This is a genomic window from Streptomyces callyspongiae, assembly GCF_047200695.1.
Taxonomy (GTDB): Bacteria; Actinomycetota; Actinomycetes; order Streptomycetales; family Streptomycetaceae; genus Streptomyces.
Genome location: NZ_JBJZOM010000012.1, coordinates 1 through 112,196, shown reverse-complemented (window position 1 = coordinate 112,196; position 112,196 = coordinate 1). Strand labels below are relative to the sequence as shown.

Sequence of the window (112,196 nt, the reverse complement as noted above, 5' to 3'; positions counted from 1 at the left end):
CCCGGCTCCTGGGCAGGACCGGCCGACTCCTCGAGAGGACCTCCGCATGAACGCGGCGACACCCGCGATCCCCCGGCACACCGGCGACGCGAACCCCTACGGCGGCGGCGACCCCTGGGCGGACTACCGCAGCGCCGACCTGCCGTTCGCCTCGCTGGCAGACCTCGCCGACCGGAGGCTGGGCGCCGGGGTGATCGCCGCCAACGACGAGTTCTTCGCGGAGCGGGAGAACCTCCTCAACCCCGAAACACCCGTGTTCGATCCGGAGCGATTCGGCCACAAGGGCAAGATCATGGACGGCTGGGAGACCCGGCGGCGCCGCGGCGCGGACGCCGACACGCCCCACCCGGACGCCGACGACCACGACTGGGCGCTGATCCGCCTCGGCGTACCCGGGGTGATCCGGGGGCTCGTGGTCGACACCGCACACTTCCGCGGCAACCACCCCCGCGCCGTTTCCGTCCAGGCCACTGCCGTCCCGGGGACGCCCGGTCCCGGTGAGCTGCTCGGCCCGGACGTGGAATGGACCGAACTGGTGCCCCCCACCGAGGTCGGCGGGCACGCCGCCAACGGCTTCGAGGTCTCCGTCGAGCGCCGCTTCACCCACGTCCGGCTGGTCCAGCACCCCGACGGAGGCGTCGCGCGCCTGCGGGTCCATGGCGAGGCGGCGCCCGACCCGGCCTGGCTCGCGGCGCTCGGCACCTTCGACCTCGTCGCACTGGAGAACGGCGGCACCGTTCAGGACGCCTCCGACCGCTTCTACTCGCCGCCCGCCAACACCATCCGGCCCGGCCGCTCACGCCGCATGGACGACGGCTGGGAGACCCGCCGGCGCCGCGACACCGGACACGACTGGATCCGCTACGCGCTGACCGAGCAGGCCGTGATCCGCGCCGTCGAGATCGACACCGCCTGCCTCAAGGGGAACGCCGCCGGGTGGGCGGCGCTGCACGGCCGCGACAGCGAGAGCAGTGAGTGGCGCGAGCTGCTGCCCCGCACCCGCCTGCAACCCGACACCCTCCACCGCTTTCTGCTCACCGACGCCCCGGCCGTCACCCACGTCCGCCTGGACGTCTTCCCGGACGGCGGAATCTCCCGGCTGCGGCTGCACGGTTCGCTCACCGCGCCGGGCGCGCGGCGGCTCGCCGAACGCCACCGCGAACTCGGGGGCTGAGGAACCACGTTCCCGGCCGGCCGGCGGGCAGCCCCGGGGCGCCCGCCGCCGGACGCGGCGCCGATGAGGCGACGGCCGCACCGGGACGGGCCCCACCGGCCCTGGGTCGGGAAGGCCGTAGCGGGTACGCTCGCCCGGACAGGACTGCAGGTGGCACAGGTGGGAGAGCGTCGTGGCGACCGGACCCGAAGCCGTGACATGCGGCGAGGCGATGCTGCTCATGCTCGCCGAGACCGGAGTGCCCCTCGACCGCGCGGTCGACTTCCGCCGTTCGGTGACCGGAGCGGAGCCGGTCGTCGCTGCCGGACTGGCCCGCCTCGGCCACCGCACGCGATGGCTGGGCAGACTCGGCGCCGACGCGGTCGGAGAAGCGGTGCTCCGGGAACTGCGGGCCGACGGCGTCGACGTCTCCTGGACCTCCTTCGACCCGGACGCCCCCACCGGTCTGGTGCTCCGCGACAGCCGCCCCGAGGACGTGGCCGACGCGCAGTACTACGGCGCCGGATCGGCAGGCTCCCGGCTCGCCGCGCACGACCTCCCGCCGGAGGCGCTCGCGGGCACCCGTCTCGTCCACGTCTCCGGCATCACCCCGATGCTCTCGCCCCTCGCCGCCCAGGCCGTCCACCGGCTGGTCATGCTCGCGCGGCAGTCCGGCGCGGCGTTCAGCTTCGCCCCGACGGTGCGCGGCAGGCTGGGCACCGACCACGAATGGATGCGGGTCGTCGGCCCCCTGATGCGCGAGGCCGACCTCGTCGTCGCGAGCGAGGACGAACTGGAACTGCTGCTGGGCGGCGGCGGCGAACAGGCGGCCAAGGCCCTCCTCGAACTCGGACGCGCGCACCTCGTCGTGGTCACCAGGCCGGACGGCTCCGCCGTCGCCGTCGGGCGAGAAGGGCGATGGGTCCACGAGCCGGTGGCGGGACGCACCGGCCCGGCCGGCGAGGCGTTCACCGCCGGCTGGCTGTCCGCCTGGCTGCGCAACGTGGAGCCGGAGCGCGCCCTGGCCGAGGCGGCCTGCGTCGCGGCGCTCGCCGCCGAGGCGCCCGGCGACACCACCGGACTGCCCACCGCGGCGGGACGCGATCGCGCCGTCGCCCGGCTGCGCTGACCGCGGCACTCCGGTTCCGTCCGGCAGTGCACCGGTTGGCTGAAACGCCCGCTCCGCGTGTCCGCACCGCCTGCCTAGGGTGGGGAGGCAGACGGTGCGGCGGCGCAAGGGGAGGCCATGACGACCGACGCGAGGACCCAACTGCCGGAGATCGTGGACCTGGCGGCACTGGGGGACGACTTCACCCGCGACCCGTACCCGGTCTACGCTGACCTCCGGGCACGCGGCCCGGTGCACCGCGTGAGGCTTCCCAGCGGGGCCGAGGCCTGGCTGGTCGTGGGCTACGACGCCGCCAAGGCGACACTCACCGACCCCCGCCTCTCCAAGGACTGGGACAACGCCGCACCGGAACTCGGCCTGATGCCCGTCGCGTCCGGCAGGCACATGCTCGCCACCGACCCTCCCGACCACGCACGGTTGCGCAGGCTGGTGGCGAAGGAGTTCACCGCCCGACGGATCGAAGCGCTCGCCCCCCGCGTGCAGCAGATGACCGATTACCTGCTCGACGAGATGCTGGCCCGTCCCGACGGCCGCGCCGACCTCGTCGACGCCCTGGCCTACCCCCTGCCGCTCGGCGTCATCTGCGAACTGCTCGGTGTGCCCGGCCTCGACCGGGAGCGCTTCCGCCGCTGGACCGACACCCTCGTCGTCGCCCACGGCGCACCGGAGACCGAGGCGGCGGTCGCCGCGCTCACCGACTACCTGACCCGGCTGATCGACCGGAAGCGCGACGCCCCCGGCGACGACCTGCTCAGCGTCCTCATCCGCACCACCGACGACGACGGCGACCGGCTGTCCGGCGACGAACTGCTCGGTATGACCTGGCTGCTCCTCATCGCCGGGCACGAGACGACCGCCAATCTCATCGCCAACGGTGTGCTGGCACTCCTGCGGCACCCGGAACAGCTCGCCGCACTGCGCGCCGACCTCTCCCTGGTGGACGAGGCGGTCGAGGAGATGCTGCGCTACGACGGGCCCGTGGAGACCCCGACCTACCGCTTCACGCTGGAGCCGGCCGAGATCGGCGGCACGGTCGTGCCCGGCGGAGGGCAACTGGTGCTCCCCGTCCTCGCCGACGCCGATCGCGACCCGGCACGCTTCCCGGCCCCGGACCGCTTCGACATCCGCCGCGGTCGTTCCGGCGACGGCGAACGGCCGGGCGGACGCGGGCATCTCGCGTTCGGGCACGGCGTGCACTACTGCCTCGGGGCGCCGTTGGCGAGGCTGGAGGCACGCATCGCGCTCCGCAGCCTGCTCGCCCGGGTGCCCCGGCTGTCCCTGGACGCCGCTCCCGAGACGCTGCCGTGGCGTGGCGGTCTGCTGATCAGGGGACCGGAACGGCTCCCCGTCCGATGGGCCGACGGTCCGCAGGTCCCGGCGGAGTCCGTTCCGCGGTAGGGGGGCCGGGCCGTCAGAGGGCGCGGCGCGCCTCCCGAAGGATCCGCCCGGTCTCCGACAGCGGCGCCGCCTGTGCGCACATCCGGTCCAGCAGCGCGCGGTAGACCGAGGTGTCGGTATCGCTGTCGTGGCAGACGGCGTCCGTGGGGTTCTCCGCGTACACCAGGTCCGGAAGCTCGGGAATGTCGAAGCGGAACAGCAGGAAGGGGCCGGTCGTGCCCGGGTGCGCGCCGCTCGAGAACGTCAGCACCTGGACCGCGACGTGCGGGAGTTCGGTCATCGCGGCAAGGCCGTCCAGTTGCCGCTGCATGGTCGCGCGGTCGCCCACCGGACGCCGCAGGACCGTTTCGTCAACGACGGCCCACAGGCGGGCCGGAGCGGAACCCGTCAGCACGGTGGCCCGTTCCGCCCGTAGCGCCAGCCGCCGCTCCAGTTCCTCCTCGGAGGCGCAGGGGAAGCGCACCCGCAGCAACGCCCGGGCGTAGTCGTCGGTCTGCAGCAGATCGGGCACGCAGTGGGGTTCGTAGGCCCGCATGAGGGAGGCCGACCCCTCCAGGCTGACCAGCTGGCCGAACCCGCCGGGCAGCAGGTCACGGTAGCGGTGCCACCAGCCCGGGCCGTTCACCTCCCCGACGCGTTCGAGGAAGGCCAGGCGCTCGTCGGGCTCCGTGCCGTACACCTGGAGCAGCTTCTCGACGTAGACCGGCTTGAGCCCGACCTCCGCCTTCTCCATGCGGCGCACCGTGGTCGGGTTGACGCTCAGTGCCTCGGCCGCCTGGTCGAAGCCGAGTCCCGCCCGCTCGCGGAGATCGCGCAGACGCAGACCGAGGACGATGTGTCCCACGGTGGGGGCCGAACGGGCATCCGGCACGAAGGAACTCCCGATGCTTGCGATCGTTCGAAAAGTGCTCCGCAGAGTGTGACATGCCGTCCGGGGAACGAACAGCCTGATGCACGCGTTCTGCACTTCGCAGAACGCCTCTTGCCATGTGCCTCGCGCGGATTGGATAGTGGAGGCCGACGGTTCGTCGCCTGCGGCGCCGAACCCCCTGCGGACGGAAGGCAGAAGTCTCGTGCCCCTCACCCACGGCTCCGCGGTGGTGACCCTTCCGGGCGACCTCGAGCCGGGGCTGCTGTCCACACGTTTCGAACTACGGGCCCACGCCGATGCGGTGGCCGACGCCCGCCGCCGCGTCCGCCGCCAGCTGCGACGGTGGGCCTTCCCGCCCGAACTCTGCGACACCGCTCAACTCCTGGTCTCGGAGCTGTTCACCAACGCGGTGCTGCACACGGACTCCGCCACCGTCGGCTGCGTGCTCCGCGCCGGCGGCAACAGGCTGCGGGTCGAGGTGCGCGACACCGGCAGCGGCACCGGGATGCCCGCCCCCCGGGACGTCGCACCCGAGGACGAGCGCGGGCGGGGTCTCCTGCTGGTTGACACCTTCGCCGAGGAGTGGGGCGTCGAACGGGCCGGTCCTCGCGGCGGTTGCCTCGTCTGGTTCGCCCTCGGCCCGGTGACGACGTGAGACCGTCGCCGAGCGCCGCGCGAACTGCCGCGCCCCGAACGTCCGGACCGCAGGCGCCGAACAGTCGGGCGGAGGCAGGCGGCCGGAGCAGCGGACCCTTGGACTCCGGTCCATGACGGCCACCCCGGGAACCTTCGACACGGCCCTGCAGGACTGGCGGGCCTGGCAGAACAGCCCTTGGGGGCGGTTGCGTTACACCGTGGCCTCGCACAACCTCGCCCGGCATCTGCCTGCCGCCGACGCCGGTCCGCTGCGCGTACTGGACCTTGCGGGGGCCGACGGCGGCGACGCGGTGCCGCTGGCGGCGGCCGGGCACCGGGTCACCGTCGTGGACTACGCGCCGGGAATGCTGGCGGCCGCCCGCGAACGCGGCAGGAGCGAGGGCGCCGGAGCGTGCCTGACGACGGTGGAGGCGGACGTGTTCGCTCTCCCCGACGAGGTGTCCGACGGCACCTGGGACGTCGTGCTGTGCCACAACCTCCTCCAGTACCAGCGGCAGGTGTCGCCCGCGCTGGAGGCGGCCGCGGCACTGGTCCGCCCGGGGGGCCTGCTGTCCGTCATGGCCATCAACCGGCACTCCGTCCCGTTGGCTCTCGCCGTCCGCTCCCTCGACCCGGCGGCCGCACTGCGCTCGCTCGACGAGCGGGGCGGCGCCGCGGTCACCTTCGATGCCGAGATCACCCTCCACACCGCCGAGGAGGTCCGCGCCGCTCTCGCCCCGCTCGGCCACACGGACTGCGCCCACTACGGCATCCGCACCGTCAGCGACCACATCACCGACGACGACCGCAAGCGGGACCCGGCGTTCTACGCGGACCTGGAGGCGCTGGAACTGGCCCTGACCGACCGGGCCCCCTACGTCCACACCGCGCGCCTCTTCCAGCTGGTTAGCCGCTCCCCGCGGCGGTGACGGGGTCCGGGGCCCCGGTACGGGGCCGGAGGCCGGGGCAGGACCCGGTGTCCCGGCCCCCGGAGGCGGGGCCGATACTTGCCGGTACGTCCGCGGTGCGCGGGCCGCAGCGAACTCGTGTGGGGAGGTCCACCGCGTGTCCAGGGTGGAGAACAACCGCAGGCGCGCCCCCTGGAAGCGCGTCGTGTCCGGAGCCGTCGTGGCCGCCGTGGTGGCGGCAGGGGTCGCCGGGTGCAGCAGCACCGGCGGCAAGCGCGCCGAGGAGCGCCGTGAGCAGGCCCTGAAGGGCGGTGCCGGTGTCGACACCCCTCGCTGGAAGGTGGCCATGGTCACCCACTCCGGCGACGGCGACACCTTCTGGGACATCGTGCAGAGCGGGTCCGAGGCGGCGGCTCGGAAGGACAACATCGAGTTCCTCTACGCCCACGACGACGAGGCGGGCCGGCAGGCCCAGCTCGTGAAGTCCATGGTCGACAAGAACGTCGACGGCCTGATCGTCACCCTCGCGAAACCCGAGGCGATGAAGGGCGTCGTGCAGCGTGCCACCGATGCCGGTATCCCGGTGATCACCGTCAATTCCGGGCAGGACCGTTCCGAGGAGTTCGGTGCCCTCACCCACATCGGCCAGGACGAGGTCGTCGCGGGCGAGGCCGTCGGCGAGGCACTCGACCGACGCGGCCGGAAGCACGTCCTGTGCGTCCTGCACGAGCAGGGCAACGTCGGTCTGGAGCAGCGCTGCCGGGGTGTGGAGAACACCTTCGACGGCCGGGTGGAGCGCCTGTATGCGGACGGGACCTCCATGCCCGCCGTGGAGTCGTCCGTCACCGCGAAGCTCCAGTCCACCGCCGGGATCGACAGCGTCGTCACCCTCGGCGCTCCCTTCGCGCCCACCGCGGCCGGCGCGGCGGAGCAGGCCGGAAGCGACGCGACGGTCGCCACCTTCGACCTCAACGCCCAGGTGGTGCGCGGACTCCAGGACGGTTCGCTCGCGTTCGCCGTGGACCAGCAGCCCTACCTCCAGGGCTACGAGGCGGTCGACCTGATGTGGCTGAAGCTGTACAACGGCGATGTCCTGGGCGGCGGGCGTCCGGTCCTCACCGGCCCGCAGATCGTCACGCCGAAGGACGCGGGAGACCTGCGGAAGTACACCGAGAGGGGCACCCGGTGACGGCCGCGCCCGCCCCTCCCGCGCGGAAGGCTCCCGAGCGGTCCGCGCCCGCCGCCTCGACCGTCCGGCGCCTGACCGCGCGTCCCGAACTGGGCGCGGTCATCGGCGCGGCCGCGGTCTTCCTCTTCTTCTCCGCGACCGCGGACAGTTTTCTCCAGGCATCCAGCCTCTCGACCATCCTGTACGCCTCCTCCACCATCGGCATCATGGCCGTGCCGGTGGCGCTGCTCATGATCGGCGGCGAGTTCGACCTGTCGACCGGCGTGATGGTCACCACGGCAGCGCTGGTCTCCTCGCAGTTCAGCTACCAGATGACGGCGAACGCGTGGGTGGGAGTCGGTGTCTCGCTGCTGGCCACACTGGCCGTGGGCCTGTTCAACGGTGTGATGCTGACGCGCACCGGACTGCCCAGCTTCATCATCACCCTGGGCACCTTCCTGATGCTGACGGGGCTCAACCTCGGCATGACGAAGCTGATCAGCGGCACCGTCTCCACGAAGACGATCGCCGACATGGAGGGCTTCCCCTCGGCACACGCGGTCTTCGCCTCCCGGCTGCCGCTGTTCGGAACGGAACTGCCGATCACCGTCGTGTGGTGGTTCGCGCTGGTGGCCCTCGCCACGTGGATCCTGCTCCGTACCCGCCCCGGCAATTGGATCTTCGCCGTGGGCGGCGGGGCCGAGGCCGCACGTGCGGTGGGCGTTCCGGTGGGCCGCACCAAGATCGGTCTCTACCTGGGGGTCGCGTTCGCGGCCTGGCTCTCCGGGCAGCACCTGCTGTTCAGCTACGACGTCGTCCAGTCGGGCGAGGGCGTCGGCAACGAGCTGATCTACATCGCGGCGGCCGTCATCGGCGGATGCCTGCTCACCGGCGGCTACGGTTCGGCGGTCGGCGCAGCCGTCGGCGCGTTCCTCTTCGGCATGACGAGCAAGGGCATCGTCTACGCCCAGTGGGACCCGGACTGGTTCACGTTCTTCCTGGGGGCGATGCTGCTGCTCGCCACGCTGCTCAACACCTGGACACGCAAACGGGCGGAGGCGAACTGAGTGAGTGCGCTCGTCGAACTGCGCGACGTCCACAAGGCGTACGGCAATGTCACCGCCCTGCGCGGCGTCGGCGTCGAGGTCCACGCCGGGGAGGTCACCTGCGTCCTGGGCGACAACGGTGCCGGGAAGTCCACGCTCATCAAGATCATTTCCGGTCTTCACGCGCACGACTCCGGCGCCGTGCGCATCGACGGCGAGGACGTCCGGCTGGAATCGCCGCGTGCGGCCCTGGACCGCGGCATAGCGACCGTGCACCAGGACCTGTCCGTGGTGCCGCTGATGCCGGTGTGGCGGAACTTCTTCCTGGGCTCCGAACCCCGCCGCGGCAGGGGGCCCCTCGCGCGGCTCGACGCGGCCGCCATGCGCAGGACCACGCGGGAGGCGCTGTCCGGCATGGGCATCGACCTCCGGGACGTCGACCAGCCGATCGGCACCCTGTCCGGCGGTGAACGCCAGTGCGTCGCCATCGCCCGGGCGGTGCACTTCGGTGCCAGGGTCCTGGTGCTGGACGAGCCGACGGCCGCGCTGGGGGTCAAGCAGTCCGGCGTGGTGCTGCGCCACGTGGCGGCGGCCCGCGATCGCGGTCTCGGCGTGGTGCTCATCACCCACAACCCGCACCACGCCTACCTGGTCGGGGACCGTTTCGTCCTCCTCAAGCGCGGCGAGCAGACCGCCTCCCACCAGCGGGAGGACGTCTCGCTCGACGAGCTGACCCGGCAGATGGCCGGCGGCGGGGAGCTGGAGCAGCTCAGCCATGAACTCCGACGTCCGTGACACAATCGGGGCACACCCGCGGCCGACCCCGCCGACCCCGTCGGCACCCCGGCCGGCAGACCACCGAGCCGAGCAGAGACGAGACGTGAAGGTGCGAGCCCCCACCCGCAGCCGTACTCGCCCCCGCATCAGCGCCGGCGAGGAGGTCCCACGGTGAATCCCTCCGGAAACCGGGTGTACCGGCGGGCCACCGTCGGCACCAGCCCGCTGCGCACGGTCAGCGCCCGCGAACGGCGGTCCCCGATGTCGGCGCCCCGGGTGCCCACGGTCGGCATCGACATCGGAGGCACCAAGGTCATGGCGGGCGTGGTGGACGCCGACGGCCGGGTCCTGGAGCGGGTCCGCACCGAGACGCCGGAGAAGTCGAAGAGCCCCCGGGTCGTCGAGGACACCATCGCGGAGCTCGTGCTCGACCTCTCCGACCGGCACGACGTGCACGCCGTGGGCATCGGGGCCGCAGGCTGGGTCGACGCGGACCGCTCGCGCGTGCTGTTCGCCCCCCACCTCGCCTGGCGCGACGAACCCCTGAAGGACGCGCTCACCTCCCGCCTCGCGGTCCCGGTCATGGTCGACAACGACGCCAACACCGCGGCCTGGGGCGAGTGGCGCTTCGGCGCGGGCCGCGGCGAGGACCACCTCGTCATGATCACCCTGGGCACCGGGATCGGCGGGGCGATCCTCGAGGACGGCCGCGTGAAGCGGGGCAAGTACGGCGTGGCGGGCGAGTTCGGCCACATGCAGGTCGTGCCTTCCGGGCACCGCTGCCCGTGCGGCAACCGCGGATGCTGGGAGCAGTACAGCTCCGGGAACGCGCTGGTGCGGGAGGCGCGGGAACTCGCCGCAGCCGAGTCCCCGGTCGCCTACGGCCTGATCGAGGAGGTCGGCGGACGGGTCGAGGAGATCACCGGCCCGCTCATCACCGACCTCGCCCGCCGCGGCGACGCGATGTGTGTGGAGCTGCTGCAGGAGATCGGCCACTGGCTCGGCATCGGCATCGCGAACCTCGCAGCCGCCCTCGACCCCTCGTGCTTCGTCATCGGCGGAGGGGTGAGCGCGGCCGACGACCTGCTCATCGGCCCTGCGCGGGACGCCTTCCGCCGGCATCTCACCGGCCGGGGCTACCGTCCCGAGGCCCGCATCGCCAAGGCGCGGCTCGGCCCCGAGGCCGGCATGGTCGGTGCGGCGGACCTGGCGCGTCTCGTCGCACGGCGCTTCCGGCGTGCCAACCGCCGGCGGCTCGCCCGCTACGAGCGGTACGAGCGTGCCGCGGACAACATCCGCCGGGCGGTGGGCCAGTGAGCGTCACGGTCCCTCCGGCGCAGCGGCCGCCCCACCTGCCCAAGCACCGCATCCTCACGCTGCTGGTGGTGGTGCTGCTCATCGCGATCCCCGTCGGCTACCTGGTGCAGTCGGCGTTCGTCAGCCGCGAGAGCGGCCGCAGCAAGCAGCGCGAGGCGGCACGCACCACGCTGCACTACGAATGGCCCAGCAAGGTGCAGCGCCGCATCTACGAGGTGCCCGTGCCCCACGGCGCGAGCTACGTCGCCTACTACGAGGCCAACGCGTGGGAGAAGAGCACACTGCACGTGCAGTTCCGCACCTCCCGGAAACACCTGGACACCTTCCTGCGGGAGATCGGCACCGACCGCTCCGCACTGCGGGACGGGCGGGTGACGATCAGCGGCAAGCAGGCCGACGAGGTCGGGTGGCGCTTCCGCGGCACCGGCCGTTCCTACGCCGGCCTGCTGCTCGCGCAGTCCAGGCCCGCCCCCGACCTGGCCGTCACGGTGGACACCACGCCCCGGGAGCGCCCCCGCGTCTACGTGGTCTCCACCCTCGCGTTCTGAGTGCCCGCACCCCGCCCGGCGCCGGGTGCGGCATCCCCCGATAGCGTGACCGGGTGAGCGAGACACAGACCCTTCAGCACCGGACCGACGGACCAGGCGAGGCTCCGCTGCTCGTTCTCGGCCCCGCGCTCGGCGCCACCTGGCACATGTGGGACCGGCAGATCCCCGGGCTGACCCGGTTCCGGCGCGTGCTGCGCTTCGACCTTCCGGGCCACGGCGGAGCCCCGGCCCACCCGGCGATGTCGATCGGCGAACTGGCGGACCGGCTGCTCGCCACGCTCGATCTCCTCGGCGTCGAGCGGTTCGCGTACGCGGGCTGCTCGATCGGCGGGGCGATCGGTGCCCACCTCGCGCTGCACCATCCGCAGCGCGTCTCCTCGCTGGCCCTGCTGTCCTCCTCCGCCCGCTACGGCACCCCCGACACCTGGCGGCAGCGCGGGGTGGTGATCCGCACCAACGGTCTCGACTCCGTCGCGCGGAGCACCCCGGAGCGCTGGTTCACTCCCGGATTCGCGGCAGCCCAGCCCGCGATCGTGGAGTGGGCCGTGCAGATGGTGCGCACCACCGACCCGGGCTGCTACATCGCGGCCTGCGAGGCCCTCGCCGCGTTCGACATACGCGAGGCCCTGCCGCGTATCGGCGTGCCGACCCTGGTGGTGGCCGGTTCGGAGGACCGGAGCACCCCGCCCGCGGACGCGCGGGCCCTGGTGGCAGGCATCCGTGACGCCCGGCTCGCCCTGGTTCCGGGTGCCTCCCACCTGGTGCCGGTGGAGCAACCGGCCGCCGTCACCGAACTCCTCGCCACACACCTCGGTACCGAGCAGCCCACCGACCACCGCGGCAGCACCGGCCGGCCGCAGCCGGTGCCCGCGGCCGGCGCCGAGCCGCCCCGGGCCGGCCCGGTGGCCGAGCTGGAGGCCGGCGAGAGCGCCAGGACCCGGCGCGATCCCTACGACGCGGGACTCGCGGTACGCCGCGAGGTGCTCGGGGACGGCCACGTCGACGGCGTGACGGCGGACACGGACGACTTCGACAGGGACTTCCAGGACCTCCTCACCCGCTACGCCTGGGGCGAGGTGTGGGACCGTCCCGGCATCGACCGGCGCACCCGTTCGGTGGCCGCGCTGACCGCGCTCACCGCGGGCGGCCACCACGACCAGCTCGCCCTCCACGTCCATGCCGCGCTGCGGAACGGGCTGACCCCGCAGGAGATCAAGGAGGTCCTGCTGCAGGCCGCCGTCTACTGCGGCCTGCCCGCGGCGCAATCGGCCTTCGCCGTCGCCCGACGGGTGATCAGGGAGGAGACCGCGCCGGAGGACGTCTGACCGCGGGGCGTTCGGCCGCGGACGCCCCGCGGTACACAATGGCGGGCATGGAGCTGACGAAGAAGGGTCACGCCTGCGTGCGCGTGACCGAGGACGACCGCACCCTCGTCATCGACCCGGGCGTCTTCAGCGAGGAGGACGCCGCCGCGGGCGCCGACGCCATCCTGGTCACCCACGAGCACCCCGACCATTTCCACACCGGTCGGCTGCGCACCGCGATGGACGCGAACCCGGCCGCCGAGATCTGGACGCTGCGGAGCGTCGCCGAGCAGCTCGCCGGCGCCTTCCCCGGGCGCGTCCACACCGTGGGCCACGGCGACACCGTCACCGCCGCCGGTTTCGAGGTGGAGGTGCACGGCGAACTCCACGCCGTGATCCACCCGGACATCCCGCGGATCACGAACGTCGGATACGTGGTCGACGGCACGGTCTTCCACCCCGGAGACGCCCTCACCGTCCCGGAACGGCCCGTGGACACGCTGCTGCTGCCCGTCCACGCGCCCTGGAGCAAGGTCCGGGAGATCATCGACTACGTGCGCGAGGTGGATCCGCGGCAGGCCTACGACATCCACGACGGTCTGCTCTCCGGCGCGGGCACCGGCATCTACGGCAGGCTGCTCGGGCCGGACGGGCCCGGCATCGGCGGTGCCGGGCACCATCGGCTCGAACCCGGCTCCTCGGTCGTCGTCGGTGGGGAACGGTAGATTCTGCGGCATGCGTATCGCGACCTGGAACGTGAACTCCGTCGGCGCCCGGCTGCCGCGGCTGCTGGGCTGGCTCGAGTCCGCGGAGCCGGACGTGGTGTGCCTGCAGGAGCTGAAGTGCGAGACCGACGCCTTCCCCGAGAAGGAGCTCCGCGCGCTCGGCTACGAGTCCGCGGCCCTGTGCTCCGGGCGGTGGAACGGAGTGGCCGTGCTGTCCCGGGTCGGCCTGACCGATCCGGTGCACGGCCTGCCGGACGGTCCCGAGTTCGACGGTGACCGGGAGGCCCGGGCGCTCACTGCCACCTGCGACGGGGTCCGTGTGACCTCGGTGTACGTCCCCAACGGGCGCGAGGTCGACCACCCGCACTACCGGTACAAGCTGGAGTGGCTGGAGGCGCTGCGGAAGGCCGCGGAGCCCGAGGCGGCCGGGGCGCGCCCCTACGCGGTGCTCGGCGACTTCAACATCGCGCCGACCGACGACGACGTCTGGGACACCGCCGCGTTCGAGGGGGCGACGCATGTGACGGCTGCCGAGCGTGCCGCGCTGGCTGCCCTGCAGGAAACCGGTCTGTCGGACGTGTTCCCGCGCCCGCTCAAGTACGACCACCCCTTCACGTACTGGGACTACCGTCAGCTGTGCTTCCCGAAGAACCGCGGCATGCGCATCGACCTGGTCTACGGCAACGCCGCGTTCACCGCCGGAGTGGAGGACGCGTACGTGGACCGGGAGGCCCGCAAGGGCAAGAGCCCGTCCGACCACGCGCCCGTCGTGGTGGACGTCGCGCTGTGAGCCCACCCCGCGATCCGGGGCCCTCGTGCGGCTGCCGGGCAGCGTGCCTGTGGCGCCGGATCGCCTCTCGGTGACACGCTGGGCCCATGCACATCCCCTTCCTCGAGCAATGGCGCAGGCGCCACGACCGGACGGACGGTGCCCTCGGGCTCGCGGACCCGTCCTCCGACGACCTGGAGGGCGTCGCCGAGCTGCTGTCCGAGTGCGAGCTGCTGCGCGACCACGCCGAGCGTGCGGACGTGGAACTGGACGACTCGGCCGAGTCGTTGGCCGCGCTCGACCAGCTCTCGCCGCTGTGGCGCGGTGACGTCGAAGCGGAGTCGTGGCTCGGCAGCGACGCGGGCCTGTACCTGGGGACGGTTCTGGTCCGGACGGTGCCCGGAGCCTCCTGGAGTCTGGACAGCGGTCGTCCGATGGTGCGGCTCCCGTCCGGCCTGGAGGTCGACGTGCTGGAGCAGGGGCACTCCTGGGCCGAGACGGGGACACCGGAACTCTCCCAGCTCTACGCGGAGCTCTCCGAGGACTGAGGAGTGCCGCCCGGGGCGGCCGGGCCCTCCGACGGCGTGGTGTTCTCCTCCGCCTGCCCGGGTGGCTGCGGTGGCGGCGCGGTCGCCGCCCGCGTGACGTCACCGACGACCCGCACCACGTCCGGCCCGTACGCGTCCGAGTCCCGCACCTCGAGCAGCAGGCAGAAGGTTCCCTTGCGCCCGTACTTCCGGGCCAGCCGCCTGTGGTGGCGTGCCAGGTGCCGCGCTGCCGCCTGCTGGGTGACACCGCTCTGCCCGGCGAGCAGGAAGACCGGCCGGGCTCCCCGGTCACCGGTGGTCAACCGGGCCAGCAGCACGTACTCGCTCCTGCCCTTCTCCATCGGACGGCGGTCCCCACCGATGGTGAACGCAGCCCGGTCCGGGCCCGGTTCGGGTTCGGTGTTCACCACCACTCCGGGAAGGAACGCCCGCAGGTGCGCGGCGGTGCGGAGGTTGGAGGCGGGACCTCCCACGCAGAACTCCGTGCGCTCTCCGAAGCCCTGCTGGGCCTCGTCGTGCGCGACGATGTCGGGATGCGCCTCGCAGTCCTTCACCAGGGCCGCCAGGTCCAGCAGCGCGAAGGCGTCGCGGCGCGCCACCGACCAGGTCGGTGAGGCCGGGTCGCGGTTCACCACCAGCACGCATTCGGAGTGCGGAGCCAGACCGAAGAAGCGCTGCTTGCGCCGGAGCGCGCGGCGCCACAGGTAGGTGCGGGCGAACCAGCCGAGCGCTGCCGTGACGCCTGCGGCGAGGACTCCCAGCACGATTTCGCGCACACTGTCTGCCATGGGCGGAGCGTATATGTCATGTCTCCGAAGAGATGACGTCGGGCCTGGTGACCTCGACGGTCCGCGCGAATACGCTGCGTGGACTCATCAGTTGGAGGTACGCATGCGCCGACGCTCCGCACGTCTGTCGGTTCCCACCGCCCTGCTGGCCGCGACGCTGTCCACCGCGACCCTCACCGCCGCGGCAGCCCCCGCCGCGCCGGAGGCGCCGTCCCGCTCCACGCCCACGAAGACGCCGGTGGCTGTCGGCCACGGCGGCGCCGTGTCCAGCGTCGACCCGGACGCCTCGGCCATCGGCGTCGACGTGCTGCGGCACGGCGGCAACGCCGTCGACGCCGCGGTGGCCACCGCGGCCGCCCTCGGGGTCACCGAACCGTTCTCGTCGGGGCTGGGAGGAGGCGGCTACTTCGTGTACTTCGACGCCTCCACCGGACGCGTCCACACCGTGGACGGCCGGGAGCGCGCGCCCCTGAGCGCCGACGAGACCCTGTTCCAGGAGGACGGCGAACCCCTGCCCTTCTGGGACGCCGTCACCAGCGGACTCAGCGTCGGCACTCCCGGCACCCCCGCCACCTGGGAGTCGGCACTGGACTCCTGGGGCACCCTCTCCCTCGGGCAGGCACTCAAGCCCGCCACCCACCTGGCGCGCAAGGGCTTCACGGTCGACGAGACCTTCCGGTCGCAGGTCGCCGACAACGAGGAACGCTTCCGGGACTTCCCCGCCTCTGCCGAACTCTTCCTGCCGGAGGGCGAACTCCCCCGCGTCGGATCCACCCTCCGCAACCGGGACCTGGCCCGGACCTACCGGAAGCTGGCACAGCACGGCACCGACGCCTTCTACCACGGCCCCGTCGCACGCGACATCGTGCGGACCGTCCGCCACCCCCGGGTCGCCACCGGTTCCGATCGGGTCGTGCGCCCCGGAGACATGACGCCGCGTGATCTCCACGCCTACGAGGCGAAGTTCCAGGCCCCCACGCACGTGGACTACCGGGGCAGGGACGTCTACGGCATGGCGCCCTCGTCCTCCGGAGGCACCACCGTCGGCGAGGCCCTGAACATCATGGAGAACCGCGACCTCTCCGACGCCTCCCGCAAGGAGTTCCTCCACCAGTACCTCGAGGCCAGCCGGCTGGCGTACGCGGACCGGGGACGCTGGCTCGGCGACGCCGCCCACGAGGACGTCCCCGTGGACGGCCTTCTCTCCCAGGAGTTCGCCGACGCCCGGGCCTGCCTGATCCGCGACGATCAGGCCCTCACCAGCCCCGTCGCCTTCGGCGACCCCCGGAGTCCCGAGAGCTGCGAGCAGGGGACGCAGGTCGCGCCGCTGCGCTACGAGGGGCGGAGCACCACCCACCTGACGACCGCCGACCGCTGGGGCAACGTCGTCTCCTACACCCTCACCATCGAGCAGATCGGCGGCAGCGGCATGACCGTGCCCGGCCGGGGCTTCCTGCTCAACAACGAGCTCACCGACTTCTCCTTCTCGCAGGCCGACCCGGACGTCCCGGACCCCAACCTGCCCGGTCCCGGGAAGCGTCCGCGTTCCTCGATGTCGCCCACGATCGTCCTGCAGGACGGCCAGGCCGACTTCGCCCTCGGCTCGCCCGGCGGATCGACCATCATCACCACCGTGCTGCAGACCCTGGTCAACCGCGTGGACCGCGGGATGAGCCTCCCCGAGGCCATCGCCGCCCCCCGGGCCACGCAGCGCAACACCGAGCGGACCCTGGTGGAGGAGGGCCTGTACCAGGACCCGGTGCGGGGCCGCCTGGAAGCGATGGGCCACCTCTTCGAGCCGACCGGTGAGATCGGGGCCGCCACGGCCGTCGAACGTCTCGACGACGGCCGGTGGCTCGCCGCGGCCGAACCCGAGCGCCGCGGCGGCGGCTCCGCCATGGTGGTGTTCCCCCGCCACTGAGCTTCCCGCCCGTGAGCCGCCCGCGTGCCCTGCCGCATGCGGGCGGCTCACGGCCGTCCGGGCCCGCTGCTCCGTCCGCCGTAACTGCAAGATCGTTCCAGCGACCTTCTGTCGATGCCCTTGCCACCCGGGATAACGGGTTCTACGGTCACATCCTCACGCGGATCCACACGGGTAGAACCGCGGGACGGATCCGTTCACGCCCGGACCGAGGAGCAGCTCATGCCCGAAAACGTGCGCGCGGCACTCGTACAGGCCACCTGGACCGGCGACACCCGATCGATGATCGACAAGCACGAGGAGCACGCCCGCGAGGCGGCACGCCAGGGTGCGAAAGTGATCGGATTCCAGGAGGTCTTCAACGCTCCGTACTTCTGCCAGGTCCAGGACCCCGAGCACTACAAGTGGGCCGAGCCGGTACCGGACGGCCCCACGGTCCGGCGCATGCAGGACCTCGCCAGGGAACTCGGGATGGTCATCGTCGTGCCCGTCTTCGAGGTCGAGCAGTCCGGTTTCTACTACAACACCGCCGTGGTGATCGATGCGGACGGTAGCGTGCTCGGCACCTACCGCAAGCACCACATCCCCCAGGTCAAGGGGTTCTGGGAGAAGTACTACTTCAGGCCCGGAAACCTCGGCTGGCCGGTCTTCGACACCGCCGTCGGCAAGGTCGGCGTCTACATCTGCTACGACCGGCACTTCCCGGAGGGCTGGCGGGCCCTCGGCCTTGCCGGGGCCCAGATCGTGTACAACCCCTCGGCCACCTCCCGCGGCCTGTCCGCATACCTCTGGCAGCTCGAACAGCCCGCGGCAGCCGTGGCCAACGAGTACTTCGTCGCCGCCATCAACCGCGTGGGAACCGAGGAGTACGGCGACAACGACTTCTACGGAACCAGCTACTTCGTCGACCCCCGCGGCCAGTTCGTCGGCGACGTGGCCAGCGACAAGGAGGAGGAACTCCTCGTCCGCGATCTCGACATGTCGATGATCGACGAGGTCCGCCGGCAGTGGGCCTTCTACCGGGACCGGCGCCCCGACGCCTACCAGGGCCTGGTGCAGCCGTGAGCAGCCTCCACGCCAGGCACCGGGCGGTCATGCCCGACTGGCTCGGCCTCTACTACGACCGCCCGCTCGAGATCACGCACGGCGAGGGCCGCCACGTCGTGGACGCCGAGGGCAACCGCTACCTCGACTTCTTCGGCGGAATCCTCACGACGATGACCGCCCACGCGCTGCCGGAGGTCACCAAGGCCGTCAGCGAACAGGCCGGACGGATCCTGCACACCTCCACGCTCTACCTCGACCGTCACATGGTCGAACTGGCCGAACGCATCGCCGAGCTCTCCGGCATCCCCGACGCGCGCGTCTTCTTCACGACCTCCGGCACCGAGGCCAACGACGCCGCGCTGCTCCTCGCCACGGCCCACCGCCGCTCCAACCAGGTGCTCGCGCTGCGCAACAGCTACCACGGGCGCTCGTTCTCCGCGGTCGGCATCACCGGCAACCAAGCATGGTCCCCGACCAGCCTCTCGCCGTTGCAGACGCTCTACGTGCACGGCGGAGTCCGCAGCCGGGGCCCGTACGCGCACCTCGACGACGCGGCCTTCACCGAGGCGTGCGTCGAGGACCTGCGCGACATGCTCGGTCAGACGCGCGGGGGAGCGGCGGCCCTCATCGCCGAACCGATCCAGGGCGTCGGCGGCTTCACCTCGGGCCCGGACCAGCTCCTCGCCGCCTTCCGCGAGGTGCTGGACGAGCACGGCATCCTGTGGATCTCCGACGAAGTGCAGACCGGCTGGGGCCGCACCGGCGACCACTTCTGGGGATGGCAGGCCCACGACCGCTGCGGGCCTCCCGACATGCTCACCTTTGCCAAAGGCATCGGCAACGGCATGTCCGTGGGAGGCGTCGTCGCCCGTGCCGAGGTGATGAACACCCTGGACGCCAACTCGATCTCCACCTTCGGCGGCAGCCCGATCACGATGGCCGCCGCCGCGGCGAACCTCTCCCACCTGCTCGAGCACGACCTGCAGGGCAACGCCCGCCGCGTCGGAGGCCTTCTGCTGGAACGGCTCCGCGCCGCCTGCGCCGACCTCGACATGGTGCGGGAGGTGCGCGGTCGCGGCCTGATGATCGGCATCGAACTGGTCCGGCCGGGCACCGACCTGCCCGCGCCCGAAGCGGCGTCGGCCGTACTCGAAGCAGCCCGCGAGGGCGGCCTCCTCATCGGCAAGGGCGGCAGCCGCGTCGGGAGCGTGCTCCGCATCGCACCGCCGCTGTCCCTCACCGTCGACGAGGCGGAGGAGGGCGCCCGCATTCTCCGGGACGCCCTGCGGACGGCACGGCACCGACTCGAAGGGAGTGACTGAACCATGAGCACCGACCGCACCGTCATCCGGGGCGGGCTCGTCGTGACCGCCTCCGACGAGCTGCACGCCGACGTCCTCGTGGAGGACGGACGGGTCGCGGCACTGGCAGCGCACGGCAGCGACGCCGCCGCGGCCTGGACCGCCGACCACGTCCTCGACGCCACCGGGAAGTACGTCCTCCCGGGCGGCGTGGACGCCCACACCCATATGGAACTGCCCTTCGGCGGCACCTTCGCCTCCGACACCTTCGAGACAGGCACCCGTGCCGCCGCCTGGGGCGGCACCACCACCATCGTCGACTTCGCCGTGCAGGCCCAGGGCCACGCGCTGCGCGAGGGCCTGGACCAGTGGCACGCCAAGGCGGACGCCCAGTGCGCCATCGACTACGGGTTCCACATGATCGTCTCCGACGTGAACGACGACACGCTCAAGGAGATGGACCTGCTGGTCGAGGAGGGCATCACCTCCTTCAAGCTCTTCATGGCCTACCCCGGCGTCTTCTACAGCGACGACGGGCAGATCCTGCGCGCCATGCAGAAGTCCGCCGACAACGGCGCCCTCACGATGGTCCACGCCGAGAACGGCATCGCCATCGACGTCCTGGTGAAGCAGGCGCTCGAGGCCGGACACACCGACCCGCGCTACCACGGCGAGGTCCGCAAGGTGCTGCTCGAGGCGGAGGCCACCCACCGCGCCATCCAGCTGGCCCGCGTCGCCGGCGCGCCGCTGTACGTGGTGCACGTCTCCGCCGAGGAGGCCGTCGCCGAACTGGCCGCCGCCCGCGACAAGGACCTGCCGGTGTTCGGCGAGACCTGTCCGCAGTACCTCTTCCTGTCGACCGACAACCTTGCCGAACCCGACTTCCACGGTGCGAAGTACGTGTGCAGCACACCGCTCCGGCCGCGGGAGCACCAGGCCGCCCTGTGGAAGGGCCTGCGCACCGACGACCTGCAGGTCGTGTCCACCGACCACTGCCCGTTCTGCTTCAACGGGCAGAAGGAACTGGGCCGCGGCGACTTCTCGAAGATCCCGAACGGCATGCCCGGCGTGGAGCACCGCATGGACCTGCTCCACCAGGCCGTCGTCGACGGCCACATCAGCCGCCGCCGCTGGATCGAGATCGCCTGCGCCACCCCGGCCCGGATGTTCGGCCTCTACCCCAAGAAGGGCACCATCGCCCCCGGCTCCGACGCCGACATCGTGCTGTACGACCCGACGGCCGAACAGGTGCTGTCGGTGGACACCCACCACATGAACGTCGACTACTCGGCCTACGAGGGCAAGCGCGTCACCGGCCGGGTCGAGACCGTGCTCTCCCGCGGACGGACGGTCATCGACGACCGCAGCTACGTGGGGCACGCCGGTCACGGCCAGTACACCCCGCGCGGCACCTGCCAGTTCCTCCGCTGAGCCCGGGGCCCGCCACACCCACCTCACCGTCACCGGACACCCACAGGAGGCCGCCGGCCATGGATTTCGGACTCGTCCTGCAGACCGACCCACCAGCTGCCGCCACCGTCGGCCTGATGCGCCGTGCGGAACGCAACGGCTTCCGCCACGGCTGGACGTTCGACTCCGCGGTGCTCTGGCAGGAGCCCTACGTCATCCACAGCCGCATCCTCGCCGAGACGGAACGGCTGAGCGTGGGCCCCATGGTGACCAACCCGGGCACCCGCACCTGGGAGGTCACCGCCTCCACCTTCGCCACCCTCAACGAGATGTACGGCAACCGGACCGTGTGCGGCATCGGACGCGGCGACTCCGCGATGCGCGTCGCCGGACGCCGGCCGAACACCCTGGCACGGCTCAGCGAGGCGATGCGGGTCATCCGCGACCTCGCCGAAGGACGCGAGACCGAGGTCGACGGCACCCCGCTGCGCCTGCCGTGGGTGCGCGACGGCCGCCTGCCGGTGTGGATGGCCGCGTACGGCCCGAAGGCACTGGCCATGGCCGGCCGCGAGGCGGACGGCTTCATCCTCCAGCTCGCCGACCCCTACCTCACCGAATGGATGATCCACGCGGTGCGGGAGGCCGCCACCGAGGCCGGTCGTGATCCGGGCGAGGTGGCGATCTGCGTCGCCGCCCCCGCCTACGTCACCGACGACGACAGCGCCGAGGCGCTCGCACACGCCCGCGAGCAGTGCCGCTGGTTCGGGGGCATGGTCGGCAACCACGTCGCCGACCTGGTCGCCCGCTACGGCGCGCAGTCGTCCGCCGTGCCGGAGGAACTCACCGACTACATCAAGGCCCGGCACGGCTACGACTACGCGCACCACGGCCGGGCGGGCAACCCCGACACCGCCTTCGTGCCGGACGAGATCGTGGACCGGTTCTGTCTGATCGGCCCCGTGGAGACCCACCTCGAACGGCTCCGCAGGCTCCGCGACCTCGGTGTCGACCAGTTCGCCGTCTACGCCATGCACGACGCGAAGGAAGCCGTGATCGACACCTACGGAGACCACGTCATCCCCGCCTTCCAGGAATGAGCCGAACAGACGAGGTGCAGCCATGACCGGGACCGTACCGACCGCACCGGACCCGTCCGGTGACGTGACCACCGACGGCAGAGTGGAACCGCCGCCCGGCGCGATACCCGACGGCAGTCGCTACGCCAACGCCGACCTGCAACCGGTGCCGCTGGCCGAACGCCGGTGGACGACGTACAACTTCGCCGCCCTGTGGATCGGCATGGCCGTCAACATCCCCTCGTGGACGCTCGCCTCGGGCCTGGTAGCGCTCGGCATGGACTGGAAGCAGGCCGTGCTCACCATCGCACTGGCCAACGTGATCGTGCTGCTGCCGATGCTGCTCACCGGGCACGCCGGCCCCAAGTACGGCATCCCCTTCCCGGTTCTCGCCCGGGCCTCCTTCGGCGTGGTCGGCGCCAACCTGCCGGCCCTGCTGCGCGGACTGGTGGCGTGCGCCTGGTTCGGCATCCAGACCTGGATCGGCGGGCAGTCGATCTACTTCCTGGCGGGGAAGGTCTTCGGCGGCGGCAGCTGGTGGGCGCAGGCCGGCGAGACCTTCGGCTACCCGTGGACGCAGTGGCTGTCGTTCCTGCTCTTCTTCCTCATCGAAGTGGTCGTCATCGTGCGCGGCATGGACGCCGTCCGGCACCTGGAGAACTGGGCGGCCCCGCTGATGCTGGCCGGCGCGGTGGCGCTGCTGTGGTGGATCGCCGGCAAGGCGGGCGGCTTCGGCCCACTCCTCGACCAGCCCTCCCAACTGGGCTGGGGCCCCGACTTCTGGCCCGTCTTCTTCCCCGCCCTGATGGGCATGATCGGCTTCTGGTCCACGCTGTCGCTCAACATCCCCGACTTCACCCGCTTCGGCGCCGGTCAGCGTGCCCAGGTCTGGGGACAGTCGCTGGGCCTGCCGACCACCATGGCCGTCTTCGCCCTGCTGTCCGTGCTGGTCACCTCCGGTTCCCAGGCGGTCTACGGCGAACCGATCTGGGACCCCAGCCAGCTCGCCGCGCGCATGGACAGCACCGTCGGTGTGCTGTTCGCCCTGCTCGTCGTCCTGATGGCCACCCTCAGCACCAACATCGCCGCCAACCTGGTCAGCCCCGCCTACGACCTGTCGAACCTCGCCCCGCGGCTCATCACCTTCCGCCGCGGAGCGGTCCTGGCCTGCTTCATCGGCGTCGTCATCTTCCCCTGGAAGCTCATCGAGAACCCCTCCGTCTACATCTTCACCTGGTTGGGAACCGTGGGCGGCCTCCTCGGCACCGTCGCCGGCATCCTCATCGCCGACTACTGGCTGCTGCGCCGCACCAAGCTGGACCCGGCCGACCTCTACCGCGACGGCAGCGGCCGCTACTGGTACACGGCCGGCTGGAACTGGCGGGCCCTGGCGGCCTTCACGGCCGGCGGGCTGCTCGCCGTCGGCGGCTCCTACTCCGGTGACGGCTCCGGCCCGTTCCCGGCCGACGGACTCGTCCCGTTCCTGCAACCCCTCGCCGACTACGGATGGGCCGTCGGACTCTTCAGCAGCGCCCTGCTGTATCTGGTCCTGACGACCCTGGCCCCGCCCCGCCGCGGCGTCCCCGCGGAGCAGCCTGTGCACACCAGCGACCGGGCAGCAGGGTGACCGTCGGCGCATGCCGGCCGGTCCGTACCCGGTGTCCGTGCCGTGTAGCTGCTCTTGAACCAGTGGGGACGGTCGCCACCGAAGGTGTACCGCTCTGCGCTCATGTTGCTGCTTCTCCTGCCAGACGGTCGATGAGACGCGCAGACTCCTCGACGTTCAGGGGCTGCGAACGCAGCTTGCCATACCTCAGGCAGAGGCCGCTGACAGTGTCCGGATCACCGACTACCGTGCCGACACCTTGCGACTCCAGGTATGCGGCATGCTGGTGTTCTGCCGTCTCCAGCACGACGAATGCGCCGTTCAAGCCGGGGTGGAAGCCCTGCCCCGACGGCATGACCTGGATCTCCAGGTTGCGCTGCGTGCGCAACGTGAGCAGCTGTTCCAGTTGAACCCTCATCACGTCCCGGCCGCCAATCGGATCGATCACGGCGGACTCTCCGATTGCGAAGGAGAGTTCGACCATCGGCACGTTGTCGAGCAGCTTCTGTCGGCTGAGTCGTGCCTCCACCTGCTGGTCGACGGCCTCGTCGCCGAGCGGCGGGCAGTGGCCGGTGAACACTGCTCGTGCGTAGTCCTCGGTCTGCAACAACCCGGGGATCAGCAAGGGATCGTTACTCCAGGAGCGCGAAGTTGCGGAAGAACGCCGGGAGTTTGGCGTGATCCACGTCTCCCTGGAGCACGAGCAGTGCGACCATGGCGTTCACGGCCTGGTCGGCGGCTTCCGTAAAGATCACCTTCGCCGGACGCCGCCCCTGCTCCACAGAGGCGACCTGCTCGACCGAGTAACCAATGGCGTCACCGAGCTGCTGCCGGGACATCTGGGCGCGGTCCCGGAACAGCCGCAGCAGTTTGCCGTACGCGAACCACACCGCCGGCCGCTCGTCTTCCCTTCCGGGCTTCCTCGTCGGACGTCTGTTCCCCATGGTCCGCACCCGGCCTTCCCGGCTCGTCCCGTTGCCTCCGACGGGGCTCAGTTGCCCCGACCGGACGAGGTGGTCACGGAGTCGGCCAACGGTCTCGCGCCGGGCCGCTCCGGATTCGCGGACGGGCGGCGCCGCCCACAGCCCCCGCCGCCGGGGGCGTCAGCGGGGGCTGTCCGCCAGGCCGGTGAGGAGGCCCGGCAGGGCGACACCGATCGGCTCCCGGACCACCTCCTCGGCGAGCCCGTCGTAGGGAGTGGGTTCCGCGTTCACGATCACCAGCCGGGCACCGTGTTCGGCGGCGAGTCCGGCCAGCGAGGCAGCCGGTTGGACCTGGAGGCTGGTGCCCACGGCCACGAAGACGTCGCAGGCCTTGGAGACGGCCACCGCCTGCCCCAGCACCTCCGGGTCCAGCGACTGACCGAACATCACGGTCGCGGACTTCAGGATGCCGCCGCAACCGCGGCACTCCGGATCCTCCTCGCCCGCCTCCACCCGGGCGAGCGCCTCGGCCATCGTGCTCGCGGCCCCGCAGCGGGTGCACGTCACCCGCCGCGAGGTGCCGTGCAGTTCGAGCACCTTGCGGTCCGGCACGCCGGCAAGCTGGTGCAGACCGTCCACGTTCTGCGTCAGGACACGCACCGGCGTACCCGACTGCTCCAGGTGGGCCACGGCCCGGTGCGCATCGTTCGGTTCCGCGTTCCACAGCGGACTGTCCCGCCGCATCCGCCACGACCGGCGCCGGATCTCCGGATCCGCCATATAGGAGTCGAAGGTCACGAGTTTCTCGGCCTCGGGGTCCTTCTTCCAGAGCCCCTGCGGTCCCCGGTAGTCGGGAATCCCGGAATCCGTGGAGATGCCCGCGCCGCTGAGGATCGCCACCAGCGGCCGTCCGTCCCGTCCCGTGCTCTCGTCGGCGCCCATACGCGCAGCGTACGCTCCCGCCATGTTCACCACCCGGCCCACGCTCCAAGGCACCTTCGGCATGGCCGCCGGCACGCACTGGCTGGCCGCGCAGACCGCCATGGCCGTACTCGAGGACGACGGCAACGCGTTCGACGCGGCGGTCGCAGCCGGCTTCGTCCTCCAGGTCGTCGAACCCCACCTCAACGGACCGGCGGGCGAGGTCCCCGTCGTCCTCGCCCCCGCAGGCGGCCCCGTGCGCGTCCTGTGCGGCCAGGGAGTGGCCCCCGCGGCGGCAACCCCCGCGCACTACGCCGGACTGGGCCTGGACCTGGTCCCGGGGACGGGCCCGCTGGCCGCAGCCGTTCCCGGCGCGTTCGACGCCTGGGCGATCCTGCTGCGCGACCACGGCACCAAACGGCTGCGCGACGTCCTCACCCATGCCATCGGCTATGCCGAGCGGGGGCACCCTGCCGTGGAGCGCATCGGGGAGACCGTGGAGACGGTGCGTGAACTCTTCGAGACGGAGTGGACCGACTCCGCCGCCCAGTACCTGCCCGACGGCCACCCGCCCCGGCCGGGGGCCCTGCTCCGCAACCCCGCGCTCGCCCGCACCTGGCAGCGGCTGCTCTCCGAGGCGGAGGCGGCGGGCAGCGACCGCGAGGCACAGATCGAGGCCGCGCGCCGTGCCTGGCGCGAGGGGTTCGTCGCCGAGGCGCTGGTCTCGGCCGCGGCCCGACCGACCATGGACACCTCCGGGGAACGGCACCGGGGCACTCTCACCGGAGACGACCTCGCCCGCTGGGAGGCCACGTACGAGGAACCGGTGACACACACCTGGAACGGATGGACCGTCTGCAAGGCCGGCCCGTGGTCCCAGGGGCCCAGCCTGCTGCAGCAGCTCGCGCTGCTGCCCGACGACCTCGGCGAGGCGTACGGCAGCGCCGAGTACGTGCACCGGCTCGTCGAGGGGACCAAGCTCGCCATGGCGGACCGGGAGGCCTGGTACGGCGACGCCGAAGGCGCGCACACCGTCCCGCTCGGCGCGCTGCTCTCGCCCGCGTACAACGCCGAACGCCGCCGCCTCGTCGACGGCACCGCCTCCCACGCACTCCGCCCCGGAGCGCCGGACGGCCGCACCCCGCGCCTGCCGCGGGCGGTCCGGACGAGCCCGGGAAGGGACCTGCCCGCCGCGGGCACCGGCGAACCGACCGTCCCGCCTCACACCGGGTCCGGCGGTGCGGACCCGCAGGTCGCCGCGGACGGCCGGAGCCGCGGCGACACCTGCCACATCGACGTCGTGGACCGCTGGGGAAACATGGTGAGCGCCACCCCCAGCGGGGGTTGGCTGCAGTCCAATCCCGTAATTCCCGAGCTGGGCTTCCCGCTGGGCACCCGGCTCCAGATGGCCTGGCTCGAGTCGGGGCTGCCGAACACCCTCACACCCGGGCGCCGCCCCCGCACCACGCTCACACCGTCACTCGCTCTCCGCGACGGGGAGCCGGTCATGGCCTTCGGCACTCCGGGCGGGGACCAGCAGGACCAGTGGCAGCTGCACTTCCTGCTGGCCGTCGCCCTCCGCGCCCCCGTGCGCGGCGGACCGGACCTGCAGGGGGCCGTCGATGCCCCGAACTGGCACACCGAGAGCTTCCCCGGCTCCTTCTACCCCCGCACCATGCGTCCCGGGAGCCTCGTGGTCGAGTCGCGGATCGGGGAGGAGACCGTTGCCGCGCTCCGCTCCCGCGGACACCGCGTCACCGTCGGGCCGCCCTGGTCGGAGGGCCGGCTGAGCGCCGTCGCCCGGGACCCGGAGACGGGCGTGCTGAGCGCCGCCGCCAATCCGCGGGGCATGCAGGGGTACGCGGTCGGCCGCTGAGAGAGCGGAACCCGGTCGCCGACTCCGCGATGCGCCGGGGGGCGGCCGGGCGTGCTTGTATGGAAGACATGATCGACGATGCCCTGGTCTTCGGAGCGGAGGAAGCGGTGCGCAAGGCCGCCGCGGAAGAGGTCATGCCCCGATGGCGTCAGCCGGACACGCACGGCGTGGCGGAGAAGACCGGGCCGCACGACCTCGTGACTCTCGCCGACCGCAGGGCGGAGGCCCATCTGACGCGGGCCCTCACCCAGCTGCTTCCCGGCTCGGTCGTCGTCGGCGAGGAGTCCGTGCACGACGAGCCGGGCCGCTACGAGGCGCTCGGCGGCCCCGACCCGGTGTGGATCGTCGACCCCGTCGACGGAACCCGCCAGTTCGTCCGCGGCGAGAACGGTTTCTGCATGCTGCTCGCCCTTGCGCACCACGGGGAACTGCTCGCTTCGTGGACGTACCTGCCGGCCCGCGGCGAGATGGCCGTCGCCCGGCGACGCGGCGGGGCCCTGCTCAACGGCGAGGCGCTGTACGCGGGCAGGCCGGACGGCGACAAGGTGTTGGAAGTCGCCACCTCCCACCCGGACTTCACCACCGATGCGCAGAAGCGGGCACTGCTGGGGCTGCACGCCGAGGGTGTCGCCCCCCGTCCCTGCAGTGCCGCCGGGGTGGAGTACCTGCGCGTGGCACAGGGCGTACTGGACGCGGTCGCGTTCTCGTGGGAGAGCGCCTGGGACCACGCGGCGGGGCTGCTGCTCGTCGCCGAGGCGGGCGGTGCGCAGCAGACGATCACGGGAGATCCCTTCCGGCTCGCCGGGAACAACGCTCTTCCCTTCACCGCGGCGCGCGACGCGGCGACCGCGGGGCGTATCGTCGACCTCCTGCGCGCCAGTAGCTGATCAACCGGTGAGGGGAGAGCCGAAGTGGCGTCGATCCGGGACGCGGTGGTGGTGGGAGCCGGGCCCAATGGGCTGACGGCGGCGGTCGAACTGGCCCGCCGCGGCTTCTCGGTGGAGTTGTTCGAGGCGTTGGACAGCGTGGGAGGCGGGGCACGCACCGAGGAGCTGACACTGCCCGGCTTCCGGCACGATCCGTGCGCCGCCGCGCACCCCACCGGTGCCAACTCGCCCGCCTTCCGCAGCATGCCGCTGCGGGACCACGGCCTCCACTGGCTGGAGAGCGAACTGGCGATGGCCCATCCGTTCCCCGACGGCACCGCGGCCGTGCTCTCCCGCTCGGTGGGGGAGACGGCGGCCTCGCTCGGTGCGCGGGACGCCGGTACGTACCGGCGGCTGGTGGAACCCCTGCTGGACCGCTGGGACGCGCTCGCGGAGGACTTCCTGGGCCTGGGGTCGGCGCTGAACGGGCGCCTCCCGCGCGACCCGCTCACGCTGGCCCGTTTCGGCCTGACCGGGCTGCAGCCGGCGTCGTGGGTCAACCGCCGGTTCCGCGACGAGAAGGCGCGCGGCATGATCGCCGGGCTCGCGGGCCACGTCATTGCCCCCACCTCGACCTTCGCGACGGCCGGTATCGCCCTGGTGTTCGCGCTCGCCGCCCACGCCCGGGGATGGCCCGTCGCCCGTGGCGGATCGCAGGCGATCTCCGACGCCCTCGCCTCCTACCTGCGCGCCCTGGGCGGCGCCGTGCACACGGGCGTCGAGGTGAAGCGCCTCGACGATCTGCCGCCGGCGCGGGCGTACGTGTTCGACACCTCGCCGACCTCCCTGGCACGCATCGCCGGCCTGGGGAACGCCTACGCGGGCTACCGGTACGGGCCCGCAGTCTTCAAGATCGACTACGCCCTGGACGGGCCCGTGCCGTGGACCGCGCCCGACGCCCGCCGGGCGACGACCGTCCACGTCGGACCGACCGCCGGTCTCATCGACGACGCGATGCGGCGTGCGGTGGACGGCCGCGATCCCCGGCGGCCGTTCCTCATCACCACGCAGCCCGTCCTGGCCGACCCCACCCGGGCGCCCGAGGGGCGACACGTGTTCTGGGTGTACGGGCACGTGCCCAACGGATGGGAGGGGGATGCCACGCGGGTCGTCGAGGACCAACTGGAACGGTTCGCCCCCGGGTTCCGGGACCGAGTCCTGGCCCGCGCGACCGCGGGTCCGCCCGAGTTGGCGTCGCGCAACGCCAACTACGTCGGCGGCGACATCGCCTGCGGCTCCGCGTCCGGACTGCAGCTCCTGCTCCGGCCGAAACTCGCCCGCGTCCCCTACACGACCCGGCACCCCGCGGTGTACCTCTGCTCCTCCGCAACACCGCCCGGACCGGGGGTCCACGGCATGTCCGGCCACCACGCCGCGCGAGCGGTGTGGCGGCGCCTCGCCCTCGGCCGCTGACCGCTCCCGCGCCGCTCCCTCCGGCGCCGCGGACGCCGCCCTCGCGCCCGCCGCACCGGACCCCGGTGCAGGAGTCCCGTGCCTTCCTCGCGGCCTTCCGAGGCGCCTTCCTGGTGACACCGACCCTGTCCCGGATAGGGTCGGGCGGCGCGACCGCCGGGCTCGACAGGCAAGGAACACAGATTCACATGGCTCAGACAGGGCGGGTGCTGATCGCCGCCGACAAGTTCAAGGGCTCGCTCACGGCCGTGCAGGTCGCCGAGCACGTCACCGCCGGACTGCACCGGGCCCGCCCGGACCTCGAGATCGAGGCGCTTCCCGTGGCGGACGGCGGCGACGGGAGTGTCGCCGCGGCCGTTGCCGCCGGTTTCGAGCGCCACGAGGTGGCGGTGACCGGTCCGCTGGGTGCCCCGGTGACCGCCGGCTTCGCCCTGCGCGACGGCACCGCCGTGGTGGAGATGGCGCAGGCTTCCGGGCTGCGCCTGCTCCCCGAGGGCGTCCATGCCCCGCTCACCGCGACGACGTACGGCACCGGCGAGGTCGTGCGCGCCGCGCTGGAGGCCGGCGCCCGCACGATCGTGCTCGGTGTCGGCGGATCCGCCACCGTCGACGGCGGGGTCGGGATGCTGGAGGCCCTCGGAGGGCGCTTCCTGGACGTCGACGGAGACCCGGTGTCGTGGGGCGGCGGCCCGCTCCGCGAACTGGACACGGTGGACCTGTCGCAGCTCGATCCGCGGCTCGAGGGCGCCGAGGTGGTGCTCGCCGGCGATGTGGACAACCCACTCACGGGGCCCAAGGGGGCGGCGGCGGTGTACGGGCCCCAGAAGGGCGCCTCCGAATCCGACGTCGTGGTGCTGGAGACCGGACTGGAGCGGTTGGTGGAGGTGCTGGCCTCCACCGCCCCGACGACGGGTCCCGACGCTGCCGAGGCCGCCCGGGCGCCCGGAGCCGGCGCCGCCGGCGGGGTGGGCTTCGCCGCGCTCGTCGGCCTGGGCGCGACCTTCCGGCCCGGAATCGAGGTACTGCTGGGTGTCCTGGGTTTCGCCGAGGCCGTGGAGCGCGCCTCGCTGGTCGTCACCGGCGAGGGATCGCTCGATGCGCAGACCCTGCACGGCAAGGCCCCGGCCGGGGTCGCCGCCGCCTCCCGTGCCGCGGGCAAGCGCGTGGTCGCCGTGTGCGGCCGCCTGGAGGTCGACGAGGCGGACCTGGCGGGAGCCGGTGTGGCCGCGGCCTACCCCCTCACCGCGGTGGAGTCCGACCCCGGGCGCTGCATGGCCGAAGCCGGTCCGCTGCTGGAGAAGGTCGCCGAACGGCTCGCGGAGGAGCAGCTCCGGTCGCTCTGAACGCGGGTGCTCCCGTCCGCACGCGAGAGGGGTTCCGGGCACTGCCCGGAACCCCTCTCGCGTGCGCGCCCCGTTTCGGACCGACTAGCTCTGGGCCGCCGTACGGGCCTCACGCCGGTTGTCCCGGAAGGTGTTGACCCTGCGCGCCGTCGCGAACAGCGGAATGACCGCGCCGAGCACGACCTGGAGAGCGCATCCGGTCTGCAGCAGCAGTTCCCCGCTGGGGGCGTCGAACGCCCACGCCGCGAGCATGCCCATGCTGAGCACGATCCAGCTCAACATGGCCACGGCGAGCCGACCGCGCGGCTTGGGGTACTCCACGCGACTCACCATCAGCCATGCCACACCGATGATCGCCAGCAGCGTGGGGATGAAGGGCAGCTCCAGCAGCACGATCGACACGACCGTCAGGGCCCCGAACGGACTGGGCATCCCCTGGAAGATGCCGTCGCGCAGGGTGACGCACGAGAAGCGTGCGAGACGCAGCACCACGGCCAGCAGCACGACCACCGCGGCGACCACAGACACCCGCTGGTGGGCGTCGGAGGCGACCATGCCCCACACGGCCACGAAGTACGCGGGAGCCAGTCCGAAGCTCACCAGGTCCGACAGGTTGTCCAACTCGGCGCCCATGGCCGAACTGCGCAGCTTCCGCGCCACCAGGCCGTCGAAGAGGTCGAAGACCGAGGCGAGCAGCATGAGGATGACGGCGGTCGCCGCCGAGTGGCGGGCCATGCCGCCGTCCTCGTTGCCCATCAGATGCGGGATCAGCACACCGGTGGTGGTGAAGTACACCGCGAGGAATCCGCACGTGGCGTTGCCCAGCGTCAGGGTGTCCGCTATGGAGAGCCGCATCGAGAGCGGCATCTCGTCGTCGTCCGCCTCGGGCACCCATGCCGCCTGGGTGTCGGAATCAATCACGGTCAAGGCGTGTCACCCCTGCAGTCGTCGCCTGGCCGACCTCGACGGCCGGCTCGATGCCGCGCGGGAGGTAGATGTCCACCCGCGACCCGAAGCGGATGAGGCCGATGCGCTCGCCCTGCTCCACCTTCGTGCCCTCCGGGACGTAGGGGATGATGCGGCGGGCGACGGTACCGGCGATCTGGATCATTTCGACATCGCCGATCTCGGTGTCGAAGTGCCAGACGACGCGCTCGTTGTTCTCGCTCTCCTTGTTGAACGCCGGGACGAAACCGCCGGGGACGTGTTCCACGGAGGTCACGGTTCCGGCGAGCGGAGCGCGGTTGACGTGCACGTTGAGCGGGCTCATGAAGATCGCGACCCTGGTGCGTCCGTCCTGCCACGGCATGATGCTCTGCACCACGCCGTCGGCCGGGGAGATCACCCTGCCCGGGGCGATCTCGCGCTCCGGGTCGCGGAAGAACCACAGCATGCCTGCAGCGAGAGCTGTGGCGGGTACGGCCACCGCCCTCGCACGTCCGGAGCGGCGGGCGCGTACGAGGCTCACTGCGGCCGTGGCCACAGTGGGGAGGAGCCACGGCGACGCTCCGCGCGCGAGGCGGACTCGGCCGCTGGTTGCAGAGGATGGGCTGTGGGACATGGAAGACCTTCGTAGCGGAGGGGGCCGCTTCGACACGCGGGACGGCGGCTTTCCGGGATGCTACCGGTTACTGGTGGCAACTGGGCAAGCCAGAGGGCCATTCAGCGCCGGAAACCGCTGGTCCGAACAACCTCCCGGCGTGCCGGGGAAGTGCTCGGACCAGCGATGCTGCGGACGCCTCAGCCCTGGAGCCGGTATTCCTCCAGCAGCCTGCGCCCGACGATCATCTTCTGGATCTCGGCGGTTCCTTCACCGATGAGGAGCATCGGTGCCTCACGGTAGAGGCGCTCGATCTCGTACTCCTTCGAGAAACCGTACCCTCCGTGGATGCGGAAAGCGTCCTCCACGACCTCCTTGCAGTACTCGGAGGCGAGATATTTGGCCATTCCAGCCTCGAGGTCGTTGCGCTCCCCGGAGTCCTTCTTGCGGGCCGCGCCCACCATCAAGGCGTGGGCCGCCTCGACCTTGGTACCCATTTCGGCCAGCTTGAACTGGATGGCCTGGTGCTCGGAAATCGGTTTGCCGAAGGTGTGGCGTTGCTGTGCGTAGTCGATGCCCAATTCGAAGGCGCGTCGGGCGACCCCGCAGCCGCGGGCGGCGACGTTGACCCGGCCGACCTCGACACCGTCCATCATCTGGTAGAAGCCGCGACCGGTCTCGCCGCCGAGTACCCGGTCCGCGGGGATCCGCAGGCCGTCCATGATCAACTCGGTGGTGTCGACGCCCTTGTAGCCCATCTTGTCGATCTTGCCCGGGACGGTGAGGCCGGGGCGCACCTCGCCGAACCCCGGCTCCTTCTCCACCAGGAACGTGGTCATCGACCTGTGGGGCGGCGTGCCCTCGGGCTGCCCCTCGTCGGTGCGGCACAGCACCGCGACGAGCGTGGCGGACCCTCCGTTGGTCAGCCACATCTTCTGGCCGTCCAGGACGTACGCGTCGCCGTCCCGCACCCCCTTGGAGGTGATCGCGGACACGTCCGACCCGAGCCCCGGTTCGGACATCGAGAACGCGCCGCGCACCTCGCCGGTCGCCATCTTCGGGAGGAAGGCGTCCTTCTGCTCCTGCGTGCCGTGCTGCTTGAGCATGTAGGCGACGATGAAGTGCGTGTTGATGATGCCGGACACGCTCATCCAGCCCCGTGCGATCTCCTCCACGCACAGCGCGTAGGTCAGGAGCGATTCGCCCAGGCCGCCGTACTCCTCGGGGATCATCAGCCCGAAGACCCCGAGTTCCTTGAGGCCCTCGACGATGTCGGTCGGGTACTCGTCCCGGTGCTCCAGTTCGGTCGCGACCGGGAGGATCTCCTTGTCGACGAAGCTCCGGACAGTGGAGACGATCTCCTGCTGGACGTCCGTCAGCCCCTCGGTGCGTGCGAGCCTGCCCATGTCACTTCGCCTCCTTCGGTGCTGGTTCCCGCAGTTCCGGGCGCCCGGGCTGCTCGCCGCCGCGTCCCTTCACGTAGGAGGCGGTCGGCACCATCACCTTCCGCCGGAAGACGCAGACCAGCGTGCCGTCCTGGTTGCAGCCCCTGGTCTCGACGTGCACCACGCCCCGGTCGGACTTCGACCGCGAAGGGGTCTTGTCCAGCACCGTCGTCTCCCCGTACAGGGTGTCGCCGTGGAACGTCGGGGCGACGTGTTTGAGGGACTCGATCTCCAGGTTGGCGATCGCCTTGCCGGAGACGTCCGGGACGGACATCCCCAGCAGCAGGGAGTACACGTAGTTGCCGACGACGACGTTCCGGCCGAAGTCGGTGGTCCGCTCCGCGTAGTTCGCGTCCATGTGGAGCGGGTGGTGGTTCATCGTCAGCAGGCAGAAGAGGTGGTCGTCGTACTCGGTGACCGTCTTGCCGGGCCAGTGCCGGTAGACGTCGCCGACGGTGAACTCTTCGTAGGTGCGGCCGAACTGCATCGGTTCAGGTCTCCTCGGGATCCGTCGGTCAGGACTGGGGCGGCTCGAACCGCGAGGTGCGCCGCAGCCCGGCGGCACGCCCCTTGCCGGCGACCACCAGCGCCATCTTGCGGCTGGCCTCGTCGATCATCTCGTCGCCGAGCATGGCCGAGCCCTTCGCGCCGCCCTCGGCCGAGGTGTAGTACTCGTACGCGTCGAGGATCAGCTCCGCGTGGTCGTAGTCCTCCTGCGACGGCGAGAAGATCTCGTTCGAGGCGTCGACCTGCCCGGGGTGCAGCACCCACTTGCCGTCGAAGCCCAGCGCGGCCGCGCGGCCGGCCACCTCGCGGTAGCCGTCGATGTTCTTGATCTGCAGGTAGGGGCCGTCGATCGCCTGCAGGTCGTTGGCCCGGGCGGCCATCAGAATCCGCATCAGGATGTAGTGGTAGGCGTCGGCCGGGTAGCCGGGCGGCTGTTCCCCCACCACCAGGGACTTCATGTTGATGGACGCCATGAAGTCGGCGGGGCCGAAAATGATCGTCTCCAGGCGGGGGGAGGCCGCGGCGATCCCGTCGACCTCGACCAGGCCCCTGGCGTTCTCGATCTGGGCCTCGATCCCGATGCGGCCCACGTCCAGGCCGACCGTCTTCTCGATCTGGGTCAGCAGCATGTCCAGCGCCTGCACCTGCTGCGCGTCCTGCACCTTCGGCAGCATGATGCAGTCCAGGTTCGCTCCGGCGCCCTCCACGACGGTGATGACGTCGCGGTAGGTCCAGTGGGTCGTCCAGTCGTTCACCCGCACGACCCGGGTCTTGCCCGTCCAGTCGCCCTCGTTGAGGAACTTCACGATGGTGTGGCGTGCGTCGGGCTTGGCCAGCGGTGCGCAGGCGTCCTCCAGGTCGAGGAAGACCTGGTCCGCGGGGAGGCCCTGGGCCTTCTCCAGGAAGCGCGGGTTGGAACCCGGCACCGCCAGGCAGGAGCGGCGCGGGCGCAGCGGCTTCGCCGGGGTGTCGGCAGGGCTGGTCATGCGGGGACCTCCAGTGAGTCGAGCGTGTTCGCGGAGCGGATCTCGTCGACGATACGGCCGATGATCTCCGTGATCCCGAAGTCCTTGGGAGTGAAGACGGCCGCCACTCCGGCGGCCCTGAGGGCGTCGGCGTCGGCGGAGGGGATGATGCCGCCGACGACGACCGGCACGTCGCCGGCTCCGGCCTCGCGCAGCCGTTCCAGTACCTCGGGTACCAGTTCGGCGTGCGAGCCGGAGAGAATGGACAGGCCGACGCAGTGCACGTCCTCGGCGACGGCCGCCGAGACGATCTGCTCGGGAGTGAGGCGGATGCCCTGGTAGACCACCTCGAATCCGGCGTCGCGGGCTCGTACGGCAATCTGCTCCGCGCCATTGCTGTGGCCGTCCAGACCGGGCTTGCCCACGAGCAGCCGGAGCCTGCCCCCGCCGAGGTCCTGCGCCGTGCGGGACACCGCGCGGCGCACCTCGGCCAGCGACGAGCCCTCCTCGGCGCCGACACCGACCGGCGCGCCGGTCACACCGGTCGGCGCACGGAACTCGCCGAAGACCTCGCGCAGCGCGCCCGCCCACTCGCCGGTGGTCACCCCGGCGCGGGCGCACTCCAGCGTGGCCTCCATCAGGTTGGCGTCGGTGGCCGCGGTCTCCTTCAGCATTTCGAGGGCCTGCGCAGCCGGCGGCCACACGTACGGTGCGTCCCGGGTGCGCCGCCAGTCCCGGACGGCCTGCGCCGTGCGGGCCTCGTCGGCCGGGTCGATGGTGAGGACGGCGGTGTCCAGGTCCGCGGTGAGCGGGCTCGGCTCGGTGCCCTCGAAGCAGTTGACGCCGACGATCTGCTCCTCGCCGGACTCGATCCGGCCCCGCCGCTCCGCGTGCGAGGAGACCAGCTGGGACTTCAGGTAGCCGGACTCGACGGCCGCCATCACCCCGCCCATCTTCTCGATGTGCTCCATCTCCTTCAGGGCCGCGGTGACCAGCGAGTCGACCTTTCCCTCGACGACGGGGGAGCCGGCGAACAGGTCGTCGTACTCCAGCAGGTCGCTCTCGAGTGCCAGGACCTGCTGGATGCGCAGCGACCACTGCTGGTCCCACGGGCGGGGCAGGCCCAGTGCCTCGTTCCAGGCGGGCAGCTGCACCGCGCGGGCCCGGGCGTCCTTGGAGAGGGTGACGGCCAGCATCTCCAGCACGATCCGCTGGACGTTGTTCTCCGGTTGCGCTTCGGTCAGTCCGAGCGAGTTGACCTGCACGCCGTAGCGGAAGCGGCGCTGCTTGGGATCCTCGATGCCGTACCGCTCACGGGTGATGCGGTCCCACAGCTCGGTGAAGGCACGCATCTTGCACATCTCCTCGACGAAGCGGACGCCCGCGTTGACGAAGAACGAGATGCGCCCCACCACGTCGCCGAACCGGTCGGCGGGGATCTGCCCGGAGTCCCGCACCGAGTCCAGCACCGCGACCGCGGTGCTCAGCGCGTAGGCGATCTCCTGCACCGGTGTGGCCCCGGCCTCCTGCAGGTGGTAGCTGCAGATGTTGATCGGGTTCCACTTCGGGATGTGGTTGACCGTGTAGGCGATCATGTCGGTGGTCAGCCGCAGGCTCGGGCCGGGCGGGAAGACGTGCGTCCCGCGGGAGAGGTACTCCTTGACGATGTCGTTCTGCGTCGTGCCCGACAGTTGCGAGAGGGCCTCCTCGTCGAGTCCCTGCTCCTCCGCGACCACCTGGTAGAGCGCCAGCAGCCACATGGCGGTGGCGTTGATGGTCATGGAGGTGTTCATCCGCTCCAGCGGGATGTCCTGGAACAGCCGCCGCATGTCACCGAGGTGGGAGACCGGGACCCCGACCCGGCCGACCTCGCCGCGGGCGAGGACGTGGTCGGGGTCGTAGCCGGTCTGCGTGGGGAGGTCGAAGGCGACCGACAGCCCCGTCTGCCCCTTGGCGAGGTTGCGCCGGTACAGCTCGTTGGACGCTTCCGCCGTGGAGTGGCCCGCGTAGGTGCGCATCAGCCACGGCCGGTCCTTCTTCCGTTCCGTCATGCGTGCTCCCCGCTCACACGTTCCGGAAGCGGTTGATGGCCGTCTCGTGCCGGGCGCGCTTCTCCTTGTCGCGGACGCCGAGGCCTTCCTCGGGGGCGAGGCAGAGCACGCCGACCTTGCCCTGGTGCAGGTTCTTGTGCACGTCGTACGCGGCCTGTCCGGTCTCCTCCATGGAGTAGCTCCGGGAGAGCGTGGGGTGGATCTTTCCCTTGGAGATGAGGCGGTTCGCCTCCCACGCCTCGCGGTAGTTGGCGAAGTGCGAGCCGACGATGCGCTTGAGGGACATCCACAGGTAGCGGTTGTCGTAGGTGTGCTCGTAGCCGGAGGTGGAGGCGCAGGTGACGATGGTGCCGCCCTTGCGGGTGACGTACACGCTCGCCCCGAAGGTCTCCCTGCCGGGGTGCTCGAAGACGATGTCGACGTCCTCGCCGCCGGTCAGCTCCCGGATGCGCTTGCCGAAGCGCTTCCACTCCTTCGGGTCCTGGGCGTGCTCGTCCTTCCAGAACCGGTATCCCTCGGCCTTGCGGTCGATGATCGCCTCCGCGCCCATGCTGCGGCAGATCTTGGCCTTCTCCTCGCTGGAGACCACACAGATCGGGTTGGCGCCGCCGGCCAGCGCGAACTGGGTGGCGTAGCTGCCGAGTCCGCCGCTCGCTCCCCAGATCAGCACGTTGTCGCCCTGCTTCATGCCGGCGCCGTTGCGCGAGACCAGCTGCCGGTACGCGGTGGAGTTGACCAGGCCGGGGGCCGCGGCCTCCTCCCAGGAGAGGTGGTCGGGCTTCGGCATCAGCTGGTTCGTCTTGACCAGCGCGATCTCGGCCAGACCGCCGAAGTTGGTCTCGAAGCCCCAGATGCGCTGCTCCGGGTCGAGCATGGTGTCGTTGTGGCCGTCGGCGCTCTCCAGCTCGACGGACAGGCAGTGCGCGACGACCTCGTCGCCCGGGTTCCACTTGTTGACGCCGGGGCCGGTGCGCAGCACGACGCCCGCCAGGTCGGAGCCGATGATGTGGTACGGCAGGTCGTGCCGCTTCGCCAGCGGGGACGAGCGTCCGTAGCGCTCCAGGAACCCGAAGGTCGACAGCGGTTCGAAGATCGAGGTCCAGACCGAGTTGTAGTTGACCGAGGAGGCCATGACGGCGACCAGGGCTTCCCCGGGGCCGAGTTCGGGCACCGGAACCTCGTCGACGTGCAGGGATTTGCGCGGGTCCTTCTCCCCGCTGGGCAGGCCTTCGAACATCTGCGCCTCGTCCTTGTGCACGGTCACCGCGCGGTAGGACTCGGGGAGCTCGAGGGCGGCGAAGTCTTCGGCCGCCGTGTCGGACGAGAGGATCGCGTCGAGGATCTTGTTCACGGTAATGCCTCCGGCGAAGCGCGTAGCGGGAGAAACGCTCGAGGGAACGTCGGTGGTGAGGCAGTGCCGTCGGTTCGGCGTGGCTTCGGCGTGCGCCGTGTGGGCGCGGGGGTGCCTGTGACGCAGGCGTCCGGGCTGCGGGCGGGGTGTGCGCCGAGGGACAGCACCCGGACTGCTGTTCACCGTATGACACTGAGTGCCATCGCACAAGGCACTAGGTGCCAGATGTTTTCCTCAAGTCTCACCCGCGCCGTTCACCCGGGCAACCGGCGGCGGGGCGACGCTTCCGCGCGGCCGGAGGTGCACGGCGCGGCCCGGCCGCGAACGGCGGACGGCCCGGGCGGGTGGAGGACCGGGTGGATCCGAGGAAGGGCGGCCCTCAGCGCCTGCCGCGCAGGGCGTCCTCGATCGACGCCATGATCCGGGGAAGCGATGCGTCCGTTCGGGCGATGGTGACCAGGACCTCGCCCTCCTGCGTGGTCCGCGCCGGTTCCTCGGCGCCGGTGGACGCCGTCCGGGACGTGTCGGGCCGGTCGGCGGCGAAGCCCGTGCCGAACGTCCGCCGGACGATCGCGAACGCGTGGTCGAGCTGGGCCTCCACGTCCCCCACCGCGCCGCCCCGGAGCCACCGCCGCAGCACGTGGTTGTGCGCCGTGACCACGGCGGAGGCGGCCACCTCGGCCAGCAGGGGCTCGTCGAAGCCGCTGGCCCCCTCGCCCGCGTCCCGGTGCGCGGCCTCGTCGAAATGACCGAGGAGGTAGCGCGTGAACAGCCGCTCGTAGCGCGCCACCGAGGCGATCTCCCGCTCCCGCAGCGCGGGGACCTCCCGGGTCAGCTTGTACCGTTCGACGCTGCCCTGGGGCGACGCCGCGTACATCTTCATGACTTCCTTGATGCCGCGGCACACCGTGTCCAGCGGGTGCTCGTGCGCGGGCGCGGCCTCCAGCACGGCCTGCGCGCGGACCAGGGTGTCGTCGTGGTCCGGGAAGATCGCCTCCTCCTTGGACCGGTAGTGCCGGAAGAAGGTCCGCCGCGCGACCCCGGCGGTCGCGGCGATCTCGTCGACGGTCGTGGCCTCGTAGCCCTTGGTCGCGAACAGCTCCATCGCCGCGGCGGCGAGTTCGCGACGGATCTTCAGCCGCTGGGTGGAGGCGGCGGGGGTACGGGCGGGCTTCACGGACTCCGGCATGTGGTGCACGTTACACCGTGTGACCTGCGGGGAAGGCGGGCCTCCCGGAGGTTCCAGGAGGCCGCCCCAGCCCGCGCTCACCTCGTCGCGTACTCGCGGAAGCCCCTCCCGGTCTTGCGGCCGAGGCATCCCGCCGCGACCAGGTGCTCCAGCAGCGGAGCGGGGGCCAGCCCCGGATCGCGGAACTCGCGGTGCAGCACCTGCTCGATCGCCAGCGAGACGTCCAGCCCCACCACGTCCAGCAGTTCGAACGGTCCCATCGGGTAACCGCCACCGAGCTTCATCGCGGCGTCGATGTCGTCCGGCGACGCGTAGTGCTCCTCGACCATCTTCACCGCGTTGTTCAGGTACGGGAACAGCAGGGCGTTCACGATGAACCCGGCGCGGTCCCCGCAGTCCACCGGATGCTTGCGCACCGCCGTGCAGACCTCGCGCACGGTGGCGACGGCGTCGTCGACCGTGAGCACCGTGCGCACCACCTCGACCAGCTTCATGGCGGGTGCCGGGTTGAAGAAGTGCATGCCGACCACGTCCTGGGGCCGGGTCGTCGCCCGCGCGCAGGCCACCACGGGCAGCGAGGACGTGGTGGTGGCCAGCACCGCGCCCGGCCTGCACACCTTGTCCAGCGCCGCGAACAGCTCCCGCTTGACCTCGATATCCTCCGCCACGGCCTCCACGGCGAGGTCCACGCCGGACAGCGCCTCCAGCGTGCCGGATGGGGTGATGCGGGCCAGCGCGGCCCGGCAGTCCGACTCGCTCATCCGGCCCTTGCGCACCGCACGCTCCAGCGAGCGGGCGACCCGCTCCAGGGCGCGTCGGGCCTTCTCCTCGCTGCGCGCCGCCAGCACGGTCGGGTAGCCGGAGCGCGCGAACACCTCCGCGATGCCGGCGGCCATGGTGCCGGACCCCACCACGCCGACCGCGGTCACCGGCCGTCCCGTGACGCCCGCCGCTCCGTCGGAGGGCGTACGCGCGTCCGGCACGACGGTCGGCGACCCGGGGGCCTCGTAGGTGTAGAACCCCGCACCGGACTTGCGGCCGTTGAGTCCGGCGTCGCTCAGCTGCCGCAGAATCGGTGCCGGGGCGTGCAGCCGGTCCTGCGACTGCGCGTACATGGCGTCCAGCACGGTGCGCGCGGTGTCCACGCCGATGAGGTCGAGCAGCGCCAGCGGTCCCATGGGCAGACCGCAGCCCAACCGCATGGCGGCATCGATGTCCTCCCGGCCGGCGTAGTGCGACTCGTACATCGCCGCGGCCTGGTTGAGGTAGCCGAACAACAGGCCGTCCGCGACGAACCCGGGCCTGTCCCCGACCGCGATCGGGTCCTTGCCGAGTTCCCGGGCGAGTCGGGTCACGGCCCCGACGGCCTCGGACGAGGTCAGCACGGAGGACACCACCTCGACCAGCCTCATGGCGGGCGCCGGGTTGAAGAAGTGCAGGCCCAGCACGCGCTCCGGCCGGTCGGAGTCGGCGGCGAGCCGGGTCACCGACAGCGCGTTGGTCCCGGTGGCGAGGATGGTCTCCGGTGCAACGACCGAGTCCAGGGCGGCGAAGACACGGCACTTGGTGTCGTAGTCCTCGGGCACCACCTCGATCACCAGGTCCGCGCCGGAGACGTCCTGCAGATCGGACGAGGTGCGGAAGCGGGTCAGGGTGCCGCGGCGCTCCTCCTCGGTGAGGCGGCCGCGCTCCACGGAACGGGCGGTCGAGGCCTCCAGCGAAGCGACGGCGCGCCGGGCGGCCGACGCGTCGACGTCGACGCCGACCACCTCGCGGCCCGCACGGGTGAGCACGTCGACGATTCCGGTGCCCATGGTGCCCAGGCCGACGACGGCGATGGTGTTCAGGGGTGGACGGTCCATCACGGACTCCCAAGTGACGACTGAAAAGGGGAGAGCCGCGCGTGCACAGGGGCGCGCGGCGCAGAACTGCGGGCGCCGGGCGACCCTGTCCCGGGGCCGCGCCGGCCGGGGTGGTCACCGAACCGACTGCACTCTCGGCGGCTGCGTCACCAGGCCGCCTGAGCGGTGGTACCGCTCTGATGAGCAGGCTAACTCGTCGGTAACAAGAACGCCAGGGGAGACGGCCGAAAAAATGGCACCCAGTGCCAGTGACGTACCGGCCCCAGCCCGGGTTGACCAAGCGTCGCGACGTCAATGCTCCCCGTGGTGGCCGCAGGGGAGCGGCGCCGCTCGCCCAGGGAGGGAGTCAGCGCGTGAAGGGCCGCAGAGACGCAGCCGAGTTCGCCGTACTCGAACACCGGGCACGCGCGGAGGCGCGTGACGACGCGTCGGGGGAGTGCGGGAGACTCCTCCGGCTGGCACGCGAGGACACGCCCGCCGCGCGCGAGGCCCTCGCCGCGGTCCTCGCCCAGCGCGGCCGCCCGCTGTGGGCCCTGGAGACCGCCTCCTTCTCACTGGGGTGCGCAGGGGACAGGCGCGCCTTCGAGACGCTGGTATTCCTGCTCAACCACCGTGATCCTGTCCGCGGCGCCACCGCCGCCCACGCACTCGCGAGGCTGTCCGACCCCCGCACCGCCCGGGCCGCCGCCGTCCTGGCGACCAACGAGCTGCGCACGGCCTATGCGCTGCATCCGGTGCGCCTACTGACGGCACTGAGTGCCCCGGAGGCCGTCCCGACCCTGGTGGAGCTGCTCGCCCGGCTGCTCGACCGGCCGGGCGCCCCTCACCCCGTCGTCCTCGCCTGCGTGGAGGGGCTCGGGCGCCTCGGCGACGCCCGGGCCCGGCCCGTACTGCGGGAGGCCGCCGGCCACCACCGGCTGCGCGCCGCGGCCGAAGCCGCCCTGGCACGCACCGGAGCATGAGGCAGACCCGGGGCGCCCGTGCTCAGTAGGCGTTCCACTCGTGCCGCTGGTACTCCAGCACCGTCGGATCCATCAGAGTGCTGGCACGGACGTCCCGGGAACGACGGTCGAGCGGGAAGACCCGGGCCGCGCGCAGCACCGACGCGTCCAGGAAACGCATCGGCGGGGCGTGCGGCGCGAGGCGCAGGGGAGGACGTTCCCCCTCCGTCTCCGAGGCGGGCCGCGCAAGCAGGAACCCCCAGTTGCCGAAGCTCGGCACGTCCACGTTGTAGGCGGTGGTGGCGAATCCGGACGCCTGCAGCGTCGCGTCGATCGACCAGTACGTCTTCGGGGCGAAGAACGGCGAACCCGCCTGCACCACGACGTTCCCGCCGGGCGCCAGGGCGTGGGAGACCATGCCGTAGAACTCCACCGAGTACAGCTTGGCCAGTGCGGCGGTGTCCGGATCGGGGAAATCGACGACGACCGCATCGAACTGCTGCGTGCTGTCCCGGAGCCAGTTGAACGCGTCCGCGTTGACCGTGTTCACCCGCGGATCCGAGAACGCACGGTGGTTCAGCTCCCGCAGCGGTTCGAAGCTGCTCCCCAGCTCCGTCATGGCCGGGTCCAACTCGACCAGTGTGACCTCGTCCACGTCGTCGTAGCGCAGCACTTCCCGCAGGGCGAGTCCGTCGCCGCCGCCGAGAATCAGCACCGACGACCGCCGGCCCGCGAGAGCCGGATGCACCAGCGCCTCGTGGTACCGGTACTCGTCGAAGGAGGAGAACTGCAGGTCGCCGTTGAGGAACAGCCGCATGTCGCCGTCCCCGGTCAGCGTCGGCGACTCGGTGACGACGATCTGCTGGTACGCGGTCCGCTCGGCACGCACCACCGGGTCGCGGTACAACTGCTGACGTGCGGTGATCTCGATGTCCTCCGCCAGCACATAGCAGCCCGAGAGCACCGCCAGGACGCCCGCCATGCCCGCGAGCAGACCGACCCGCACCATACGGCGCATCCGATCCCGGAAGATCCACAGCACCACCACGATGCCGGCGAGCGCATTGACGCCCCCCACCACCAAGGTGCCCTTGATCTGGCCGAAGGTCGGCAGCAGCAGCAACGGGAAGCACAGGCCGCCGACGAGCGCGCCGATGTAGTCCACGGCGAACATGTCGGCCACCGCGCTGCCGGCCTCCTGGGTCCGGATCCGCTGCAGCAGCGTCATCAGCAGCGGGATCTCCGCGCCGATCAGCACCCCCACCACGAAGGCGATGAACACCACGCCCGGCGTGTAGATCCGCAGCCAGGCGTACGCGACGTACAGGATCAGGACGGAGAGCCCCCCGACCAGCGCCAGCAGGCCCTCCACCAGCGCGAACGCTCCGGCAGCCCGGCGGCGCAGCGGCTTGGCCGCCAAGGAGCCGAGGCCCATGGCGAACACCATCACCGACAGCACGATCGAGGTCTGCATGACCGAGTTGCCGATGAGGTAGCTGCCGAGCGCCGTGAGCGCCAGTTCGTACACCAACCCGCAGGCGGCACACAGGAAGACGGCGAACAGAAGCAGGAATCGCGGGAAACGCGAGGTCAGGACGGGAGAGTGAGCGGACACGGGCTTCTCATCACAGTGACGGGTCGGATGTGCGGTCGACGCGGCGTCAGGCCAGCGCCGCGCCGACCATCAGGGCCGTGCCGAGGTACATGGCGGCCTGCACCCATGCCGCGGGATGCGGGCGGCCACCGTCGTCCTCGAACACGGTGGCTCCCAGCCGACCGGGCGTCAGGAGAGCCACCATGATGAAGACCAGGGTCATCATGACGACGCCCGCGACTCCGTAGAGAAGCGTGCTGAACAACCCGTAGCCCAGGCCCGCCTCGGATTCACTGGCACCTATCGCCTGTGCGATCACCCAGCCGATGCCGACCATCTGCCCGCCGAGCACCACGGCTGCGCCCTTGTTGCGCTCGGTCCACACCACTGCGGCGAGCTTCCCCGGCGTGGCCACATCCAGGACGATGAAGCCGAGCACCATCACGGCGAAGCCCACGAGGCCGTACAGCAGCGCAATACCGGCCTGTTCGAATATGTATCCCACTGTTCTGCTTTCCTTCCGGAGTGTGTGCCGCGTCGCGGTGTGTGCTGATCACTTGCCGAAGCCGGGGCCGCCGCCGCGGAAGCTGCTGCTGCCGGGAGCGGGCCAGGAACGCCGTACGTGGGAGCTCCAGCGGTCGTAGCCGTCGTCGTAGTCGTCCACGTCGATCACGCTGCCCGTGCCCACGGAGCGGGGCCCGATGGCGACCATGTCGTCGTCGTAGCGGAGGAAGACCATGCCGTCGTCGCTGAGGCGGTCGGCGGCGGCCGTGTGGCCGTCGATCTCGTCGGCGACCTCGGAGGGCGGGTCGGAGGGGTCGAGATAGTTGCCCATCTCGTACTCGTACGTGCTGGAGATCCAGCTGTACGGCACGTCGTTGGGGGCGGCGGAGCAGCCGGTCGCGAGAAAACTGACGGTGGCCGTCACCGCCACCGAAGCCGGCCCGATGCGCTTCATCTGATCTCCATCCGGGTGTGCGTGGCCACCACGTGGCCGGTCTGCGGGTAGGTGTGCCAGGTGCGCCAACCGAGACCGGGGCCGCGCTCGACGGCGAGGGCGGTCACCGCGTCCGCAGCGCCCGGGAACACGCCGTAGAGCGCATCGGACCGGCCCTCCACCGCCGTGCGCACCGCGGTCACCCGGTGGGCGAAACCCACCGGATCGTGCTGCTCCACCTCGGCGGCGAAGCGGTAGAGCCAGCCGGGGAATTCCTCGGTGACCCGGGCGGGCAGGCGGGGCGAACCGCCGGGCAGGCAGGCGACGGTCTCGCGCACCGGACCGGCGAACACCTGATGGGAGGCGCCCAGGAGACGCAACTCGACCGTGAGCCCCGGAAAGGTCTCTACCTCGGCGACCGCGAGCGCCTCGTGCGCGGGAAGACCCAGTGCGAAGGAGAGGTCGTCGGAACCCGTGTCCAGGAAGGGAGTTGCGAGGTGTATACCGCTCACGGGACGCAGGCCTCACGCCGTCCCGATGCGGCCACGACCCCCATGCTGCAGTCCCCTGTTCCCCGTTGTGCCGTCCGGCACCGGCGTGCGTCGGGCGAGTATGGCACAGCTCACTGTGCTGCCCGGGACGGGGGTGCGCCGCCGCTGCACGAAGACGGGCGCGGGGCGGAGCCGGACAGCGCCCCGTGTGTCAGGGGTGGTTGGGCCCAGCGGCACCGCCCTGCAGGTCCCGCACGCAGCGCAGGTCGGTGAGGGACCGTCCGCCCACCTCGAAGGGGTCGCGTGCGCCGTCCGGCGCGAAGCCCGCCCGACGGTAGAAGCGACGTGCGCGGGTGTTCTCCTCGACGACCCACAGGAACAGACGGGCGGCGCCGGTCCGGGCCGCCGCCTCGCACACCTCCTGGGTCAGGCGGCGGCCGAGCCCTGTGCCGATCAGGCGGGGAAGGAGGTAGAGCGCGTACAACTCGGCATCGGCCGTGCGTCGTTCCCCGTCCCGGTACGGGCCCCATGACGCCCAGCCGGCCACCCCGCCGTCGTCCTCCACCGCCACCAGGTCGTGGGAGGGGCCGGGAAGGCTCAGCCGGGTGCGATGCCGCGCGGCGTCGTCGGGCTCCGACAGCGAGGCCAGGTACTCGGCGGGCATGAGGCCCGCGTAGGCGTGGCGCCAGCCCGCCACCCGTACGGCTGCGATGCCGTCGGCGTCCGTCGTGAGGGCTTTCCGCAGGTGCATGGCCCTCAGCCTGCCACCGGGGGCCCGGTGTCGCACCGGCGTTTCCGCGCACCGGTGCCGTGCGACTGAGTGAATCCGACCGTCCGACAGAGGGATTGTCGGACTGGATTGTGTCGCTCAGCTCCCCGGCGGCGACAGAAGGGACGTGTCCGGCCGCAGCCGTTCACCACCCCCTCGTCGTATCGGCAAGGAGTGACATGACGCGAAGGAAGCCCCCTCTGCCAGAAAGTGCTCACGGACGCCCGCGTCGCGCCGTGGGTGTCCTGGCCGTTCCGCTCTCGCTGGCTCTCGCAGGCATCGCGGGCCCGGTGTACGCCGCCGCGGACGGCCCTGCGCCCGCGGAGAAGGCGCCCCGCGCCTCCGCCGGCGGAGGCGGCGGCTGCCACACGTACTGCCCCGGACCACCCGGGCCCCCCGGGCCGAGGGGCCCGCGCGGGCCGCAGGGGCCGCCCGGCGAGCAGGGCCCGCAGGGGGAGCAGGGAGAGGCGGGTCCGCCCGGTCCGCAGGGGCCGCAGGGACCGCCCGGCGAGCAGGGCCCGCCCGGCCCGTGCACCGCCATCGACTCCTACGCCCCGAGCGCCTCGGAGGAGCACCTCGCCGCACTCGTCGACGGCCAGGCGTTCGTCGGCGACCGGGACCTGACGCCCACCCCGCAAAACATCGTCTGGCAGGACGTCTCGGGCAACGGAGGCTATCCGGACGGCGCCTGCGACATCACCATCGACGAGCAGGGCAACACCGCACGCGTCAAGGTGATCACGACCGGCGGAGACGTCTACGAGACGGTGTGCGACGTCACCGGAGGCGACGTCGCCTGCGAAGAGGAATGGGGTCAACTCGCCTCTCCGCCGGTGATGAACGCCGCCGCGAAGAACGGCAAGCGGAAGGCTTGACGCCCCGCGGCCCACGCCCGGTTCCGTGCGCCCCGTCCGGTGGTGCACGGAACCGGCCGGGTGAGGGGCGGCCGGTGCGGCACGCCGCTCCCCGGCGCTGCCGCGTCCCGTCGCTACCGTCGGTTCCGTGACCGCCCTCCGCCTCCCGCGCCTCTCCTGGACCACCGCGGTGCCGCCGCTCGCCCTCGTTGTTCTGGTCCTGACCTGGGGGCGGCACCTGGCCACCGGCTGGGTGGTCGTCGTGGCCGCCGTCCTCGCGGGGGCCGTCCTGGCGGCTGTGCACCACGCGGAGGTCGTCGCGCTCCGGGTGGGCGAACCGTACGGATCCCTGGTGCTCGCCGTCGCGGTCACGGTCATCGAAGTGGCCCTGATCGTCACGCTCATGGTCTCCGGCGGCGCCGAGACCGAATCCCTCGCCCGCGACACGGTCTTCGCCGCCGTCATGATCACAACGAACGGCATCGCGGGGCTCTCGCTCCTGCTGGGAGCCCTGCGCCACGGCATCACCCACTTCCACCCGGAGGGCAGCGGCGCCGCACTCGCCACCGTCACCACCCTCGCGACGCTCAGCCTCGTGCTCCCGAGATTCACCAGCGAGCCGGGCCCCAAGTTCTCCGCGCCGCAACTCGGTTTCGCCGCGACGGCCTCCCTCGTGCTCTACGTGCTGTTCGTGCTCACCCAGACCCGCCGGCACCGGGACTTCTTCCTCCCGGTGACCTCGGAGGGGACCCCCGTCGGCGAGGACCTCGCGCAGCACGCACCTCCGCCCGGCCGACGGGCCGCACTCACCAGCCTGGGTCTGCTCCTGGTGGCGCTGGTCGCCGTCGTCGGGCTGGCCAAGGTCGAGTCGCCCGCCATCGAGGACGGGGTGGAGGCGGCAGGTTTTCCCCACTCGTTCGTCGGTGTGGTCATCGCCCTGCTCGTCCTCCTGCCCGAGACCCTCGCTGCCGCCAGGGCGGCGCTGCGTGCCCGCATCCAGATCAGCCTCAACCTGGCCTACGGCTCCGCGATGGCGAGTATCGGCCTCACGATCCCGGCGATCGCCATCGCCTCGGTCTGGCTCACCGGGCCGCTCCTGTTGGGGCTGGGGCCGACGCAGCTGGTGCTGCTCCTGCTGACCGTCCTGGTCAGCGGCCTCACCGTCGTCCCAGGACGTGCCACCCGTCTTCAGGGCGCCCTCCACCTGGTGCTGCTGGCCGCCTTCCTGTTCCTGGCGATCATTCCGTGAGAGGTGTCCCTTCCTCCGGCGGATCCGCGGCAGGGGAACGTCGGGCGGAGACGACGGCAGCGGTGTTGGATGAGCACGTGGACCCCGTCGTGACACCCCGACTCGTTCTCCACCCGCTCACACCCGCCGAGGCCGAACGGGTCGCCGCGCGCACACCTGAGCCGGGCGACCGCTGGGCTCCCGGGTATCCCAGGGAGGACGACGTCGACGGTGCGCGGCTCTTCCTGGCGGCCTGTGCGGTGTCGGGGGAACCCTGGCCCTTCGGCACCTACGAGATCCGTCGACGGGAGGACGGACGGGCCATCGGCACCGCCGGCTTCCACGGCCCTCCGGACGCCGGAGGCGAGGTCGCCGTCGGCTACGGCCTCGTTCCGCAGGCACGGAGGCGGGGGTACGCGGCCGAAGCCCTCCGCGCGCTGCTCGACGTGGCCCGCCGGCAGGGCGTCCAGTGCGTCACGGGGGACACCGAGGCCGACAACACCGCCTCACGCCGCACCATGAGCGCGGCGGGTATGCAACTCGTCCGGGAGGACGCCCGACTCGCCCACTACGCCGTGAGGTTCCCGGCCGCCGACGGCGGGTGAGGCCGGATCACCGCACGGCCGGGCAGCGGGCCCGTCTGCGCCGCGTCACTCCATCGACCGGGGCGACCGGGCACGGACGGCTTCCAGCAGCTGCTTGCGCGACGGGTTGACCATCGCCTTCCCCGCGACCGTCACGGTCGGCACGGTCTCGTTCCCGTCGGCGACCGAGCGGACGAAGGCGGCGGCCTCACGGTCGCGCCAGATGTTGACCTTCCGGTACCGCAGCGTGGTGAACCGCAGTTGGGTCCGGAGCTTCATGCAGAACATGCATCCCGGGCGCCAGTACAGCACGACACCCTCGTCCTCGCTGTCCGTCACGGTCCCCCCTCTTCTCCGAGTGCAGGTCTCTTCGAGCGTAGCGGCCTGCGCCGTGCCCCGTCCCGCCCGGTCGGCCGTTCCGGCCCTGACGCAGCGGCGGGGCGGAGGCGACGTCGTCACGCCGCCTCCGCCCCCGACTGCCGCGCTGCGTCAGTGGACGCTCATCCAGTTGGTGTCGATGTTGAGGGTGTAGCCGCCGTGCGTCTCGTTGTGGCCGCCGCGGAACTGGTGCACCCGCTGCCGGTTGTTCCACTGCCCGTCGGGCACGTACGGCGTGAAGTCGAGGTTCCGTTCGCGGTTCCACCATGCGGGCCAGATGTGGTTCGGGCGCGCGTACTTGTCCGAGTTGTAGGTGTCGGAGAGGTCCGCGATGCCGGAACTGATGCTGGAGTAGACGCCCGAACGATAGTCCTGGCGGCGCAGTTGGTTGACCCAGGCGCTCAGGAAGTTCAGCACCGCCCGGCGGCACGTGGCGTTGGCGTTGTTGTACCCCTCCATGTCGTAGTAGAGGACGGAGTGCGCCCCGATGCCCAGCGCCTTGGCCTTGTCGACCGCCGCGTTCGCCGCGTGGCGGCCCTGCGTGCGTGCGGTGGTCGGATCGCTGGACAGGGTGTGGGCGAACCGGTCGGCCTCGCACGGCGCCTGCCGGCCGACGAAGATGGGCAGCGGGTGCCAGCCGCCGTTGACGCGCTTGCGCACCCAGTCGGCCGAGAGCTTCGGTTGGGCGCAGGCCCGGCTGATCCCGCCGATGTAGATGCCGATGGACCGGAAGTTGGTCGACTGCCGCCAGGCGTTGACCACCTTTCCGCCCGGTGCCGTGCAGGCGTCGAAGCCCCGCCCGCGGAACGTCCCGGGCAGCTTGACCGCGGAGAGGGTGACGGCCTCCGCCGTGGTGCGCGGCGCAGCGGTCGAGCGCCGGGCGTCGGGCGTGAGGGCCGCCGTCTCCAGGACGGACGAGGCCTTCCTTCCGCCGAAGGCCGACACCACCACTCCCGCGTCGCGCACCACGAGGTGGCTCTCGCCGCCTGCGTCGGGCCGCACGGAAACCGCGGCACCGTGGTCCACGACGCGGGCGCCGGGGGTGTCCGGGGCCGATGCCGTCCGCCGGATCCACAGACCGGGAGCTCCGCCGACCGCGTGCGCCGGACAGTCCTGCACCTCGCCCGCCCGGCCGACGTACACGGTCGGCGTGTCGAAGAGGATGCAGGCGGTGGGGTGGGCCTCGAGGTCGACGACCCGCCAGGACGCCGGGACCTCGACGTCGTATCCCCGGTGGGTCACGTGCTGCGTCTGAGGTTGCTCCTGGGCGGTGGACACCGACGGTGCCGCGAGGCAGGCGAGGAGGGCTCCGACGAGCGCGTAGCGCAGGCGCCGCATGTCAGCCGCACCTGTTCTTGCTGGTCTGGTAGCGCTCGAGGTAGTCGGTCCATCGCACGCCCTGGATGCGGGAGACCACGACGTTGCCGTCGTGTATCTGCTCGTAGTGCAGGTGGGGGGTGATGTTGTAGAGAGCGGACGTCGCGCCGACGCGCCCGATCTTCTGGCCGCGGTTGACGTGGTCGCCGCGGACCAGTCCGGCACGGCTCTTCAGGTGTGCGTAGCGCGTCCGCCAGCCGTTCCCGTGCCCGATGACGACGGTGTTCCCGTAGCCGGTGTTCTTCGCGTAGAAGGAGCGCAGCACCTTGCCGCCGGCGCTGGCGAACACCCGGCGGCCCAGGTCGTCGGGGCTCCCCGCGGAGTTGTAGTGGTTCCAGTCGATCGAGTGGGCCGGGCTGTGCCCGTTCCAGTTGTTGCCGAGCCACCGCTGTCCGCAGAGGAACGGCATCTTGAAGACGGGCCGGTCCCCGCTGAGGGTCGCGGTTGTGGAGGTGTCCTGCGGCGCCGCGTCGGCAGCGGGTGCGGTGAGGGCGAGCGCGGCGACGGCGCTCACGGCGGCCAGCGCGGCCCGGGATCTTCTCCCCATCATGGTTCTCCCCTTGTCGTCGGATGACGCGGCGATTCAAGGGGCCGGGCATACAAAGCGGATACAAACCGCACGGCGATGAGTTCCGGTGCCGCATTCCGTCCACCCGTACGACAGCGTTCGTCCGCACGACGGGAGAGGCACCATGGCGGACATCAACACCTTCCTCTGGTTCGACGACCAGGCCCGGGAGGCTGCGGAGACCTACGTCTCGATCTTCGGGAAGGGGGCGCGCATCACCGGTGTGCAGCACTACGGAGAGGCGGGGCCGGGCGTGCCCGGATCGGTCATGACCGTGACGTTCGAGCTCGCGGGACAGCCGTTCACCGCGCTCAACGGAGGCCCCGAGTTCACCTTCACCGAGGCCGTCTCGCTGCAGATCACCTGCGAGGACCAGGACGAGGTGGACCACTTCTGGTCCTGCCTGGGCGAGGGCGGCCAGGAGGTGCAGTGCGGCTGGCTCAAGGACCGGTACGGACTGTCCTGGCAGGTCGTGCCCCGCAGGCTGTTCGAGCTGACGGCCGACCCGGATCCGGTCCGCTCGCAGGCGGTGTTCCGGGCGATGCTGGGGATGAAGAAGCTGGAGATCGCGGGCCTGGAGGAGGCGTACGCGGCCGCCGGCTGACCGGCCCCCGCACCGGGCGCCGGGCTACGGCGCGAGGCGGGCCGACTCCTCCCGCAGCGCTCCGAGCGCGAGGCCGATCAGTGGGTGCCGGCGGCTGCCGCGCCGTACGGCGGCGAACACCCGGCGGGTGGGGCGGTCGCCCTCCAGCGGTCGGATGACGGCCGCGGCGAGGTCGATTCCGCGCAGTGCGGTGCGCGGCACCAGTGCCACCCCGGCGCCGTGCGCGACGAGTGCGCTGACCGCCCGGAAGTCGTCGGTCAGGGACGCCACCCGCGGCAGGAACCCGGCCCGCTCGCAGGCGTGCATCACCACCTCGTGCACCGGGTTGCCCGGCCACGGGGTGATCCACGGATCGTCGGCCAACTCGGTCAGCGGGAACCGGTCCCGGCCCACGAGCCGGTGGCCCGGCGGCAGTACGGCGTCGAACGCCTCCGCGTACAGCGGCTCCCGGCGCAGCCGCTGATCGTCCTCCGGGCGCCCGGCGCTGAGCGTCTCCCGGTGCTCCACGGCCACGGAGATGTCCGCTTCGCCCTCGCCGAGGAGCTGCAGGCCCGCACGTCCCTCCGCGTCCCGGACGTGGAAGCGCACCTGCGGAGCGCTGTCGCGCAGCTTTGCCAGTGCCGGGGCCACCACCTCCGTGATCGCCGTCGGATAGGCGGCCACCACCACCTCTCCCCTGAGGCCGGCGGCGCAGGCCGCGAGGTCGGCCTCCGCACGTTCCAGCTGCACCGCGATCGTCGCGGCGTGCTCCGCCAGTACCGTCCCGGGGGCCGTCAGCCGCACGTTCCTGCCGTGCCGTTCCAGCAGCGGCTGCCCGGCCTCCGCCTCCAGCGAGGCCAGCTGCTGCGAGACGGCCGAGGGCGAGAGGTACAGCGCCCGGGCGGCGGCGGTGACCGTGCCGTGGTCGGCCAGCGCCCGCAGTACCCGCAGCCTGCGCGGATCGATGGTCACGCTGCCAGTCTCGCATGATCGTGCAGCGTTCCTTCACGGACATCCCCCGAAATGGCTGATGGACTGCACAGGTCCCGCGGGGTCACTATTCGGCCATGAAGGCTTTGGTGAAGACGGCCGCGGGACCCGGCCTGGACCTGACGGAAGTACCGACCCCGAAGGCCGGTGACGGGCAGGTGCTGATCAAGGTGCTGCGCACCGGCATCTGCGGCACGGACCTGCACATCGACGGCTGGGACGAGTGGGCCGCCCGCTCCGTGGAGACGCCACGCGTGCTCGGCCACGAGTTCGTCGGCGAGGTCGCCGCACTCGGTGCGGGCGTCACCGGTGTCGAGGTCGGCGACCTCGTGAGCGGCGAGGGCCACCTGGTGTGCGGCACCTGCCGGAACTGCATGGCCGGACGCCGCCACCTGTGCATCCGCACCATCGGCCTCGGCGTCCACACCGACGGCGCGTTCGCCGAGTACGTCGTGCTCCCCGAGGAGAACGTCTGGGTGCACCGCCACGAGGTCGACCTCGACGTCGCCGCGATCTTCGACCCGTTCGGCAACGCCGTGCACACCGCCCTGGCCTTCCCCGTGCTCGGCGAGGACGTGCTGATCACCGGTGCCGGCCCGATCGGCATCATGGCCGCGGCCGTCGCCCGGCACGCCGGTGCACGCAGCGTCGTGATCACCGACGTGAGCGAGTACCGCCTCCAGCTGGCGCGGAAGATCGGTGCCAGCGTGGCGCTCGACGTGAGCACAGCCGCCGTGGCGGACGTGATGCCCGAACTCTCCATGAGCGAGGGCTTCGACATCGGGCTGGAGATGTCCGGACGTACCGAGGCGCTGCGCGACATGGTCGCGTCCATGCGCCCCGGCGGACGCATCGCCGTGCTGGGTCTCCCCACGGGTTCGGGCGACGTGCCCGTCGACATGGCCACCGTCGTGCAGCGGATGCTGACCCTGCGCGGTATCTACGGCCGCGAGATGTACGAGACCTGGTACAACATGTCCGTCCTGCTGCAGGGCGGTCTCGACATCGGGCCGGTCGTCACCCACCGTTTCGGTTACGAGGAGCACGCCGAGGCCTTCGCCACCGCGCGTTCGGGGCAGTGCGGCAAGATCGTCCTCGACTGGACGACCCCCAGCACCCGCTGACCCGGCCCCCACAGATCCCAGGAGGACCCACCGTGTTCGAGACCCTGCGCGAGGACCTGCGCACCGAACTCGACGAGATCCGCGCGGCCGGGCTGTACAAGTCCGAACGCGTTATCTCCAGCCCGCAATCGGCCGGCATCCACGTCGGCTCCGACGAAGTCGTCAACTTCTGCTCCAACAACTACCTCGACCTGGCCGACCACCCCGACGTGGTCGCCGCCGCCAAACAGGCCCTGGACGACTGGGGCTTCGGCATGGCCTCGGTCCGCTTCATCTGCGGCACGCAGGAGCCGCACAAGGTGCTGGAGCGGCGGCTGTCGGAGTTCCTGGGCACCGAGGACACCATCCTCTACAGCTCCTGCTTCGACGCCAACGGCGGCGTGTTCGAGACCCTGCTCTCCGCCGGGGACGCCGTTATCTCCGACGAGCTGAACCACGCGAGCATCATCGACGGCATCCGGCTGTCCAAGGCCGCCCGGTACCGGTACAAGAACCGCGACATGGACGACCTGGAGCGCTGCCTCAAGGAGTCCGCGGACGCGCGGCACCGCCTCATCGTCACCGACGGCGTGTTCTCCATGGACGGTTATGTCGCCCCGCTCGACGAGATCTGCGACCTGGCCGAGCGCTACAACGCCGTCGTCATGGTCGACGACTCCCACGCCGTGGGCTTCATGGGCGACGGCGGCCGCGGCACGCCCGAACTCTTCGGCGTCACCGACCGGGTGGACATCATCACCGGCACCCTCGGCAAGGCCCTCGGCGGCGCCAGCGGCGGCTACGTCGCCGCCCGGGCGGAGATCGTGGAGCTGCTGCGCCAGCGCTCCCGCCCCTACCTGTTCTCCAACTCCCTCGCACCGTCCATCGTGGGCGCCTCGCTGCGCATCCTGGACCTGCTGGAGACCTCGGGCGACCGCCGCAGCACGCTGCGGGAGAACACGCGGCTGTTCCGCTCCGAGATGGCCGCAGCCGGATTCGACATCCTCCCCGGGGAGCACCCCATCACGCCGGTGATGGTCGGGGACGCGGCGCTCGCCGCCCGCATGGCGGCGGCGCTGCTGGAGCGCGGCATCTACGTGATCGCCTTCTCGTACCCGGTGGTCCCCAAGGGCAAGGCGCGCATCCGGGTCCAGCTCTCGGCCGCGCACTCCACCGACGACGTGAGGCGTGCCGTGCGCGCGTTCACCGAGGTGCGCGACGCGGTCGCCGCCGACCGCGACTGACGGCGGCGATCGGCGGCCCGCCGGGGGTCACAGCAGCGTGAGTTGCGTGGCCTCCGGTCCGGCCGCCGGCCGCTGCTCGCCGGCGTCCTCCGGCGGGAACCGGTGCGCTCCGGGCGCGGCCGGGCCCATCCCGTACTCGGCGGCCAGTTCGTGGACCTGCCGGGTGATCCGGCGCTGGTACCAGGTCGGTGCGTACGCGCCGGAGTCGTACAGCTCCTCGTAGCGGCGCACCAGTGGCGGATGGTGCGCCGCGAGCCATGCGGTGAACCACTCCCGCGCCCCCGGCCGCAGGTGCAGCGTGAGCGGCGTGACCGACGTCGCCCCGGCCTCGGCGACGGCCCGAACGGTGGCGCGCAGCTGAGCGGGTGAGTCGCTGAGGAAGGGGAGCACCGGCGCCATCAGCACCCCGCAGGGGATGCCCTGCCCGGACAGGGCCCGCACCACCTCCAGGCGGCGCTGCGGGGCGGGTGTCCCCGGTTCGACGGTGCGCCACAGCTCCTCGTCGGTGAAACCGACCGAGACGGAGACCCCGACGTCGCACACGGCCGCCGCCGACCGCAGCAGGTCCAGGTCCCGCAGGATCAGCGTGCCCTTGGTGAGCAGGGAGAACGGGTTCGCGTAGTCGCGCAGTGCGGTGAGGATCCCGGGCATCAGCCGGTAGCGGCCCTCCGCGCGCTGATAGCAGTCGACGTTGGTGCCCATGGCGATGTGCTCGCCGCGCCAGTTGCGGCTGCCGAGCTCCCGCCGCAGCAGCGCGGGGGCGTTCGTCTTGACCACGATCTGCGAGTCGAAGTCCGCGCCGGTGCCGAGGTCGAGGTAGCTGTGCGTCCTGCGCGCGAAGCAGTACACGCACGCATGGGTGCAGCCCCGGTACGGGTTCACCGTCCAGTCGAACGGCATCCGCGAAGCGCCCGGCACCCGGTTCACCAGCGAACGGGCCCGCACCTCGTGGAAGGTTACGCCCGCGAACTCCGGGGTGTCGAAGCGCCGGGTGACCACGTCCGATCCGAAGAGGGCGGCCGGACCGTCCCCGTCCAGGTTCTCCCACCGCATGGCGTCCTCCTTCGTCGCACCGGGACGGGTACGCCCCACTCCATGAATAGAACATCTGTTCCCCTCTGTTCGTCAACCGGATTTGGGTGCCCGGCACGGGGGTGGTTGGCTTGGCGTGAGCCCGCCAGCGGGGCTGTCGACGGCCCCGCGCACACCACAGGAGGACCCATGGCCCAGGTCGAGTCCGCAACGCACCGTGAGATCGCGGCGAAGCCCGACGACGTGTTCGATGCGCTCGCCGACTACCGCGGCACCCGCCCGAAGCTGCTGCCCGAGCACTTCAGCGAGTACGAGGTCCGCGAGGGCGGTGACGGACACGGAACGCTGGTCCACTGGAAGCTGCAGGCGACCAGCAAGCGGGTGCGCGACTGCCTGCTGGAGGTGACCGAGACCGAGAACGACGAACTGGTGGAGACGGACCGGAACTCCTCCATGGTCACCACCTGGAAGGTCGTGCCCGGCAGTCGTGAGGGCACCTCGAGGGTCGAGGTGCGCACGGTGTGGAACGGCGCGGGCGGCATCGGCGGCTTCTTCGAACGCACCTTCGCCCCGAAGGGGCTCGCCCGCATCCACGACGCGACCCTCGCGAAGCTCGCCGCCCACACGGAGAAGTGACGCCGTCCGCCGGTCAGGACCGCTGACGGGGCGGCGGACGGCCCTCCCCGCGGGAGGAGAACCGTCCGCCGCCCCGGAACCCGGACGGCGGGGCCCCTGCCGCCGGTCAGGCGGCGCGGAAGCGGCGCAGCCGCAGGCTGTTCCCGACCACGAAGACCGAGGAGAACGCCATCGCGGCTCCCGCGATCATCGGGCTGAGCAGGCCCGCCGCGGCGAGCGGCAGCGCCGCGAGGTTGTAGGCGAACGCCCAGAACAGGTTGGAGCGGATGGTGCCGAGCGTCCGCCGGGCCAGCCGGACGGCGTCGGCCGCGACACGCAGGTCCCCGCGGACCAGGGTCAGGTCCCCCGCCTCGATGGCGGCGTCGGTGCCCGTGCCCATCGCCAGGCCCAGGTCGGCCTGCGCCAGCGCGGCGGCGTCGTTGACGCCGTCACCGACCATCGCGACCGAACGGCCCTCGCGCTGCAGCCGTTCGACCACCGCCACCTTGTCCGCCGGCATCACGCCGGCCACGACCTCGTCGATACCGACCTCGCGGGCGACGGCCTCGGCGACGGAGGCGTGGTCCCCGGTCAGGAGCACCGGCGTCAGGCCCAGGCCGCGCAGGCGCCGGACGGCCTCGGCGCTGGTCTCCTTCACCGCGTCGGCCACCTCCAGGAGGCCCCGGGCCCTGCCGTCCCAGCCGACGGCGACCACCGTGCGGCCCGCGGCCTCGGCCTCCGCGGCGCGTGCGGCCAGCTCCTCCGGGTACTCCGTGCTCTCCGCCCGCAGCAGCGACTCCCGTCCGACGAGCACGGCACGGCCCTCGACGGTGCCCCGCACACCGAGCCCCGGCAGACCGGCGAACCCGTCCACCCGGGGGAGGGAGCCGAGCCGGTCGGCGGCGCCCGCCGCGACGGCCCTGGCCACGGGGTGCTCGGAGGCGTGCTCGAGCCCGCCCGCGAGGCGGAGCACCTCGTCCGCGTCCTCGCCCGCGCCGGGGTGCACCGCCCGGAGCGTCATCCGGCCCGTCGTCACGGTGCCCGTCTTGTCGAGCACCACGGTGTCGATCTTCCGCGTGCTCTCCAGCACCTCGGGGCCCTTGATGAGAATGCCGAGCTGGGCGCCGCGTCCCGTACCGACGAGCAGCGCGGTCGGCGTCGCGAGCCCCAGTGCGCACGGGCAGGCGATGATCAGCACCGCGACGGCGGCGGTGAAGGCGGCGGCCGCGCCGGCCCCGGTGCCCAGCCAGAACACCAGCGTCGCCAGCGAGAGCAGCACGACCGCGGGCACGAACACCGCCGACACCCGGTCGGCGAGCCGCTGGGCGTCCGCCTTGCCGCTCTGCGCCTCCTCCACCAGCTTCGCCATCCGGGCCAGCTGCGTCCCGGATCCCACCCGTGTCGCCTCCACGACCAGGCGGCCGCCCGCATTGAGCGTCGCGCCGGACACCGTGTCCCCCTCAGTGACCTCGACCGGCACCGATTCCCCGGTGAGCATCGACGCGTCCACGGCCGAGGAGCCCTCCAGCACCCGGCCGTCCGTCGCGATCTTTTCGCCGGGCCGCACCACGAAGCGGTCCCCGACCGCCAGCCGGGCAACGGCGATCCGCCGCTCGCTCCCGTCCTCCCGCAGGACGGTGACCTCCTTGGCGCCCAGTTCCGTCAGCGCCCGGAGGGCGGCGCCCGCCCGCCGCTTGGACCGTGCCTCGAAGTACCGGCCGGCCAGCAGGAACGCGGTGACGCCCGCGGCGGTCTCCAGGTAGATGTTCCCGGCGCCCGCCGTGCGCTCCACGGTGAATTCGAAGGGGTGGGTCATGCCGGGTTCCCCGGCGGTGCCCAGGAAGAGGGCCCACACCGACCACAGGAAGGCCGCCGCTGTGCCGACGGAGACCAGCGTGTCCATCGTGGCCGCCCCGTGCCGCAGGTTCGTCCAGGCCGCACGGTGGAAGGGCCAGCCCGCGTATGTCACCACCGGCGCGGCAAGGGTGAGGGACAGCCACTGCCAGTAGGTGAACTGCAGCGCCGGAACCATGGCCAGCACGATGACGGGGGCGGCGAGTACCGCGGCGGTGACGAGCCGCTGCCGCAGCGGCCGCAGGTCGTCGGTCTCCCGGGATGCGGCCTGCTCGCCATCCTCCCCGGGAGGCTCCGGCAGTGCGGCGGTGTAGCCGGCCCCCTCCACCACGGCGATGAGGTCGTCCACCGCGACGGCGCTGCCGTGACGCACGCGGGCCGTCTCCGTGGCGTAGTTGACGGTGGCCTCGACCCCGTCCATCCGGTTGAGCTTCTTCTCGATGCGCGCCGCGCAGGAAGCGCACGTCATCCCGCCGATGGCGAGTTCCACCCCGGCGTCCTCGGGTGCTGCGGTCGTCATGCTGCCAAGCTCCTCGTGCTCCGCTCGTCGCGCCCGCCGAACCGGCGCCCGTATACCCTGAGGGGGTATACGTCTCTCCTCCCTTTGTACCCCCAGGGGGTACAGGGCGCAAAGGTCGCGGCCTGCGTCGCCCGCCTCCGGCGACACAGGCGCCACCGGCCTCCCGGCGGGCCTTTTGCAGCGGTTCGCGAACGGATAACGTGACGCCCCATGAAGATCTTGATCAGCGCGGACATGGAGGGCGCGACGGGCGTCACCTGGCCCGCCGACGTGCTCCCGGGGACACCCCAATGGGAGCGGTGCCGAACGCTGTTCACCTCGGACGTGAACGCCGCGGTCGCCGGCTTTCTCGACGGGGGCGCCGACGAGGTCCTCATCAACGAAGCCCACTGGACCATGCGGAACCTGCTGCTGGAGCAGCTCGACGACCGTGCGCAGATGCTGACGGGCCGGCACAAGGCGCTGAGCATGGTCGAAGGAGTGCAGCACGGTGACGTCGACGGCATCGCCTTCGTCGGCTACCACACCGGCGCGGGCAGCGAGGGCGTCCTCGCCCACACCTACCTGGCCAACTCCCTCACCGGAGTCTGGGTCGACGGCGCGCGGGCCGGCGAGGGACTGCTGAACGCCCTGGTCGTCGCCGAGTACGGCGTGCCCGTCGTCCTCGTCACCGGCGACGACCGGACCTGCCACGACGCCGCGAAGTACGCACCGGACGCGCGCACCGTCGCCGTGAAGGACTACGTCTCCCGCTACGCCGCCGTCTGCCGCACCCCCGCACGCACCGCCCGCGACATCCGCGCGGCCGCCGCCGGGGCCGCCGCACTCGCCGTCCGGCACGAACCGGTGCACGCCGGCCCCCACGAGATCGCCCTCGAGTTCGACGCCGAGCACCTGGCGGGCGCCGCGACCGTGGTCCCCGGCGTGGAGCAGACCGCCGAGCGGCGCGTCGCGTACACGGCGCCCACCATGTACGAGGGGATCCGCTGCTTCAAGGCGGTCACCACACTCGTCTCCTCGGCGGTGGAGGAGCAGTATGGCTGAGGCACACATCGACCGGCAGGCGCTCGACGAGGCGGTCACCTTCACCTCGCAGCTGATCCGCATCGACACCACCAACCACGGAGCCGGGGACGGCGTGGAACGCCCGGCGGCCGAGTACGTCGGCGAACGCCTCGCGGAGCACGGCATCGAGCCGGTCTTCCTCGAGAAGGCGCCGGACCGCACCAACGTCGTGGCCCGCATCGAGGGAACCGACCCGTCCGCCGACGCCCTCCTGGTGCACGGCCACCTCGACGTGGTGCCCGCCCGCGCGCAGGACTGGACCGTCCACCCGTTCTCCGGCGAGGTCCGCGACGGTGTGGTCTGGGGACGCGGCGCCATCGACATGAAGAACATGGACGCGATGGTGCTGTCCGTCGTCCGCGCCTGGGCGCGGGCGGGCGTGCGGCCGCGCCGGGACATCGTCCTCGCCTTCACCGCCGACGAGGAGGACAGCGCCGAGTACGGCGCCGACTTCCTCGTCGAACAGCACGCGGGACTCTTCGACGGCTGCACCGAGGGCATCAGCGAGTCAGGTGCCTTCACCTTCCACGCCGGCAACGGGCTGCGGCTGTACCCGGTGGCGGCGGGGGAGCGGGGCACCGCCTGGCTGCGGCTCACCGCCCACGGTCGCGCCGGGCACGGCTCCAAGGTCAACCGGGAGAACGCGGTCAGCCGCCTCGCCACCGCCGTCCACCGCATCGGCGCGCACACCTGGCCGGTCCGACTCACCCCGACGGTCCGCGCGGCACTGACCGAACTGGCCCTGGCCAACGGCCTGGAGCCCCCCGACCCGGACGCGCCCGGCTTCGACGTCGACGCGCTGCTGGCGCGCCTCGGCCCGTCCGCCGCCCTGGTGGCCCCCACCGTGCGCAACAGTGCCAACCCGACCGTCCTCGAGGCCGGCTACAAGGTGAACGTCATCCCCGGGACCGCCACGGCCCAGGTCGACGGACGCATGCTGCCCGGCGCGGAGGACGACTTCCGGACCACCATGGACACCCTCACCGGCCCGGACGTCGACTGGGACTTCCAGCACCGGGAGGTGCCGCTGGAGGCCCCCGTCGACGCGCCCGCCTTCGACGCGATGCGGGAGGCACTCCAGCGGTTCGACCCGACCGCGCGCGTGGTGCCCTACTGCATGTCGGGCGGCACGGACGCGAAGCAGTTCTCCCGGCTCGGCATCCGCGGCTACGGCTTCTCACCGCTGAAGCTCCCCGAAGGCTTCGACTACCAGGCGATGTTCCACGGCGTCGACGAACGCGTCCCCGTGGACGCCCTGCACTTCGGCGTGCACGTCCTGGACCGCGCACTGCGGGCGATGTGACCCGCCCGCCGCACGCCGCCGCACGCGCCACCACCGCCCCCGACCCCCGGAGAGGCACCACCATGCCCCACCGCTCCGCCCCCTACGGCACGTGGCCGTCCCCCGTCGACGCCGCGCTCGTCGCCGCACACGACGGCAAGCCCGAATACCTCGGCGCCGTCGGCGAGGAACTGTGGTGGACGGCCCCCCGCCCCGCGGAGGGCGGCCGCCGCGCACTCGTGCGGCTGGTGCCGGGACGCGCACCCGAAACGGTCCTCCCACCGCCCTGGAACGTCCGCAACCGCGTCATCGAGTACGGCGGCCATCCCTGGGCGGGTGTCCCGGGCGCGGAGGGGGAGGGGCCGCTGGTGGTCCTCACGCACTTCGCCGACCAGCGCCTGTACCGGTTCGCACCGGACAGCGGCACCGGGCCCGCCCCGCTCACCCCGGAGTCGGCCACCGGCGGCGGGCGCCGCTGGTGCGACCCCGTCATCCGCCCCGGACACGGCGACGTGGTCTGCGTCATGGAGGAGTTCACCGGCGAACGCCCCACCGACGTCCGGCGGGCCCTGGTCTCCGTCCCGCTGGACGGCTCCGCGGCGGACGACCCCTCCCGGCTGCGCGAGCTGACCGGAGGTCCCGGCGACGACCACCGGTTCCTCACCGGCGCCCGCTTCTCACCCGACGGACGCAGGGCCGCCTGGCTGGCGTGGGACCACCCGGCCATGCCCTGGGACGGCACGCTGCTCCGCATCGCCGACGTGGACGCGGACGGCGACGGGGCGTTCACCGGTGCGCGCACCCTCATGGGCGGCCCCGAGGAGTCGCTGGCGCAGGCCGACTGGGCTCCCGACGGCACCCTGCTGGTGTCCACCGACCGCACCGGCTGGTGGAACCTGCACCGGGTCGACCCCGGAACCGGTGAGGCCGTGAACCTCTGCCCGCGCGAGGAGGAGTTCGGCGGCGCCCTGTGGCGGATCGGGCTGCGCTGGTTCGCGCCGCTCCCCGACGGCACCGTCGCGGTGCTCCACGGCCGCGGCGACTCCGCCCTCGCCGTCTTCGACCCGGCGACCGGCACACTCGCCGACGCCCCGGGCCACTGGACCGAGTGGGCGGCCGCCCTCGCCGTGGCGGGCAGCCGGGTCACGGGGATCGCGGCCGGTCCGTACTCCTCCTACGAGATCGTGGAGCTGGACACCGGCAGCGGCCACAGCCGCGTGGTCGCGGAGGCGCACCGGGACGCCGTCGATCCGGCCCTGCTTCCGCGCCCGCAGGAGCGGACGTTCCGCACCGCGGACGGGAAGCGGGAGGTGCACGCCCACGTCTACCCGCCCCGCCACCCCGAGTGCACCGCACCCGAGAGCGAGTTGCCGCCGTACGTCATCTGGGTGCACGGCGGACCCACCGGCCGGGTGCCGATGGTGCTGGACCTGGAGATCGCCTACTTCACCTCCCGCGGCATCGGCGTCGCCGAGGTGAACTACGGCGGCTCCACCGGCTACGGCCGCGCCTACCGGAACCGCCTGCGCGGCCAGTGGGGAGTCGTCGACGTCGAGGACTGCGCGGCCGTGGCCCGCGCACTCGCCGACGAGGGTTCCGCCGATCCGGAGAGACTGGCCATTCGCGGCGGCAGCGCCGGCGGCTGGACGAGCGCGGCCTCCCTCACCTCGTCCGCGGACGAGGTGTTCGCCTGCGGCACCGTCACGTATCCCATCCTGGACCTCGAGGGCTGGGCCACCGGCGAGACCCACGACTTCGAGTCCCAGTACCTGCGCTCCCTGGTCGGGGACCCCGGCGCGGACGCCGACCGCTACCACGACCGTTCGCCGGTCAATCGGGCCGACCGGGTCCGTCGGCCCTTCCTGCTCCTCCAGGGACTCGACGACGTCATCTGCCCGCCGGTCCAGTGCGAGCGCTTCCTCGAACGGGTCGCCGGACAGGGCGTTCCGCACGCCTACCTCACCTTCGGGGGAGAGGGGCACGGCTTCCGCCGGGCGGACACCCTCGTGCGCGCCGTCGAGGCGGAACTCTCCCTCTACCTGCAGACGTTCGGCATCGAACGGGACGACGTCCCGAAGCTCGACCTCGTCACGGAGGCCCCGCGCGATCCGGCAGGCACCGCATGACCCGCGCCGAGCCGTCCCGCCGCCTCTCCGCTGCGGAGGAACTCCTGGCCGGACAGCTGGACTTCCACCGGGAAACGCTGCTCGTGAAACTCGACGGTCTCACCGGGGAGGAGCTGCGCCGCAGTCGGCTGCCGTCGAACTGGACCCCGCTGGAACTGCTGCACCACCTGACCCACGTGGAACGGCGCTGGCTGTGCTGGGGATTCCTCGGCGAACGGATTCCCGACCCGTGGGGCGACGCCGCCGACGGCACCCCGGACGGCCGCTGGCACGTCCCCGACGGCACCACGGCCGCCGAGGTGCGCGAGGCGTTCGCCGCACAGTGCGTGCGCTCGCGGGAGATCGCGGCCGGGGCCGCGTGGGAGGACCGAGCGGCGCTGGGAGGTCGTTTCGCCGTACCGGAGGAGGCCCCCACCCTCGGCTGGATCCTGCTGCACCTGCTCCAGGAGTACGCGCGCCACGTCGGCCAACTGGACGTCGTGCGCGAGCTGACCGACGGAGCCGTCGGGGAATGACCGGGGCGGGCAGGACCGTCCGCCGCGCAGACGTCAGGCGGCGCAGACCTCCTCGACGAAGTGCGCCACCTGGTCGTCCGTCAGGTGGCGGGCGATGTCCGCCTCACTGATCATGCCGATCAGCCGCTTGTTCTCGATGACGGGCAGCCGGCGGATGCGGTGACTCTGCATCTCGTCGAGGACCTCGGACACGTCGGCGTCCGCGTCGACCCAGCGGGGTGTGCCCTTCGCCAGGTGGCCGGCGGTGGTGTGCGCGGGATCGCGGCCCTCCGCGACACAGCCGACCACGATGTCGCGGTCGGTGAGGATCCCGCACATCCGGTCCTCGGCGTCGCTGATCGGCAGCGCCCCCACATCCAGCCGGCGCATGATCTGGGCCGCCCGGTCCAGACTCTCGGTGGCGGGGATCGACTCCGCGCCGCTGTGCATGATCTCAGCAGCCGTGGTCATGGCGGCCTCCTGATGATGGTGGTCGTGATGTGTGAGGAATCGGCAGCCGCAATGCTCCCGTGCCGCTCGGGTCACCCCTCCTCCCCGCGGGAAACCGCCGATCCGGTGCGGACCGGCCGAGAGGGCCCCGGACCGCGCCCGGCGGGCCCCGCCGCAGCGCGGCGCGGATTCACACGCCGTGCCGGCCCTCCCCGGCCGCGAAGCGGCCCGCGCCCTCCACTCCCTCGGCCAGCACCTCACGCCCCCGGGCGAGCTCCGCCGCCAGTGCCTCCGCCTCGGGCAGCCCCTCCTGGTCGAGGAGCGCGGCGCGGTCGCTCCGCAGACACGCCTGCGGCAGCGCGGCGAGTTCGTGCGCCAGCCCCTCGGCGGCCGCCCGTGCCCCGCCCCGCGCGACGACACGGTCGGCGAGACCGATCGCACGGGCCTCCGCCGCGTCCACCGCGCGTCCCGTCAGCACCATGTCCCGGGCCCGGCCCGTGCCGATCAGACGCGGCAGCCGCACCGTGCCACCGTCGATCAGGGGCACACCCCACCGTCGGCAGAACACCCCGAACACCGCGTCCTCCTCCGCCACCCGCAGGTCGCACCAGAGCGCCAGTTCGAGTCCGCCCGCCACCGCGTGGCCGCTCACCGCGGCGATCACCGGCTTGGCGAGCCGCATCCGGGTCGGCCCCATCGGCCCGTCGCCGTCCGCCGCCACCCGGTTGCCGCGCGGAGTGCCGAGAGCCTTGAGATCGGCCCCCGCGCAGAACGTGCCGCCCTCGCCCCACAGCACCGCCACCCGCGCCCCGGCGTCCGCGTCGAACGCGCGGAAGGCGTCCGCCAGCGCCGCTGCCGTGGGGCCGTCCACCGCGTTGCGCGCGGCGGGGCGGGCCAGCACCACCGTCGTCACCGGCCCGTCCCGTTCCGCACGGACGGTGCCGGTCACCGGGCGTGAGTCCCGACGCGCGAGCGCTCCAGCACCCCGCCCAGGTCGGTGCCGACCGGCAGCGTGCCGAACGCATGGCCCCACTCCCCGCCCAGGCGCGAGGCGCAGAACGCGTCGGCGACGGCCGAGGTGCTGTGCCGTACGAGCAGCGATCCCTGCAGCACCAGCGTCAGGCGCTCCGCGACCCGCCGCGCCGTCAGCTGCGCCTCACCCGGGTCACCGCCCAGGACCGCGAGGTCCTTGCGCAGCGCGGACACCGCCGCGTCGAGGTGGCGGTCCGCGCCCGAGGCCTTCTCCACCTCCGCGAACAGGGCGTCCAGCGTCGACGGGTCCTTCGCCACCGCACGCAGCACGTCGAGCGCGGCGACATTGCCCGACCCCTCCCAGATGGAGAGCAGCGGGGCCTCCCGGTAGAGCCGCGGCATCCCGGACTCCTCGACGTAGCCGTTGCCGCCCAGGCACTCCAGCGATTCGGCGACGTGCGTGCTGCCCCGTTTGCACACGAAGTACTTGCCGGCGGCCAGCCCCAGCCGCCGCAGCGCACCCTCGTGCTCGTCGCCGGCCAGTGCGGCGTCCAGGGCCGCGGCCAGCCGCAGCCCCAGGGTGGTCGCGGCCTCCGACTCGATCGCGAGGTCGGCCAGGACGTTCCGCATCAGCGGCTGGTCGGCCAGTGCGGCGCCGAACGCCTGCCGGTGCTGCGCATGGTGCAGTGCCTGCCGCAGCCCCGCGCGCATGCCCGCCGCCGTGCCGAGCACGCAGTCGAGCCGGGTCATGTTGACCATCTCCACGATGGTCCGCACGCCCCGGCCGGGTTCTCCGATCCGCCGGCCCACGGCGTCCTCGTACTCGAGTTCCGCGGAGGCGTTGGACCGGTTGCCCAGCTTGTCCTTCAGCCGCTGCAGCCGCAGCGCGTTGCGGCTGCCGTCCGGCAGCACCCGGGGCAGCAGGAAGCAGGTCGGGCCTTCCTCCGTCCGAGCCAGAGTCAGGAACACGTCGCTCATCGGGGCCGAGGTGAACCACTTGTGCCCCGTGAGGCGGTAGGTGCCGTCGTCACCGGGAGTCGGCACGGCCGTCGTGGTGTTGCTGCGGACGTCCGAACCGCCCTGCTTCTCCGTCATCGACATGCCGGCGATCAGCCCCGCCTTGCCCAGCGGCGGACGCAGGCCGAAGTCGTAGGTGCGGGAGGCCAGCAGCGGCTCGTAGACCTCGGCGAGCCCGGGCTCCGCCCGCAGCGCGGGAACGGCGGCATAGGTCATCGAGACGGGGCAGCCGTGCCCGGCCTCCGCCTGCGACCAGAGATAGAACTTCGCGGCACGTTCCAGGTGCGCGCCCGGGCCGGGCTCCGCCCACGGGGCCGCGTGGAGGCCGTGCTCCACGGCCGCGGTCATCAGGGCGTGCCAGGCGGGGTGGAACTCCACCTCGTCGATCCGGTGCCCGAACCGGTCGTGGGTGTGCAGGCGGGGTGGGTGCTCCTCGGCCTGCCGTGCCTGCTCCTGCACGGCGGCGGAGCCCGCGAGCGCGCCGAGCGCCCGCAGGTCCGCAGCGCCTCCGGCCGTGCCGTCGCGGTGCACGGCGTCGAGCAGAGCCGGCTCGTCCGCCGCCTGGAAATCGGTCAGGGGCGGTGCCTGGTTGAAGACCTCGTGGGTAGCCATAACCTCGACATTACGCTTGCTCTACATGCGAAGAACAGATGTAATTCCCGTCGCCCCCGCCCAGGAGAAGGCGCGCCCGCATGAACGACACCGTCCCCGGCACCCTCCCGCAGCTGCGCCCGCTCACCGCCCGCTCGATCGTGCTCAGCACCCTGCTCGGCCACCATCCGCCACGCCTGCCCGCCCGCGCGCTGGTCCGCGTCGGTGAACTGTTCGGTGTCGCGGAGGGAACCGTCCGCGTCGCGCTCTCCCGCATGGTGGCGGCCGGCGATCTCGATCAGGACGACCGCGGCTACGGCCTCACGGCCCGGCTCCTCGACCGGCAGGCACGGCAGGACGAGAGCCGGGCACCGCGGCTGCGGCCGTGGCGGGGGGACTGGGAACTCGCCGTCGCCGGAGGTGAGCGGCGTCCCGCCGCCGAGCGGGCCGCCCTCCGCAGGGACATGGCGCGGCTCCGCCTCGCAGAACTCCGCGAGGGCACCTGGCTGCGCCCCGCGAACCTGGACCACGACCTCGCGACGCAGGTCGGCCACCGGTGCACGGTCTTCACCACCGCGGTTCCCGCAGACGACCCCCTCCGGCTCGCAGGCCGGTTGTGGGACCTCGGCGCCTGGTCGCGGCGGGCACACGCCCTCGTCGCGGCCATGGACCGTTCCGCCGGCCCGGCGGAACGCTTCACCCTCTCCGCTGCCGCGCTTCGCCACCTGCTCACGGATCCGCTGCTGCCCGATCCGCTGCTCCCCGGCCACTGGCCCGGCGAGGAGCTCCGTCGCCGCTACGACGCCTTCGAGAACGAACTCGCCGCGGTGCTCCGGGGCCACCTCACCGGCGGAGCGGCACAGGAATGATCACCGGACCCGTGGCGTTGCCCCCGGCATGAAGGCAATCGTGACAGACGGCTACGACGGTCCCGACGGCCTGCGCCTTGCGGACCGGCCCGAGCCCAAGGTGGCGCCGGACCATGTACTGGTCCGCGTGCGCGCGGCGGGGGTCAACCCCGTCGACTGGAAGATCGCATCCGGCGGCCTGGACCCGATCTACGAGACCCACTTCCCGCTCGTGCCCGGCTGGGACGTCGCCGGTGTGGTCGAGCAGGTCGGCATCGACGCCACCGAGTTCGAGGTCGGCGACGAGGTCATGGGCTACCTGCGCAAGGACCACGTCCAGCACGGCACCTACGCCGAACTGGCAGCGGCCCCGGTGCGCACGCTCGCCCGCAAGCCCGCCTCCCTGAGCTGGGAGCAGGCAGCAGGTCTCCCGCTGGCCGGGCTCACCGCGCTGCAGGCACTCGACCGGGTGGGCGTGACCCGCGATGAGACCGTGCTGGTGCACGCCGCGGCGGGCGGAGTCGGCTCGGCCGCGGTGCAGATCGCGGTGGCACGGGGCGCCCGCGTCCTCGGTACGGCGAGCGAACACAACCACGACTTCCTGCGCGGGCTCGGTGCCGAGCCGCTCCGCTACGGGGACGGGCTCGCCGAGCGTGTGCGGGAGGCCGCCCCGGACGGGGTGGACGCCGCTGTCGACTTCGTCGGCGGAGAGGCGCTGGACGTCTCCCAGCAGGTGCTGCACAAGCCCGAGCGCGCACTCTCGATCGTCGACCCCGAGGCACGGGCGAAGGGCGCCCAGTACCTGTTCGTACGCCCGGACGCGGCGGGACTGACCACGCTCGGCGACCTCGCCGACGCCGGAAAGCTGACCGTGCACCTCGACCGCACTCTGCCGTTGGCGGAGGCCGCCGAGGCATGGCGCCTCAGCCAGGCGGGCCGGACCCGCGGCAAGATCGTGCTGCGGGTGGACTGACCGGACTCCCGCACGGAAGGGCGGGCACCGGCCCGGGAGCCGGTGCCCGCCCTTCACCGTGCGGGAGGTCGCGTGCCGTCAGGCACCGATGAGGTAGAGGCCGTACGCCACCGCACCCGCGCACAGGGCGTAGCAGACGTATGCCCCGCCACGGGCGAGGGCGGACGTGCTGCCGTCCTTCCGGGACGCGGAGCCCGCGATGCCGAGGGTGAACACCCCGACCAGCGCGACGGACGCGAGCAGGCTGACGCCGAAGACGGTGCCCAGTGCGGCCCAGTCGATGTCCATGGAGAGTCCTTCGGGTCGGGCGCCTCAGGCGCCGGAGGCGTGGGAGGCGTGGGACGAGGCACCGGCCGTGGAGCCGGTCGTACCGGGAGAGTCGGCGGCACCGCGGGCGCGCTGTTCCGGGATGGCGGGCGGCGGGGACACCGCCTGAACGGCCGCGACCTCCGGGGCCGGCTCGTCCGCCACCGGCAGGTCGTTGACGTTGGTGTGGTCCACCCGCCGGCTGCGGGAGGCGAACCAGATGCCGCCGTTCACCAGCAGGCCCAGCAGCGCCACCAACGCGACACCCAGGTCGCCCCTTTCGGCCAGCAGAGCCGCACCACCGGCGACGGCACCCGCCGCCGGAACGGTCACGGCCCACGCCGCGACCATCCGTCCCACGGTGCCCCAGCGGATCGATCCGCCGGTGCGACCCATCCCCGCACCCATGACCGCACCGGAGCAGGTGTGGGTGGTGGACAGTGAGAAGCCGAGGTGGGAGGAGGCGAGGATGGTGACCGCCGCGCTCGTCTGCGCCGCGAAGCCCTGCGGCGGGTGGATGTCCGTCAGCCCCCGCCCGAGCGTGCGGATGATGCGCCAGCCGCCGATGTACGTTCCGAGCGCGATGGCCACACCCGCGGAGACGATGACCCACATCGGCGGCCCCGCGTCCGGGGCGAGCAGGCCGCCCGAGATCAGCGCGAGCGTGATGATGCCCATCGTCTTCTGCGCGTCGTTCGTGCCGTGCGCGAGGGAGACCAGGGCGGCGGAGGTGATCTGGCCGGCCCGGTAGCCCTTCCCGGCCTGCTCCGGATCGGCCCTGCGGGCGAGCCGGTAGGTCAGCCGGGTCGCGCCGACCGCTGCCAGACCAGCGACCAGCGGTGCGGCGAGTGCGGGGATGAGGACCTTGGTGACGACGACGTCACCGTTCACCGATCCGAAACCCATCGACGCGACCGCGGCGCCGAGCAGACCGCCCATCAGGGCGTGCGAGGAACTGGAGGGAAGGCCGGCGAGCCAGGTCGCCATGTTCCAGGTGATCGCACCGACGAGCGCCGCGAGGATCACTTCGGGCTGGATACCGGCGCCCTCGTCGATCAGTCCCTTGGAGATGGTCTTCGCCACCTCGACGGATATGAACGCACCGCCGAGGTTGAGGACCGCGGACATCGCCACTGCCGCCTTGGGCCTCATCGCGCCGGTGGAAATGGTGGTGGCCATGGCGTTGGCCGTGTCGTGGAAGCCGTTCGTAAAGTCGAACACCAAGGCCGTGACGATCACGATCCCGATGAGAAGCGTGATGTGTTCCATTCACCCAGGCAATCAGTTCGAAGGTCAGTGACCCGGTGAACGTAAGGATGACGGATGAACGGAAGGTGAACTGGGGCAGGCTTCGGGGTGTCACGGGCGCACGGCCTTCGTGTGTGCTCCGTCACGCCCACCCCTGGTGGGGCGCGGTGGAGGCGAGCGGCAGGGGAAGGCGGAGGGAACGGAAGGTGAACATGGGAGCTGTCGACACGGGTGACGTGCCACCGCAGTGGCGGGACGCCTGGGACCGGGTCGTCGGGGCGGCGCGGCGCACCCTGGCGGACGGTCTCGTCGTCGGGACCTCGGGCAACGTCTCCGCACGCGTGGGCGACGCCGTGCTGGTCACTCCCACGGGCGTGCCCTACGACCGGCTCGGGCCGGCGGACCTGTGCGCCGTCGACCTCGCCGGGCGCCCGGTCGCCGGCCACCTGCGGCCCACCAGCGAACTGCCCCTGCACCTCGCGGTGTACGGCGCCACCGGCGCCCGGGCGGTGGTCCACACCCACGCGGTGCACGCCACCGCCGTCTCCACCCTGGTGGACGAACTTCCCGCCATCCACTACATGACGGCCGCGATGGGAGGCCCCGTCCGCGTCGCCCCCTACGCCACCTACGGGAGCCGGGAACTGGCCGGGCACCTGCTCACCGCGCTGGAGGGGCGCAGCGCTGCCCTGCTGCGCAACCACGGCACCCTCACCCACGGCGGCACCCTGGACGAAGCCTACGACCGGACCGCCCAGTTGGAGTGGATGTGCCGGGTCTGGCTCGCCGCGTCCTCCGTGCCGGGCCGCAGCCCCGCCGTGCTGCCTCCAGAGGAGCTCGACCGGGTCGCCGAGCGCCTCGGCGACTACGGGCAGCGGCCCGGCGTCTGAGCGGCCCGGCGTCGCGGTCGCGCCGCGCCGCCGGGGCCTCCGGTGGCCGGAGAGCGGCACTCCGGCGGACACTGGTGGCGATGCGCAAGCCGACGAAGGCGGCCGTGGCCGCCAGCACCGCACTCGGAGTCACGGTGGCCGCTGCGGCGGCCGGCCGGCTCGCCGCCGGCCGTGCCCTCCGTCCGGGAATCTCGCGGCACCCCCGCGGCGAGGGACCGGTCCCCGCGGGGTTCGAGGAGAGAATGACCGTGCACGCCCGCAGCGCGGTGCAGCCCCCGCAGGTGGCACTCACACGGTGCCTGACGGCGGACCTTCCGGGCACCTACGGCCTCGTCGGCCGGGACGTCCACGCCGTGGTCGGCCACGTCCTCCACGACGCGACCCACACCGCGCCGGCGGACAGCGTGGTGCGGCAGCTCCGCCGGGTGACCCGCGGGGACCCGACGACCGGGGCCGACGTCCGGCTCACCCCCATGCTGCACGAGGGCGATCCGAGGACGGCACTGGGCCTGGAGTGCGACGACATCGAGATCCCCGGCGAACTCGGCCCGCTCCCCGCCTGGTACGTGCCCGGCGACCGGCAGACATGGGTGATCACCGCACACGGCCTCGGTGCCGGGCGCGGCCTCGCCCTCAACATCCTCCCGCACCTGCACCACCTGGGTACGCCGGTGCTGGTGCCCGCCCGCCGCGGGGACCGGGACGCCCCCGACCGTCCGGACGGCACGGGCCCCCTGGGAGCCGGTGAAAGGCGCGACCTCGAGGCAGCCGTCCGCCACGCCCTGGAACGCGGCGCGTCCCGCGTGCTCCTCCACGGATGGTCGTCCGGTGCCACGGCGGCGCTGCACGTCGCCGCGGAATCCGCCCTGCGCGGCAGCGTCGCCGGACTGGTCCTCGACTCGCCCGTGCTCGACCCGGAGGCGACGCTGCGCGCACTGGCCGGTTCGCGAGGAATCCCGCGCTCCCTGCTGCCGCTCGCCGTGCGGGCCGTCGAGGGACGAGCCGCACGGCGTCCCGAACGGCCCGCCGTCTGCGCGGACCCGGACCTGCTGAACGTCCCGGTGCTGCTCGTCCACGGTCCGGACGACACGGTCGCGCCGTGGCGCGCCTCCTGCGACCTCGCGGACGCGCGTCCCGACCTGGTCACCCTCCACACCGTGCCGAGGGCGCAGCACGCGGCGATGTGGAACGCGCACCCGCGTGGCTACGAGGAGCTCCTCAGCCGCTTCCTCACGCCCCTGCTGTGACTGCCCGCGCGGAGGGCCGCCCGGCCTACCCGCCGCTCCGCTTCTCGGGGTTCACCGCGTCGAAGACGACGGTGCGACGGTCGAGGGCGACGAAGAAGCTGCCCGAGTACGCCCCGTCGCGCGTGACCGTGCGGGTGAACTCCCGACTCACCTGCCACCGCGCGTCCTCCGGCAGCCGGGGAAGGAGCTCGGCGGGCACCTTCGGTTCGTCGGGCCCGTCCCGCCACGTGTAGGCGTCGCGCAGGCTCCGGACGTCCACGGCGGAGAGCTCGACCACGCCGACGACGCGGACGTCCGAGGGGCCCGGGGCCGTCGGATCGTCGAGGAGGGAGCCCTTCCACGCGACGGACACGACGTTCCCGAACTCGGGGAAGTACGCCTTCACCAGCTTCTTGTCGAGCCGCACGCCGTCGTCCGCCGCCGTGGACGCCGGGACGCCCTCCGAGCCCGGTGCGGCCGCCGCCACCTGCCCGCCGTCGTCACCGCAGCCCGTCAGCAGGCTCGCGCAGAGCGCCGCCCCGGCCGCTGCGAGCCGCAGCCCTCCGCCGCTCCGCGCTTCTCCGCCCTCCGGAGCGCCGTCGCCGCCGTACACCGTCGAACCCGCCTCTCCTGCACTGTTCGCGGACCCTCACAGATCGCTGAGGAACGTACCTCATACCGTCGTGTCCCGTCCCGCTCCGCGCGTGCCCCGCAGGCCGCGGCGGCAGGCCGGCGGGCCCTTCCGCGGCGGCCGACCATGACACCGTGTGAGGCCCAGGCCTGCTCCATTTGGGATTTTCGGCTCCGACCATGAACACTGCTCCTGTGACGTCCCGTACACCGCGAGACACCCGCCTGCGCCTTGTCCCCCGTCGGCCCGTCGCGGCGGCGCGCCGGACCGTGACCGAGACGCGCGGCCGCAGCTGGCCCGGACGCGGCACTTCCGCGCCGCGTCCGCCGGCCGGTACGCCGTCCTCCGGCGTCCTCGCCCGCCACGCGAGGGCCTGCCTGAGCGGAGCCGTGCAGATGGCGCGCTGGGCCGCCGACGAGCCGCCCACGGCCGGTGTCCCCACCACCGAGGCATTCGCCCGAGCCGCCGCCGAACTCGGTGTCACCACCGGGCAGGCGCGCGCCGACTGGGACCGCGCCCGGCTCGCCGGTCTGGTCGAGCTGCACGGCGACGCCGCGCGTCCCGGATGGCGCCTGCAGGCGTGGGACCGCGACGACAGCGCGGTCCTGCGCGGCTGGGTAGCGCTGTTCGACGCCTGGTCGCTCGCCCACCCGGCTCCGGCAGACACCGCCGACCCCGTCCTCACCGGAGAGGTCGTGGTGTCGATGCCGCAGGTCCTCTCCCTGCTGCACCTCTCGGCGGGTCCTGTGCCGCTGCCCGCTCTCCTCGACCACCTCGGACGCTGCATCACCGAGCTCCACGCAGACCGGCCGGAGAGAGCCGCCGAGTCGGAGTCGACCGGTGACACGCTGCCCGGGCTGCTGGACTGGGCCCTCGACGCCCTCGCCGCAGTCGGCGCGCTCACCCGCTGCCGGGACGAGGAGCACGGCGACTCGGCCGTACTCACCCCTCTCGGCAACTGGGCCGTGTGGACCAAGCTGGAGCAGATCTGCGTGGCCGCGCAGAGTCCCGCGGGCAACATCGAGCAGTCGGCGGCCGACATGCTCCGCGGCTGCGCCCGCCTCACACCGGGCCCGGCGCGCGCGGAGTACCGCGCATGGATCGCCGCACGGCCCGTCGGTACCGCCGTGTCCGGTCTGCTGGAGGCGGCGCGCGGCGAAGACGCGCTGATCCGCGCTCTCGCTTTCGAAGCGCTGCGCGTCGTCGGTTCTCCCGCCGAGCCGGACGTGCGCGCCGCGGCGGAGGAACCCGGTCTCCGCCCGTACGCCCTGCTCTGGCTGGCCGAGCAGGAAGGGGCAGACCCGGAGGAGCTGGCGGGCGGCGCGCCGGGCGTCCTGACCCGTGAGGAGGCCACCTGGCTCTGGGTCGACACCGCGGCGGCCGTCACCGACCACGGTGAAGGCCGGCTGCTCGTCGACCACCTCGACACCGCGGTGCAGGGCACGGTGCCGGAACTCATCGACGAGGTGCGGGCCGTCGGGCATCCCCGCACGGTCCAGGTGCTGGTCGCGCTCGCGGCCGCCCACCCGGACCCCGCGCTGGCCAAGGCCGTACGGCGGGCCGCGTTCCAGGTGCACACCGGAGGGGCGTGACGCGCGTAGCCCGCCCGCTGCGGGCGGCGTCCGGGCCGGGGCGCCCGCGGGGGCGGGAAACCTCCTTGCCGTCCGCCGGTAGACTGGCGCGCATGCCTTACCTCCTTGTGCATTAGCGGCCGTGCGCCCGGGCCGTTCCGGCCGTCCTCAGACCTGCACGTACGTCCGTCCTCCCTTGCCCTGGAGCATTCCGTGATCACCGTCTCCGGACTCGAGCTGCGCGCCGGCGCCCGGGTCCTCGTCGAGTCCGCCTCGTTCCGCATCGCCCGCGGGGACCGTATCGGCCTGGTCGGCCGCAACGGTGCCGGCAAGACCACGATGACCAAGTGCCTCGCGGGCGAGGCCCTCCCCACGGCCGGCACCATCTCCCGCTCGGGCGAGGTCGGCTACCTCCCGCAGGACCCCCGGACCGGGGACCTGGACGTGCTCGCCAGCGACCGCATCCTCTCCGCCCGCGGCCTCGACACCGTCATCCGCCGGATGCGGGAGAACGAGGACCGCATGTCGAACGGCAAGGGCGCCACCCGCGAGCGGGCCATGAAGAAGTACGAACGGCTCGAGACGGAGTTCCTCACCAAGGGCGGCTACGCCGCCGAAGCCGAGGCCGCCACCATCGCCGCCAGCCTGGGGCTGCCCGACCGCGTGCTCGGGCAGCCTCTGCACACGCTGTCCGGCGGGCAGCGTCGCCGCGTCGAACTCGCCCGGATCCTGTTCTCCGACGCCGACACCCTGCTGCTCGACGAGCCGACGAACCACCTCGACGCGGACTCCGTCCTGTGGCTCCGCGACTTCCTCAAGACCTACCGCGGCGGCCTCGTCGTCATCTCCCACGACATCAACCTCGTCGAGACGGTCGTCAACAAGGTTTTCTACCTCGACGCCAACCGGTCCTGCATCGACCTCTACAACATGGGCTGGAAGCAGTACCTCGCCCAGCGGGAGGCGGACGAGAAGCGGCGCAGGCGGGAGCGGGCCAACGCGGAGAAGAAGGCCGCCGCCCTCAACACGCAGGCCGACAAGATGCGGGCCAAGGCCACCAAGGCGGTTGCGGCGCAGAACATGGCCCGCCGCGCCGAGAAGCTGCTCTCCGGGCTGGAGGACGAACGCCGGGCGGACAAGGTCGCCAAGCTGCGGTTCCCCGACCCCGCGCCCTGCGGCAAGACCCCGCTCATGGCCCGGGGACTGTCCAAGTCGTACGGTTCCCTGGAGATCTTCACCGACGTGGACCTGGCCATCGACCGCGGCTCGCGCGTGGTCATCCTCGGCCTCAACGGTGCCGGCAAGACGACGCTGCTCCGCCTCCTGGCCGGAGCGGAGGAGCCGGACACCGGCGAGGTCACCCCCGGCCACGGACTCAAGCTGGGGTACTACGCCCAGGAGCACGAGACCCTGGACCCCGACCGCACCGTGCTGGAGAACATGCGGTCCTCCGCTCCCGACATGGACCTGGTCGACATCCGCAAGACACTGGGGTCCTTCCTCTTCTCCGGCGACGACGTGGACAAGCCGGCCGGGGTGCTCTCCGGAGGTGAGAAGACCCGACTGGCGCTGGCCACCCTCGTCGTCTCCTCCGCCAACGTGCTGCTGCTCGACGAGCCGACCAACAACCTCGACCCGGCGAGCCGCGAGGAGATCCTCGGCGCGCTGAAGAGCTTCACCGGCGCCGTCGTGCTCGTCACCCACGACGAGGGAGCCGTCGACGCGCTGTCCCCGGAGCGGATCATCCTGCTCCCCGACGGCGTCGAGGACCTGTGGGGCGAGGAGTACGCGGACCTCGTGGCCCTGGCTTGACCAGGCACGCATCGGCCGATCGGACCACATCCGCTCCCTCCTCCGGGTGAGTCGGACCGGTACTCCCGGCGTGTCCCACCGCGTCGCCCGCCCCGGCCCGGTGCCGACGCGCCCCGGGCCGGGGCGCACGGTGGCACGGGCCCGTGTCCGGCACCGCCGATTTGGCCGGGCTCCCGCCCTGCCGACGGGATTGCACGGTCTTTGCCGAATGGGTGGCCAGAAGTGAGCGGAGGGGTGATCATGGGAGTCACAGAGCGCACTTCCACGAGGAGGCACGGGTGGCCGAGACTCTGAAGAAGGGCAGCCGGGTGACCGGCCCTGCGCGCGAGAAGCTCGCGGCAGACCTCAAGAAGAAGTACGACTCCGGTGCGAGCATCAGGGCGCTGGCCGAGGAGACGGGCCGCTCCTACGGGTTCGTCCACCGGATGCTCAGCGAGTCCGGAGTGACGTTGCGCGGACGCGGCGGGGCGACCCGGGGCAAGAGGACGTCGTCCTCCTGAGGCGCCGCCCGGCGCACCGGACCGCTGCTGCCGCCCTCGTCAGCCCTGGGTGACCGGCCCACGGTGCCGGTGGTTACTCTGCGGTTTACTCAACTGCGAGTGGCCACCGGAGGATGACCGATGACCGAAACCCTGCTGGACAAGGACGGTGTGCGCCTCACCGTGGACGGCGCGACCGCCACGGTCGCACTGACCGTGCCGGACAAGCGCAACGCGCAGTCGCCCGCGATGTGGCGCATGCTGGCCGAAGCCGGGCGAAGGCTGCCCGGGACGGTACGCGTGGTCGTGCTGCGCGGTGAGGGCAAGTCCTTCTCCGCGGGGCTGGACCGCCAGGCCTTCACTCCCGAGGGGTTCGAGGGCGAACCCTCGTTCCTCGACATGGCACGGGAGTCGGACGCGTACGTCGACGGCGTCATCGCCGAGTACCAACAGGCATTCACCTGGTGGCGCCGGGCGGACCTCGTCACGGTCGCCGCCGTGCAGGGGCACGCCATCGGGGCGGGATTCCAGCTCGCCCTCGCCTGCGACCTGCGCGTCTGCGCCGACGACGTCCAGTTCGCCATGCGCGAGACCAGTCTGGGCCTGGTTCCCGACCTCACCGGCACCAGGCCGCTGGTGGACCTCGTCGGGTACGGCCGCGCCCTGGAGATCTGCGCCACCGGACGCTTCGTGCATGCGGCGGAGGCGGAGCGCACCGGGCTGGCCACCATCACGGTGCCCGCGGCCGAGCTGGAGGCGACCGTCGACGATCTGGCCGCCGCGCTCCTCGCCGCACCCCGCGACGCGGTCGTCGAGACCAAGGCGCTGCTCGCCGGTGCGGGCGGCCGTACCCCCGAGGAGCAGTACGCCGCCGAGCGCGCCGCACAGACCCGCCGGCTGCGCGACCTCGCCGGACTCTCCGACTGACGGAACCGGGGCGGGCGGTCCCGCCGGGCCTCACACGTTCGGGTCCGTCACCCGGTGCCGGCGTCTCCGAACGCCTACCGTGAGAGTCCCGGCGGGACCGCCCGCCCCCACCTCTCACGACGGAGTGGAGCCGATGACCGAGACGGAGTCCCGCGCCCCGGCGGAAGCGAGGAGTGCCTCGCCCGGCGCCAACACGCAGCAGCCCCTCGGCAGGAAGGGCGTCTCCTCCGGTGACCGGGGCCGCACCACCATCGCCGACGGCGTCGTCGAGAAGATCGCCGGCCTCGCCGCACGAGACGTGGTCGGCGTCCATGCGATGGGCGGCGGCTTCGCCCGGACCTTCGGCGCGATGCGGGAACGCGTGCCCGGCAGTGCCAGGTCCGTCAGCCGTGGCGTCAAGGCCGAGGTCGGAGAGGTCCAGACGGCACTCGACCTCGAGATCGTCGTCGAGTACGGCTTCGCGATCCTCGAGGTCGCGGATTCCGTCCGCACCAACGTCATCGACGCCGTGGAGCGGATGACGGGCCTGGAGGTCGTCGAGGTGAACATCGCGGTCAGCGACGTGAAGCTGCCCGACGAGACCGACGACGAGGACGGAGAGCCGGGCAACCGGTCGCGTGTCCAGTGACGGGGTGGTCCACAGCGAGCGGAGGAGCACGGGATGAGCATGGCGGTGGTCGGCATGATCGCCGGGATGGCCCTGGGGTTCGCCGGCTGGTTCGGTGGGTTCGGGGCCTTCCTCCTGGTGGCGGCGCTCGGCGCCGTGGGGTACGTCGCCGGGCGCTTCCTGGAGGGTGACCTGGACGCCGGTGAGTTCTTCCGCGGCCGCGGCACGGGCGACGGCGGTCGGCGCAGGCCGCGGTGACCGGGCGCCGGCCCGCGGACACCGACGCCCCGGCGCGGCCCGTTCCGGCCGGGGAACGAGGAGTCACCTCGATCGCCGGCCGCGCAGTCGCCGGCATCGCCGAGCAGGCGGCCCGGGAGGCGCTCCGCTCCGGTCCCGACGCTGCGTCCGTGCCGCGGGGCGAGGGGAACCGCCCGCGGGCCGAAGCCGATGTACGGCGCGGCTCGGCCCGGGTGCGGGTCGTGCTCCGGCTCGGCTATCCGTCCGACATCGGCGGGCAGTGCGGCGCCGTGCGTCGGCACGTCGCCGAGCGGGTAGGTGAACTCACCGGAATGGACGTGACGGAAGTGGCGGTGCGGGTGGATCGGCTGCGTTCGGCACACCTGGACGGTGACGCCTCGGGGAGGACCCGGTGACGGACGAAGAACCGGGAGCACCCGGAGCAGACCACGACGACGCGACCACCCGGGGGACACCCACTCTGGAGAAGGCTTCCCGTACAGCCGGAGCCGCCGCCGACGACGCCCCGCCGGCCGGTGCCGGTGATCTGGACCAGGACCGTTCGGAGGCCGCCTACACCCCGCGCGGGGACGGCCGGGACGAGCGGGCGCGGCGCTTCTGGTCGACGCGGCGGCTCCCCGCCGCTCCGGTGGCGGCCGTCCTGGCCGCCGGCACGGGCCTGCTGCTGTACGACGTGGTGGCGGTGCGCCTGGACCGTCCCGGCATGAGATGGCGGCGCTTCCTCGCCGACGAGCTCGCCGCCCGCCCGCTGGACGACGTGTGGGTGCTGACGGGAGCCGTCGTCTCCGCGGTGCTCGGCCTGTGGCTGCTGCTGGGCGCCGTGACTCCCGGACTCCGCGGGCTGCTCCCGATGAGACGGGAACGCGCTGGGCTGCGTGCCGGACTGGAACGCTCCGCGGCCGCGCTGGTGCTGCGGGACCGGGCCATGGCGGTCGCGGGCGTCCAGGCGGTGCGTGTCCGGGTGGGGCGGCGCCGCGTCAGGGCGCGTGCCGACTGCCACTTCCGGGACCTCGACGAGGTCCGTGCCGATCTCGACGCCGCGCTGCGCGAGGGTGTCGGACAGCTCGGGACGGCGCGCCGCCACCGGCTGAAGGTGACCGTGAGGCGGCCGAAACGATGAGAGGGAGCGGCGTGCTGCGGATCGTCAACCGGGTGCTGCTGGGCGTGTTCGGGCTGCTGCTGCTCGGGCTGGGGCTGGCAGTCCTGGCCGGCGCCCTGGACCTGCGGCGCCGGTGGGGCTACGACCTCGGTTCGGGATGGCCGTGGGCCGGACCGGACGACGTGCTGCTCACCGACGCGGACCGTACCCGCTACCGGGCCGAGGGCTGGTGGTGGCCCGTCGTCATCGCCTCCTCGGCGGTGCTCGTGCTGCTCTTCCTCTGGTGGTTCCTCGCACAGCTGCGTCGGCGCAGGCTCGGCGAGGTCCTGGTCGACACCGGCGAGGGCGAGGGCGCCCTGCTGCGGGGCCGTGCGCTCGCCGACGTGCTGGCCGCCGAGGCCGAGTCGCTGCCCGGCGCGAACCGGGCCCGCGTGAGACTGCTGGGCCGCAGGGCCGCGCCGCAGGTGCGGTTGAACGTGCGGCTCGAACCGCATGCCGACCCCGTGACGACCCTCCGCCGCCTGCACGACGACGCACTGGAGGCCGCCCGCACCTCCGCGGGGCTCGACGCCCTCCCCGCCGAGGTGCGGCTGAGCGGACGACGTCACCGGGCCGAACGGGTCACCTGACGGTTCGCACCGCGTGGGCGTCACACGCCCGGACGGACCGGGGCGCCGTCACAGACCCCGCCGGGCCCCGCCGTCGACCGGGACGACCACGCCAGTCAGGTACGAGGCGGCGGGGGAGAGGAGGAAGGCCGCAGTGCGCCCGAACTCCTCCGGCGCGCCGTACCGACGCAGCGGGATGGCGCTCTCGCTCCGTCGCCGGGAGGCCTCCGCGTCGCCCCCGAGGGCGTCCAGCTCGCGCACCCGGTCGGTGTCGATGCGCCCCGGAGCCAGCCCCAGCACCCGGATGCCGCGCGGGCCGACCTCGTCCGCGAGTGTCTTCGCGTAGCCCGCCAGCCCCGGGCGCAGGCCGTTGGAGACGGTGAGGCCGGAGATCGGCTCGTGTACCGAGGCGGAGAGCACGAAACCGATCACTCCGCCCTCGTCCAGGGCGCCGGCAGCGGTGCGTGCGAGCCGGACGGCTCCCAGGAACACGCTGTCGAACGCGGCCTGCCACTGCTCGTCCGTGATCGACTCGGCCGGTCCGGCGGGCGGTCCGCCGACGCTCACGAGTACCCCGTCGAACCGTCCGAAGCGGGAACGCGCCGCCTCCACCAGGCGCCCCGCCGTCGCGGGGTCCGCGTTGTCCGCGGCGACCGGGGCTGCGGAGGCGGCGCCCAGACGCTCCGCGGCGGCGGAGGCAGCCTCCTCGGTGCGGCCGGTGACGACGACCTTCGCCCCTTCGGCGACGAGTTGTTCGGCGGTGGCGAACCCGAGACCCCGGGTGGCGCCCGTGACGACGAAGACGCGGTCCTTCAAGCCAAGATCCATGGCGCACAGTGTGACGCATCGGCGCCGTGCTCATTCCGGCGGGCGTGCGTCCCCGGCAGCTGCCGTGGGTACGGGCCCCGGGCCCGCGGGCGTGCCGCCGCTCCGCTGGGCGGGCAGCGCGCGGTCGCGGAGCTCGCGCCGGACCAGGATCGTCCAGCCCACGGGTACGGCCGCGGCGAACAGCCACCACTGCACGGCGTACGCCATGTGGGGCCCGATGCTGTCGTGATCCGGTTCGGGCAGCCGCTCGGGGCCGGAACCCCCGGGTTCGGGCGAGGAGGCCGTCAGTTGGACGTAGCCGTCCACGAGGGGCCGTCCGAGGGCTTTCGACCGGGTGTCGCTGTTGATCAGCATGACCTGCCGGTCGGGCAGTCCCGGTTTGTCCTTGATGCCGCTGGCCCGGGTGGTCTCGTCGGCCATGAGGCGCCCCGTGACGGTGACCCTGCCGCGCGGAGGCGGGGGGACGTCGGGAAACTCGGTGAGATCGCCCCCCGCCGGGATCCAGCCGCGGTTGACGAGCAGTGCCGCCCCGTCGGACCTGATCAGGGGCGTCAGCACGAAATAGCCGATGGACCGTCCGTCGGAAGCCGTGCGCTGGCGCACCACGACCTCGTCGTCCGTCGCGTAGTGCCCGGTCGCGGTGACGCTCCGGAACCAGTCCTTGCGGGCCGGGTCGCGGCCGACACCCGCCAGTTCGTCCACCGGGACGGGGCGCGCGGCGAGACTCCGTGCGACGAGCGTGTTGTGCTCCACCCGCGCCTGGTGCCGGTGCAGCTGCCAGAACCCCAGCTCGATCATCGCGGGGACGAGAGCCAGGGCGAGCAGTGTCAGGAGTACCCACTGCCGTGACAGCAGGAAACGCAAGCGGTACACGCCCACCGACGGTACCGGCAGCAGGTCAGCCTCCCGGGAGCGGGTCCGGCGCGGGGGCGACGTCCTCCAGCAGCCGGCTGAACTCGGGCTCGTCGATCACCGGGGTACCGAAGGTGTGGGCCCGGGTCACCTTGGCCGTCACCGCCCTGCGGTCGTTGCTCACCACGAGCGAGGTGCGTCGGGAGACACTGGTGGCGATGTGCAGGCCCGCATCGATCGCCCGGTCCTCCAGGAGTTCCCGCTCCGTCGAGGTGTCGCCGGAGATCGCCACCCGCATGCCCTGGACCAGCCGGCCGCCCGGCTCGAAGCGTCCGGGGTTGGGGTACGGGCAGGCAGGCCGCCTGCGGGAGGGGCGCCAGCCGACGGCGTACGGGCGGGGGCGTCCCGCACCTGCGGCTGCCTCGCCGTCGGCGGGCACGGACGGCGGCAGGCAGGCGAGCAGCGGCAGGCGCACACCCTCCCGTGCGGCCCGGTGGAGGCTGGGGCGGAAGGTCTCGGCGAGCACGCGTGCGTCGTCCAGCGCGTGGTGGGCCTGCTCCTGCACCACTCCGTAGTGCGCTGCCAGTGACTCCAGCCGGTGGTTCGGGAGGGGAAGTCCCAGTTCCTTCGCCAGCGCTATGGTGCACAGCCGGCGTCGGACCGGTGCCTCCCGGCCCGCGCGGGCGTACTCACGGGCGATCATCGACCAGTCGAAGAGCGCGTTGTGCGCCACGAGGACGCGGCCGGCGAGTCGTTCCGCGAGCGGTTCGGCGATCTCGTGGAACAGCGGCGCGTCCGCCAGCACCTCCGACGTCAGCCCGTGGATCCACGTCGGCCCCGGGTCGCGCTGCGGATTGACGGCGGAGTACCAGTGGTCCTGCATCTCCCCGCGGGCGTCGAGGCGATAGACGGCCGCGGAGACTATGCGGTCGTCCCGGCGGAGCCCGGTGGTCTCCACGTCCACCACCGCGTAGCCGTCGGGGTAGCCGGGAGGCCAGAACTCCTCGCCGGAACCGGCGGTTGCGGAGCCGTGGGCCGATTGCGCGGGCACCCGGAGCGTCCGCGTCCCCTCGTCCTGGCGCGCCGTCTGGTCTTCGAGCATGGTCACAGAGGATACGGGCCGGGGCTGACAGGGTCGCGACCCCGCCCGGGAACGGCGGCTGCTGACGCCCGGTCAGCGGCCGCCGTGCCCGAGTACCGGGCCGGGGCGGGCGGTCGGCCGTCCGCCCCGGGGTGTCACCGCCGGATCGCGTCCAGCGCGTCGACGACGCCCCAGCCGTAGAAGCTGTTGACCCGGTCGGTCCCGGTGCACTCGGCCGTCACCTCGCCGTCGCCGTCCGGGTCGTACGGGTCCTGCGGGCAACCGGGGTTGTCCGCTCCGACCTTCATCCGCCACTGGATCTCCCGCGGTGTGGCGTGCGGGTGCGCGCTCCTGAGGAGTGCCGCCACACCGGCGACGTGCGGTGCGGCCATGGACGTGCCCTGGAGGAAGGCGTACTCCCCGTTCGGCATGGTGGAGAGCACCCGCCCGTTGGTCGCTTCGCCGCCGGGGATCTGGTACTTGTCCCCGCCCGGTGCCGCCACGTCCACGACCCGGTCGCCGTAGTTGGAGTAGTAGGACTTCAGTGTGTGCGAACCGGTGGCCGACACGGTCACCACTCCGGGGAGCTGCGTCGGCAGGTCCAGGCACCGCGAGGGGTCCACCGTCCGCTCCACGGGAGTGGAGTCGTCCGGGCTGGTGTCGTCGAGGAGTTCGTCCGCCGCCAGGTCCTGGGCGGAGTTGCCCGCGGAGGCCACGTTGAGCACGCCGTGGTCCTCCGCGTAGGCGGAGGCCCGGCCCACGGCTTCCAGCAGTGCCGCCTGGTCCTCGTGCTCCGGGCAGTTGTAGAGCCAGGGGTCGGTGTAATAGCTGTTGTTCGTCACGTCGATGCCGTGCTCGGCCGCGAAGACGAAGGCGCAGACCACGGCCTCGGTGTAGAAGAGGCTGGTGTGCTGTTCGGCGACCTTGATGGAGGCCACGCGCACGCCGGGGGCGACGCCGGCGATGCCGACCCCGTTGCGCGGGGCGGCGATGGTGCCCGCGACATGGGTGCCGTGGTAGTGGCCGCCCTCCTCGAAGGGGCGCCACGCACCGCGCGAGGTGTCGGCCACGCCGCCCACGCAGCTGGCGGACTTCCCGCGGGCGAAGTTGCGCCGGAGATCGGGGTGCGTGTCGTCCACCCCGGTGTCGACGACCGCGACGGTGACGCCGCGTCGTCCGTCGCCGACGGCGTGGGCCCGGTCCGCCTTGATGGCCGGGAGGTTCCACTGCAGTGCCTCCAGCGGCTCCTCCGCGGCGGCTCCGGGGCGCGGCGCGCCGCCCGCCCCGGACCGGCGCTCGGCCAGGGCGGCCGCGCGCCCCTGCGGGTCCGGGAGGTACTGCGGTTCGCCGACGTCCGTCGTGGCCGCGGCCCGGAGCGGTGCGGTGCGGGTGGCTCCGGCCGAGTCGACGCCGTCGACGGTACGCATCCGGTCGGCGAAACCGGGCCGGGCCGAGTGGGCGACGACGACACCGATCCGGTCGTAGGTGGTCACGACGGTGCCACCGGCGTCCGCGACCGCTTCCTCCACCCGGCCGATCGTCGCCGCGTCGGTGCCGGTGTTGACGACGTAGCTGAAGGTGTCGCCCTCCGCCGCGGCCGGTTTCTGCTCGGCCAGAGCGGTCGACGCGCCGGGGAGCACGGCCAGTGCGGCGGTGAGCGCCAGGCCGAGGGGCACGGCCAGCACGTGTCGGCGGCGGGACAGTGGTGAGCGCATGGGTCTCCATCTCGATCGAATGGGGCGTCTTCGGAAGGAAGTTAGCCCTTTCGGGTGCGTTGTCGGGGTCGAACGCGAAAACCTGTCCGCTGTGCGGCGGGGTGTGCGGGTGTGCGTCTCCGCGTTTCCGGGTACTGCGGCTGATCGATACCAGGATCATCGGAGGAATCAACAGGGAACTGGAGTTCCTTCCTCCGTCCCGGCGTCGGAGGCACCGCCGTGGCCGGGCATGTTCAACGAACTGTTGACTGTCGGACTGCTCGCGTACGCTGCGGAGCACGCTGCGAGACAATGGAAGTCCCCGTGGAAGGGCCGCCCTCATGCTGCTCGACACCTACGACCGGGTCGCCACCGACCTGCGCGTGTCGCTCACCGACCGGTGCAACCTGCGCTGCACCTACTGCATGCCCGAAGAGGGACTCGCATGGCTCGCCAAGCCGCAACTGCTCGAGGACGACGAGATCGTGCGACTCGTCCGGATCGCCGTCACCCGGCTGGGGGTGACCGAGGTCCGCTTCACCGGCGGTGAGCCGCTGCTGCGGCCCGGACTGGCCGGAATCGTCGAGCGCTGCGCCGCTCTCGACCCGCGACCGGAGCTCTCGCTGACCACCAACGGCATCGGACTGGAGCGGACCGCGGGTGCACTGCGCGATGCTGGCCTCGACCGGGTGAACGTCTCCCTGGACACCCTCCGCCCCGACGTCTTCCAGCGCATGACGCGCCGCAAGCGGCACGCGGACGTGCTCCGGGGGCTGGAGGCCGCGCGGTCCGCGGGACTCGCACCGGTGAAGGTCAATTCCGTCCTCATGCCCGAGCTCAACGACGACGAGGCCCCCGAACTTCTCGCCTGGGCCGTCCGGAACGACTACGAACTGCGGTTCATCGAACAGATGCCGCTGGACGCCCAGCACGGCTGGCACCGCGACGGAATGATCACAGCGGGGGACATCCTCGCCGCGCTCCGTACACGCTTCACGCTCACCCCCGAGGGAGAGCAGGAGCGGGGTTCCGCACCCGCGGAGCGCTGGCTGGTCGACGGCGGCCCCCACCGGGTGGGGGTCATCGCCTCGGTCACCCGCCCTTTCTGCCGCGCCTGCGACCGCACCCGACTGACGGCCGACGGGCAGGTCCGCACCTGCCTGTTCGCACAGGAGGAGACCGACCTGCGCGGCGCGATGCGCGAGGGCGCGGACGACGCCACGGTGGCGCGCCTGTGGGAGCAGGCCATGTGGGGCAAGAAGGCCGGTGCCGGAATCGACGACCCCTCCTTCGTCCAGCCCGACCGCCCCATGTCCGCCATCGGCGGCTGAAGCCGCCTCGGGAGAGGGAACGTCAGGAGGCCCCGCCCTCCGGCGGCGTGAAGCCCTCCGGGTCCCGCTGCGCCGCCTCCCACTCCGGGAAGTGGACGACGTCCTTGAGGAAACCGCGCATGCCCAGGAACGAGGACAGGTGCTCCCTGTGCTCGTCACAGGCCAGCCACGTCTTCCGCCGGTCGGGGGTGTGCACCTTCGGGTTGTTCCACGCCAGCACCCACACCGCGGGCGCACGGCAGCCCTTGGCGGAGCAGATGGGGGTTTCCTGGTCACGCTCAGACATCACGCCCACCATCCAACACCACGAACGGAGGAACGCACAGCGACGCCGGGCGGCCACGGGGGGAGCCGCCCGGCGTCGGTCCATCGCTCCGACGGGGGGTGCGGAGCGCCCCTGAAGTATGGCACGCGGGCCCCGTCGCAGGGCACCGGAACCGCGTTATTCCCCGCACCTTTTCCCTTCGCTTTGCGCGCCCGCGGGACTCAACGATCCTCCGTGGAGCTTTCGTTGGGGTCATCGCGCCGTTCCTGCTGATCCCCTGGGCCGAGCACCGGGTGCGTGGGGCCGCCGGAGACGAAGGTCGACGGAAGGCCGGGGGCGCGCTCCCGGCCCGCATTGGCGATCACCACGGCCACGTACGGGAGCACGGCACCCAGCACCAGCGTGATCACCGCGAGGGGACGCTCCACGTTCCACAGCACCACCGTGAGGATCACCGCCAGCGTGCGGACGAGCATGGAGATCACATAGCGTCGCTGCCGTCCGCGCACGTCGTCGGCCAGACTCCGCCGCGCACCGGTGATCCGGTGGACCTCGGAACTCCCGCGCCTCCGCAGCACGCCTCACCCCTGACCTGGCCCGAGAACCTTGTGTCCCCGGCTCCTCCCACGGTACGCCGCACCCACCGGCACGACGAAGCCGACCGGGCGCGAGGGGCGTCGTGACGGGAGTCCTAGCGCCCGCTGACCCGTGCGAGCTTGCGGCCCGCCTTGAGGTAGACCGAACCCTCCACGCCGGCCTCCGCCAGCTTCTCCGCGACCACCTCGCCGAGCGGACGCAGGGCGTCCGCCTCCGGAAGCACCACCGTCTGCTGTCCCTCTTCGGTCTCCACCACCAGCCGCAGCGCCTTCTGCTTCGCCAGACGGCGCGCCGCGGAGGCGCTCGGCGTGAACTCCAGCACGCCAGTGAGCAGGGCCGCGATGCCCTCGCCGCCGTGCTCGCCCATGCTCAGCGAGGGCAGCGCCTCCACCTCCGTGAAGGACTTCTTCGAGAACTGGGCGACGAACCCGGCCCGGGCCCGCATGGCGGCCTCCCGTCCGTGAAGCGCCGCCACGACCTCTCCGGCCAGCACCTTCTTCAGGTCCATCGGATGCAGAGTGCGCGCCTCGACGCGGGCGAGGGCGGCGTCGATCTCCTGGTCCGTCCACTCGGTCCAGGCGCGCAGGTACGGGGCCATGAGGCGGTCCGGGATGGACATGATCCTGCCGAACACGTCCTCCGGCGTGGCCGTCAGCGCGATGTAGTTGCCCTTCGACTTCGACATCTTCGCGCCGCTGCCGTCGGTGCCCTCGATCAGCGGCATCGTCGCGACCAGTTGCGGCTGCTGGCCGTAGACCTCCATGATCTTGCGGCCCATCTGCATGTTCAGCAGCTGGTCGACACCGCCGAGTTCGATGCCCGCCTCGATCTCCGCCGAATCGATGGCCATCGCGACCGGGTAGATCAACTCGGACATCGTCAGGCCGGAGCCGGCCGCCAGGCGGTTGCGGAAATCCTCCCGCTGGAGCAGCTGGGACGCCGGGATCTGCGACAGGATGCCGATCAGTCGGGGCAGCGTGATCTCCTCGAGCCACTCGCTGTTGTGGCGGAAACGCACCTTCTCGAAGTCGAAGAACGGCCGCACCTGATCGCGGTACCCGGCGAGATTCCGCGCGATGTCCGCATCCGTCAGTGGCGGACGCTCGGCGGTCCGGCCCGACGGGTCGCCGATCTTGGCGGTGATGTCCCCGATGATCAGGGTGACCTCGTGGCCCATCCGCTGGAAGCGGCTGAGGACGATGATGGGCACCGCGTGCCCCAGGTGGATGTCGGTGGCTGTCGGGTCGATGCCCAGCTTCACGTGCAGCGCCCCGCCCGCGGCCCGCCGGGCCTCGATCTCCTCGGCGAGCTTCTCCTCCGACGGAAGCAGGTCCACCGTGCGGGCGGCGATCAGTGCCGCCTGCTCCTTCGCCGACAGGTCGCTCAGATCCAGGGACCGCCGCGATCCGGTCTCCGCGAGCAACTGCTCCACGGTGGAGTCGGAAGAGAGGTCCTGTGCCAGCAGGGTGCCGGCACGCTGCACGGAGTCGCCGAGGCGTGTCACGTCGGTTGCCTAACGGATCGGTGGTCGGATGGGCGCGGGGAAAGTCTATGCGGGAGCCGGGACAGCCGGATCAAACGCCCTGACTCACGGAACTCATGTGGAAGTCCGGCACCCGCAGCGGCGGCATCGCGGCCCGGGTGAACCAGTCGGACCACTCACGGGGGAGGGTGCGCTCGGTCCTGCCCGCCTCCGTCGCACGGGAGAGCAGGCCGACCGGCGACTCGTTGAAGCGGAAATTGTTCACCGCTCCGGTCACCTCGCCGTTCTCCACCAGGTACACGCCGTCCCGGGTCAGGCCGGTCAGCAGCAGTGTCGCGGGATCGACCTCGCGGATGTACCACAGGCAGGTGAGCAGCAGCCCCCGTTCGGTCCGCGCCACCATCCCGTCCAGCGAGACGTCGTCACCGCCCTCCAGGATCAGGTTGTCCACCGGCGGAGCCACCGGCAGGCCCGTCAGGGCCGCGCTGTGCCGCGAGGTGGGGAGGGCCCGCAGGTCGCCGTTCCGGATCCAGTCCGTCGGCCTCAGCTCCAGGCCGTTGTCGAAGACCGAGACGTCGTCCCCCGACGCGTGCGCCATCACGAAGGGAGCCGCCTCCAGCCCGGGAGCTCCGGGGTCGCTGCGCAACGTGAGCGGCAACCGCGCCAGGCGCTCCCCGATGCGGGTGCCGCCGCCGGGCCGGCTGAAGACCGTGCGGCCCTCCGCCGCGTTCCGCGCGCCGGACGACCACATCTGGTAGATCAGCAGGTCGGCCACCGCAGTCGGAGGCAGCAGCGTCTCGTACCGCCCGGCCGGCAGCTCCACACGGCGCGCGGCCCAGTCCAGCCGCCGCGCCAGCTCCTCCTCCAGTGCGGCCGGATCCACGTCCCCGAAGTCGCGCGTGCCGCGGCCCGCCCAGGCGGAACGGGAGCCGCCGTGCGACTTGGCGTTGACCTCGACCGTGCCGGTGGGCTGGTCGTGCCGCAGCCGCAGGCCCGTCGAGGTTCCGAGGTAGCTCGAGACCATCGAGTGCCCGGCGAAGCCGTACAGCTCCCGCTCGCCCGCACGGGCCCGGGCGAAAGCCTCTCCCAGGGCCGGCGCGAAATCCGCGAACACCTCGGAGGACGTCTCGTCGGGCGCGTCGGTGAAGCCGGCGGACGGGGCCACGTCCGCGACCAGCGGCTGAGCGTCCTCCGCCGGCCCGGCGTTCCGGGCGGCCTCTTCCGCCGCGCGCACCAGCGACTCCAGCTCCCCGGTGGTCACCGCGGACCGTGACACCACCCCGGACGCCGTGCCCCGGGCACCGTCGGCGGTCGCCACCACGGTGAGGTTCCGCCCCCGCGTCACACCGTTCGTGGTCAGTGCGTTACCGGCCCAGCGGAGGTTCGCCGTGGACGTCTCGTCCGCGAGGACCACGCAGCCGTCCGCCCGGGAGAGGTCCAGGGCACGCTCCACGATCTCGTGCGGCTTGTGCGCCCCGCTCATGCGCCTGCCTCCTGGCTGGTGTTGAGGATGTTCACGCGACGGAAGAGGGCCGAGGGGCAGCCGTGCGACACGGCCGCGACCTGGCCCGGCTGCGCCTTGCCGCAGTTGAACGCGCCTCCCAGCACGTAGGTCTGCGGACCGCCGACCGCATCGAGGGAGCCCCAGAAGTCGGTCGTGGTCGCCTGGTAGGCCACGTCGCGGACCTGGCCGGCGAGGCGGCCGTTCTCGATGTGGTAGAAACGCTGGCCGGTGAACTGGAAGTTGTAGCGCTGCATGTCGATCGACCAGGACCGGTCGCCGAGCACGTAGATTCCCCGGTCCACCCCGGCGATCAGCTCCTCGGTGGACGGCCCGTCCGGTGCGGGCCGCAGCGAGACGTTGGCCATCCGCTGCACCGGGACGTGGCCCGGCGAATCGGCGAACGCGCAGCCGTTCGAGCGGCCCATGCCCGTCAGTCTCGCGATCCTGCGATCCAGCTGGTAGCCGACCAGCGTGCCCTCCTTCACCAGGTCCCAGGACTGCGCCCGCACGCCCTCGTCGTCGAAGCCCACCGTCGCCAGCCCGTGCTCGACGGTCCGGTCACCCGTCACGTTCATCGCCTCGGAGCCGTACCGCAGCGACCCCAGCCGGTCGAAGGTGGCGAAGGACGTGCCCGCGTAGGCCGCCTCGTAGCCCAGCGCGCGGTCCAGCTCGGTGGCGTGCCCGACCGACTCGTGGATCGTGAGCCAGAGATTGGACGGATCGACCAGCAGGTCGTAGGTCCCGGCCCCGATACTGGGTGCGCGCATCTTCTCTGCCAGCAGCTCCGGGAGGCGCGCCAGCTCGTCGTCCCAGTCCCAGCCGGATCCCAGCGCGTACTCCCAGCCGCGGCCGACGGGAGGGGCGAGGGTGCGCATGGAGTCGAACCCGCCGGAGTCGGTGACGCAGGTCGCCGTCAGCTCCGGGTGCAGACGGATCCGCTGCTGGGTGGTGACCGTGCCGGCGGTGTCGGCGTAGAACTTGTTCTCCTGCACGGTCAGCAGACTCGCGTCGACGTGGCTGACCCCCTCCGCACGCAGCAGCCGGCCGCTCCAGTCGGCCAGCAGACCGGTCTTGTCGGAGTCGGGCACGTCGAACGGGTTCGTCCGGTACGAGGACACCCACGTCTGCTCGCCGTGCGCGGGTTCCTCCGCCAGTTCCACCCGCTCCGCCGATCCCGCGGCCCGGATGATCCGCGCCGACAGCCGCGCCATCTCCACCGCCTGTGCGGCGACCTGCGCGGCGGCGTCCGTGGTCAGGTCCACCCCCGCGGCGAAGCCCCACGCCCCGTCGTGGACGACCCGGACCGCGTAGCCGGTGTCCGTGCTGTCGGCCGAGCCGGCGGGTTTCCCGTCCCGCAGGCGCCACGCGGCGTCGCGGACACGCTCGCACCGGAAGTCGGCGTGGTCGGCGCCGAGCGCCCGTGCACGGGCCAGCGCCGCGTCGGCGAGGGCGCGCAACGGCAGCGCGAGAAATGACGGATCGATCTCCTGCTGCTGCCCCACCGGCGCCTCCCGCCCAGTCGCGTCTGTGCTGTGCATCATGCCCGGCCCGGAGCGCGATTCTCCACGCCTTCCCGCGTGTTTCGCGCGTGCGTGCGTCCACCGACGGGCTTGCGGCGCGCCGAGCCCGTGGCCTCGGGCTCGTGCCGGACAGATGCGGGGCACGACGGCCCGGAGAGAGGATTCGCGGTGGGACTTCTGTGGGGTCTCCACATCGGGGGCCGCAGCGCGCTGTCCGTGCCGGAGTCCTCGGCCGGGGCGCACGGGGGATAGGTTCGTGGTGCAGCGCAGACCAGTGCTCCACGAATGCTCCACGAAGAAGGGTGGTCCCGTCTTGAGTCGCTCGGTACTGGTGACCGGAGGAAACCGCGGCATCGGGCTCGCCATCGCCCGGTCGTTCGCCGACGCCGGCGACGACGTCGCCGTCACCTACCGGTCCGGGGAGCCGCCGGAGGGGTTCCTGGGAGTGCGGTGCGACATCACCGACCCCGAGCAGGTGGAGCAGGCCTACAAAGAGGTCGAGGAGAAGCAGGGCCCCGTCGAGGTGCTCGTGGCCAACGCGGGCGTCACCCGCGACCAGCTCCTGCTGCGGATGTCCGAGGAGGACTTCGCCTCCGTCCTGGAGACCAACCTCACCGGAACGTTCCGGGTCGTGAAGCGCGCGACCAAGGGAATGCTCCGCGCCCGCAAGGGCCGCGTCGTCCTGATCTCCTCGGTGGTCGGCCTGCTGGGCTCCGCCGGCCAGGCCAACTACGCCGCCTCCAAGGCCGGCCTCGTCGGTTTCGCCCGGTCGGTCGCCCGTGAGCTGGGCTCGCGCAACATCACCTGCAACGTCGTCGCTCCCGGATTCGTCGACACCGACATGACCAAGGCGCTCAGCGACGAGCAGCGGGCGAACATCGTCAAGCAGGTGCCGCTGGGCCGCTACGCCCAGCCCGAGGAGGTCGCCTCCTCGGTCCGCTTCCTCGCCTCCGAGGAGGCCGCGTACATCACCGGAGCCGTCATCCCCGTCGACGGCGGATTGGGCATGGGTCACTGAACGACATGAGTGGACTTCTTGCAGGGAAGCGCATCCTGGTCACCGGCGTCCTCACGGACTCCTCGATCGCCTTCCACGTCGCCAGGCTGGCGCAGGAGGAGGGCGCCCAGGTCGTCCTCACCGGCTTCGGGCGCCTGACACTGGTCCAGCGGATCGCCAGGCGGCTGCCCAAGGAGGCGCCGGTCTTCGAGCTGGACGTGCAGAACAAGCAGCACCTGGCCGACCTCGCCGACCGGGTCGCCGCGCACTTCGGCGACGACGCCGGGATCGACGGTGTCGTGCATTCCATCGGCTTCGCGCCGCAGGACGCACTCGGCGGTAACTTCCTGAACACCGAGTGGGAGTCGGTCGCCACCGCGGTCGAGGTCTCCGCCTACTCCCTCAAGTCGCTGACCATGGCGCTGCTCCCGCTTCTGGAGAAGCGCGGCGGTTCCGTCGTCGGCATGGACTTCGACGCGCAGTCCGCGTGGCCGAAGTACGACTGGATGGGTGTGGCCAAGGCCGCGCTGGAGTCCACCTCCCGCTACCTCGCGCGCGACCTCGGGGACCGCAACATCCGCTGCAACCTGGTCTCGGCCGGGCCGATCAAGTCGATGGCGGCCAAGTCGATCCCGGGCTTCGAGGAACTCGCCGACGTGTGGAACGCGCGTGCGCCGATCAGTTGGGACCTGACGGACCCGGAGCCGGCCGCGCGCGGCGTCTGCGCCCTGCTCTCGGACTGGTTCCCGAAGACCACCGGCGAGATCGTCCACGTCGACGGCGGCGTGCACATGATGGGCGCCTGACGCAGCACCCGCAGCGCACCCGGCGTCGGGCGGTGGAGTATCGGTCCCCACCGCCCGTCGCCGTTCCGGCGGCGGGGGCGCGTGCACCGCTCGGCAGGGCGTGACACGCTGTCGGCGCCTGCCGTCGACAAGGAGTCACCATGCAGATCGGCCTCCTCGGCACCGGCCGCATCGGTGCCCTGCACGCGCGAACCCTTCGCGACCTGCCGGGAGTCGACGACGTCCTGGTGGCGGACCCGGATGCCCCGCGTGCCCGGGCACTGGCCGCCGAGCTCGGGCTGAGGCCCGCCGACGGAGTCGAGGAGCTGTTCGCGGCACGCCCGGACGCCGTGGTGATCGCTGCGGCCACCAGTGCCCATGCGCCGCTGCTGCACCGGTCCCTGGACGACGGAATCCCGGTGTTCTGCGAGAAGCCGGTCGCTCCGGACGTCCGGGGTACTGCCGAGATCGCCGGACGCGCCGAGGCCACGGGCGTCCCCGTCCAGATCGGCTTCCAGCGCCGCTTCGACGCCGGCTACCGGGAGGCGCGCCGTGCCCTGCGGGCCGGCGAACTGGGGCGGCTGCACACCCTGCGTGCCGTCACCGCGGACCAGTCGCCGCCCCACGCCTCGTACCTCCCCACCTCGGGCGGGCTGTTCCGGGACTGCAGCATCCACGACTTCGACATCCTGCGCTGGCTGACCGGCCGGGAAGTGGTCTCGGCGTACGCGCTCGGCTCCGACCGCGGAGCCGACTTCTTCCGCGAGGCCGGCGACATCGACACCGGGGCCGCCCTGCTGCGTTTCGACGACGACGTCCTCGCCACGGTCACCGCGACGCGGTACAACGGCGCCGGCCACGACGTGCGCCTGGAGGTCTGCGGCGTCGACGGGAGCCGCATCGTGGGGCTGGACGACCGTGCGCCGCTGCCCAGTGCCGAACCCCGCCTGTCCTGGCGGCGCGACCGGCCCTACGCCACCTTCGCCGACCGCTTCGCGAGCGCCTACGCCGCCGAACTGGCGGCCTTCGTCGATGTGGCCGCGGGACGGAGCGCCAGCCCCTGCACCCCTGGTGACGCCCTGGAGGCGCTCCATGTCGCGGAGGCGTGCGAACGCTCCCGCCGGACGGGCCGGCCGGTGGAGGTGGCAGAGGTCAGGCGGTAGGCCTCTCGGGCCCGCCGTCCCGGGAGTGGTCGCCGACCCCCCATTCCCGGGCGTACGAGGCCGCCTCGCGCTCCGCCGTGTCCGCGTCCCCCTCCGCGATGGCGGCGATCATCCGTGCATGGTCCAGGTGGTCCTCCGGGCGCAGCTGCTCGCCGACGTCGAACCGGAGGAACGCCCGCAGCACGTGGCCCAGGTCGGCGTACAAGGCGGTGAGAACGTCGTTGTGCGACGCGGCGACGACGGCGAGATGGAGGTTCGCGTCCGCCTCGACGAAGCGCTCCACCTCGCCCGAGTCCCAGGCGGCTTCGCGTCGCTCGAGCAGAGCCTGCAGGTGCTGCATCTCCTGCGGGTCCCGCCGGAGTGCCGCCAGCCGTGCGCCCGTCGCCTCCAGCGTCGACCGCATCTCGGCGACGTGCAGCGGATCGGCGTCCGTGAAGCGGCGGTGCATCACTCCGGCAAGTTCGCTGGTGGCGACCACGTAGGTTCCCGATCCCTGGCGGATGTCCAGCAGCCCGTTGTGCGCCAGGGCGCGCACCGCCTCGCGCACGGTGTTGCGCGCCACTTTGAGCTGTTCCACGAGTTCCGGCTCCGTGGGGATGCGGTGGCCCACCGGCCACTCGCCGGAGGTGATCTGGGCGCGGAGGGCCGAGATCACCTGGTCGGCCAGGGCGGAGCGGTGGGGTGAGGACAGCGGCATGGTTCTCCCGTGACAGGGGCAGCGGACGAGCGGCGCACGGATTGGCCTCAATTCATCCCATGATTCTATGATGGCGGAATGCCGCTCGCGCAAGACCACCGCACCCGTACCCGCAGTCCCCGAACACCCCGCATGCGGGTGCCCGGGTCGCGGACCGCCGCCCGGGCCACCGCTTCGGCCGTGCGGCGGACCCCGTCCGGCTCTCCGTGGACACTGCGCCTGGTGGCCGTCGGCCTGGTCCTGGCCGCACTGAACCTCCGCCCCGCGATCTCCGGCCTCGGTCCGCTGCTGGAGGAGGTGCGCACCGCCCTCGGCATGACCGGCACCGTCGCGGGCCTCCTCACCTCGATGCCCTCGCTGTGCTTCGCCCTCTTCGGCAGCCTCGCACCGCGCATGGCCCGCCGGTTCGGGCCCGCCACCGTGGTGCTCGCGGGCATGGTCGCCGTCACCGCCGGACTCGCGCTGCGCCCCTTCACCGGCGGCACCGCGCTGTTCCTCGCGGCCAGTGTGCTGGCGCTCGCCGGCATCGCCGTGAGCAACGTCCTGATGCCGGTCGTGGTCAAGCACTGGTTCCCGAACCGTGTCGGCGCGATGACCGGCCTCTACTCGATGGCCCTCTCCCTGGGAACGGCCGGTGCCGCCGCCGTGACGGTCCCCCTGACCGAAGCCCTCGGCGGCGACTGGCGCATCGGTCTCGCCTCCTGGGCCGCGCTGAGCCTGGCCGCCGTGGTGCCCTGGGCCGCTGTCGCACGCGGCCGCACCGACGCGGACCCCCGCCCTCCGCGGGACGAGGAGCGAGCCGCCCCGGCCGAGCGCGTCGCGAGCGGCGAGGCCGAGACCGCCGGGACCCTCCGCATCAGCCGGTCGTCCACCGCATGGGCCCTCGGCGTGTTCTTCGGCTTCCAGTCCTCCGCCGCCTACATCATCATGGGCTGGCTCCCGCAGATCTTCCGCGACGCCGGAGTCCCCGCCTCCACCGCCGGCGCGATGCTGGCCGTCACCATGGGTATGGGCATCCCGCTCTCCTTCGTCCTGCCGCGCGTCGCCGCCCGGATGACGCACCAGGGACCGCTCGCGATCGCCCTCGGGCTCTGCGGACTCGCCGGGTACGCCGGCCTCTGGGCAGCCCCCGCGGCAGGCGCGTGGGCCTGGGCGCTGCTGCTGGGCGTCTCCAACTGCGCGTTCCCGCTCGTCCTCACCATGATCGGCATGCGTGCCCGCACCAGCACCGGAGTCGTCAAGCTGTCCGCCTTCGCGCAGAGCACCGGATACCTGCTGTCGATTCCCGGGCCCCTCCTGGTCGGTGCGCTGCACCAGCTCGGCGGCGGCTGGCACGCGCCGCTCCTGCTGATGATCGGGCTGATGACGGCGCAGATGGCCGTCGGTCTCCTCGCGGGCCGGGACCGCTGCGTGGAGGACGGTCGCTGAGTGCGACACTGCAGTCATGCCCGTACTCGAGCCCGAACCGCAGGGTGGCCGGAAGAAGCTGCTGCTGGTCTTCGCCGCGATCATCGGCATCATGATCCTGATCGGCGTCGTCGCCTCCGTGGCGGCGCCCTGAGCCGCTCCTCCCCGCCCGCAGCCACCGCCTGATCGCGGCACCGCGGCAGTCCACCCCGGCCGTCGCGCGTCACCCGGGCCGGGGACCCCGGCCAACCACCCACCCCCGGTGGCCGGTTTCGTGCGAAGCTGGAACGCATGAGCGTCGATGTGCAGCGCAGTATCGTCCTTCTCCGGCACGCCAAAGCCGATTGGCCCGATGTGGCCGACCACGACCGTCCGCTCGCCGACCGGGGGCGCCACGACGCCCCGCTGGCCGGGGCATGGCTCGCCACCCACGGCATCACCCCGCAGCTCACCCTCTGCTCCACGGCGGCCCGGACCCGGGAGACATGGAAGCTCGCGGCACCGCAACTGCCGCAGCGCCCGAAGACCGTGTACGAGGAGCGCCTCTACGAGGCCTCACCCGGCGAGATCATCGCCGTACTGAACGAAACCCCGGACGACACCCGGGACCTGCTGGTCGTCGGGCACAACCCGGGGATGCAATCCCTGGCCGAACTCCTCGCCGGTGACGCCGACGAGGAGGCTGCCGCCGGGCTCTCCCGCACGGGCTTCCCCACGACCGCCCTCGCCGTCGTGCGGTTCACCGGCTCGTGGAAGTCCGTGGAACCGGGAGTCGGGTCGCTCGCCGCCTACTGGGCGCCCCACGCCTGACCGACTCCGCGGCGCGGGGCCGCGGACGTCGCCGCGGGTCACTCCGCCGCGTCCGTGGCCTCCGCCCCGTCCGCGTCGTCCACCTCGTCCACCTCGTCCCGCGTGATCCCCAGCAGGTACAGCACCGTGTCGAGGAACGGGACGTTGACCGCGGTGTGCGCGGCCTCCTGCACCACGGGCTTGGCGTTGAAGGCCACCCCGAGACCGGCGGCGTTGAGCATGTCCAGATCGTTGGCGCCGTCCCCGATCGCCACCGTCTGTGCGAGCGGTACCCCGGCCTCCTGGGCGAAGCGGCGGAGCAGCCGGGCCTTCCCCGCACGGTCCACCACCTCTCCCGTGACCCGCCCGGTGAGCCGTCCGTCCACCACCTCGAGCGTGTTGGCCGAGGCGAAGTCGAGCCCCAGCTCCCGCTGCAGCGCGTCCGTGACCTGGGTGAACCCACCCGATACCACGCCCACCTGGAACCCCAGGCGCTTCAGCGTGCGTACCAGCGTCCGCGCGCCCGGAGTGAGCCGCACCGCCTTGCGCACCTGCTCCACCACGGCCACGTCCAGCCCGGCCAGCAGCGCCACGCGCGCGTGCAGGGACTGCTCGAAGTCCAGCTCACCGCGCATGGCACGCGCGGTCACCTCGGCGACCTCGTCCTCGCAGCCGGCGTGGGCCGCGAACAGCTCGATCACCTCGTCCTGGATGAGCGTGGAGTCCACGTCCATCACCACCAGGCGCTGTGCGCGGCGGGCGAGGCCCGAGGCCACCACGGCGACATCCACGCCGTGGCGGGCCGCCTCCTGGGCCAAGGCGGTCCGCAGCGATTCGGTCGCCACCCCCGAGACGTCGAACTCGACCGCGGTGATCGGGTACTTCGCGAGCCGGAAGATGCGGTCGATATTGGCGCCGATGCCGGTGATGCTGGCGGCAATGGCGGACGTCGACCGGGCGGTGAGCGGGTTCCCCAGAACGGTGACGTGCGAGCGGCCGGTGCCGCGGGGACGGTTGTCGCCGGTGCCGGAGATGATCTCCGCCTCCATGCCCACCGATTCCGCCCAGCCGTGCACGGTGGCGCGTAGCTCGCCCTCCTCGTTGCCGCCGCCCGGTGACGTCACCAGGGCGCACAGCGTGATGCGGCCCCGCGTGACGAGCTGTTCGATGTCCACGACATCGACCGCGTACGCCGCGAGGGTGTCGAACAGACCGGCCGTGATACCCGGCCGGTCCCTGCCGAAGATCTTGACCAGCAGAGTGGGCGTGTCGTCCGTGAGGGCTGCCGTCGGCGCTGCGGCCTGCGATGAGGTCATGGTGCCTCCACGGTAGCGCCGCCGCGCCCGGGGCCGCGCCCCGGCCCGCTCTCCGGTCCCGCCGGCACCCGGTCCCCGCGACCCCCGCAAGGGCATTGCACGGGGCGCCTTCCTCCACCGGCGACGAGCCTGAAATAGTTCCTCCGACGAACAACCACCCCTGAATTCACGGCTCAGGGTGTTTCTCGGGGGGCGACAACGTGGGGCGTGGAGTGCCGGAACTCGTACTCGAACTGAACGGACAGACCTGGACCCTCGATCCGTCGAGGACCTACCACCTCGGTCGTGACCCGCAGGGCGACCTGGTCATCGACGATGCCAGAGTGTCCTGGCGGCACGCCACGGTCCGCAGGGCGGACCGTGGATGGCTGCTGGAGGACCGGGGCAGTACCAACGGCACGTACGCCGGGGGGCAGCGGATCCAGCAGCTGGAGCTCGCCCCCGGCAGCGACGTGCACCTGGGGAATCCCACGGACGGCCCGCGGCTCGCCTTCTCCGCGGCTGCCGCCCCGGCTCCCGTCGCCGGCGGGGGAGCGGCCGCCCCACCGGGAACGGCGCAGGCACCCGTGCCGCATCCGCTCGACCGGCCGCAGGCGCACGGGCAGCCGCCGGGCGGGGTGCCCCACCAGCCCGCACCGCAGGGGGCGGTGAACGGGGCGCCCCCGCAGCCCGCTGTCCCCGCTCCGGCCGGCGACCACCGCAGCCCGACGACCTTCCACCAGCTGGCGCTGGGCCGCGTGATGCGGATCGGACGTGCCCTGGAGAACGAACTGGTGGTCTCCGACCTCCAGGTCTCCCGTCACCACGCCGAGTTCCGGGCCACCCCCGACGGCCGCTTCGAGATCCACGACCTCGGAAGCCACAACGGCACCTACCTCAACGGACAGCCGCTCCCGAAGTCCGGTGCCGCCGTCATCACCCCGCAGGACACCGTCGGCATCGGCCACTCCGCCTTCCGCCTCGTCGGCGACCGCCTCGAGGAGTTCGTCGACACCGGTGAGGTCTCCTTCTCCGCACGCCACCTCACGGTCAAGGTCGACGACGACAAGGTCATCCTCAACAACGTCACCTTCGGTGTCCCCGAGAAGTCCCTGGTGGCCGTGATCGGTCCCTCGGGGTCCGGCAAGTCCACGCTGCTCAGGGCGCTCACCGGCTACCGTCCCGCCGACACCGGCGACGTGCTCTACGACAACCGCAACCTCTACACGCAGTTCGCGGAACTGCGCCAGCGCATCGGCCTGGTCCCGCAGGACGACATCCTGCACAAGGAACTGACGGTCCGTACGGCGCTGCGCTACGCCGCCCGGCTGCGCTTCCCCGGCGACGTGGCGGAGGCCGAACGCGACGCGCGCATCGACGAGGTGCTCGCCGAGCTCAAGCTCGACATCCACGCCACGAAGAAAATCACCTCGCTCTCCGGCGGCCAGCGCAAGCGCGTCTCCGTCGCGCTGGAACTCCTGACCAAGCCGTCGCTGATCTTCCTCGACGAGCCCACCTCCGGCCTCGACCCGGGCATGGACCGTGACGTCATGCAGCTGCTGCGCGGCCTCGCCGACGACGGGCGGACCGTGCTGGTCGTCACGCACTCCGTGGCCGAACTGGCACTCTGCGACAAGCTCCTGGTGATGGCCCCGGGCGGAGGCGTCTCGTACTTCGGCCCGCCCGAGGAGGCCCTGAACTTCTTCGGCTACGCCACCTGGGCGGACGTGTTCTCGGCCTTCGAGAACTACCGCGACTACGACTGGATGGGGCGTTGGCTGGGCTCGCAGCATTACCAGCTCTACGCCGCCGAGATCGACGCCGCCGCCCCGCAGCAGCTGCCACCGCAACAGGCCGCCCCCAGGCCGCCGGGCCGGCTGCAGAAGCCCCAGAGCTGGGGCTCGCAGTGGTGGACACTGACACGCCGCTACCTCTCGGTGATCGCCTCCGATCGAGGGTTCATGGCGCTCATGCTGCTGCTTCCCGCGGTACTCGGCGTCGTCAGCACCCTCATCCCCACCGACTACGGACTGGGACCGAGCCCCACACCACCCGGGTTCAACCAGGACGCAGGCCCCATTCTTATGATCATCGCGGTGGGCATGTGCTTCTCCGGCGCGGCCAACTCGGTCCGAGAGCTGATCAAGGAACGGGTCATCTACGAACGCGAGCGGGCCACCGGGCTGTCCCGTTCCGCGTACCTGATGTCCAAGGTCGTCGTGCTCGGCCTGGTGACCGTGGTGCAGGGCATGATCATCTGCGGTATCGGCTTCTCCGTCCGCGACATGCCCGAGGAAGGGCTCTTCATGGCGCCCGCCGCCGAGATGTGTCTGGCGATCATGGCGCTCGGCTTCACCTCGATGGCCTTCGGCCTGGTGATCTCCTCGCTGGTCAAGACCTCCGAGAAGACCATGCCGCTGCTCGTCATGTTCGCGATCGTCCAGGTCGTCTTCACCGGGGTGCTGTTCCAGATCTTCTCCTCGCCCGGGATCGAACAGGTCGCCTGGATCATGCCCTCCCGCTGGGCCATCGGCGCCGCCGGCGCGTCCATCGACCTCTCCCACCTCATGCACCCCTGGGACCCGGAGAAGCCCGGCGAGCTCGACCCCCTCTGGGAGCACAGCGCCGGCGTGTACGCGCTCGACATGACCGTGCTCGTCGTTCTCGGCGTCCTGTGCTGCCTGGCCGTCGCGCGACTGCTGCGCCGCCACGAGCCCGAGGTCATGCGGAAGTAGCCCGTCCCCTCCCGGGCGTCCCGACCGAGCAGCGGGGCGGGACCGTCGTCCTAGGACCACGGTCCCGCCCCGCTCCCGCGTCCGGCCGATCCGCTCGTGCGCCGCCACCGGTACGGTGACCCGCATGCTCCCCCGATCCGGTCTGGCAGCGGTCAGCGAGGCCCTCCTCGCCATGAACCGCCGCCTCGAGGTGCGCGAGGTGCTCCAGACCATCGTGGCCTCCGCACGCGACCTGCTGCGGGCCGAGTACGCCGCTCTGGGGGTGCCCGACGACCACGGCGGCTTCGCGCAGTTCGTGGTCGCCGGCGTCAGCGACGCCGAGTGGAAGGCCATCGGGCCGCTGCCCCGGCAGCACGGGGTCCTGGCCGCGATGCTCCACGAGGGCCCCCAGCGGCTGGCCGACGTCCGCGACGACCCGCGGTTCCGGGGATGGCCGGCCGAGCACCCGGAGCTGGCCGACTTCCTCGGCATGCCCATCGCCGACGACGGCGAGGTCCTCGGCGCCCTGTTCCTCGCCAACAAGCACCGCGACCGCAGCGCCGGCGGGTGCGGATTCACGGGGGAGGACGAGAAACTCCTCGGCCTCCTCGCCCAACACGCCGCCCTCGCCCTGTCCAACGCCCGGCTGTACGAGCGCAGCCGGGAGCTGACCATCGCCGAGGAGCGGTCGCGCATCGCCCACGAGCTGCACGACGCCGTCTCGCAGAAGCTCTTCTCGCTGCGCCTCACCGCGCAGGCAGCGAGCGCCCTGGTCGACCGCGACCCCCGCAGGGCGCGGGAGGAGATGCACGAGGTGGCGCGCCTCGCCGCCGACGCGACGGAGGAACTGCGTGCCGCGGTCGTGGAGCTCCGACCGGCGGCGCTGGACGAGGACGGACTCGTGGCCACGCTCCGCACCCAGGTGCAGGTCCTGGACCGCGCCCACACGGCCCGCGTCTCCTTCGCCGCCTCCGGCGTGCGCGTCCTGCCCGCGGCCCAGGAGGAGGCCGTGCTGCGCGTGGCGCAGGAGGCCCTGCACAACGCCCTGAGGCACGCCGGAGCCCAGCAGGTGCGGGTCACGCTCTCCCGCCGGGGAAGGCCGGGCAGCGGTGCGCTCCTCCGGGTCGCCGACGACGGTCGGGGCTTCGACCCGGAGGCGGTGCGGCGACGCGGCCGGCGTCTCGGCCTGGTCTCCATGCGGGACCGGGCCGCCAGTGTCGGCGGCCGTCTCACGGTCTCCTCGGCGCCCGGAACGGGTACCACGATCGAACTGGAGGTGCCCGGTGGCTGACCACGGGACGATCAGGGTTCTCCTGGTGGACGACCACCAGGTGGTCCGCCGCGGTCTGCGCACCTTTCTGGAGGTGCAGGCCGACATCGAGGTCGTGGGCGAGGCCGGGGATGGCGACGAGGGCGTCGCACTCACCGAGGAGCTCCGGCCCGACGTGGTACTGATGGACGTGAAGATGCCGGGAACCGACGGGATCGACGCGCTCCGACGGCTGCGCGAACGGGAGGACCCGGCGCGGGTGCTGGTGGTCACGAGCTTCACCGAGCAGCGGACGGTGGTACCGGCTCTGCGCGCCGGAGCCGCCGGCTACGTCTACAAGGACGTCGACCCCGACGCTCTGGCCGACGCCATCCGGTCGGTGCACGCCGGGCACGTGCTGCTGCAGCCCGAGGTGGCCGAGGCGCTGCTGAGCGAGGAGAACACCGACACCGCGGGCCGGGGGCCGGCGCTCACCGAGCGGGAGCGCGAAGTCCTCGGCCTCATCGCCGACGGACGCTCCAACCGCGAGATCGCCCGCGCACTCGTGCTGTCGGAGAAGACCGTCAAGACGCACGTCTCCAACATCCTCATGAAACTGGATCTCGCCGACCGCACCCAGGCCGCGCTGTGGGCGGTGCGCCACGGGATCGGCGGCTGACGGCTGCATCGTTTCTGCGCCCGCGCTCCCCACGTCCCGCCACCCGTTCGCCACGTCGGTTCACCCGGAAAGCGGTGCAGCTGGGAGGTCCCTTCGCCCTCCTGCAGTGCCGGGGTTCATTCCGACGAGTGGTCGTCGTACGGGGAGCGCATCCAGGGCCGGTTCCCGCCGTTCTCCAGGACACGCCCCGGCATTCCGCCGCGGCAGGCGCTCCGAGCCAACCGATCACACAGGAGGAAACCCATGAGGACTGCACGGAAAGCCGCTCTGGTCATGGTCGCCGCGGGCATGGCCGCCGGTGCTTCCGCCGGTTCCGCTTTCGCCGGCGGTCACTTCGACGGCGGCGCGGGCGCGCACGGCATCGCCCAGGGGTCGCCGGGCGTCGCCTCCGGCAACGTCGTCCAGGTCCCCGTGGACGTCCCCGTCAACGTCTGCGGCAACACCGTGAACGCGATCGCCCTGCTGAACCCGACCTTCGGGAACACCTGCGTCAACAAGTAACCGGTCTCCCCGGGCACGTCGGCACGGGCCCCGTCTGCCGCTCCGGCGCAGGCGGGGCCCCGGCGTGCAGTCTCAGCCGCGGCCGCGCTCCAACTCGTCCGCGTACGCGTTGTAGGCGGCCACCTGCGCCCGACGGGCCGTGCGCTCCACGGGGCGGAGCGCCTCCGTCCGGGCCGCGATCTGGGACGCGCTCACCGCTCCGCCGTGGGCCCCGCCCGCGCCGCGGTCCTCCGAGGCGATCCCGACCAGTGCGGCGACCCGCTGTGCCATTTCGAGCACCCTCACCGCGCGCGGCGGGCACCCCGGGGCCAGGAGAGCGCGCTCGTCCTCGGCCCGCGCCCGGTACACCTCCAGAGCCGCGTCGGCGACCGGCCCCGACCCTGCGACGTCCAGCCGGGTCAGCACCTCCGTCGCCTCCCGCAGCGCCTCCGCCAGCTCCCGTTCGGCCTCGGCCAGGGGCGGCACGTCCGCGGGCGGCCCCTCGCGGGCGGGCACGCACCGCCACACCACCTCGACGTGGCTGTCGTCGGAGGCCGCCGAGTCCTCGGGCCCGGCGGTGCGGACACACGGCACGAGACCGAGTGCCGCCCCCGAGGCCACGACCGCCTCACCCGCCTCGAGAGCCCGGGCGTTGAACTCCGGCGGCCCGCTGAGTCCCAGCGGATGCCCGGGCACCGGCAGGGCCACCCGCAGACCTGTGGCTCCCAGTAGGCGCAACCGGCCCAGCGCGAACGTGAGTCCTGCCACTCCGTCGCCGTCGGCGGCCGCCTCCGGGAGTCCGGCCACCCGGTGCCGGACGTCGTCGCCGGTGATGCGCAGGGCGGCCTCGTCCGGCGAGACGTCGCCCGCCAGGAGGGCGTTGCCCCAGGCGGCAAGGCGTCCCGAACGTGTCTCCTCGAGCATGCGTCCAGCCTAGAGAACCCCGCACGGGCGCCGGTCCAGACCTAGGGAACCGCACGGTGGAGGTGTGGCGTAGGTTTTCCCATGGGCCTGTGCCCGTCCGGCGCAGCAGCAGCGACCCCGCCCACGACCTCGACAGCATGGGGAGACGACACGCTCATGAGCGATGTACTGGACCTGGTGGACGTATCAGTGGTCCGCGAGGGCCGCGCTCTCGTGGACGAGGTCTCCTGGTCGGTGAAGGAGGGCGAGCGCTGGGTCGTCCTGGGGCCGAACGGTGCCGGGAAGACCACCCTGCTCAACGTCGCCTCCAGCTACCTCTTCCCGTCGAGCGGTACTGCCACGATCCTCGGTGACCGGCTCGGAGAGGTCGACGTCTTCGACCTGCGTCCCCGCATCGGCATGGCGGGGATCGCGCTCGCCGAGAAGCTGCCGGCCCGCCAGACCGTGCTCGAGACCGTGCTCACCGCCGCCTACGGCATGACCGCACACTGGCAGGAGTCCTACGAGGACGTCGACCGGGACCGTGCGCTGGCGTTCCTGGACCGCATGGGCATGAACGACTTCGTGGACCGCAGGTTCGGCACCCTCTCCGAGGGCGAGCGCAAGCGCACCATGATCGCGCGCGCCATGATGACCGACCCCGAACTCCTCCTTCTCGACGAGCCGGCCGCCGGACTCGACCTGGGCGGCCGCGAGGACCTGGTGCGGCGCCTGGGCCGTCTCGCCCGTGATCCCTACGCTCCCTCGATGCTCATGGTCACCCACCACGTCGAGGAGATCGCGCCCGGCTTCACCCATGTTCTGATGATCCGCCAGGGAAAGGTCCTCGCCGCCGGCCCGCTGGAGACCGAACTGACCTCCAGGAACCTCTCGCGCTGCTTCGGGCTGCCGCTCGTCGTGGAGCGGAACGGCGACCGGTGGACCGCACAGGGACTGCCGCTGAGCTGATCTTCCGCCTATCATGGGTCGGGTGGACGCATGGGTGTGGTGGCTCATCGCCGCCGTAGGACTCGGTATTCCTCTCGTGCTCACGGCCATGCCGGAGTTCGGCATGTTCGCCGTCGGCGCGCTGGCCGGTGCACTCGCCGCCCTGGCGGGTGGTGGCATCGTCGCGCAGACCCTGGTGTTCGTCGCCGTTTCGGTGGCGCTGCTGCTGGTCGTGCGCCCCCTGGTGAAACGTTCCCTGTCCCGGTCCCCGGGGCACCGCAGCGGAGTCGACGCCCTGACCGGACGTCAGGCGGTGGTCCTGGAGCGTGTGGACGGCCAGGGCGGGCGCATCAAGCTCGCCGGCGAGGTCTGGTCCGCGCGCGCTCTCGACGACGCGGCCCGTTTCGAGGCCGGAGCCCGCGTCGACGTCGTGGAGATCGACGGTGCGACGGCGGTCGTGATGGGATGACCGTATCCTGTCTCCCGGGTGACGGTGCGTCGACCGAGCGTGCCCGATTCATGTCTACCGATGTGCAGGGGGAGAGGCGTTGGACGCCATCATCATTGTCCTGATCGTCCTGGTGGTGCTGGTCTTCATCGCCCTCATCAAGACGATCCAGGTCATTCCGCAGGCCAGTGCCGCGATCGTCGAGCGCTTCGGCCGCTACACCCGCACCCTCAACGCGGGCCTCAATATCGTCGTGCCCTTCATCGACACCGTCCGCAACCGTGTGGACCTGCGCGAACAGGTCGTCCCGTTCCCGCCGCAGCCGGTCATCACGCAGGACAACCTGGTCGTCAACATCGACACCGTCATCTACTACCAGGTGACCGACGCGCGGGCTGCCACCTACGAGGTCGCCAGTTACATCCAGGCGATCGAGCAGCTCACCGTCACCACGCTGCGGAACATCATCGGCGGCATGGACCTGGAACGGACCCTCACCTCCCGCGAGGAGATCAACGCCGCGCTGCGCGGCGTGCTGGACGAGGCCACCGGCAAGTGGGGCATCCGCGTCAACCGGGTCGAACTCAAAGCCATCGAGCCGCCGACCTCCATCCAGGACTCGATGGAGAAGCAGATGCGTGCCGACCGCGACAAGCGGGCGGCGATCCTGCAGGCGGAAGGCGTGCGGCAGTCGGCCATCCTCACCGCGGAGGGCGAGAAGCAGTCGGCCATTCTGCGGGCGGAGGGCGAGTCCAAGTCCGCCGCGCTGCGGGCCGAAGGCGAGGCGCAGGCGATCCGCACCGTCTTCGAGTCGATCCACGCCGGTGACCCGGACCAGAAGCTGCTGTCCTACCAGTACCTGCAGATGCTGCCGAAGATCGCCGAGGGCGATGCCAACAAGCTCTGGATCGTCCCGAGCGAGATCGGGGACGCTCTCAAGGGACTCGGTGGCGCGCTGGACGGCTTCCGGGGCGGCAGCAGCGGCAGCGCCGGCGGCCCGTCCGGTGGCGGACTCACCAAGACGCCCCGCCAGCAGCCGCCCATCGACTGAGACCCGGCTGCACGACGCACCACCCCTTCGGGCATGATCGGTGCACCCGGCACCGATCATGCGAGGGAGGCAGGGCGTGGACATCTGGGAGGCGGTGGCCGTGTGCGCCGCGGGCGTCGGCGCAGGAACGATCAACACCATCGTCGGTTCCGGCACCCTCATCACCTTTCCCGTGCTGCTCGCGGTGGGACTGCCGCCCGTCACGGCGAACGTCTCCAATGCTCTCGGGCTCGTCCCGGGCTCGGTGAGCGGCGCCGTCGGTTACCGCCGCGAACTCCGGGGCCAGCGCGACCGCGTACTGCGGCTCGGCTCCGTCGCCGTGCTCGGCAGCCTGATCGGGGCGGCACTGCTGATCAGCCTGCCGCCCGGCGCGTTCGAGATGATCGTCCCCGTACTGATCGCCTCGGCGCTGGTCCTCGTCGTCGCCCAGCCCCGGCTGGCGCGCCTGGTTCGGCGCCGCAGAGAGCGGAAGGGACACCGGCCGCCCGCCCACGGCGGGTCGGCGCTCACGGGCGGGATGGGGCTCGCCAGTGTGTACGGCGGTTACTTCGGCGCCGCCCAGGGAGTCCTCTACCTCGCCCTGATGGGGCTGCTGCTGCCCGACGACCTCCAGCGGGTCAATGCCGTGAAGAACGTGCTGAGCGCGATCGTGAACGGCGTCGCCGCCGTCTTCTTCCTCTTTGTCGCCGAGTTCGACTGGACGGCGGTCCTCATGGTCGCTCTGGGGTCCACGGTCGGCGGGCAGCTCGGCGCGCGGATAGGGCGCCGGCTGCCGCCGACCGCGCTGCGCGCCGTCATCGTGCTGGTGGGGCTGGCCGCGATCATCCAGCTGCTGCGTTGAGCGTGCGGGGCGGCGGAGTCACGGGCAGCCAATCGGGCAGCGTGTCGCCGTCCCGCAGGCCGAGGGCCAGCAGCAGTGCGTCGGCCGGTGTCGGCTCGAACGGCCGGACGAGCAGCCGCATCCCCGCCTGTCCCGGAGTGCGGTCGGCCTTGCGGTGGTTGTCCTCGGCGCAGGCAGCAACGGTGTTCAGCCAGCTGTCGTCGCCCCCGTGAGAACGCGGCACCACGTGGTCGACCGTGGTCGCACGGCGCCCGCAGTAGGCACACCGGTGCCGGTCCCGGATCAGCACACCCCGGCGCGACCAGGCCGCCCGTTGTCGGAACGGCACCCGCACGAATCTTCGGAGCCTGATCACCTGGGGCACCGGGAGGTCCAGGGCGGCCGCGCGGATACGCAGACCGGCATGCGACTGCTCCAGGACGGCCTTCTCCTGCATCACCAGCACCACCGCCCGTCGCAACGTCACCGTCGAGAGCGGCTCGAAGCTTGCGTTGAGGACCAGCGTTCGCCTCATCGTCCACCTCCCGTCCCCCCTCGCCGTCCTGGCGCGGGTGGATCCACTGTGTCCGGTGCCCGACTCCGCCGACAACGCAATTTCACGAGAACGGCGGGCGGGTGAGCCGGCGGGGACGCCAGGGGAAAGGGCCGGAGAACGGAAACCCCGTCCCGCCCGGGTGAGCCGGGTGGGACGGGGCCGAGGGGCGGCGGGCGGCGTCAGCCGCCGGCGGGCACCTCGTACTCCCCGATCAGCTGGGCCCGGGCGATGGCCTTGAAGCGGAGGTTGAAGCCGACGACGGCCGGGGACGCGTCCTCATCGGCACCCAGCTTCTCCTGATCGACCGCGTACACGGTGAACACGTAGCGGTGCGTTCCGTCGCCCGGAGGCGGGGCGGCACCCGCGAAATCCTTGGTGCCGTTGTCGTTCCGCACCTGCACCGCTCCTTCGGGCAGCCCCTTCATCCCACCGGTGCCCGCGCCTGCGGGCAGCTCGGTGACATCCGCGGGGATGTCGAACACCGACCAGTGCCAGAAGCCGCTGCCCGTCGGTGCGTCCGGATCGAAACAGGTGACCGCGAAGCTCTTCGTCCCCGGCGGGAAACCCTCCCAGCGCAGATGCGGGGAGGTGTTGCCGCCTGCGAACACCTGATCGGACTTCAGCGGCTGCCCCTCCGACACGTCGTCACTCACCACGGTGAACGACGGGACCGGGGGGTGATGGTCGTGGGGGAGCGGGCGCCGCTTCTGCTCGGTCACGTCGAGATCCTCCTCATCGAGCGAATCGCTGCACCGGCCAGCCTAACGAGCACACGGGTCGCGGGCTGACAGCATGGGCGGATGCTACGAAAGTGCTTGGCGGCCGGTCACCTGACGGTGTGACCCCGCCGAACGACCGTGAACCCTAGGACCTCGCAACGGTGGTGCATCAGTGACCAGCTCCGCACAACTGCCTGAACTGCCCGAGGACGGCCTGAGCGGCATCTTCGACGGCACCGTTCCTCCCGGCGTGTACCGCACCGCCTCGGTGGGCCCGGAAGCACTGCTCCAGGCGCAGGCGGAAGGCTGGTACGCCGCTGTGGTCGACCTGAGCGACGTCTCGGACAAGGCGGGCTTCCTGGCCGGGTGCGCCGCCGGACTCGAGCTGCCCGACCCGCTGGGGGAGGACTGGGACGCCCTCGCGGACCGTCTCACCGATCTTTCGTGGCTCGGGACCCCCGCCGGCTACCTCGTTCTGGTCAGCGGATGGAACGCGTTCCGGGAGGCCGCCCCCCGGGACGCCGACTCCGCGACCGAGGTGCTCAGCGCCGCTGTCGGCTACTGGGCGGTTCGCGAGGCCCCGCTCGCGGTGGTGCTGGGCTGACACCGCGCAGATGCGGGACATACGGGGCGTGGGGAGGGGCCGCCCGTCGAGCGACCCCTCCGTGGCCTCAGAACCAGTTGCGCCGGCCGCCGACCTCGGACAGCCACTGGTTGAGGTAGGCGGTCCAGTCGGTCTGCTGGAAGTCGGCGAGGTCCACCTGGAAGGCGCGGTAGGAGTCGCCGCCCTCGTTGAACAGCCCCGGCTTCTTGTCCATCTCGAGTACGACGTCCATGGCCCGGTCGTCCGCGACGAAGCTCAGCTCGACGCAGTTCAGTCCCCGGTACTGCTCCGGGGCGAAGAACTCGATCTCCTGGTAGAACGGGAGCCGCTGCCGGGTGCCGCGGATGTGGCCGCGCTCCATGTCGGCGCTCTTGAAGCGGAAGCCCAGCTCCCCGAAGGCGTCGAGGATGGCCTGCTGGGCCGGGAGCGGGTGGACGTTGACGGGGTCGAGGTCACCGGAGTCGATCGCGCGGGCGATCTCCAGCTCCGTGACGACGCCGACGTGCATCCCGGTCAGGTGCCGGCCCATGAACATGGTGAGAGGCGCCTCCCAGGGCACCTCGATGCCGAACGGCACGGCGTGGGTGGCCCCGGGCTGCACCTCGAAGGCACCGCCGAGCCGTTGCGTGTGGAAGTCGATGTTCTGCTTGTACTCCCCGTCCTCGCTCTCGACCTCGACCTGTGCCTGGAAACCGACGGACAGCCCTTCGATCTGCTGTGCGACGGATCCGCCCTGGATCCGCACCTCCCCCTGCACGACGCCACCCGGAACCACGTTCGGCTCCGTCAGCACCGTCTCGACGGAGGCGCCCCCTGCGCCCAAGCTGGCCATCAGCTTCTTGAAGCCCATGCTCATCCTCTCCGGAAGCGGACTGTGTCCCCGTACGGGTGTGACACCTCGACCCATACGAACGCAGGGACCGAACCGGCGGTTCCCGATGCTCACGTACCCTGCGTCGCATGACTGACGGCCGTGACGGTACGCCACGCCCCGATACCGGCAGGACCCCCGTCCCCCGGGGCTTCTTCGACCGTCACGTCCTGCACGTCGCGCCCGACCTTCTCGGGTGCACGCTGGTCCGGCGCACGCCCCGGGAGGCGATCGAGGTGCGGCTGACCGAGGTGGAGGCCTACGCGGGGGCGTCGGATCCCGGCTCGCACGCCTACCGCGGCCGCACCCGGCGCAACGCGTCGATGTTCGGTCCGGCCGGGCACGCGTACGTGTACTTCATCTACGGAATGTGGTGGAACCTGAACCTGGTCTGCGGGCCGGAGGGACAGGCGAGCGGCGTCCTGCTGCGCGGTGGGGAGGTGCTCGCCGGCCGTGCGCAGGCACGCGAACGCCGGGCAGCGGCGCGTAGCGACGCCGAGCTGGCAAAGGGGCCCGCGCGTCTGGCGACGGCGCTCGGCGTGGACGGGACTCTCGACGGGGTCGATCTCTGCGGGGGCGAGGATGCTGCGCCACTGGGCCTCCTCACCGGGCACCCCGTGGCTCCCGAGGAGATCGCCAACGGACCCCGCACCGGAGTGGGAGGCGACGGCGCGGCCCACCCCTGGCGGTTCTGGATCGCGGGAGACCGGACCGTCAGTCCCTACCGACCGCATCGTCCGCGTCGACGCGGGGGGCAACTTGACTCCGGGGTACCGGAAGTCTAAGCTCGATAGAGCCGTGGACGAGATCGGCTCCGCTGCGACCTCAAGATCGCGCGAAGACCTCTCGTCATCGAAACGGACACACCACGAGTTAACGACTCCCTTAGGGGCTTCATCGGCGTGCCGGTAAATGCTCCGAAAGACTCGGATTTTGAGTCGCCACGGGAATCCGTTAACGTAGTGG

113 protein-coding genes (1 of these 113 running past the window's edge) are annotated in these 112,196 nt (G+C 72.1%); 67 read left to right on the top strand and 46 right to left on the bottom strand.

The window, feature by feature from the left end; translation table 11 throughout:
* The 4 genes from allB to ACL06G_RS14010 all read left to right on the top strand — a co-directional run.
* Positions 1–50, top strand: partial view of an allantoinase AllB gene (allB, locus tag ACL06G_RS14025; protein WP_412835963.1) — the 3' portion only. Its footprint begins 1,291 nt before the window's first position; only the last 50 of its 1,341 coding nucleotides appear in the window; the start codon falls outside the window, past its left edge; the stop codon is at positions 48–50.
* Positions 47–1,174 (top strand): allantoicase, encoded by a 1,128-nt coding sequence (gene alc, locus ACL06G_RS14020; protein WP_412835962.1) that lies wholly within the window; start codon positions 47–49, stop codon positions 1,172–1,174. The genes allB and alc overlap by 4 nt, the downstream gene beginning before the upstream one ends.
* A 172-nt stretch (positions 1,175–1,346) precedes the next feature.
* On the top strand, positions 1,347–2,282 hold the full coding sequence (locus tag ACL06G_RS14015) for a sugar kinase (protein ID WP_412786101.1): 936 nt from the start codon (positions 1,347–1,349) through the stop codon (positions 2,280–2,282).
* 117 nt (positions 2,283–2,399) lie between these two features.
* A complete protein-coding gene (locus ACL06G_RS14010) occupies positions 2,400–3,680 on the top strand; it encodes a cytochrome P450 family protein (protein WP_412835961.1) in 1,281 nt (426 codons plus the stop codon).
* Between the two features lie 13 nt (positions 3,681–3,693).
* Here ACL06G_RS14010 and ACL06G_RS14005 read toward each other — a convergent pair whose 3' ends face one another.
* The gene (locus ACL06G_RS14005; RefSeq protein ID WP_412786099.1) at positions 3,694–4,551 is read right to left on the bottom strand and encodes a Sco1979 family transcriptional regulator; all 858 of its coding nucleotides are present in this window, start codon (positions 4,549–4,551) and stop codon (positions 3,694–3,696) included.
* Between the two features lie 202 nt (positions 4,552–4,753).
* Between ACL06G_RS14005 and ACL06G_RS14000 the strand changes: the two genes are divergently transcribed.
* The 11 genes from ACL06G_RS14000 (at position 4,754) to ACL06G_RS13950 (ending at position 14,297) form a co-directional block, all read left to right on the top strand.
* A complete protein-coding gene (locus ACL06G_RS14000) occupies positions 4,754–5,206 on the top strand; it encodes an ATP-binding protein (protein WP_412786098.1) in 453 nt (150 codons plus the stop codon).
* Between the two features lie 112 nt (positions 5,207–5,318).
* Positions 5,319–6,116: a methyltransferase domain-containing protein gene (locus ACL06G_RS13995; protein ID WP_412835960.1), complete on the top strand. Its 798-nt coding sequence runs from the start codon at positions 5,319–5,321 to the stop codon at positions 6,114–6,116.
* A gap of 184 nt (positions 6,117–6,300) precedes the next feature.
* Positions 6,301–7,284: a sugar ABC transporter substrate-binding protein gene (locus tag ACL06G_RS13990; RefSeq protein WP_503167827.1), complete on the top strand. Its 984-nt coding sequence runs from the start codon at positions 6,301–6,303 to the stop codon at positions 7,282–7,284.
* Positions 7,281–8,330 carry an ABC transporter permease gene (locus tag ACL06G_RS13985; protein WP_412786096.1) on the top strand — a complete coding sequence of 350 codons (1,050 nt, stop codon included), beginning with the start codon at positions 7,281–7,283 and terminating at the stop codon, positions 8,328–8,330. The genes ACL06G_RS13990 and ACL06G_RS13985 overlap by 4 nt, the downstream gene beginning before the upstream one ends.
* On the top strand, positions 8,331–9,104 hold the full coding sequence (locus ACL06G_RS13980; RefSeq protein WP_412786095.1) for an ATP-binding cassette domain-containing protein: 774 nt from the start codon (positions 8,331–8,333) through the stop codon (positions 9,102–9,104).
* A 243-nt stretch (positions 9,105–9,347) separates the two neighbouring features.
* Positions 9,348–10,403 carry an ROK family glucokinase gene (locus tag ACL06G_RS13975; RefSeq protein ID WP_412786159.1) on the top strand — a complete coding sequence of 352 codons (1,056 nt, stop codon included), beginning with the start codon at positions 9,348–9,350 and terminating at the stop codon, positions 10,401–10,403.
* The gene (locus ACL06G_RS13970) at positions 10,400–10,951 is read left to right on the top strand and encodes a hypothetical protein (protein ID WP_412835959.1); all 552 of its coding nucleotides are present in this window, start codon (positions 10,400–10,402) and stop codon (positions 10,949–10,951) included. Before ACL06G_RS13975 ends, ACL06G_RS13970 begins: the two co-directional genes overlap by 4 nt.
* Before the next feature lie 53 nt (positions 10,952–11,004).
* Positions 11,005–12,276: a bifunctional 3-oxoadipate enol-lactonase/4-carboxymuconolactone decarboxylase PcaDC gene (gene pcaDC, locus ACL06G_RS13965; protein WP_412786093.1), complete on the top strand. Its 1,272-nt coding sequence runs from the start codon at positions 11,005–11,007 to the stop codon at positions 12,274–12,276.
* Between the two features lie 47 nt (positions 12,277–12,323).
* Positions 12,324–12,980 (top strand): MBL fold metallo-hydrolase, encoded by a 657-nt coding sequence (locus ACL06G_RS13960; protein ID WP_412786092.1) that lies wholly within the window; start codon positions 12,324–12,326, stop codon positions 12,978–12,980.
* Positions 12,981–12,990: 10 nt separating this feature from the next.
* Positions 12,991–13,770 carry an exodeoxyribonuclease III gene (locus ACL06G_RS13955; RefSeq protein ID WP_412786091.1) on the top strand — a complete coding sequence of 260 codons (780 nt, stop codon included), beginning with the start codon at positions 12,991–12,993 and terminating at the stop codon, positions 13,768–13,770.
* An 86-nt stretch (positions 13,771–13,856) separates the two neighbouring features.
* On the top strand, positions 13,857–14,297 hold the full coding sequence (locus ACL06G_RS13950; protein WP_412786090.1) for a DUF6278 family protein: 441 nt from the start codon (positions 13,857–13,859) through the stop codon (positions 14,295–14,297).
* On the opposite strand, the gene ACL06G_RS13945 is transcribed toward ACL06G_RS13950, so the two are convergent.
* Positions 14,273–15,085 (bottom strand): hypothetical protein, encoded by an 813-nt coding sequence (locus tag ACL06G_RS13945; protein ID WP_412786089.1) that lies wholly within the window; start codon positions 15,083–15,085, stop codon positions 14,273–14,275. The genes ACL06G_RS13950 and ACL06G_RS13945 overlap by 25 nt on opposite strands.
* 103 nt (positions 15,086–15,188) lie before the next feature.
* On the opposite strand from ACL06G_RS13945, the gene ggt reads away from it, so the two are divergent.
* The 6 genes from ggt to ACL06G_RS13915 all read left to right on the top strand — a co-directional run bounded on the left by ggt (position 15,189) and on the right by ACL06G_RS13915 (position 23,467).
* Positions 15,189–17,006, top strand: a complete 1,818-nt coding sequence (gene ggt, locus ACL06G_RS13940) for a gamma-glutamyltransferase (RefSeq protein ID WP_412786088.1) — start codon at positions 15,189–15,191, stop codon at positions 17,004–17,006.
* 222 nt (positions 17,007–17,228) lie between these two features.
* Positions 17,229–18,071, top strand: a complete 843-nt coding sequence (locus tag ACL06G_RS13935) for a nitrilase-related carbon-nitrogen hydrolase (RefSeq protein ID WP_412835958.1) — start codon at positions 17,229–17,231, stop codon at positions 18,069–18,071.
* Between the two features lie 29 nt (positions 18,072–18,100).
* A complete protein-coding gene (locus ACL06G_RS13930) occupies positions 18,101–19,375 on the top strand; it encodes an aspartate aminotransferase family protein (RefSeq protein WP_412786158.1) in 1,275 nt (424 codons plus the stop codon).
* A gap of 3 nt (positions 19,376–19,378) precedes the next feature.
* Positions 19,379–20,785, top strand: a complete 1,407-nt coding sequence (gene hydA / locus ACL06G_RS13925) for a dihydropyrimidinase (RefSeq protein ID WP_412786086.1) — start codon at positions 19,379–19,381, stop codon at positions 20,783–20,785.
* A 59-nt stretch (positions 20,786–20,844) separates the two neighbouring features.
* Positions 20,845–21,861, top strand: a complete 1,017-nt coding sequence (locus ACL06G_RS13920) for a TIGR03842 family LLM class F420-dependent oxidoreductase (protein ID WP_412786085.1) — start codon at positions 20,845–20,847, stop codon at positions 21,859–21,861.
* 22 nt (positions 21,862–21,883) lie between these two features.
* Complete coding sequence (locus ACL06G_RS13915) at positions 21,884–23,467, top strand: NCS1 family nucleobase:cation symporter-1 (RefSeq protein WP_412786084.1); 1,584 nt, start codon at positions 21,884–21,886, stop codon at positions 23,465–23,467.
* Between the two features lie 100 nt (positions 23,468–23,567).
* Here ACL06G_RS13915 and ACL06G_RS13910 read toward each other — a convergent pair whose 3' ends face one another.
* The 3 genes from ACL06G_RS13910 to ACL06G_RS13900 form a co-directional block, all read right to left on the bottom strand.
* Positions 23,568–24,071 (bottom strand): DUF5753 domain-containing protein, encoded by a 504-nt coding sequence (locus tag ACL06G_RS13910; protein WP_412835957.1) that lies wholly within the window; start codon positions 24,069–24,071, stop codon positions 23,568–23,570.
* Between the two features lie 7 nt (positions 24,072–24,078).
* Positions 24,079–24,390, bottom strand: a complete 312-nt coding sequence (locus ACL06G_RS13905) for a helix-turn-helix domain-containing protein (RefSeq protein WP_412835956.1) — start codon at positions 24,388–24,390, stop codon at positions 24,079–24,081.
* Positions 24,391–24,549: 159 nt separating this feature from the next.
* Entirely contained in the window at positions 24,550–25,311 is a 762-nt protein-coding gene (locus ACL06G_RS13900; RefSeq protein WP_412786081.1) for an SIR2 family NAD-dependent protein deacylase, read from the bottom strand.
* Positions 25,312–25,333: 22 nt separating this feature from the next.
* Here ACL06G_RS13900 and ACL06G_RS13895 point away from each other — a divergent pair, with 22 nt between their 5' ends.
* The 4 genes from ACL06G_RS13895 to ACL06G_RS13880 all read left to right on the top strand — a co-directional run bounded on the left by ACL06G_RS13895 (position 25,334) and on the right by ACL06G_RS13880 (position 30,848).
* The gene (locus ACL06G_RS13895) at positions 25,334–27,166 is read left to right on the top strand and encodes a gamma-glutamyltransferase family protein (protein WP_412835955.1); all 1,833 of its coding nucleotides are present in this window, start codon (positions 25,334–25,336) and stop codon (positions 27,164–27,166) included.
* A 68-nt stretch (positions 27,167–27,234) separates the two neighbouring features.
* The gene (locus ACL06G_RS13890; protein ID WP_412786079.1) at positions 27,235–28,053 is read left to right on the top strand and encodes an inositol monophosphatase family protein; all 819 of its coding nucleotides are present in this window, start codon (positions 27,235–27,237) and stop codon (positions 28,051–28,053) included.
* A 24-nt stretch (positions 28,054–28,077) separates the two neighbouring features.
* Positions 28,078–29,505, top strand: a complete 1,428-nt coding sequence (locus ACL06G_RS13885; protein ID WP_412786078.1) for a phytoene desaturase family protein — start codon at positions 28,078–28,080, stop codon at positions 29,503–29,505.
* A 188-nt stretch (positions 29,506–29,693) separates the two neighbouring features.
* Entirely contained in the window at positions 29,694–30,848 is a 1,155-nt protein-coding gene (locus ACL06G_RS13880; RefSeq protein WP_412835954.1) for a glycerate kinase, read from the top strand.
* A gap of 84 nt (positions 30,849–30,932) precedes the next feature.
* Here the strand turns inward: ACL06G_RS13880 and pssA are convergent, their stop codons facing one another.
* The 9 genes from pssA to ACL06G_RS13835 form a co-directional block, all read right to left on the bottom strand.
* Entirely contained in the window at positions 30,933–31,775 is an 843-nt protein-coding gene (gene pssA, locus ACL06G_RS13875) for a CDP-diacylglycerol--serine O-phosphatidyltransferase (protein WP_412786076.1), read from the bottom strand.
* Positions 31,762–32,409 carry a phosphatidylserine decarboxylase gene (locus tag ACL06G_RS13870; protein ID WP_412786075.1) on the bottom strand — a complete coding sequence of 216 codons (648 nt, stop codon included), beginning with the start codon at positions 32,407–32,409 and terminating at the stop codon, positions 31,762–31,764. The genes pssA and ACL06G_RS13870 overlap by 14 nt, the downstream gene beginning before the upstream one ends.
* A gap of 179 nt (positions 32,410–32,588) precedes the next feature.
* Positions 32,589–33,794, bottom strand: a complete 1,206-nt coding sequence (locus tag ACL06G_RS13865; protein WP_412786074.1) for an acyl-CoA dehydrogenase family protein — start codon at positions 33,792–33,794, stop codon at positions 32,589–32,591.
* A gap of 1 nt (position 33,795) precedes the next feature.
* Complete coding sequence (locus tag ACL06G_RS13860) at positions 33,796–34,320, bottom strand: MaoC family dehydratase (RefSeq protein ID WP_412786073.1); 525 nt, start codon at positions 34,318–34,320, stop codon at positions 33,796–33,798.
* A 28-nt stretch (positions 34,321–34,348) separates the two neighbouring features.
* On the bottom strand, positions 34,349–35,326 hold the full coding sequence (locus ACL06G_RS13855) for an HpcH/HpaI aldolase/citrate lyase family protein (protein WP_412835953.1): 978 nt from the start codon (positions 35,324–35,326) through the stop codon (positions 34,349–34,351).
* A complete protein-coding gene (locus ACL06G_RS13850) occupies positions 35,323–37,356 on the bottom strand; it encodes an ethylmalonyl-CoA mutase (protein WP_412786071.1) in 2,034 nt (677 codons plus the stop codon). Before ACL06G_RS13850 ends, ACL06G_RS13855 begins: the two co-directional genes overlap by 4 nt.
* A gap of 13 nt (positions 37,357–37,369) precedes the next feature.
* Positions 37,370–38,713, bottom strand: a complete 1,344-nt coding sequence (ccrA, locus tag ACL06G_RS13845; RefSeq protein ID WP_412835978.1) for a crotonyl-CoA carboxylase/reductase — start codon at positions 38,711–38,713, stop codon at positions 37,370–37,372.
* Between the two features lie 373 nt (positions 38,714–39,086).
* Positions 39,087–39,896, bottom strand: coding sequence for a TetR family transcriptional regulator (locus tag ACL06G_RS13840; protein WP_412786070.1), 810 nt, complete (start codon positions 39,894–39,896; stop codon positions 39,087–39,089).
* Positions 39,897–39,973: 77 nt separating this feature from the next.
* Positions 39,974–41,758, bottom strand: a complete 1,785-nt coding sequence (locus ACL06G_RS13835; protein ID WP_412835952.1) for a 3-hydroxyacyl-CoA dehydrogenase family protein — start codon at positions 41,756–41,758, stop codon at positions 39,974–39,976.
* A 353-nt stretch (positions 41,759–42,111) separates the two neighbouring features.
* Here ACL06G_RS13835 and ACL06G_RS13830 point away from each other — a divergent pair, with 353 nt between their 5' ends.
* A complete protein-coding gene (locus ACL06G_RS13830; protein ID WP_412786068.1) occupies positions 42,112–42,720 on the top strand; it encodes a HEAT repeat domain-containing protein in 609 nt (202 codons plus the stop codon).
* A gap of 22 nt (positions 42,721–42,742) precedes the next feature.
* Here ACL06G_RS13830 and ACL06G_RS13825 read toward each other — a convergent pair whose 3' ends face one another.
* The 5 genes from ACL06G_RS13825 to ACL06G_RS13805 all read right to left on the bottom strand — a co-directional run bounded on the left by ACL06G_RS13825 (position 42,743) and on the right by ACL06G_RS13805 (position 46,472).
* The gene (locus ACL06G_RS13825) at positions 42,743–44,314 is read right to left on the bottom strand and encodes a polyamine aminopropyltransferase (RefSeq protein ID WP_412786067.1); all 1,572 of its coding nucleotides are present in this window, start codon (positions 44,312–44,314) and stop codon (positions 42,743–42,745) included.
* A gap of 46 nt (positions 44,315–44,360) precedes the next feature.
* A complete protein-coding gene (locus ACL06G_RS13820) occupies positions 44,361–44,798 on the bottom strand; it encodes a DUF350 domain-containing protein (protein ID WP_412786066.1) in 438 nt (145 codons plus the stop codon).
* A gap of 48 nt (positions 44,799–44,846) precedes the next feature.
* Positions 44,847–45,251, bottom strand: coding sequence for a DUF4247 domain-containing protein (locus ACL06G_RS13815; RefSeq protein ID WP_412835951.1), 405 nt, complete (start codon positions 45,249–45,251; stop codon positions 44,847–44,849).
* Complete coding sequence (locus tag ACL06G_RS13810) at positions 45,248–45,742, bottom strand: DUF2617 family protein (RefSeq protein ID WP_412835950.1); 495 nt, start codon at positions 45,740–45,742, stop codon at positions 45,248–45,250. The genes ACL06G_RS13815 and ACL06G_RS13810 overlap by 4 nt, the downstream gene beginning before the upstream one ends.
* Positions 45,743–45,932: 190 nt before the next feature.
* The gene (locus ACL06G_RS13805; protein ID WP_412835949.1) at positions 45,933–46,472 is read right to left on the bottom strand and encodes a GNAT family N-acetyltransferase; all 540 of its coding nucleotides are present in this window, start codon (positions 46,470–46,472) and stop codon (positions 45,933–45,935) included.
* Between the two features lie 254 nt (positions 46,473–46,726).
* Between ACL06G_RS13805 and ACL06G_RS13800 the strand changes: the two genes are divergently transcribed.
* The 3 genes from ACL06G_RS13800 (at position 46,727) to ACL06G_RS13790 (ending at position 49,177) form a co-directional block, all read left to right on the top strand.
* On the top strand, positions 46,727–47,365 hold the full coding sequence (locus ACL06G_RS13800; RefSeq protein ID WP_412835948.1) for a hypothetical protein: 639 nt from the start codon (positions 46,727–46,729) through the stop codon (positions 47,363–47,365).
* Between the two features lie 127 nt (positions 47,366–47,492).
* Positions 47,493–48,593 carry a calcium:cation antiporter gene (locus ACL06G_RS13795; RefSeq protein WP_412786061.1) on the top strand — a complete coding sequence of 367 codons (1,101 nt, stop codon included), beginning with the start codon at positions 47,493–47,495 and terminating at the stop codon, positions 48,591–48,593.
* Positions 48,594–48,682: 89 nt separating this feature from the next.
* Positions 48,683–49,177, top strand: a complete 495-nt coding sequence (locus ACL06G_RS13790; RefSeq protein ID WP_412835947.1) for a GNAT family N-acetyltransferase — start codon at positions 48,683–48,685, stop codon at positions 49,175–49,177.
* Between the two features lie 45 nt (positions 49,178–49,222).
* Here ACL06G_RS13790 and ACL06G_RS13785 read toward each other — a convergent pair whose 3' ends face one another.
* The 3 genes from ACL06G_RS13785 to ACL06G_RS13775 all read right to left on the bottom strand — a co-directional run bounded on the left by ACL06G_RS13785 (position 49,223) and on the right by ACL06G_RS13775 (position 51,461).
* Positions 49,223–49,495 (bottom strand): glutaredoxin domain-containing protein, encoded by a 273-nt coding sequence (locus ACL06G_RS13785; RefSeq protein WP_412786057.1) that lies wholly within the window; start codon positions 49,493–49,495, stop codon positions 49,223–49,225.
* A 150-nt stretch (positions 49,496–49,645) separates the two neighbouring features.
* Entirely contained in the window at positions 49,646–50,872 is a 1,227-nt protein-coding gene (locus tag ACL06G_RS13780; RefSeq protein ID WP_412786056.1) for a DUF1906 domain-containing protein, read from the bottom strand.
* A 1-nt stretch (position 50,873) separates the two neighbouring features.
* On the bottom strand, positions 50,874–51,461 hold the full coding sequence (locus ACL06G_RS13775) for a M23 family metallopeptidase (protein ID WP_412786055.1): 588 nt from the start codon (positions 51,459–51,461) through the stop codon (positions 50,874–50,876).
* 142 nt (positions 51,462–51,603) lie between these two features.
* Here ACL06G_RS13775 and ACL06G_RS13770 point away from each other — a divergent pair, with 142 nt between their 5' ends.
* Positions 51,604–52,083: a VOC family protein gene (locus ACL06G_RS13770; protein WP_412786054.1), complete on the top strand. Its 480-nt coding sequence runs from the start codon at positions 51,604–51,606 to the stop codon at positions 52,081–52,083.
* 24 nt (positions 52,084–52,107) lie between these two features.
* On the opposite strand, the gene ACL06G_RS13765 is transcribed toward ACL06G_RS13770, so the two are convergent.
* Positions 52,108–53,034 carry a LysR family transcriptional regulator gene (locus tag ACL06G_RS13765; RefSeq protein ID WP_412786053.1) on the bottom strand — a complete coding sequence of 309 codons (927 nt, stop codon included), beginning with the start codon at positions 53,032–53,034 and terminating at the stop codon, positions 52,108–52,110.
* Between the two features lie 95 nt (positions 53,035–53,129).
* Between ACL06G_RS13765 and tdh the strand changes: the two genes are divergently transcribed.
* On the top strand, positions 53,130–54,176 hold the full coding sequence (gene tdh / locus ACL06G_RS13760; protein WP_412786052.1) for an L-threonine 3-dehydrogenase: 1,047 nt from the start codon (positions 53,130–53,132) through the stop codon (positions 54,174–54,176).
* Positions 54,177–54,208: 32 nt separating this feature from the next.
* Positions 54,209–55,399 (top strand): glycine C-acetyltransferase, encoded by a 1,191-nt coding sequence (locus ACL06G_RS13755; RefSeq protein WP_412835946.1) that lies wholly within the window; start codon positions 54,209–54,211, stop codon positions 55,397–55,399.
* A gap of 27 nt (positions 55,400–55,426) precedes the next feature.
* On the opposite strand, the gene ACL06G_RS13750 is transcribed toward ACL06G_RS13755, so the two are convergent.
* Positions 55,427–56,452, bottom strand: coding sequence for an Rv2578c family radical SAM protein (locus tag ACL06G_RS13750; protein ID WP_412835945.1), 1,026 nt, complete (start codon positions 56,450–56,452; stop codon positions 55,427–55,429).
* A 168-nt stretch (positions 56,453–56,620) separates the two neighbouring features.
* Between ACL06G_RS13750 and ACL06G_RS13745 the strand changes: the two genes are divergently transcribed.
* Positions 56,621–57,067 carry an SRPBCC family protein gene (locus ACL06G_RS13745; RefSeq protein WP_412786049.1) on the top strand — a complete coding sequence of 149 codons (447 nt, stop codon included), beginning with the start codon at positions 56,621–56,623 and terminating at the stop codon, positions 57,065–57,067.
* Between the two features lie 106 nt (positions 57,068–57,173).
* Here the strand turns inward: ACL06G_RS13745 and ACL06G_RS13740 are convergent, their stop codons facing one another.
* Positions 57,174–59,420: a heavy metal translocating P-type ATPase gene (locus tag ACL06G_RS13740; RefSeq protein ID WP_412835944.1), complete on the bottom strand. Its 2,247-nt coding sequence runs from the start codon at positions 59,418–59,420 to the stop codon at positions 57,174–57,176.
* Positions 59,421–59,630: 210 nt separating this feature from the next.
* Here ACL06G_RS13740 and ACL06G_RS13735 point away from each other — a divergent pair, with 210 nt between their 5' ends.
* From ACL06G_RS13735 to ACL06G_RS13720, 4 genes are all read left to right on the top strand, one after another.
* Entirely contained in the window at positions 59,631–60,464 is an 834-nt protein-coding gene (locus ACL06G_RS13735) for a M55 family metallopeptidase (RefSeq protein WP_412835943.1), read from the top strand.
* Positions 60,457–61,788: a M20/M25/M40 family metallo-hydrolase gene (locus ACL06G_RS13730; protein ID WP_412835942.1), complete on the top strand. Its 1,332-nt coding sequence runs from the start codon at positions 60,457–60,459 to the stop codon at positions 61,786–61,788. Before ACL06G_RS13735 ends, ACL06G_RS13730 begins: the two co-directional genes overlap by 8 nt.
* A gap of 62 nt (positions 61,789–61,850) precedes the next feature.
* The gene (locus tag ACL06G_RS13725) at positions 61,851–63,893 is read left to right on the top strand and encodes a S9 family peptidase (RefSeq protein WP_412835977.1); all 2,043 of its coding nucleotides are present in this window, start codon (positions 61,851–61,853) and stop codon (positions 63,891–63,893) included.
* Positions 63,890–64,408: a DinB family protein gene (locus tag ACL06G_RS13720; RefSeq protein WP_412835941.1), complete on the top strand. Its 519-nt coding sequence runs from the start codon at positions 63,890–63,892 to the stop codon at positions 64,406–64,408. The genes ACL06G_RS13725 and ACL06G_RS13720 overlap by 4 nt, the downstream gene beginning before the upstream one ends.
* A gap of 33 nt (positions 64,409–64,441) precedes the next feature.
* On the opposite strand, the gene ACL06G_RS13715 is transcribed toward ACL06G_RS13720, so the two are convergent.
* From ACL06G_RS13715 to ACL06G_RS13705, 3 genes are all read right to left on the bottom strand, one after another.
* A complete protein-coding gene (locus ACL06G_RS13715) occupies positions 64,442–64,858 on the bottom strand; it encodes a CBS domain-containing protein (protein ID WP_412786043.1) in 417 nt (138 codons plus the stop codon).
* 169 nt (positions 64,859–65,027) lie between these two features.
* A complete protein-coding gene (locus ACL06G_RS13710) occupies positions 65,028–65,786 on the bottom strand; it encodes a crotonase/enoyl-CoA hydratase family protein (protein WP_412786042.1) in 759 nt (252 codons plus the stop codon).
* Positions 65,783–67,438: an acyl-CoA dehydrogenase family protein gene (locus ACL06G_RS13705; RefSeq protein ID WP_412786041.1), complete on the bottom strand. Its 1,656-nt coding sequence runs from the start codon at positions 67,436–67,438 to the stop codon at positions 65,783–65,785. Before ACL06G_RS13705 ends, ACL06G_RS13710 begins: the two co-directional genes overlap by 4 nt.
* Before the next feature lie 80 nt (positions 67,439–67,518).
* Here ACL06G_RS13705 and ACL06G_RS13700 point away from each other — a divergent pair, with 80 nt between their 5' ends.
* Entirely contained in the window at positions 67,519–68,286 is a 768-nt protein-coding gene (locus ACL06G_RS13700; RefSeq protein ID WP_412786040.1) for a PaaX family transcriptional regulator C-terminal domain-containing protein, read from the top strand.
* Positions 68,287–68,314: 28 nt separating this feature from the next.
* Positions 68,315–69,238 (top strand): NADP-dependent oxidoreductase, encoded by a 924-nt coding sequence (locus ACL06G_RS13695; RefSeq protein ID WP_412786039.1) that lies wholly within the window; start codon positions 68,315–68,317, stop codon positions 69,236–69,238.
* Positions 69,239–69,316: 78 nt separating this feature from the next.
* Here ACL06G_RS13695 and ACL06G_RS13690 read toward each other — a convergent pair whose 3' ends face one another.
* On the bottom strand, positions 69,317–69,526 hold the full coding sequence (locus ACL06G_RS13690; protein WP_412786038.1) for a hypothetical protein: 210 nt from the start codon (positions 69,524–69,526) through the stop codon (positions 69,317–69,319).
* Between the two features lie 24 nt (positions 69,527–69,550).
* Positions 69,551–70,813, bottom strand: coding sequence for an inorganic phosphate transporter (locus ACL06G_RS13685; RefSeq protein ID WP_412786037.1), 1,263 nt, complete (start codon positions 70,811–70,813; stop codon positions 69,551–69,553).
* A 191-nt stretch (positions 70,814–71,004) separates the two neighbouring features.
* Here ACL06G_RS13685 and ACL06G_RS13680 point away from each other — a divergent pair, with 191 nt between their 5' ends.
* Both ACL06G_RS13680 and ACL06G_RS13675 read left to right on the top strand, forming a co-directional pair.
* Positions 71,005–71,682: a class II aldolase/adducin family protein gene (locus ACL06G_RS13680; RefSeq protein ID WP_412786036.1), complete on the top strand. Its 678-nt coding sequence runs from the start codon at positions 71,005–71,007 to the stop codon at positions 71,680–71,682.
* Positions 71,683–71,762: 80 nt separating this feature from the next.
* On the top strand, positions 71,763–72,929 hold the full coding sequence (locus tag ACL06G_RS13675; RefSeq protein ID WP_412835940.1) for an alpha/beta hydrolase: 1,167 nt from the start codon (positions 71,763–71,765) through the stop codon (positions 72,927–72,929).
* 25 nt (positions 72,930–72,954) lie between these two features.
* Here ACL06G_RS13675 and ACL06G_RS13670 read toward each other — a convergent pair whose 3' ends face one another.
* Positions 72,955–73,521 carry a hypothetical protein gene (locus tag ACL06G_RS13670; protein ID WP_412835939.1) on the bottom strand — a complete coding sequence of 189 codons (567 nt, stop codon included), beginning with the start codon at positions 73,519–73,521 and terminating at the stop codon, positions 72,955–72,957.
* 212 nt (positions 73,522–73,733) lie between these two features.
* On the opposite strand from ACL06G_RS13670, the gene ACL06G_RS13665 reads away from it, so the two are divergent.
* From ACL06G_RS13665 to amaP, 9 genes are all read left to right on the top strand, one after another.
* Positions 73,734–75,131, top strand: coding sequence for a hypothetical protein (locus ACL06G_RS13665; protein WP_412786033.1), 1,398 nt, complete (start codon positions 73,734–73,736; stop codon positions 75,129–75,131).
* A 192-nt stretch (positions 75,132–75,323) separates the two neighbouring features.
* Positions 75,324–76,922: an ABC-F family ATP-binding cassette domain-containing protein gene (locus tag ACL06G_RS13660; RefSeq protein WP_412786032.1), complete on the top strand. Its 1,599-nt coding sequence runs from the start codon at positions 75,324–75,326 to the stop codon at positions 76,920–76,922.
* 278 nt (positions 76,923–77,200) lie between these two features.
* Positions 77,201–77,422 carry a helix-turn-helix domain-containing protein gene (locus tag ACL06G_RS13655; RefSeq protein WP_412786031.1) on the top strand — a complete coding sequence of 74 codons (222 nt, stop codon included), beginning with the start codon at positions 77,201–77,203 and terminating at the stop codon, positions 77,420–77,422.
* A gap of 120 nt (positions 77,423–77,542) precedes the next feature.
* The gene (locus ACL06G_RS13650) at positions 77,543–78,328 is read left to right on the top strand and encodes an enoyl-CoA hydratase/isomerase family protein (protein WP_412786030.1); all 786 of its coding nucleotides are present in this window, start codon (positions 77,543–77,545) and stop codon (positions 78,326–78,328) included.
* Between the two features lie 133 nt (positions 78,329–78,461).
* Positions 78,462–78,956: an Asp23/Gls24 family envelope stress response protein gene (locus tag ACL06G_RS13645; RefSeq protein ID WP_412786029.1), complete on the top strand. Its 495-nt coding sequence runs from the start codon at positions 78,462–78,464 to the stop codon at positions 78,954–78,956.
* A 33-nt stretch (positions 78,957–78,989) separates the two neighbouring features.
* Positions 78,990–79,193, top strand: a complete 204-nt coding sequence (locus ACL06G_RS13640; protein ID WP_412786028.1) for a hypothetical protein — start codon at positions 78,990–78,992, stop codon at positions 79,191–79,193.
* Positions 79,190–79,588, top strand: coding sequence for an Asp23/Gls24 family envelope stress response protein (locus ACL06G_RS13635; RefSeq protein WP_412786027.1), 399 nt, complete (start codon positions 79,190–79,192; stop codon positions 79,586–79,588). Before ACL06G_RS13640 ends, ACL06G_RS13635 begins: the two co-directional genes overlap by 4 nt.
* 65 nt (positions 79,589–79,653) lie before the next feature.
* Positions 79,654–80,313 carry a DUF6286 domain-containing protein gene (locus ACL06G_RS13630; protein WP_412786156.1) on the top strand — a complete coding sequence of 220 codons (660 nt, stop codon included), beginning with the start codon at positions 79,654–79,656 and terminating at the stop codon, positions 80,311–80,313.
* Positions 80,310–80,921 carry an alkaline shock response membrane anchor protein AmaP gene (gene amaP / locus ACL06G_RS13625; protein ID WP_412786026.1) on the top strand — a complete coding sequence of 204 codons (612 nt, stop codon included), beginning with the start codon at positions 80,310–80,312 and terminating at the stop codon, positions 80,919–80,921. Before ACL06G_RS13630 ends, amaP begins: the two co-directional genes overlap by 4 nt.
* A gap of 48 nt (positions 80,922–80,969) precedes the next feature.
* Here amaP and ACL06G_RS13620 read toward each other — a convergent pair whose 3' ends face one another.
* The 4 genes from ACL06G_RS13620 to ACL06G_RS13605 all read right to left on the bottom strand — a co-directional run bounded on the left by ACL06G_RS13620 (position 80,970) and on the right by ACL06G_RS13605 (position 85,376).
* Positions 80,970–81,728 (bottom strand): SDR family oxidoreductase, encoded by a 759-nt coding sequence (locus ACL06G_RS13620; RefSeq protein WP_412786025.1) that lies wholly within the window; start codon positions 81,726–81,728, stop codon positions 80,970–80,972.
* A 30-nt stretch (positions 81,729–81,758) separates the two neighbouring features.
* Positions 81,759–82,601, bottom strand: a complete 843-nt coding sequence (locus ACL06G_RS13615) for an SURF1 family cytochrome oxidase biogenesis protein (protein ID WP_412786024.1) — start codon at positions 82,599–82,601, stop codon at positions 81,759–81,761.
* Between the two features lie 25 nt (positions 82,602–82,626).
* Complete coding sequence (locus ACL06G_RS13610; protein ID WP_412786023.1) at positions 82,627–83,682, bottom strand: DEDDh family exonuclease; 1,056 nt, start codon at positions 83,680–83,682, stop codon at positions 82,627–82,629.
* A 134-nt stretch (positions 83,683–83,816) separates the two neighbouring features.
* Positions 83,817–85,376, bottom strand: coding sequence for a S8 family peptidase (locus ACL06G_RS13605; RefSeq protein WP_412835938.1), 1,560 nt, complete (start codon positions 85,374–85,376; stop codon positions 83,817–83,819).
* A gap of 320 nt (positions 85,377–85,696) precedes the next feature.
* Here ACL06G_RS13605 and moaA point away from each other — a divergent pair, with 320 nt between their 5' ends.
* On the top strand, positions 85,697–86,686 hold the full coding sequence (gene moaA, locus ACL06G_RS13600) for a GTP 3',8-cyclase MoaA (RefSeq protein WP_412786021.1): 990 nt from the start codon (positions 85,697–85,699) through the stop codon (positions 86,684–86,686).
* 22 nt (positions 86,687–86,708) lie between these two features.
* On the opposite strand, the gene ACL06G_RS13595 is transcribed toward moaA, so the two are convergent.
* The 5 genes from ACL06G_RS13595 to ACL06G_RS13575 all read right to left on the bottom strand — a co-directional run bounded on the left by ACL06G_RS13595 (position 86,709) and on the right by ACL06G_RS13575 (position 92,037).
* The gene (locus ACL06G_RS13595) at positions 86,709–86,972 is read right to left on the bottom strand and encodes a hypothetical protein (protein WP_412786020.1); all 264 of its coding nucleotides are present in this window, start codon (positions 86,970–86,972) and stop codon (positions 86,709–86,711) included.
* A gap of 200 nt (positions 86,973–87,172) precedes the next feature.
* Entirely contained in the window at positions 87,173–87,526 is a 354-nt protein-coding gene (locus ACL06G_RS13590) for a DUF3099 domain-containing protein (RefSeq protein WP_412786155.1), read from the bottom strand.
* 116 nt (positions 87,527–87,642) lie between these two features.
* Complete coding sequence (tyrS, locus tag ACL06G_RS13585; RefSeq protein ID WP_412786019.1) at positions 87,643–89,052, bottom strand: tyrosine--tRNA ligase; 1,410 nt, start codon at positions 89,050–89,052, stop codon at positions 87,643–87,645.
* 70 nt (positions 89,053–89,122) lie between these two features.
* Positions 89,123–90,514 (bottom strand): metallopeptidase TldD-related protein, encoded by a 1,392-nt coding sequence (locus ACL06G_RS13580; protein WP_412786018.1) that lies wholly within the window; start codon positions 90,512–90,514, stop codon positions 89,123–89,125.
* Positions 90,511–92,037: a TldD/PmbA family protein gene (locus tag ACL06G_RS13575; RefSeq protein ID WP_412786017.1), complete on the bottom strand. Its 1,527-nt coding sequence runs from the start codon at positions 92,035–92,037 to the stop codon at positions 90,511–90,513. The genes ACL06G_RS13580 and ACL06G_RS13575 overlap by 4 nt, the downstream gene beginning before the upstream one ends.
* Positions 92,038–92,368: 331 nt before the next feature.
* Between ACL06G_RS13575 and fabG the strand changes: the two genes are divergently transcribed.
* The 3 genes from fabG (at position 92,369) to ACL06G_RS13560 (ending at position 95,000) form a co-directional block, all read left to right on the top strand.
* Entirely contained in the window at positions 92,369–93,073 is a 705-nt protein-coding gene (fabG, locus tag ACL06G_RS13570; RefSeq protein WP_412786016.1) for a 3-oxoacyl-[acyl-carrier-protein] reductase, read from the top strand.
* 5 nt (positions 93,074–93,078) lie between these two features.
* Entirely contained in the window at positions 93,079–93,858 is a 780-nt protein-coding gene (fabI, locus tag ACL06G_RS13565) for an enoyl-ACP reductase FabI (RefSeq protein ID WP_412786015.1), read from the top strand.
* A gap of 140 nt (positions 93,859–93,998) precedes the next feature.
* A complete protein-coding gene (locus tag ACL06G_RS13560; protein WP_412786014.1) occupies positions 93,999–95,000 on the top strand; it encodes a Gfo/Idh/MocA family protein in 1,002 nt (333 codons plus the stop codon).
* Here ACL06G_RS13560 and ACL06G_RS13555 read toward each other — a convergent pair.
* Positions 94,990–95,697 (bottom strand): FadR/GntR family transcriptional regulator, encoded by a 708-nt coding sequence (locus ACL06G_RS13555; protein WP_412786013.1) that lies wholly within the window; start codon positions 95,695–95,697, stop codon positions 94,990–94,992. The two genes, ACL06G_RS13560 and ACL06G_RS13555, sit on opposite strands and share 11 nt — an antisense overlap.
* A gap of 78 nt (positions 95,698–95,775) precedes the next feature.
* On the opposite strand from ACL06G_RS13555, the gene ACL06G_RS13550 reads away from it, so the two are divergent.
* The 3 genes from ACL06G_RS13550 to ACL06G_RS13540 all read left to right on the top strand — a co-directional run bounded on the left by ACL06G_RS13550 (position 95,776) and on the right by ACL06G_RS13540 (position 97,914).
* Positions 95,776–97,125, top strand: coding sequence for a CynX/NimT family MFS transporter (locus ACL06G_RS13550; RefSeq protein ID WP_412786012.1), 1,350 nt, complete (start codon positions 95,776–95,778; stop codon positions 97,123–97,125).
* A 16-nt stretch (positions 97,126–97,141) separates the two neighbouring features.
* On the top strand, positions 97,142–97,258 hold the full coding sequence (locus ACL06G_RS13545; protein WP_412786011.1) for an SGM_5486 family transporter-associated protein: 117 nt from the start codon (positions 97,142–97,144) through the stop codon (positions 97,256–97,258).
* A 137-nt stretch (positions 97,259–97,395) separates the two neighbouring features.
* Positions 97,396–97,914 carry a SixA phosphatase family protein gene (locus ACL06G_RS13540; RefSeq protein WP_412786010.1) on the top strand — a complete coding sequence of 173 codons (519 nt, stop codon included), beginning with the start codon at positions 97,396–97,398 and terminating at the stop codon, positions 97,912–97,914.
* A gap of 38 nt (positions 97,915–97,952) precedes the next feature.
* Here the strand turns inward: ACL06G_RS13540 and serB are convergent, their stop codons facing one another.
* Positions 97,953–99,209 carry a phosphoserine phosphatase SerB gene (gene serB, locus ACL06G_RS13535; protein WP_412835937.1) on the bottom strand — a complete coding sequence of 419 codons (1,257 nt, stop codon included), beginning with the start codon at positions 99,207–99,209 and terminating at the stop codon, positions 97,953–97,955.
* Between the two features lie 200 nt (positions 99,210–99,409).
* Between serB and ACL06G_RS13530 the strand changes: the two genes are divergently transcribed.
* From ACL06G_RS13530 to ACL06G_RS13515, 4 genes are all read left to right on the top strand, one after another.
* Positions 99,410–101,923, top strand: a complete 2,514-nt coding sequence (locus ACL06G_RS13530; protein ID WP_503167826.1) for an FHA domain-containing protein — start codon at positions 99,410–99,412, stop codon at positions 101,921–101,923.
* Between the two features lie 124 nt (positions 101,924–102,047).
* Positions 102,048–103,193 (top strand): GAF domain-containing sensor histidine kinase, encoded by a 1,146-nt coding sequence (locus ACL06G_RS13525; RefSeq protein ID WP_412786007.1) that lies wholly within the window; start codon positions 102,048–102,050, stop codon positions 103,191–103,193.
* A complete protein-coding gene (locus tag ACL06G_RS13520; RefSeq protein WP_412835936.1) occupies positions 103,186–103,830 on the top strand; it encodes a response regulator in 645 nt (214 codons plus the stop codon). Before ACL06G_RS13525 ends, ACL06G_RS13520 begins: the two co-directional genes overlap by 8 nt.
* 243 nt (positions 103,831–104,073) lie before the next feature.
* Positions 104,074–104,331: a chaplin gene (locus ACL06G_RS13515; RefSeq protein WP_412786005.1), complete on the top strand. Its 258-nt coding sequence runs from the start codon at positions 104,074–104,076 to the stop codon at positions 104,329–104,331.
* Between the two features lie 72 nt (positions 104,332–104,403).
* On the opposite strand, the gene ACL06G_RS13510 is transcribed toward ACL06G_RS13515, so the two are convergent.
* Positions 104,404–105,234: an Rv1486c family protein gene (locus tag ACL06G_RS13510; protein WP_412786004.1), complete on the bottom strand. Its 831-nt coding sequence runs from the start codon at positions 105,232–105,234 to the stop codon at positions 104,404–104,406.
* A gap of 156 nt (positions 105,235–105,390) precedes the next feature.
* Here ACL06G_RS13510 and ACL06G_RS13505 point away from each other — a divergent pair, with 156 nt between their 5' ends.
* From ACL06G_RS13505 to ACL06G_RS13490, 4 genes are all read left to right on the top strand, one after another.
* Positions 105,391–106,182: an ABC transporter ATP-binding protein gene (locus ACL06G_RS13505; protein ID WP_412786003.1), complete on the top strand. Its 792-nt coding sequence runs from the start codon at positions 105,391–105,393 to the stop codon at positions 106,180–106,182.
* Positions 106,183–106,204: 22 nt separating this feature from the next.
* The gene (locus ACL06G_RS13500) at positions 106,205–106,630 is read left to right on the top strand and encodes an NfeD family protein (RefSeq protein WP_412786002.1); all 426 of its coding nucleotides are present in this window, start codon (positions 106,205–106,207) and stop codon (positions 106,628–106,630) included.
* Positions 106,631–106,709: 79 nt separating this feature from the next.
* Entirely contained in the window at positions 106,710–107,660 is a 951-nt protein-coding gene (locus ACL06G_RS13495) for an SPFH domain-containing protein (protein WP_412786001.1), read from the top strand.
* Positions 107,661–107,736: 76 nt separating this feature from the next.
* Positions 107,737–108,501 (top strand): sulfite exporter TauE/SafE family protein, encoded by a 765-nt coding sequence (locus ACL06G_RS13490; RefSeq protein ID WP_412786000.1) that lies wholly within the window; start codon positions 107,737–107,739, stop codon positions 108,499–108,501.
* On the opposite strand, the gene ACL06G_RS13485 is transcribed toward ACL06G_RS13490, so the two are convergent.
* On the bottom strand, positions 108,482–109,015 hold the full coding sequence (locus ACL06G_RS13485; protein ID WP_412785999.1) for an HNH endonuclease: 534 nt from the start codon (positions 109,013–109,015) through the stop codon (positions 108,482–108,484). The genes ACL06G_RS13490 and ACL06G_RS13485 overlap by 20 nt on opposite strands.
* Positions 109,016–109,215: 200 nt before the next feature.
* Complete coding sequence (locus ACL06G_RS13480; protein ID WP_412785998.1) at positions 109,216–109,755, bottom strand: YbhB/YbcL family Raf kinase inhibitor-like protein; 540 nt, start codon at positions 109,753–109,755, stop codon at positions 109,216–109,218.
* A gap of 172 nt (positions 109,756–109,927) precedes the next feature.
* Here ACL06G_RS13480 and ACL06G_RS13475 point away from each other — a divergent pair, with 172 nt between their 5' ends.
* Complete coding sequence (locus ACL06G_RS13475; protein WP_412785997.1) at positions 109,928–110,359, top strand: barstar family protein; 432 nt, start codon at positions 109,928–109,930, stop codon at positions 110,357–110,359.
* 67 nt (positions 110,360–110,426) lie between these two features.
* Here ACL06G_RS13475 and ACL06G_RS13470 read toward each other — a convergent pair whose 3' ends face one another.
* On the bottom strand, positions 110,427–111,209 hold the full coding sequence (locus tag ACL06G_RS13470; RefSeq protein ID WP_412785996.1) for a sporulation protein: 783 nt from the start codon (positions 111,207–111,209) through the stop codon (positions 110,427–110,429).
* Positions 111,210–111,319: 110 nt separating this feature from the next.
* Here ACL06G_RS13470 and ACL06G_RS13465 point away from each other — a divergent pair, with 110 nt between their 5' ends.
* Positions 111,320–112,015, top strand: a complete 696-nt coding sequence (locus ACL06G_RS13465; protein ID WP_412835935.1) for a DNA-3-methyladenine glycosylase — start codon at positions 111,320–111,322, stop codon at positions 112,013–112,015.
* The last annotated feature ends 181 nt before the right edge of the window (positions 112,016–112,196 follow it).

Excerpts from the sequence above, each read along its gene's own strand:
- ACL06G_RS13645 (WP_412786029.1), top strand. The coding sequence starts at position 78,462 with ATGACCGAGACGGAGTCCCGCGCCCCGGCGGAAGCGAGGAGTGCCTCG.
- ACL06G_RS13915 (WP_412786084.1), top strand. The coding sequence starts at position 21,884 with ATGACCGGGACCGTACCGACCGCACCGGACCCGTCCGGTGACGTGACC.
- ACL06G_RS13580 (WP_412786018.1), bottom strand. The coding sequence starts at position 90,514 with ATGAGCGGGGCGCACAAGCCGCACGAGATCGTGGAGCGTGCCCTGGAC.
- ACL06G_RS13930 (WP_412786158.1), top strand. The coding sequence starts at position 18,101 with ATGCCCGACTGGCTCGGCCTCTACTACGACCGCCCGCTCGAGATCACG.
- ACL06G_RS13995 (WP_412835960.1), top strand. The coding sequence starts at position 5,319 with ATGACGGCCACCCCGGGAACCTTCGACACGGCCCTGCAGGACTGGCGG.
- ACL06G_RS13680 (WP_412786036.1), top strand. The coding sequence starts at position 71,005 with ATGGGAGCTGTCGACACGGGTGACGTGCCACCGCAGTGGCGGGACGCC.
- ACL06G_RS13905 (WP_412835956.1), bottom strand. The coding sequence starts at position 24,390 with ATGGGGAACAGACGTCCGACGAGGAAGCCCGGAAGGGAAGACGAGCGG.
- ACL06G_RS13960 (WP_412786092.1), top strand. The coding sequence starts at position 12,324 with ATGGAGCTGACGAAGAAGGGTCACGCCTGCGTGCGCGTGACCGAGGAC.
- moaA (WP_412786021.1), top strand. The coding sequence starts at position 85,697 with ATGCTGCTCGACACCTACGACCGGGTCGCCACCGACCTGCGCGTGTCG.
- ACL06G_RS13605 (WP_412835938.1), bottom strand. The coding sequence starts at position 85,376 with ATGCGCTCACCACTGTCCCGCCGCCGACACGTGCTGGCCGTGCCCCTC.
- ACL06G_RS13860 (WP_412786073.1), bottom strand. The coding sequence starts at position 34,320 with ATGCAGTTCGGCCGCACCTACGAAGAGTTCACCGTCGGCGACGTCTAC.
- alc (WP_412835962.1), top strand. The coding sequence starts at position 47 with ATGAACGCGGCGACACCCGCGATCCCCCGGCACACCGGCGACGCGAAC.
- ACL06G_RS13835 (WP_412835952.1), bottom strand. The coding sequence starts at position 41,758 with ATGGACCGTCCACCCCTGAACACCATCGCCGTCGTCGGCCTGGGCACC.
- ACL06G_RS13545 (WP_412786011.1), top strand. The coding sequence starts at position 97,142 with ATGCCCGTACTCGAGCCCGAACCGCAGGGTGGCCGGAAGAAGCTGCTG.
- ACL06G_RS13775 (WP_412786055.1), bottom strand. The coding sequence starts at position 51,461 with ATGATGGGGAGAAGATCCCGGGCCGCGCTGGCCGCCGTGAGCGCCGTC.
- ACL06G_RS13675 (WP_412835940.1), top strand. The coding sequence starts at position 71,763 with ATGCGCAAGCCGACGAAGGCGGCCGTGGCCGCCAGCACCGCACTCGGA.
- ACL06G_RS13735 (WP_412835943.1), top strand. The coding sequence starts at position 59,631 with ATGAAGATCTTGATCAGCGCGGACATGGAGGGCGCGACGGGCGTCACC.
- ACL06G_RS13505 (WP_412786003.1), top strand. The coding sequence starts at position 105,391 with ATGAGCGATGTACTGGACCTGGTGGACGTATCAGTGGTCCGCGAGGGC.
- ACL06G_RS14010 (WP_412835961.1), top strand. The coding sequence starts at position 2,400 with ATGACGACCGACGCGAGGACCCAACTGCCGGAGATCGTGGACCTGGCG.
- ACL06G_RS13650 (WP_412786030.1), top strand. The coding sequence starts at position 77,543 with ATGACCGAAACCCTGCTGGACAAGGACGGTGTGCGCCTCACCGTGGAC.
- tdh (WP_412786052.1), top strand. The coding sequence starts at position 53,130 with ATGAAGGCTTTGGTGAAGACGGCCGCGGGACCCGGCCTGGACCTGACG.
- ACL06G_RS13805 (WP_412835949.1), bottom strand. The coding sequence starts at position 46,472 with ATGCACCTGCGGAAAGCCCTCACGACGGACGCCGACGGCATCGCAGCC.
- ACL06G_RS13895 (WP_412835955.1), top strand. The coding sequence starts at position 25,334 with ATGTTCACCACCCGGCCCACGCTCCAAGGCACCTTCGGCATGGCCGCC.
- ACL06G_RS13935 (WP_412835958.1), top strand. The coding sequence starts at position 17,229 with ATGCCCGAAAACGTGCGCGCGGCACTCGTACAGGCCACCTGGACCGGC.
- ACL06G_RS13620 (WP_412786025.1), bottom strand. The coding sequence starts at position 81,728 with ATGGATCTTGGCTTGAAGGACCGCGTCTTCGTCGTCACGGGCGCCACC.
- ACL06G_RS13705 (WP_412786041.1), bottom strand. The coding sequence starts at position 67,438 with ATGGCTACCCACGAGGTCTTCAACCAGGCACCGCCCCTGACCGATTTC.
- ACL06G_RS13920 (WP_412786085.1), top strand. The coding sequence starts at position 20,845 with ATGGATTTCGGACTCGTCCTGCAGACCGACCCACCAGCTGCCGCCACC.
- ACL06G_RS13730 (WP_412835942.1), top strand. The coding sequence starts at position 60,457 with ATGGCTGAGGCACACATCGACCGGCAGGCGCTCGACGAGGCGGTCACC.
- ACL06G_RS13815 (WP_412835951.1), bottom strand. The coding sequence starts at position 45,251 with ATGAAGCGCATCGGGCCGGCTTCGGTGGCGGTGACGGCCACCGTCAGT.
- ACL06G_RS13485 (WP_412785999.1), bottom strand. The coding sequence starts at position 109,015 with ATGAGGCGAACGCTGGTCCTCAACGCAAGCTTCGAGCCGCTCTCGACG.
- ACL06G_RS13470 (WP_412785996.1), bottom strand. The coding sequence starts at position 111,209 with ATGGGCTTCAAGAAGCTGATGGCCAGCTTGGGCGCAGGGGGCGCCTCC.
- ACL06G_RS13950 (WP_412786090.1), top strand. The coding sequence starts at position 13,857 with ATGCACATCCCCTTCCTCGAGCAATGGCGCAGGCGCCACGACCGGACG.
- ACL06G_RS13865 (WP_412786074.1), bottom strand. The coding sequence starts at position 33,794 with ATGGGCAGGCTCGCACGCACCGAGGGGCTGACGGACGTCCAGCAGGAG.
- ACL06G_RS13700 (WP_412786040.1), top strand. The coding sequence starts at position 67,519 with ATGAACGACACCGTCCCCGGCACCCTCCCGCAGCTGCGCCCGCTCACC.
- ACL06G_RS13750 (WP_412835945.1), bottom strand. The coding sequence starts at position 56,452 with ATGCGGTGGGAGAACCTGGACGGGGACGGTCCGGCCGCCCTCTTCGGA.
- ACL06G_RS13550 (WP_412786012.1), top strand. The coding sequence starts at position 95,776 with ATGCCGCTCGCGCAAGACCACCGCACCCGTACCCGCAGTCCCCGAACA.
- ACL06G_RS13850 (WP_412786071.1), bottom strand. The coding sequence starts at position 37,356 with ATGACGGAACGGAAGAAGGACCGGCCGTGGCTGATGCGCACCTACGCG.
- ACL06G_RS13870 (WP_412786075.1), bottom strand. The coding sequence starts at position 32,409 with ATGTCCCACAGCCCATCCTCTGCAACCAGCGGCCGAGTCCGCCTCGCG.
- ACL06G_RS13780 (WP_412786056.1), bottom strand. The coding sequence starts at position 50,872 with ATGCGGCGCCTGCGCTACGCGCTCGTCGGAGCCCTCCTCGCCTGCCTC.
- ACL06G_RS13955 (WP_412786091.1), top strand. The coding sequence starts at position 12,991 with ATGCGTATCGCGACCTGGAACGTGAACTCCGTCGGCGCCCGGCTGCCG.
- ACL06G_RS13515 (WP_412786005.1), top strand. The coding sequence starts at position 104,074 with ATGAGGACTGCACGGAAAGCCGCTCTGGTCATGGTCGCCGCGGGCATG.
- ACL06G_RS13695 (WP_412786039.1), top strand. The coding sequence starts at position 68,315 with ATGAAGGCAATCGTGACAGACGGCTACGACGGTCCCGACGGCCTGCGC.
- ACL06G_RS13745 (WP_412786049.1), top strand. The coding sequence starts at position 56,621 with ATGGCCCAGGTCGAGTCCGCAACGCACCGTGAGATCGCGGCGAAGCCC.
- ACL06G_RS13555 (WP_412786013.1), bottom strand. The coding sequence starts at position 95,697 with ATGCCGCTGTCCTCACCCCACCGCTCCGCCCTGGCCGACCAGGTGATC.
- ACL06G_RS13540 (WP_412786010.1), top strand. The coding sequence starts at position 97,396 with ATGAGCGTCGATGTGCAGCGCAGTATCGTCCTTCTCCGGCACGCCAAA.
- ACL06G_RS13840 (WP_412786070.1), bottom strand. The coding sequence starts at position 39,896 with ATGCCGGAGTCCGTGAAGCCCGCCCGTACCCCCGCCGCCTCCACCCAG.
- ACL06G_RS13465 (WP_412835935.1), top strand. The coding sequence starts at position 111,320 with ATGACTGACGGCCGTGACGGTACGCCACGCCCCGATACCGGCAGGACC.
- ACL06G_RS13900 (WP_412786081.1), bottom strand. The coding sequence starts at position 25,311 with ATGGGCGCCGACGAGAGCACGGGACGGGACGGACGGCCGCTGGTGGCG.
- ACL06G_RS13690 (WP_412786038.1), bottom strand. The coding sequence starts at position 69,526 with ATGGACATCGACTGGGCCGCACTGGGCACCGTCTTCGGCGTCAGCCTG.
- ACL06G_RS13640 (WP_412786028.1), top strand. The coding sequence starts at position 78,990 with ATGAGCATGGCGGTGGTCGGCATGATCGCCGGGATGGCCCTGGGGTTC.
- ACL06G_RS13525 (WP_412786007.1), top strand. The coding sequence starts at position 102,048 with ATGCTCCCCCGATCCGGTCTGGCAGCGGTCAGCGAGGCCCTCCTCGCC.
- amaP (WP_412786026.1), top strand. The coding sequence starts at position 80,310 with ATGAGAGGGAGCGGCGTGCTGCGGATCGTCAACCGGGTGCTGCTGGGC.
- ACL06G_RS13945 (WP_412786089.1), bottom strand. The coding sequence starts at position 15,085 with ATGGCAGACAGTGTGCGCGAAATCGTGCTGGGAGTCCTCGCCGCAGGC.
- ACL06G_RS13725 (WP_412835977.1), top strand. The coding sequence starts at position 61,851 with ATGCCCCACCGCTCCGCCCCCTACGGCACGTGGCCGTCCCCCGTCGAC.
- ACL06G_RS13855 (WP_412835953.1), bottom strand. The coding sequence starts at position 35,326 with ATGACCAGCCCTGCCGACACCCCGGCGAAGCCGCTGCGCCCGCGCCGC.
- ACL06G_RS13715 (WP_412786043.1), bottom strand. The coding sequence starts at position 64,858 with ATGACCACGGCTGCTGAGATCATGCACAGCGGCGCGGAGTCGATCCCC.
- ACL06G_RS13720 (WP_412835941.1), top strand. The coding sequence starts at position 63,890 with ATGACCCGCGCCGAGCCGTCCCGCCGCCTCTCCGCTGCGGAGGAACTC.
- ACL06G_RS13595 (WP_412786020.1), bottom strand. The coding sequence starts at position 86,972 with ATGTCTGAGCGTGACCAGGAAACCCCCATCTGCTCCGCCAAGGGCTGC.
- ACL06G_RS13975 (WP_412786159.1), top strand. The coding sequence starts at position 9,348 with ATGTCGGCGCCCCGGGTGCCCACGGTCGGCATCGACATCGGAGGCACC.
- ACL06G_RS13510 (WP_412786004.1), bottom strand. The coding sequence starts at position 105,234 with ATGCTCGAGGAGACACGTTCGGGACGCCTTGCCGCCTGGGGCAACGCC.
- hydA (WP_412786086.1), top strand. The coding sequence starts at position 19,379 with ATGAGCACCGACCGCACCGTCATCCGGGGCGGGCTCGTCGTGACCGCC.
- fabI (WP_412786015.1), top strand. The coding sequence starts at position 93,079 with ATGAGTGGACTTCTTGCAGGGAAGCGCATCCTGGTCACCGGCGTCCTC.
- serB (WP_412835937.1), bottom strand. The coding sequence starts at position 99,209 with ATGACCTCATCGCAGGCCGCAGCGCCGACGGCAGCCCTCACGGACGAC.
- ACL06G_RS13770 (WP_412786054.1), top strand. The coding sequence starts at position 51,604 with ATGGCGGACATCAACACCTTCCTCTGGTTCGACGACCAGGCCCGGGAG.
- ggt (WP_412786088.1), top strand. The coding sequence starts at position 15,189 with ATGCGCCGACGCTCCGCACGTCTGTCGGTTCCCACCGCCCTGCTGGCC.
- ACL06G_RS13890 (WP_412786079.1), top strand. The coding sequence starts at position 27,235 with ATGATCGACGATGCCCTGGTCTTCGGAGCGGAGGAAGCGGTGCGCAAG.
- ACL06G_RS13880 (WP_412835954.1), top strand. The coding sequence starts at position 29,694 with ATGGCTCAGACAGGGCGGGTGCTGATCGCCGCCGACAAGTTCAAGGGC.
- ACL06G_RS13685 (WP_412786037.1), bottom strand. The coding sequence starts at position 70,813 with ATGGAACACATCACGCTTCTCATCGGGATCGTGATCGTCACGGCCTTG.
- ACL06G_RS13560 (WP_412786014.1), top strand. The coding sequence starts at position 93,999 with ATGCAGATCGGCCTCCTCGGCACCGGCCGCATCGGTGCCCTGCACGCG.
- ACL06G_RS13610 (WP_412786023.1), bottom strand. The coding sequence starts at position 83,682 with ATGCTCGAAGACCAGACGGCGCGCCAGGACGAGGGGACGCGGACGCTC.
- ACL06G_RS13740 (WP_412835944.1), bottom strand. The coding sequence starts at position 59,420 with ATGACGACCGCAGCACCCGAGGACGCCGGGGTGGAACTCGCCATCGGC.